Annotated in this window: 101 protein-coding genes and 1 pseudogene (2 of these 102 running past the window's edge); 75 read left to right on the forward strand and 27 right to left on the reverse strand. The window is 66.2% G+C overall.

Annotated features, from left to right (window positions below):
* Together ACV22W_RS08605 and ACV22W_RS08610 are read right to left on the reverse strand one after the other, a co-directional pair.
* Nucleotides 1–664, reverse strand: partial view of a DinB family protein gene (locus ACV22W_RS08605; RefSeq protein ID WP_448018785.1) — the 5' portion only. It extends 143 nt beyond the left edge of the window; the window shows 664 of its 807 coding nt (coding positions 1–664); its start codon is at nt 662–664; its stop codon lies beyond the left edge, outside the window.
* 132 nt (nt 665–796) lie between these two features.
* Nucleotides 797–1228 carry a YciI family protein gene (locus ACV22W_RS08610; RefSeq protein WP_448018786.1) on the reverse strand — a complete coding sequence of 144 codons (432 nt, stop codon included), beginning with the start codon at nt 1226–1228 and terminating at the stop codon, nt 797–799.
* A gap of 368 nt (nt 1229–1596) precedes the next feature.
* Here ACV22W_RS08610 and ACV22W_RS08615 point away from each other — a divergent pair, with 368 nt between their 5' ends.
* Nucleotides 1597–1827 carry a hypothetical protein gene (locus tag ACV22W_RS08615; protein ID WP_448018787.1) on the forward strand — a complete coding sequence of 77 codons (231 nt, stop codon included), beginning with the start codon at nt 1597–1599 and terminating at the stop codon, nt 1825–1827.
* A 42-nt stretch (nt 1828–1869) separates the two neighbouring features.
* Here the strand turns inward: ACV22W_RS08615 and ACV22W_RS08620 are convergent, their stop codons facing one another.
* The 3 genes from ACV22W_RS08620 to ACV22W_RS08630 form a co-directional block, all read right to left on the reverse strand.
* Nucleotides 1870–2571: an MBL fold metallo-hydrolase gene (locus ACV22W_RS08620; RefSeq protein ID WP_448018788.1), complete on the reverse strand. Its 702-nt coding sequence runs from the start codon at nt 2569–2571 to the stop codon at nt 1870–1872.
* Between the two features lie 150 nt (nt 2572–2721).
* The gene (locus ACV22W_RS08625) at nt 2722–3492 is read right to left on the reverse strand and encodes an ABC transporter permease (protein ID WP_059534134.1); all 771 of its coding nucleotides are present in this window, start codon (nt 3490–3492) and stop codon (nt 2722–2724) included.
* Between the two features lie 5 nt (nt 3493–3497).
* On the reverse strand, nt 3498–4442 hold the full coding sequence (locus ACV22W_RS08630) for an ABC transporter ATP-binding protein (RefSeq protein WP_059702375.1): 945 nt from the start codon (nt 4440–4442) through the stop codon (nt 3498–3500).
* A 430-nt stretch (nt 4443–4872) separates the two neighbouring features.
* On the opposite strand from ACV22W_RS08630, the gene ACV22W_RS08635 reads away from it, so the two are divergent.
* The 6 genes from ACV22W_RS08635 (at nt 4873) to ACV22W_RS08660 (ending at nt 11598) form a co-directional block, all read left to right on the forward strand.
* A complete protein-coding gene (locus ACV22W_RS08635) occupies nt 4873–5169 on the forward strand; it encodes a cupin domain-containing protein (protein WP_059534137.1) in 297 nt (98 codons plus the stop codon).
* A 630-nt stretch (nt 5170–5799) separates the two neighbouring features.
* Nucleotides 5800–7413 carry a DUF2957 domain-containing protein gene (locus ACV22W_RS08640; protein ID WP_448018789.1) on the forward strand — a complete coding sequence of 538 codons (1614 nt, stop codon included), beginning with the start codon at nt 5800–5802 and terminating at the stop codon, nt 7411–7413.
* A gap of 74 nt (nt 7414–7487) precedes the next feature.
* Nucleotides 7488–8741 (forward strand): DUF2957 domain-containing protein, encoded by a 1254-nt coding sequence (locus ACV22W_RS08645; RefSeq protein ID WP_448018790.1) that lies wholly within the window; start codon nt 7488–7490, stop codon nt 8739–8741.
* A 73-nt stretch (nt 8742–8814) separates the two neighbouring features.
* Nucleotides 8815–9639 (forward strand): OmpW/AlkL family protein, encoded by an 825-nt coding sequence (locus tag ACV22W_RS08650; RefSeq protein ID WP_448018791.1) that lies wholly within the window; start codon nt 8815–8817, stop codon nt 9637–9639.
* A 123-nt stretch (nt 9640–9762) separates the two neighbouring features.
* Nucleotides 9763–10266, forward strand: a complete 504-nt coding sequence (locus ACV22W_RS08655) for a hypothetical protein (protein WP_059534146.1) — start codon at nt 9763–9765, stop codon at nt 10264–10266.
* A gap of 222 nt (nt 10267–10488) precedes the next feature.
* Nucleotides 10489–11598: a hypothetical protein gene (locus ACV22W_RS08660; RefSeq protein ID WP_448018792.1), complete on the forward strand. Its 1110-nt coding sequence runs from the start codon at nt 10489–10491 to the stop codon at nt 11596–11598.
* An 80-nt stretch (nt 11599–11678) separates the two neighbouring features.
* On the opposite strand, the gene betA is transcribed toward ACV22W_RS08660, so the two are convergent.
* The 3 genes from betA to betI are packed head-to-tail and all read right to left on the reverse strand — an operon-like array spanning nt 11679 to nt 15488.
* Complete coding sequence (gene betA, locus ACV22W_RS08665) at nt 11679–13379, reverse strand: choline dehydrogenase (protein ID WP_059534150.1); 1701 nt, start codon at nt 13377–13379, stop codon at nt 11679–11681.
* A 22-nt stretch (nt 13380–13401) separates the two neighbouring features.
* Nucleotides 13402–14871, reverse strand: coding sequence for a betaine-aldehyde dehydrogenase (gene betB, locus ACV22W_RS08670; protein WP_448018793.1), 1470 nt, complete (start codon nt 14869–14871; stop codon nt 13402–13404).
* A 32-nt stretch (nt 14872–14903) separates the two neighbouring features.
* Entirely contained in the window at nt 14904–15488 is a 585-nt protein-coding gene (gene betI / locus ACV22W_RS08675) for a transcriptional regulator BetI (RefSeq protein ID WP_059534154.1), read from the reverse strand.
* Nucleotides 15489–16209: 721 nt separating this feature from the next.
* On the opposite strand from betI, the gene ACV22W_RS08680 reads away from it, so the two are divergent.
* The 8 genes from ACV22W_RS08680 to fdhA all read left to right on the forward strand — a co-directional run bounded on the left by ACV22W_RS08680 (nt 16210) and on the right by fdhA (nt 26110).
* Nucleotides 16210–17112 carry an alpha/beta fold hydrolase gene (locus ACV22W_RS08680; protein WP_448018794.1) on the forward strand — a complete coding sequence of 301 codons (903 nt, stop codon included), beginning with the start codon at nt 16210–16212 and terminating at the stop codon, nt 17110–17112.
* 67 nt (nt 17113–17179) lie between these two features.
* The gene (locus ACV22W_RS08685; protein WP_448018795.1) at nt 17180–17749 is read left to right on the forward strand and encodes a methyltransferase family protein; all 570 of its coding nucleotides are present in this window, start codon (nt 17180–17182) and stop codon (nt 17747–17749) included.
* Nucleotides 17750–17766: 17 nt separating this feature from the next.
* Complete coding sequence (locus ACV22W_RS08690; RefSeq protein WP_448018796.1) at nt 17767–19050, forward strand: glycosyltransferase; 1284 nt, start codon at nt 17767–17769, stop codon at nt 19048–19050.
* Nucleotides 19047–20633 carry a DHA2 family efflux MFS transporter permease subunit gene (locus tag ACV22W_RS08695; protein ID WP_448018797.1) on the forward strand — a complete coding sequence of 529 codons (1587 nt, stop codon included), beginning with the start codon at nt 19047–19049 and terminating at the stop codon, nt 20631–20633. Before ACV22W_RS08690 ends, ACV22W_RS08695 begins: the two co-directional genes overlap by 4 nt.
* 10 nt (nt 20634–20643) lie before the next feature.
* Nucleotides 20644–21582, forward strand: coding sequence for a glycosyltransferase family 2 protein (locus ACV22W_RS08700; protein ID WP_448018798.1), 939 nt, complete (start codon nt 20644–20646; stop codon nt 21580–21582).
* An 8-nt stretch (nt 21583–21590) separates the two neighbouring features.
* On the forward strand, nt 21591–23438 hold the full coding sequence (locus tag ACV22W_RS08705; RefSeq protein ID WP_448018799.1) for an efflux transporter outer membrane subunit: 1848 nt from the start codon (nt 21591–21593) through the stop codon (nt 23436–23438).
* Nucleotides 23438–24628 (forward strand): HlyD family secretion protein, encoded by a 1191-nt coding sequence (locus tag ACV22W_RS08710; protein ID WP_448018800.1) that lies wholly within the window; start codon nt 23438–23440, stop codon nt 24626–24628. Before ACV22W_RS08705 ends, ACV22W_RS08710 begins: the two co-directional genes overlap by 1 nt.
* A 285-nt stretch (nt 24629–24913) precedes the next feature.
* Complete coding sequence (gene fdhA, locus ACV22W_RS08715) at nt 24914–26110, forward strand: formaldehyde dehydrogenase, glutathione-independent (protein ID WP_059600256.1); 1197 nt, start codon at nt 24914–24916, stop codon at nt 26108–26110.
* A 93-nt stretch (nt 26111–26203) separates the two neighbouring features.
* On the opposite strand, the gene ACV22W_RS08720 is transcribed toward fdhA, so the two are convergent.
* Both ACV22W_RS08720 and ACV22W_RS08725 read right to left on the reverse strand, forming a co-directional pair.
* Nucleotides 26204–27034, reverse strand: a complete 831-nt coding sequence (locus ACV22W_RS08720) for an ATP-dependent serine protease (protein ID WP_448018801.1) — start codon at nt 27032–27034, stop codon at nt 26204–26206.
* Between the two features lie 8 nt (nt 27035–27042).
* Nucleotides 27043–28464: an aminotransferase-like domain-containing protein gene (locus tag ACV22W_RS08725; RefSeq protein ID WP_448018802.1), complete on the reverse strand. Its 1422-nt coding sequence runs from the start codon at nt 28462–28464 to the stop codon at nt 27043–27045.
* A 295-nt stretch (nt 28465–28759) separates the two neighbouring features.
* On the opposite strand from ACV22W_RS08725, the gene ACV22W_RS08730 reads away from it, so the two are divergent.
* Nucleotides 28760–30172 carry a galactose-binding domain-containing protein gene (locus ACV22W_RS08730; protein WP_448018803.1) on the forward strand — a complete coding sequence of 471 codons (1413 nt, stop codon included), beginning with the start codon at nt 28760–28762 and terminating at the stop codon, nt 30170–30172.
* A 55-nt stretch (nt 30173–30227) separates the two neighbouring features.
* Here ACV22W_RS08730 and ACV22W_RS08735 read toward each other — a convergent pair whose 3' ends face one another.
* Complete coding sequence (locus ACV22W_RS08735) at nt 30228–31253, reverse strand: GlxA family transcriptional regulator (RefSeq protein ID WP_448018804.1); 1026 nt, start codon at nt 31251–31253, stop codon at nt 30228–30230.
* 448 nt (nt 31254–31701) lie between these two features.
* Here ACV22W_RS08735 and ACV22W_RS08740 point away from each other — a divergent pair, with 448 nt between their 5' ends.
* From ACV22W_RS08740 to ACV22W_RS08790, 11 genes are all read left to right on the forward strand, one after another.
* Complete coding sequence (locus ACV22W_RS08740; protein ID WP_448018805.1) at nt 31702–32976, forward strand: serine hydroxymethyltransferase; 1275 nt, start codon at nt 31702–31704, stop codon at nt 32974–32976.
* Between the two features lie 33 nt (nt 32977–33009).
* Complete coding sequence (locus tag ACV22W_RS08745; RefSeq protein WP_006488981.1) at nt 33010–33981, forward strand: dipeptidase; 972 nt, start codon at nt 33010–33012, stop codon at nt 33979–33981.
* 139 nt (nt 33982–34120) lie between these two features.
* Complete coding sequence (locus ACV22W_RS08750; protein ID WP_006488993.1) at nt 34121–34654, forward strand: DUF5943 domain-containing protein; 534 nt, start codon at nt 34121–34123, stop codon at nt 34652–34654.
* Between the two features lie 74 nt (nt 34655–34728).
* On the forward strand, nt 34729–36792 hold the full coding sequence (locus tag ACV22W_RS08755) for an NADH:flavin oxidoreductase (RefSeq protein WP_059534183.1): 2064 nt from the start codon (nt 34729–34731) through the stop codon (nt 36790–36792).
* Between the two features lie 2 nt (nt 36793–36794).
* Nucleotides 36795–38720 carry a (Fe-S)-binding protein gene (locus ACV22W_RS08760; RefSeq protein WP_448018806.1) on the forward strand — a complete coding sequence of 642 codons (1926 nt, stop codon included), beginning with the start codon at nt 36795–36797 and terminating at the stop codon, nt 38718–38720.
* Nucleotides 38721–38724: 4 nt separating this feature from the next.
* Nucleotides 38725–39894 carry an FAD-binding protein gene (locus tag ACV22W_RS08765; protein WP_448018807.1) on the forward strand — a complete coding sequence of 390 codons (1170 nt, stop codon included), beginning with the start codon at nt 38725–38727 and terminating at the stop codon, nt 39892–39894.
* Nucleotides 39891–40676 carry an electron transfer flavoprotein subunit beta/FixA family protein gene (locus tag ACV22W_RS08770; protein WP_448018808.1) on the forward strand — a complete coding sequence of 262 codons (786 nt, stop codon included), beginning with the start codon at nt 39891–39893 and terminating at the stop codon, nt 40674–40676. Before ACV22W_RS08765 ends, ACV22W_RS08770 begins: the two co-directional genes overlap by 4 nt.
* Before the next feature lie 52 nt (nt 40677–40728).
* A complete protein-coding gene (locus tag ACV22W_RS08775) occupies nt 40729–41970 on the forward strand; it encodes an aromatic ring-hydroxylating oxygenase subunit alpha (protein ID WP_448018809.1) in 1242 nt (413 codons plus the stop codon).
* A 30-nt stretch (nt 41971–42000) separates the two neighbouring features.
* Nucleotides 42001–43158 carry an FAD-binding oxidoreductase gene (locus ACV22W_RS08780; RefSeq protein WP_448018810.1) on the forward strand — a complete coding sequence of 386 codons (1158 nt, stop codon included), beginning with the start codon at nt 42001–42003 and terminating at the stop codon, nt 43156–43158.
* 139 nt (nt 43159–43297) lie between these two features.
* On the forward strand, nt 43298–44161 hold the full coding sequence (locus ACV22W_RS08785; RefSeq protein WP_059692033.1) for a glycine betaine ABC transporter substrate-binding protein: 864 nt from the start codon (nt 43298–43300) through the stop codon (nt 44159–44161).
* Between the two features lie 226 nt (nt 44162–44387).
* Nucleotides 44388–46043, forward strand: coding sequence for an APC family permease (locus ACV22W_RS08790; RefSeq protein ID WP_448018811.1), 1656 nt, complete (start codon nt 44388–44390; stop codon nt 46041–46043).
* 147 nt (nt 46044–46190) lie between these two features.
* Here the strand turns inward: ACV22W_RS08790 and purU are convergent, their stop codons facing one another.
* Both purU and ACV22W_RS08800 read right to left on the reverse strand, forming a co-directional pair.
* Nucleotides 46191–47078, reverse strand: coding sequence for a formyltetrahydrofolate deformylase (gene purU, locus ACV22W_RS08795; protein WP_448018812.1), 888 nt, complete (start codon nt 47076–47078; stop codon nt 46191–46193).
* Between the two features lie 260 nt (nt 47079–47338).
* The gene (locus ACV22W_RS08800) at nt 47339–48265 is read right to left on the reverse strand and encodes a choline sulfate utilization transcriptional regulator (RefSeq protein WP_448018813.1); all 927 of its coding nucleotides are present in this window, start codon (nt 48263–48265) and stop codon (nt 47339–47341) included.
* A gap of 202 nt (nt 48266–48467) precedes the next feature.
* On the opposite strand from ACV22W_RS08800, the gene betC reads away from it, so the two are divergent.
* The 4 genes from betC (at nt 48468) to ACV22W_RS08820 (ending at nt 53860) form a co-directional block, all read left to right on the forward strand.
* Nucleotides 48468–50003 carry a choline-sulfatase gene (gene betC / locus ACV22W_RS08805; protein ID WP_448018814.1) on the forward strand — a complete coding sequence of 512 codons (1536 nt, stop codon included), beginning with the start codon at nt 48468–48470 and terminating at the stop codon, nt 50001–50003.
* 45 nt (nt 50004–50048) lie between these two features.
* Nucleotides 50049–51017, forward strand: a complete 969-nt coding sequence (gene choX / locus ACV22W_RS08810; protein WP_175908785.1) for a choline ABC transporter substrate-binding protein — start codon at nt 50049–50051, stop codon at nt 51015–51017.
* Nucleotides 51018–51273: 256 nt separating this feature from the next.
* On the forward strand, nt 51274–52413 hold the full coding sequence (locus tag ACV22W_RS08815) for a porin (protein ID WP_448018815.1): 1140 nt from the start codon (nt 51274–51276) through the stop codon (nt 52411–52413).
* 196 nt (nt 52414–52609) lie between these two features.
* A complete protein-coding gene (locus tag ACV22W_RS08820) occupies nt 52610–53860 on the forward strand; it encodes an MFS transporter (RefSeq protein ID WP_448018816.1) in 1251 nt (416 codons plus the stop codon).
* Nucleotides 53861–53866: 6 nt separating this feature from the next.
* Here the strand turns inward: ACV22W_RS08820 and ACV22W_RS08825 are convergent, their stop codons facing one another.
* The 5 genes from ACV22W_RS08825 to ACV22W_RS08845 all read right to left on the reverse strand — a co-directional run bounded on the left by ACV22W_RS08825 (nt 53867) and on the right by ACV22W_RS08845 (nt 59923).
* Nucleotides 53867–54229, reverse strand: coding sequence for a YbjQ family protein (locus ACV22W_RS08825; RefSeq protein ID WP_059692038.1), 363 nt, complete (start codon nt 54227–54229; stop codon nt 53867–53869).
* A 121-nt stretch (nt 54230–54350) separates the two neighbouring features.
* Nucleotides 54351–55604, reverse strand: a complete 1254-nt coding sequence (locus ACV22W_RS08830; RefSeq protein ID WP_448018817.1) for a M20/M25/M40 family metallo-hydrolase — start codon at nt 55602–55604, stop codon at nt 54351–54353.
* Nucleotides 55605–55683: 79 nt separating this feature from the next.
* Nucleotides 55684–57396 carry a M36 family metallopeptidase gene (locus tag ACV22W_RS08835; protein WP_448018818.1) on the reverse strand — a complete coding sequence of 571 codons (1713 nt, stop codon included), beginning with the start codon at nt 57394–57396 and terminating at the stop codon, nt 55684–55686.
* A gap of 478 nt (nt 57397–57874) precedes the next feature.
* Nucleotides 57875–58819, reverse strand: a complete 945-nt coding sequence (locus ACV22W_RS08840; RefSeq protein WP_059534215.1) for a GlxA family transcriptional regulator — start codon at nt 58817–58819, stop codon at nt 57875–57877.
* 141 nt (nt 58820–58960) lie between these two features.
* Nucleotides 58961–59923: a helix-turn-helix domain-containing protein gene (locus ACV22W_RS08845; protein ID WP_448018819.1), complete on the reverse strand. Its 963-nt coding sequence runs from the start codon at nt 59921–59923 to the stop codon at nt 58961–58963.
* Between the two features lie 240 nt (nt 59924–60163).
* Between ACV22W_RS08845 and ACV22W_RS08850 the strand changes: the two genes are divergently transcribed.
* The 6 genes from ACV22W_RS08850 to ACV22W_RS08875 all read left to right on the forward strand — a co-directional run bounded on the left by ACV22W_RS08850 (nt 60164) and on the right by ACV22W_RS08875 (nt 64118).
* A complete protein-coding gene (locus tag ACV22W_RS08850; protein WP_448018820.1) occupies nt 60164–61321 on the forward strand; it encodes an amine dehydrogenase large subunit in 1158 nt (385 codons plus the stop codon).
* 7 nt (nt 61322–61328) lie between these two features.
* On the forward strand, nt 61329–61883 hold the full coding sequence (locus ACV22W_RS08855) for a MauE/DoxX family redox-associated membrane protein (RefSeq protein WP_448018821.1): 555 nt from the start codon (nt 61329–61331) through the stop codon (nt 61881–61883).
* Nucleotides 61880–62515, forward strand: coding sequence for a methylamine dehydrogenase accessory protein MauD (gene mauD, locus ACV22W_RS08860; RefSeq protein WP_448018822.1), 636 nt, complete (start codon nt 61880–61882; stop codon nt 62513–62515). The genes ACV22W_RS08855 and mauD overlap by 4 nt, the downstream gene beginning before the upstream one ends.
* Nucleotides 62516–62554: 39 nt before the next feature.
* On the forward strand, nt 62555–63100 hold the full coding sequence (locus ACV22W_RS08865; RefSeq protein ID WP_059534225.1) for a methylamine dehydrogenase light chain: 546 nt from the start codon (nt 62555–62557) through the stop codon (nt 63098–63100).
* Nucleotides 63097–63597 (forward strand): c-type cytochrome, encoded by a 501-nt coding sequence (locus tag ACV22W_RS08870; protein ID WP_448018823.1) that lies wholly within the window; start codon nt 63097–63099, stop codon nt 63595–63597. The genes ACV22W_RS08865 and ACV22W_RS08870 overlap by 4 nt, the downstream gene beginning before the upstream one ends.
* A gap of 62 nt (nt 63598–63659) precedes the next feature.
* Nucleotides 63660–64118, forward strand: a complete 459-nt coding sequence (locus ACV22W_RS08875) for a c-type cytochrome (RefSeq protein WP_448018824.1) — start codon at nt 63660–63662, stop codon at nt 64116–64118.
* A gap of 43 nt (nt 64119–64161) precedes the next feature.
* Here the strand turns inward: ACV22W_RS08875 and ACV22W_RS08880 are convergent.
* Nucleotides 64162–64428 (reverse strand): annotated as a pseudogene (locus ACV22W_RS08880) (pirin family protein); the annotation flags it as partial.
* A 54-nt stretch (nt 64429–64482) separates the two neighbouring features.
* Nucleotides 64483–65247 carry an SDR family NAD(P)-dependent oxidoreductase gene (locus ACV22W_RS08885; protein ID WP_059702324.1) on the reverse strand — a complete coding sequence of 255 codons (765 nt, stop codon included), beginning with the start codon at nt 65245–65247 and terminating at the stop codon, nt 64483–64485.
* A 142-nt stretch (nt 65248–65389) separates the two neighbouring features.
* Here ACV22W_RS08885 and ACV22W_RS08890 point away from each other — a divergent pair, with 142 nt between their 5' ends.
* The 3 genes from ACV22W_RS08890 to ACV22W_RS08900 all read left to right on the forward strand — a co-directional run bounded on the left by ACV22W_RS08890 (nt 65390) and on the right by ACV22W_RS08900 (nt 68322).
* A complete protein-coding gene (locus ACV22W_RS08890) occupies nt 65390–66307 on the forward strand; it encodes a LysR family transcriptional regulator (RefSeq protein ID WP_448018825.1) in 918 nt (305 codons plus the stop codon).
* Nucleotides 66308–66479: 172 nt separating this feature from the next.
* The gene (locus tag ACV22W_RS08895; RefSeq protein WP_448018826.1) at nt 66480–67607 is read left to right on the forward strand and encodes an aminotransferase class V-fold PLP-dependent enzyme; all 1128 of its coding nucleotides are present in this window, start codon (nt 66480–66482) and stop codon (nt 67605–67607) included.
* Between the two features lie 145 nt (nt 67608–67752).
* A complete protein-coding gene (locus ACV22W_RS08900) occupies nt 67753–68322 on the forward strand; it encodes a YdeI/OmpD-associated family protein (protein ID WP_448018827.1) in 570 nt (189 codons plus the stop codon).
* A gap of 262 nt (nt 68323–68584) precedes the next feature.
* On the opposite strand, the gene ACV22W_RS08905 is transcribed toward ACV22W_RS08900, so the two are convergent.
* Complete coding sequence (locus tag ACV22W_RS08905; RefSeq protein ID WP_448018828.1) at nt 68585–70885, reverse strand: NADP-dependent malic enzyme; 2301 nt, start codon at nt 70883–70885, stop codon at nt 68585–68587.
* Nucleotides 70886–71020: 135 nt separating this feature from the next.
* On the opposite strand from ACV22W_RS08905, the gene ACV22W_RS08910 reads away from it, so the two are divergent.
* From ACV22W_RS08910 to ACV22W_RS08940, 7 genes are all read left to right on the forward strand, one after another.
* Entirely contained in the window at nt 71021–71992 is a 972-nt protein-coding gene (locus ACV22W_RS08910) for a LysR substrate-binding domain-containing protein (RefSeq protein ID WP_448018829.1), read from the forward strand.
* A gap of 317 nt (nt 71993–72309) precedes the next feature.
* Nucleotides 72310–73263: a choline ABC transporter substrate-binding protein gene (locus ACV22W_RS08915; protein WP_448018830.1), complete on the forward strand. Its 954-nt coding sequence runs from the start codon at nt 72310–72312 to the stop codon at nt 73261–73263.
* Between the two features lie 98 nt (nt 73264–73361).
* Nucleotides 73362–74291: a BKACE family enzyme gene (locus ACV22W_RS08920; protein WP_059534240.1), complete on the forward strand. Its 930-nt coding sequence runs from the start codon at nt 73362–73364 to the stop codon at nt 74289–74291.
* A gap of 86 nt (nt 74292–74377) precedes the next feature.
* Entirely contained in the window at nt 74378–75343 is a 966-nt protein-coding gene (locus ACV22W_RS08925; protein ID WP_448018831.1) for an L-carnitine dehydrogenase, read from the forward strand.
* A gap of 6 nt (nt 75344–75349) precedes the next feature.
* Nucleotides 75350–75838: a thioesterase family protein gene (locus ACV22W_RS08930; protein ID WP_448018832.1), complete on the forward strand. Its 489-nt coding sequence runs from the start codon at nt 75350–75352 to the stop codon at nt 75836–75838.
* Between the two features lie 50 nt (nt 75839–75888).
* Nucleotides 75889–76845 (forward strand): alpha/beta hydrolase, encoded by a 957-nt coding sequence (locus tag ACV22W_RS08935; protein ID WP_448018833.1) that lies wholly within the window; start codon nt 75889–75891, stop codon nt 76843–76845.
* Between the two features lie 22 nt (nt 76846–76867).
* Complete coding sequence (locus ACV22W_RS08940) at nt 76868–78064, forward strand: TauD/TfdA family dioxygenase (protein WP_448018834.1); 1197 nt, start codon at nt 76868–76870, stop codon at nt 78062–78064.
* A 186-nt stretch (nt 78065–78250) separates the two neighbouring features.
* Here ACV22W_RS08940 and ACV22W_RS08945 read toward each other — a convergent pair whose 3' ends face one another.
* From ACV22W_RS08945 to ACV22W_RS08955, 3 genes are all read right to left on the reverse strand, one after another.
* Complete coding sequence (locus ACV22W_RS08945; RefSeq protein WP_448018835.1) at nt 78251–78553, reverse strand: DUF4148 domain-containing protein; 303 nt, start codon at nt 78551–78553, stop codon at nt 78251–78253.
* A 214-nt stretch (nt 78554–78767) separates the two neighbouring features.
* Nucleotides 78768–79754 carry an oxidoreductase gene (locus tag ACV22W_RS08950; protein WP_448018836.1) on the reverse strand — a complete coding sequence of 329 codons (987 nt, stop codon included), beginning with the start codon at nt 79752–79754 and terminating at the stop codon, nt 78768–78770.
* Between the two features lie 144 nt (nt 79755–79898).
* A complete protein-coding gene (locus tag ACV22W_RS08955) occupies nt 79899–80189 on the reverse strand; it encodes a DUF3331 domain-containing protein (RefSeq protein WP_044847789.1) in 291 nt (96 codons plus the stop codon).
* Between the two features lie 676 nt (nt 80190–80865).
* Here ACV22W_RS08955 and ACV22W_RS08960 point away from each other — a divergent pair.
* The 9 genes from ACV22W_RS08960 (at nt 80866) to ACV22W_RS09000 (ending at nt 90100) form a co-directional block, all read left to right on the forward strand.
* The gene (locus ACV22W_RS08960; RefSeq protein WP_448018837.1) at nt 80866–81630 is read left to right on the forward strand and encodes an SDR family oxidoreductase; all 765 of its coding nucleotides are present in this window, start codon (nt 80866–80868) and stop codon (nt 81628–81630) included.
* 52 nt (nt 81631–81682) lie between these two features.
* Nucleotides 81683–82525, forward strand: a complete 843-nt coding sequence (locus tag ACV22W_RS08965) for an ureidoglycolate lyase (protein WP_059534249.1) — start codon at nt 81683–81685, stop codon at nt 82523–82525.
* 23 nt (nt 82526–82548) lie between these two features.
* The gene (locus ACV22W_RS08970; RefSeq protein ID WP_448018838.1) at nt 82549–83826 is read left to right on the forward strand and encodes an L-fuconate dehydratase; all 1278 of its coding nucleotides are present in this window, start codon (nt 82549–82551) and stop codon (nt 83824–83826) included.
* A gap of 88 nt (nt 83827–83914) precedes the next feature.
* The gene (locus ACV22W_RS08975) at nt 83915–84691 is read left to right on the forward strand and encodes an SDR family oxidoreductase (protein ID WP_448018839.1); all 777 of its coding nucleotides are present in this window, start codon (nt 83915–83917) and stop codon (nt 84689–84691) included.
* 12 nt (nt 84692–84703) lie between these two features.
* Nucleotides 84704–86245 carry a sugar ABC transporter ATP-binding protein gene (locus tag ACV22W_RS08980; RefSeq protein WP_448018840.1) on the forward strand — a complete coding sequence of 514 codons (1542 nt, stop codon included), beginning with the start codon at nt 84704–84706 and terminating at the stop codon, nt 86243–86245.
* 30 nt (nt 86246–86275) lie between these two features.
* A complete protein-coding gene (locus ACV22W_RS08985) occupies nt 86276–87313 on the forward strand; it encodes an ABC transporter permease (RefSeq protein ID WP_448018841.1) in 1038 nt (345 codons plus the stop codon).
* A 75-nt stretch (nt 87314–87388) separates the two neighbouring features.
* Nucleotides 87389–88330 (forward strand): substrate-binding domain-containing protein, encoded by a 942-nt coding sequence (locus ACV22W_RS08990; protein WP_448018842.1) that lies wholly within the window; start codon nt 87389–87391, stop codon nt 88328–88330.
* A gap of 43 nt (nt 88331–88373) precedes the next feature.
* Complete coding sequence (locus tag ACV22W_RS08995; RefSeq protein WP_448018843.1) at nt 88374–89264, forward strand: amidohydrolase family protein; 891 nt, start codon at nt 88374–88376, stop codon at nt 89262–89264.
* Between the two features lie 74 nt (nt 89265–89338).
* Entirely contained in the window at nt 89339–90100 is a 762-nt protein-coding gene (locus ACV22W_RS09000) for a FadR/GntR family transcriptional regulator (RefSeq protein ID WP_448018844.1), read from the forward strand.
* A gap of 16 nt (nt 90101–90116) precedes the next feature.
* Here the strand turns inward: ACV22W_RS09000 and ACV22W_RS09005 are convergent, their stop codons facing one another.
* Entirely contained in the window at nt 90117–91358 is a 1242-nt protein-coding gene (locus tag ACV22W_RS09005) for an NAD(P)/FAD-dependent oxidoreductase (protein WP_448018845.1), read from the reverse strand.
* 152 nt (nt 91359–91510) lie between these two features.
* On the opposite strand from ACV22W_RS09005, the gene ACV22W_RS09010 reads away from it, so the two are divergent.
* From ACV22W_RS09010 to ACV22W_RS09050, 9 genes are all read left to right on the forward strand, one after another.
* Entirely contained in the window at nt 91511–91744 is a 234-nt protein-coding gene (locus ACV22W_RS09010) for a hypothetical protein (RefSeq protein WP_448018846.1), read from the forward strand.
* Nucleotides 91745–92217: 473 nt separating this feature from the next.
* Nucleotides 92218–95169, forward strand: a complete 2952-nt coding sequence (locus ACV22W_RS09015; protein ID WP_448018847.1) for a type VI secretion system Vgr family protein — start codon at nt 92218–92220, stop codon at nt 95167–95169.
* Nucleotides 95144–95710, forward strand: coding sequence for a hypothetical protein (locus ACV22W_RS09020; protein ID WP_448018848.1), 567 nt, complete (start codon nt 95144–95146; stop codon nt 95708–95710). The genes ACV22W_RS09015 and ACV22W_RS09020 overlap by 26 nt, the downstream gene beginning before the upstream one ends.
* A 77-nt stretch (nt 95711–95787) precedes the next feature.
* The gene (locus ACV22W_RS09025) at nt 95788–96573 is read left to right on the forward strand and encodes a DUF1795 domain-containing protein (protein ID WP_448018849.1); all 786 of its coding nucleotides are present in this window, start codon (nt 95788–95790) and stop codon (nt 96571–96573) included.
* The gene (locus ACV22W_RS09030) at nt 96570–97871 is read left to right on the forward strand and encodes a PAAR domain-containing protein (protein ID WP_059534271.1); all 1302 of its coding nucleotides are present in this window, start codon (nt 96570–96572) and stop codon (nt 97869–97871) included. The genes ACV22W_RS09025 and ACV22W_RS09030 overlap by 4 nt, the downstream gene beginning before the upstream one ends.
* 33 nt (nt 97872–97904) lie before the next feature.
* Nucleotides 97905–98630: an SMI1/KNR4 family protein gene (locus tag ACV22W_RS09035; protein ID WP_448018850.1), complete on the forward strand. Its 726-nt coding sequence runs from the start codon at nt 97905–97907 to the stop codon at nt 98628–98630.
* A gap of 224 nt (nt 98631–98854) precedes the next feature.
* Nucleotides 98855–99562, forward strand: coding sequence for a YfiR family protein (locus ACV22W_RS09040; protein ID WP_448018851.1), 708 nt, complete (start codon nt 98855–98857; stop codon nt 99560–99562).
* Nucleotides 99559–100827: a diguanylate cyclase domain-containing protein gene (locus ACV22W_RS09045; RefSeq protein WP_448018852.1), complete on the forward strand. Its 1269-nt coding sequence runs from the start codon at nt 99559–99561 to the stop codon at nt 100825–100827. The genes ACV22W_RS09040 and ACV22W_RS09045 overlap by 4 nt, the downstream gene beginning before the upstream one ends.
* A gap of 84 nt (nt 100828–100911) precedes the next feature.
* Entirely contained in the window at nt 100912–101421 is a 510-nt protein-coding gene (locus ACV22W_RS09050) for an OmpA family protein (protein ID WP_448018853.1), read from the forward strand.
* A 56-nt stretch (nt 101422–101477) separates the two neighbouring features.
* Here the strand turns inward: ACV22W_RS09050 and ACV22W_RS09055 are convergent, their stop codons facing one another.
* Nucleotides 101478–102098 (reverse strand): hypothetical protein, encoded by a 621-nt coding sequence (locus ACV22W_RS09055; RefSeq protein WP_448018854.1) that lies wholly within the window; start codon nt 102096–102098, stop codon nt 101478–101480.
* A gap of 811 nt (nt 102099–102909) precedes the next feature.
* Here ACV22W_RS09055 and ACV22W_RS09060 point away from each other — a divergent pair.
* The 5 genes from ACV22W_RS09060 (at nt 102910) to ACV22W_RS09080 (ending at nt 107895) form a co-directional block, all read left to right on the forward strand.
* Nucleotides 102910–104028 (forward strand): branched-chain amino acid ABC transporter substrate-binding protein, encoded by a 1119-nt coding sequence (locus ACV22W_RS09060; RefSeq protein WP_059534285.1) that lies wholly within the window; start codon nt 102910–102912, stop codon nt 104026–104028.
* A gap of 186 nt (nt 104029–104214) precedes the next feature.
* Nucleotides 104215–105141: a high-affinity branched-chain amino acid ABC transporter permease LivH gene (gene livH, locus ACV22W_RS09065; protein ID WP_006484734.1), complete on the forward strand. Its 927-nt coding sequence runs from the start codon at nt 104215–104217 to the stop codon at nt 105139–105141.
* Nucleotides 105142–105152: 11 nt separating this feature from the next.
* On the forward strand, nt 105153–106424 hold the full coding sequence (locus tag ACV22W_RS09070) for a high-affinity branched-chain amino acid ABC transporter permease LivM (RefSeq protein ID WP_448018855.1): 1272 nt from the start codon (nt 105153–105155) through the stop codon (nt 106422–106424).
* Nucleotides 106421–107194: a high-affinity branched-chain amino acid ABC transporter ATP-binding protein LivG gene (gene livG, locus ACV22W_RS09075; protein WP_059534291.1), complete on the forward strand. Its 774-nt coding sequence runs from the start codon at nt 106421–106423 to the stop codon at nt 107192–107194. Before ACV22W_RS09070 ends, livG begins: the two co-directional genes overlap by 4 nt.
* Complete coding sequence (locus ACV22W_RS09080; protein WP_006484776.1) at nt 107194–107895, forward strand: ABC transporter ATP-binding protein; 702 nt, start codon at nt 107194–107196, stop codon at nt 107893–107895. The genes livG and ACV22W_RS09080 overlap by 1 nt, the downstream gene beginning before the upstream one ends.
* Nucleotides 107896–107963: 68 nt before the next feature.
* Here ACV22W_RS09080 and ACV22W_RS09085 read toward each other — a convergent pair whose 3' ends face one another.
* Nucleotides 107964–109265 (reverse strand): aspartate aminotransferase family protein, encoded by a 1302-nt coding sequence (locus ACV22W_RS09085; protein ID WP_448018856.1) that lies wholly within the window; start codon nt 109263–109265, stop codon nt 107964–107966.
* Nucleotides 109266–109342: 77 nt separating this feature from the next.
* On the opposite strand from ACV22W_RS09085, the gene ACV22W_RS09090 reads away from it, so the two are divergent.
* The 5 genes from ACV22W_RS09090 to ACV22W_RS09110 form a co-directional block, all read left to right on the forward strand.
* Complete coding sequence (locus tag ACV22W_RS09090) at nt 109343–110227, forward strand: LysR family transcriptional regulator (protein ID WP_448018857.1); 885 nt, start codon at nt 109343–109345, stop codon at nt 110225–110227.
* A 330-nt stretch (nt 110228–110557) separates the two neighbouring features.
* Nucleotides 110558–111715, forward strand: a complete 1158-nt coding sequence (locus ACV22W_RS09095) for a M20 aminoacylase family protein (RefSeq protein WP_448018858.1) — start codon at nt 110558–110560, stop codon at nt 111713–111715.
* Nucleotides 111716–111766: 51 nt separating this feature from the next.
* Nucleotides 111767–113446: a sodium:solute symporter family transporter gene (locus tag ACV22W_RS09100; RefSeq protein ID WP_448018859.1), complete on the forward strand. Its 1680-nt coding sequence runs from the start codon at nt 111767–111769 to the stop codon at nt 113444–113446.
* A gap of 14 nt (nt 113447–113460) precedes the next feature.
* Nucleotides 113461–113796 carry a DUF485 domain-containing protein gene (locus tag ACV22W_RS09105; protein WP_448018860.1) on the forward strand — a complete coding sequence of 112 codons (336 nt, stop codon included), beginning with the start codon at nt 113461–113463 and terminating at the stop codon, nt 113794–113796.
* 519 nt (nt 113797–114315) lie between these two features.
* Nucleotides 114316–115343 carry the 5' portion of a porin gene (locus ACV22W_RS09110; RefSeq protein ID WP_448018861.1) on the forward strand. Its footprint extends 34 nt past the window's final position, so only the first 1028 of its 1062 coding nucleotides appear in the window; the start codon lies at nt 114316–114318; its stop codon lies beyond the right edge, outside the window.

Consider the following 115343-nt stretch of genomic DNA (forward strand, 5'->3'; position numbering starts at 1 on the left):
CGCAGCGCGCAAGTTCCGACGGTTGCAGCGAGGTGGCCGTCGCGCACAGCGCGGCGCGCCCGGTGCGGAACGCGGCAAGCGCGTCGTCGAGCGGCTGTGCGAGGTAGTCGCGCTGCGCGGCGAGCGCGGTCCCGTCGACGGACGCGATCACCGGCAGTTCGTGCGTGCGCACGACATCGATGCGTTCGGCGAACACCGCGTCGAGGTCGCGCAGGTGGGACGCATGTTCGACGAGCGAGAAACCGGTGCCGGCGGGGCGGCGCGTGACCAGCGCGGCGGGAATGTGCGCGGCATACGCGGCAACCCGGTCGGGCATCGCGGCCAGTGCGGCGACGACGTCGGCGAACGGCAACACCAGCGGAAACGGGCTGAATACTGCGCCGTAGCTGAACAGCGCGCCGCCGATCCGGCCGCGCGCCTGCACGACGTCGTGCCCGTGGCGGCGCATCACGTCGGCGACCATCGCGCCGCAGAACTGTCGGGCGGTCGTATCGGCTTCGATTTCGGGGAATTTGTGCGCGATTTCGTGATGGATCGCGCCGATCGCCGCGACGCCGACGCGCGACAGCGCCGCGAATTCGACATAGCGCCCGGGCTGCGCGATCAGCGCTTCGAGCTGTGCGCCGAGGGGTGTCGCACGAAAACGGTCGAAACGAGAATGCATGATGACAAGGCCTCGCCTGGTAACGTATCAAAACGATACGTTACCAGGCGAGGCGCCGTCAATCCGTTTATGCAGAGGATTCGGCCAGGGCGCCTGTTTCGATTGCGCTGCTGCGTCCCGGCCGGGCTAGCCTTACGCGCCGTGCTTGGCGTCCAACTCCGCGCGCAGCCGTGCTTCCTGTTCCTGCAGTTTCGGCGTGAATGCCTCGCCGAAGTCCTCGGGCGAGAAGACCTGGCGGATCTCGATATCCGATTCGGTGGGCATCGGATTCGGGCAGCGCTTGACCCATTCGATGGCTTCTTCCATCGAACTCACCTGCCATAACCAGTAGCCGGCGATCAGTTCCTTGGTCTCGGCGAACGGGCCGTCGATGACGGTCCGGTCCTTGCCGGAAAAGTGCACGCGCTTGCCGCGCGAACTCGGGTGCAGCCCTTCGCCGGCCAGCATCACGCCGGCCTTCACGAGTGCCTCGTTGTACCGGCCCATCGCGGCCAGCAGTTCGGTATCGGGCATCGTGCCCGATTCGGAAAAGGCCGTTGCCTTGACGATCACCATGACGCGCATTGTCGCTACTCCTTGAACGGGAAAGGGGGAACCCGCGATCGGCCGGCCGTGCGGACGGCCAAACGATCGGTTACGACACTACGACGCATGACGTGCGCGCAAATCGACAACGGGTGCAAAAAATTCTGCTGGCCAGTGACGGGGAGGCGGCAGACGTGCACAGCATCGCGTAACGGACGAGGTGCCCGGAGTGGAAGATCTGCTCGCGCGTGCAACCGGATGTGAATGGCACCGGCAACGGCCGCGGCGCGACGCGGCGAGTCGCGCAAGCCGGCCGATTCCGGTACGGGTCGATCGTGCGGCGGCGCGTCGGAGCCCTGGGGCAAAACTGGTATGCTGGTCAGCATCACGTTCATGTGGAGGGCGCCATGGCAACGAAGGAAGTCTCGAAGAAAAAGTACCTGAAGATTCTGAACAAGCGCCTGCGTGCCGAGCCGGATGCGCCGGCCGGCGCGTCGTTCGTGTTCTTCCCGCTCGGCGCGAAGGCCAAGCATGCGACGGGCGTCATATCCGGCGAGCCGTGCAGCAAGCGCGAGCTCGCGGTGATGGCCGCGATCCAGAGCAAGGCGGCCGCCGAATTCGTCGTGACCGGCACCTGACCGGCGGCCGGCGTCCGGCGGCCGCACACGGCAGCGCGTGCGTTACGCCGCGGCCGCCTCGCAATGTGCGATGACACCGGCGATCACGCGCGCAATGTCGTGCGTGATCGCCGGGCCGTGCATCGGCAGGATGATGTCGAGATCGAGCGCCTGGATGCGGCGCAGCGCGCTCGCCATGTGCGCGAGCGACGGCAGGTAGTCCGAGCGCGTGATCGCGTCGAGGATCGCCGGCAGCGGGTCGTCGGTCTCCTCCCTGCCGAAGCGCATCAGGATGTCCGACGACAGCAGTGCCTTGTACGCCGGCAGATACACGACCAGCGCATCCCACTGATGCACGTGCTTCGTGAAGAGCGGTACGACGTCGATGCCCGACAGCGTCGTCGGCTCGCCGTCCTTCAACGGAATCGCGCGCACGCCGAACACGTCGGCGAGCCCCCATGTACACATCGGATGTCCGTACGCGACGAGCGCCGGGTTGGCCGCGAGGAAGTCGGGTAGCGCGCCCATTTCATCGGCCTCGAAGTGCGGGACGATCACGTTGCTGACCATCGACGGCGCGATGCCGACGGTGTCGAGCGCCGCGCTCAGTTGCGTGAAGTTGGAACGCGTGCCCGTTTCGACGCACAGCACGTCGCCGTGCGACGATCGTACGAAGAACTGGCTGAAGCTCAGGTTCAGCGTGTCGACGTAGGACGTGGCGCGAAACAGGCCGTCGCGGACGGCGTCGATTCGGGAGGCGCTCATCGGGGATCCTCGCGCAGGGAAGGGGGCGGGCGCCGCGCCGCCCGCGCACCACGCGTTGCGGTGCGGCAGACGGCGGCAGTCGATCTTCCGATCCAGTCTAGCAGCGCCGCTCCGGATCCGCGAACCGGGGCAACCCCGTGGCGCGCGGTGTCAGTTCTTCAGCTTGTAGCCGGTGCGGAACATCCACGCGACGATCGCGAGCAGGATCGCGAGGAACAGCGAGGTGGCCGCGAGGCTGATCCCCACATGCACGTCGGCCAGCCCGTAGAACGACCAGCGGAAGCCGCTGATCAGATAGACGATCGGGTTGAACAGCGTGACGATGCGCCACGCGGGCGGCAGCATGTCGACCGAATAGAAGCTTCCGCCGAGGAACGTGAGCGGCGTGATGATCAGGAGCGGCACGAGCTGCAGCTTCTCGAAGCTGTCGGCCCAGATGCCGATCACGAAGCCGAACAGGCTGAAGGTGATCGACGTCAGCACGAGGAACAGCACCATCCAGAACGGATGCAGGATGTGCAGCGGCACGAACAGGCCGGCCGTCGCGAGGATGATCAACCCGAGCAGCAACGACTTCGACGCGGCCGCACCCACGTACGCGATCACGATCTCCCAGTACGACACGGGCGCGGACAATATCTCGTAGATCGTGCCCGTGAAGCGCGGGAAGTAGATGCCGAACGACGCGTTCGAGATGCTCTGCGACAGCAGCGACAGCATCACGAGGCCCGGCACGATGAACGACCCGTAGCCGATCCCGTTCACGTCGCTGATGCGCGAGCCGATCGCCGAGCCGAACACGACGAAGTACAGCGACGTCGAGATCACCGGCGCGATGATGCTCTGCATCAGCGTGCGACGCGTGCGGGCCATTTCGGCGCGGTAGATCGCGCGGATGCCGTGGAAATTCCAGTTCGCCATGTGCGTTAGGCCCCTTGTGTGCCGTTGCGGCGGTTGTCGATCAGGCTGACGAAAATGTCCTCGAGCGAGCTCTGCGTCGTATGCAGGTCGCGAAAGCCGATGCCGGCCGAGCCGAGCGCGTTGATCAGCTTCGCGATGCTCGCGTCGTCGCGCTGCGAGTCGTACGTATAGACGAGCGCGGCGCCGTCGTCCGCGCGTTCGAGCCCGAATGCGGCGAGTTCGTCCGGCACGGTCGCGAGCGGATGCTCGAGCTGCACCGTCAGTTGCTTCTTGCCGAGCTTGCGCATCAGTTCGCGCTTCTCTTCGACGAGCACGAGCTCGCCGCCGAGGATGATGCCGATCCGGTCGGCCATTTCCTCGGCTTCCTCGATGTAGTGCGTGGTCAGCAGGATCGTCACGCCGCTTTCGCGCAGCGAGTCGACCAGCTTCCACATGTCGCGGCGCAGCTCGACGTCGACGCCGGCCGTCGGTTCGTCGAGGAACAGGATGCGCGGCTCGTGCGACAGTGCCTTCGCGATCATCACGCGGCGCTTCATGCCGCCCGAGAGCGTCATCAGCTTGTTGTCGCGCTTTTCCCACAGCGACAGCGCCTTCAGCGTCTTCTCGATGTGCGCGGGATCGGGCGCCTTGCCGAACAGGCCGCGGCTGAACGACACGGTCGCCCAGACGGTTTCGAACGCGTCGGTCGTCAGCTCCTGCGGCACGAGGCCGATCATTTCGCGGGCGGCGCGGTATTGATCGCGGATGTCGTGCCCGCCGACCGTCACGCGGCCTTCGGTCGGCGTGACGATGCCGCAGATCGAGCCGATCAGCGTGGTCTTGCCCGCGCCGTTCGGCCCGAGCAGCGCGAAGATCTCGCCGGGACGGATGTCGAGGGTCACGTGCTTCAGCGCCTGGAAGCCGGACGCGTAAGTCTTGGAGAGGTCGGAGACGGAAAGGATCGGTTGCATGCTCACGGATGGCACGGCCGGTCGGTTCGACGCTGCGCGCCGCGCGTGCCCGGTGCCGCCGCTGCGAAGCGGCCGGTGTCGGGTGCGGCATGGCGAACGGGCGTCATGTCGAACGGCGTTGTGGTGCGGGATCGCAGGACCGCCATATTAGCAATCGGAAGATGGAAATGCATTTCGACGCAATGGACATGCGATGCGGGTGCCGAATTTGCGGTAAATGGTGTGTGATTCACTCAATAAAACGATGCTTTATTTGAATCGAGCGAACAATGCGTGCGGTTTTCGTGCAACCGGACGGCGATCGCGCTTTCGCGCGGCAGCGGGGCGGCCCGCAGGCCGACTGTGCCGCCTGAACGCCGTCGCGCCGTACCGGGACGGCGTGCGCCGCGCTCGTGATAATGCGTACCTTTCACGTCCCGGAGCGAAGCGCATGTCTTTGATCGATTTCAAGTCCGTCGCGGCCGCGCAGGCCGTTGCATGGAAATCCACGATCGTCGGCGAAGTCGGGCCCGCCCGGATCAAGGTGCTGCGCATGGACGCGCAGCCGTACGAAGCGGAAGTGCACGACTACAACGAAGGGCTGCTGGTGCTCGACGGCCGGCTGATGCTCGAGGTCGACGCGAAGACGGTCGTCGTCGAGGCCGGGCAGATGTACCTCGCGGTCGCCGGCTTGCGCCACGCGGTGCTGCCGGGCAGTCACGGCACGCTCGCGATCATCGACGTGTGAGGTCAACCCGCGCGACATGAACGCCGGCCGCCGGAGGCCCGCACGCCGGGCCTTGCATGAGGTCGACCGCCGACATTCAAACGCGCGTTATACAGCTCGTGTATTTGTCTGAGCAAATAAACTGAAGGCTGTTTGAAAAACTGTCAAATGCCGTGCTCGCACTAGGATCGCGCGGTTCGGCACGTTTGGAACTCTGCATCCATTTACTTGTGCGTAGCGTCCGATCATAGTCTCGACAAACGACGCATCACGATAACGAATCAAGCGTACGTACGGAGACCAATACATGAGATGCCTATCCGAGGGCCTTGTCGCATCGCCGTTTTCCTGCTTTTCGCCGGATGCGGGCACACCGCGCGTCGCGTGCTGCCTGCGTCATCGCATCGCGTTGTCGCTGTAGCGACGCACCACATTCCATTTCGATTTCCCCGATGGCGCCGTGCCGCATGACGGCGGCGCCGGATAGCGCTTGCCTGCCGCGTCGGTCCTGATCGCATTCGCGCGACCGGCGACGCGGCGCGCATTGCGCGCATCGTCATGCGCCGCGCGCCGTCGCGACGGCGCGATACCAACCGGCCGGCCACGCAGCCCGTCCGGGCGAGACGTGTCTTACCTCACAAGGAGGGGTTGATGCTTTGCATTCCTGATTGGCGGAAGGCGATCCTGTCGTGCGCCGTGCTGGCGCTGTCGTTCGTTGCCGGTTGCGGCGGCGGCGACGATCCGGGCCCGATCAACGTGCCCCAGTGCTCGGGTAGCGCATGCGGGCCGAGCGGCGCGGAAACGACGCCGCCCGTCGTGACGAAGCTGTGCCCGGATTCGCTCGACTACACGACGACCTACACGGGCGGCGCCGGCAGCGGCGAATACGTGAAGGTGAAGTTCGACACGACGAAGCTCACCTACCAGATGCAGTTCATCGAATCGTCGGTGCCGACGTCGGCGGGGCAGGTCAACGACACGCGCGCGGGCCTGACGATCAGCGGCGCGTTCCACCATCCGATCAATCTGCCGACCGCCGAGCAGAACCGCTGCGCGTTCGTGCTCGACAGCGGCGCGACGAGCGACGGCGCCTATGCGGTGACGATCAATCGCGCGGATCCGCCGATGCTGTTCGTCGGCAACGGGGTGGTCGGCGGCGGGATTCCGGGCGCGACGATCGCGTTCGCCGGTCTCGAGCCGTTCCCCGGCGTCGTGCTCGGCACCGTGCCGTCGCGCACCTTCGACTTCTATCCGTTCATCGGCTTCACCGATACTGAAACCGACTTCTCGAAGGTCGCCGGGAATTACAACGAACTCGGCATCCACCTGTCGCCGGTCGGCGGCAGCGCGCAGAGCAGCACGGGGGCGGTCGGCTGGCAACCCGATGTCGTCAACTGGAACCAGACGTTCAATGCCGACGGCTCGTGCACCATCACGGCCGGCAGCGACTACTCGTGCCAGACCACCGGAACGCCGTGGGCGTTGCGCAAGAACGCGGACGGATCGTCAGACAACGTGTTCGTGAGCCATCCGCTCGCGAACGCGGGCGGCAGCCTCATCTACCCGTTCGCGGGGCAGGGCTCGGCAATCGTCATCGTCGCGCCGAGTCAGGCGAAGGGCATCATGATCGTCGGCAAGCTGAACGGCGTGCTGGTGCCCGTCGTGATTCGCGTGGGCTACACGCATATCGACGCGAGCAACCTGCTGGCGTCGGTCGCCGATGCCGAAGTGGGGATCTCGATGCTGTCGCGGACTACGGCCGTCGCGGCCAATTCGTTGAAGGGCGGCTTCATCGGCGCAACGAGCGCATCCGCGTGCGGCGTCGTGGCACCCAGCACGGCGACGTTCGCGATCGCGACGGCGGGGCCGAGCTTCAACAACAACATCCCGCATCCGGATCTGCCCGGCACCTTCGACGGCACCTTCTTCCTGGCACAGGCCGGCAGTTGCAACGACGGTGCCGCCGTATCGACGATGGCCGCGAACTATACGTCGACGCTGTTCCAGGGCGCCACCGCGGCGTTCATCGACCCGCAGACGTCGTCGGTCACGTCGCAGTTCGCGCTCGACTACACGCAGGCCACGCCCGGCAAGGTCAAGGTCACGGCCTCGCAGGACTTCAACGCGAAGGGGGCGAACGGCAACGTGGCGATCTTCAGCAAGGGCGACACCGGCTGGCTCGTGACGGCCGGGAACATCTACGCGATGGTCGTCAACAACAACAAGGTCAACCCGTTCTTCACGGTCGGCGCGTTCGTCCAGTAACGACGGAACACCGAACACGGAACACCGGCGGCGCATGCGTCGCCGCCGGAGAATCTAAATTCAAGAGGATTCCTATGAATGGGAAGCATTGGTTGGCCGCGGCGTCGCTCGCGCCCGTGCTGGTCGCGTGCGGCGGCGATGGCGACCCGCCACCCGCGCCGGTGGTCCGGCTGTGTCCGCAGACGATCGACTACAACACCGTGTTCATCGGCGGGTCCGGCTCTGGCGAACTCGTGAAGGTGCAGCTCGACACGACGAGGATGACGTACCGGATGACCTACCTCGCATCGCCTGTGCCGACGACCACCGGCACGGTGCAGCCGACGCGCGACACGGCGCCGGCCAACGTGGTCGACGGCACGCTGGCCGACGAAACCGGCTTGCCGACCATGAAGCTGAACCAGTGCACGTTCCGGATGCAGAACGCGAGCCTCGACCCGAGCCGGCCGGCGCGCCTGTTCCTCGGAGAAGGCGTGCTGGGTGGCGCGATTCCGGGTGCGACGATCCAGTTCGACGGCGTGATCGGCGTGGGCAAGATTCCGAAGACGACGTTCCCGTACTACCCGTTCATCAGCTTCTCGTCGCTCGAAACCGACCTGACGAAGATCGCCGGCACGTACAACCAGCTCGGCTACCACCAGGTGCCGTCGCAGAACTTCCAGCCGGTGGCGCTCGACCAGCAGGTGACGATCAACGCGGACGGCAGCTACGTCGAGACCGACAACTTCGGCAAGAAGAACGGCGGGCAGCCGCTCGCATCGAGCGCGACCGTGAACCAGCCGTTCACGCTGCGCCCGGATGCGCCTGCGTTCCAGTCGCTGAACTACCAGCCGCAGATTCCGCCGACGCTCGCCGCGCTCGATCCGGCAAAAGCCGGCAAGGGCATGCTGATCGTCGGCAAGCTGCGTAACCAGCTCGTGCCGGTCTTCATCCGCACGGGTGCCGCGAACGCTGACCTCACGCAGGGCCCGCCGAGCGCGGACGACGAATCGGGCATCTCGTTCCTGAGCCCGCAGACGGCCATCGCCCAAGGCTCGCAGAACGGCGAGTACACGGGGGTCGACAGCGCGTTCAACTACCGCGCGACCGCGCTCGTCGGTGCGCAGGCGACGCTGCTCGATCCGTTCAATGCGTCTCAGGCCGCGCTCACGCGCGCGCTGAACCTCGACTACACGCAGAAGGTGCCGGGTGTCGTGACGACCGTGCACGCGGACGCGGCGTCGGGGCCGGCGACCGGCAAATTCGTGTTCACGGGCGGCGTGTTCGGGTTCCTCGACATGGCCGATACGAGCAATCCGTACTTCACGGTCGGCGCGTTCGTGCAGTGATCACACGCGGATGGAGACACGGCGGCGTCGCGCATTGCTGCGCGGCGCTCCGAAAGAACGAGGGGAAGACTTCATGAAGAAGCTGATTGTCGCGGGTGTCGTCGCAGGCGTGTCGACGCTCGCATCGGCCCAGCAGGCGGGCGACAACGTCGCGACGCTGGGCTGGCTGCACATCATGCCGCAGGATTCGACCAACGGACTGACGACGAATCTCGCGAGCATGCCGATCAACGGGCCGCTGCGGCTGCCCGGGTCGTTCACGTCGCCGGGCACCAGCCTGACGGTCAACAACGCCGATACGGTCGGCCTCACGCTCACGCACTTCTTCACCGACCATATCGCGGTGACGTCGGTGCTCGGCGTGCCGCCCGAGTTCACATTGACCGGGCACGGCGTGATCCGGCCGCCGGGGCCGGCCGGTTCGCTCGGCAGCGTCAACATGGACAATCCGTCGAATCAGCCGGCCGTGAAGAATGCGCGGCAATGGAGCCCGACGATCATTCTGCAGTACTACTTCAATGCACCGAGCGCGAAGTTCCGCCCGTTCGTCGGGATCGGCGTGGCCTACAGCTGGTTCAGCAACATCGAACTGAACGGCAACTTCGCGAAGGACATCAACGAGAACCTCGGCAGCGTGCTCGCGGCCGGCGCCGGCAAGCCGGGGCCGACGTCGGTGGAGGGCAAGGCATCGTCGTCGTTCACGCCGGTCTACAACGTCGGCGCGAGCTATGCGATCGACAAGCACTGGGGGCTGACGGCGACGCTGACCTACATGCCACTGAAGACGTACTCGTCGCTCGTGATCAAGGCCGCCGACGGCTCGACGCTCGCGACCACGCGCACGCGGCTGAAGGCCGATCCGCTGGTCACCTTCGTCGGGATTTCCTACAAGTTCTGAGCCGTCCGGCGTGCATTGCGCACGCCGGCGGCTTCCTGCGACCGAGCGGTCGGGCCGATCCGGCCGGGGCGTCGCGTTCCTGGCGGCATGCCGCCATTTGTGAAGAGAGAGGGGGCAGTTCAAATGAGCATTCGCAAAATCGTATCGCTTGTTGCTGCAGTGGCGTTCACCGCGGTTTCGGCCGCGCCTGCTTTCGCCGTGACCGTCTCGCGTGCCGACGGGCAGGCCATGAACCCGAACGGGGAACCGTTCTCCGCGACGGGCCTCACGGTCCTGGCCAAGGGGTCGATCAACGCGACCTGCAACGCGACGTTCAACGGCACGATCTCCTCGACGGGCATCGTCAACATCACGTCGACGACGTTCACGGGCGCCGCGACGTGCGGCCTGATCAGCGGCAGCGCGACCAGCGCATCGCCGTGGACGGGCCAGGCCGACAGCACGACGCAACTGTCCATCAACAACGCGAAGGTGACCGTTTCGCTGCTCGGCGCCTGCGGGCCGAGCAAGGTCGTGACGACGTGGAGCGATCCGAACTCGTCGCTGACGTTCAACAACGCGGTGTTGACGCCGGACTGCACGGTCAGCGGCACGGTCGCCACGTCGCCGAAGTTCCACGTGCAGTAAGCGTCGCGCGATAGAGACCGGGCGCCCGCCAGGAACGAGGGCCGTGCAACGATGCGCGGCGGGTGTTCCGGTTGCGCGAGGCATTCGTGTCGTCACGCGTATCGGCGTGACGACCGGCTGGCCGCCTGCTTCGCGATCCGATGCGGGCGGCCATGCAGGGGCCGGTGCGATGCACCGTGCCGCCTGCTTCGAACGACATGAAGCAATCATTCCGGACCACCCATGCTCACCGACCCAGCGAAGGATGGCGATGCCCGCGCTGCGACGCGCGACCGGCTGCGCACGGCCGCGTGGCTGCAATACCTGATCGAACACCTGAACGACGCGGCGTGCGTGGCGACCGACGACGTCGGCTCGACGGCCCCCACGCCGCCGCACGCGGCACGCGTGCGTGCCGGCGCGAACCTGTCGCATGAAGCGATCGCCGTCCTGCACGAACTCGCGCCGTGGATCGCAACGGACGGCGGGGGTTGCGCGTGCGATGCGATCGATGCGTGCATGCACGTCCCCGACGCGCGGCAGCTCGCGCACGCGGAACGGTGCTGCCCGGGATCGCGCGCGGCATTCGATGCGGCGCATGGCTTCATCGATGCGTGGGCTTTCGACGATCCGAACGACGGCTGGGCCGCGCTCGAGCGGATTGCCGTCGGCGTCGGGCCCGGCAGCGACGAAGTCGGCGGGCACGAAATGCGGGAGCGACTCGCGAACGGCGAGGCGCCGCCTGCGAAGAACCTGAGAGAGCGACATGCGGCCGTCGCGGCGGCCTGCGTGGAGCCGTCGGCCGGGCCAGGGGCCGTCATCGACGCGATCGTGCTGCGCGTTTGCGGGCCACGCGACGACGCAGCGCGCATCGACGAGATGGCCGCACTCGCGATGTTCTGCGCGGAGCTTGCCGCCGGCAAGGGGATGTCCTTCACCGCGTACGGCGGTCGGCACAATCTGGTTGCGCGCGCGATTCGTGAACGACGCACCGATCTCGCGTCGGTCGAAGGGCTGCTCGCGGCGGTGTCCGTGTGCCGGCTCGATCGGCTCGTCGGCGCAGGCAGTTTCTGGGCGTATTACCTGCTGGCGGGCATCGTGATCGCGGCGCCGGGCATGGTGCGCGAGTTCGCGCGCCGCTTTCATGGCAACGCGTGGCAGGCGTGGCTCGACGAAGCGCTCGCGTGGCCGGCGGTCGGCCGCTTCAGGATGAAGGAGGATGACGCGTTCGAGCGCCTGAGCGGCGCGATGAGCCTGACGTCGCGATCGAATCCGATCGTGCGCGCGAAACGCGTGCGGCCGAGGGGGGCAGCGACCGCGCGCTTCAGTACGGATGGCGAGAGCAGCCAATGAAATGAAAAACGGCTCGCGACGAGAACGCCGCGAGCCGTGCACGTTGCTGCTGCTGCGCCCCGGGGAGGGCGCTTGCGCGGTTACGCCGTCTCCGGCTGCCGCACCGCCTTCGCGATATTGCGCGCCATCGCGCCGTTCGCGACGAAGTAAGGCACGTCCACCCGCGCCAGCGGCGTGCGACCGCGAATCTTGTCCGCGATTTTCTCCGCGATCATGATCGTCGGCGCGTTCAGGTTGCCGGTCGTGATGATCGGCATGATCGATGCATCGACCACGCGCAACCCTTCGAGCCCGTGCACGCGGCCCTCCTCGTCGACCACGGCCATGTCGTCGTAACCCATCTTGCACGAGCACGACGGATGGAACGCGGTTTCCGCGCGGGCCCGCACGAACGCGTCGAGTTCCTTGTCGGTCTTGCAGTCGGCACCCGGATTCAGCTCGCGGCCGCGATAGCGGTCGAGCGCGGGCTGCCGCATGATCTCGCGCGTCGCGCGGATCGCATCGCGGAACTCGCGCCAGTCGAGCGATTCGGCCATGTAGTTGAACAGGATGCTCGGGTGATCGTTCGGATCGCGCGAGCGCAGTTTCACGCGGCCGCGGCTCGGCGAACGCATCGAGCCGACGTGCGCCTGGAAGCCGTGCATCTCGATCGCGTTCGAGCCGTTGTAGTTGATCGCGACGGGCAGGAAGTGATACTGGATGTTCGGCCACAGATCGTCGTCGCGCGTGCGGATGAAGCCGCCCGCCTCGAAGTGGTTGGTCGCGCCGAGGCCGGTGCCGTTCAGCATCCATTCGAGGCCGATCTTCGGCTGGTTCCACCACTTGAGCGCCGGATACAGCGACACCGGCTCCTTGCACTCGTACTGGATGTACATCTCCAGGTGATCCTGCAGGTTCTGGCCGACGCCGGGCAGATCGAGCACGACGGGGATGTCGAGTTCCTTCAGCCACGCGCCGGGGCCGACGCCCGAGCGCTGCAGCAGCTGCGGCGACGCGATCGCGCCGCTGCACACGAGCACTTCGCGGCGCGCATGCGCGGTCGCGCGCTCGCTGCCGCGCAGGTACGTGACGCCCGATGCGCGCTTGCCGTCAAACAGGATGCGGTCGGCGAGCGCGTGCGTGACGATCTCGAGGTTCGGCCGCACCTTCGCCTGGTCGAGGTAGCCGCGCGCGGTGCTCGCACGGCGGCCCTTCGGCGTGACGGTGCGGTCCATCGGGCCGAAGCCTTCCTGCTGATAGCCGTTCAGGTCGTCGGTGCGCGGATAGCCGGCCTGCACGCCCGCATCGACCATCGCCTCGAACAGCGGGTTCACGCCCGGCTTGCTGGTCGTGACCGACACGGGGCCGTCGCCGCCGTGATAGTCGTTCGGGCCGACGTCGCGGGTCTCGGCCTTCTTGAAGTACGGCAGGCAGTCGAGATACGTCCAGTTCTCGAGCCCCTTGTGCGTCGACCAGTTGTCGTAGTCGAGCGCGTTGCCGCGGATGTAGCACATCCCGTTGATCAGCGACGAGCCGCCGAGCCCCTTGCCGCGGCCGCATTCCATCCGGCGGTTGTCCATGTGCGGCTCGGGGTCGGTCTCGTAGGCCCAGTTGTAGCGACGGCCCTGCAGCGGATAGGCGAGTGCCGCCGGCATCTGCGTACGGAAGTCGAAGCGGTAGTCGGGGCCGCCCGCTTCGAGCAGCAGCACCGTGACGTTCGGATCTTCCGTCAGGCGCGTCGCGAGCACGTTGCCCGCGGAACCGGCGCCGCAGATGATGTAGTCGTATTCGCGTGTCGTCATGACGGTGTATCTCCTGTCGTTCTCAAAACACCGGGTTGTAGCGGCCGAGCTCGACCTGTACCGATTTGATTCGAGTGTAGTGTTCGAGCGTCGTGATGCCGTTCTCGCGTCCGACACCGGATTGCTTGTATCCGCCAACCGGCATCTCTGCCGGCGATTCGCCCCACGTGTTGATCCAGCAGATGCCGGCTTCGAGGCGGTGGATCGTGCGATGCGCGCGCGACAGGTTTTCGGTCACGACGCCGGCCGCGAGGCCGTAGTGCGTGTCGTTCGCGCGGGCAATCACTTCGTCCTCCGATTCAAAATCGAGGATGCTCATCACCGGCCCGAAGATTTCTTCGCGGACGATCTTCATGTCGTCGCGGCAATCACCGAACACGGTCGGCGCGACGTACTGGCCGTTGCCGAAGTGGCCGTCGGTCAGGCGCGTGCCGCCCGCGAGCAGCTTCGCGCCTTCGGCCTTGCCGCTCTCGATGAAGCCGAGCACCTTGTCGAGCTGCGCGGCCGACACGAGCGGGCCGAAGTTGGTGTCGGCATCGGTCGGCTTGCCGACGCGAATGCGCTTCACGCGTTCGAGCACCTTCTGCGTGAATGCGTCCTTGACCGAGCGGTGCACGAACACGCGCGTGCCGTTGGTGCAGACCTGGCCCGAGCTGAAGAAGTTGGCGGTGACCGCGATGTCGGCGGCGCGGTCGAGATCTGCATCGTCGAACACGATCAGCGGCGACTTGCCGCCGAGCTCCATCGTCACTTCCTTCAGCGACGATGCGCCTGCGAGCGACATCACCTTCTTGCCGGTCTCGACGCCGCCGGTGAACGACACCTTCGCGATGTCCGGATGGCCCGTCAGCAGCGCGCCGACCGAACCGTCGCCCTGCACGACGTTGAACACGCCGGCCGGAATGCCGGCTTCCGTATAGATTTCAGCGAGCTTCAGCGCGGTGAGCGGCGTGACTTCGCTCGGCTTGAACACCATCGCATTGCCGGCCGCGAGCGCGGGCGCCGTCTTCCAGCATGCGATCTGGATCGGGTAGTTCCAGGCGCCGATGCCCGCGCACACGCCGAGCGGCTCGCGGCGCGTATAGACGAACGACTCGGCGCGCAGCGGCACCTGCAGCCCCTCGATCGCGGTCGCGAGGCCCGCGTAGTACTCGATCACGTCCGCACCGGTGACGATGTCGACCGCGAGCGTCTCGCCGATCGGCTTGCCGGTGTCGCGCGTCTCGATCGCCGCGAGTTCGTCGTTGCGTTCGCGCAGCAGGTCGACCGCGCGGCGCAGGATTCGCGAGCGCTGCATCGCGGTCATCGCGGCCCATTCGCGCTGGCCTTCCTGCGCCGATGCGACCGCGCGGTCGACGTCGGCCGCGCTCGCCTGCTGCACCTGCGCGAGCAGTTCGCCCGTGGCGGGATCGAAGGTATCGAAAGTGTTGCCGCTGGTGGCGTCGACGTAACCGCCGCCGATGTAGAGGCGCTGCAAACCGTATACGGACATGAGGATCTCCTTGAGGGCGACTGCGTCACGCGTCAGTCCGACGCGAGCAGCAGGTCGATGTAATTGTGGGCGAGCTTCAGTGCAGCCCGTGTGTCGATCGGGCCGCCGGCGAGCGCGCCGCGCAGCCACAGGCCGTCGATCAGCGCGGCGAGGCCGCTGGCTGCTTCCCGCGCCTTCGCGCGCGGCAACGCCTTGGCGAATTCCGCGCACAGGTTCGAATGGAGGCGCCGCGTGTTGACGTGCTGCAGGCGCTTGAGCATCGCGTCGTGCATGCTCTGCGACCAGAACGCGAGCCAGGTCTTCATCACGGGCGCGCTGACCTGCGTGTCGTCGAAGTTCGCGGCGACGATCGCGCGCAGCCGGGAACGCGGGTCCTTGCGTGCCGCTACGCGGCGGCGCGTGGTGGCCGCCCACAGATCGCGCAGCACATGCCGCATCGTGGCTTCGAGCAGGCCGTCCTTGTCGCCGAAGTAATGGCTGACGATACCCGTCGAGATGTTCGCGCGCTGCGCGACCGATGCGAGTGTCGTGCCGGGCAGGCCGGCCTCGTCGATCGAGCGCAGCGTCGCGTCGATCAACTGTGCGCGACGAATCTCCCGCATTCCGACTTTCGGCATCGCGACTCCCTTCGCCCGGACGGGCCGTTCCTGGAAGTCGAGAGCTTAGCGGTTTTTTATTGAACGTTCAATCAACAAAAAAATCGGGGTCCGACGGAAAATCGTATGATCGGCTGAGGGGGCAGATGCTGCCGCTACGATTGTGCAGGTGCGGAAAAACGAATTGAAAGCTGGTTAAATAATTTTAAGTTTGTTTAAAACGATTTCCGAAAAGGCAATGCAATGGTTGCGAAAGTTTCTCGATTCGATTTATTACATGTCGAAAGAATGTCGAACTATGTGAGATTTTAGGACCCCCCAAAATTCTGATCTCTGGTGCCGTCGTCGGTAATTTCCGGAAATTCGTTTCAATCAATCGATTTGGGCTATATATGGCATTGAATTTAAAGGGAATATTATGATTTCTCTATCGTTTGTCGGCTCGGGCGCAAACGATTGCCGTCAACCCGTGATCGATTTCGTCTACCATAAAAAATGCCAAAAATATTTGAATCGATCGTATTTCCGGATGGAGTAGAGGGGATCGTTGGAATGACTTGAGTAAGTAATATTGCCCGTATTAGTATGGCGCCGAACCAAAAGGAATGAATCGGCGCCGCGGGTTTTTCCCGCGGTGCGTCGGCAATGGGCGCGGCCAACGACCGCGACGGGGCCGACGCCCGCCATTGCGCACCTGCAGCATGCCGCGACGCCGAGACGCCGCATCCACCGGAGAACGACGATGCCGACCGAAAAACACGTGGTCCCGCTACCGAATGGTCTGAAGGTCTACGTCGAACGGAACGTGTTCGATCCGTCGTTCGACACGGCGATGCTCGTCAACGGCGCGCTCGCAACGACCGCATCGTTCGGGCAGACCGTCCAGTATCTCGGCGAACGGATGAACACGATCTGCTTCGACCTGCCGTATGCGGGGCAGTCGCGCCAGCACAACCCCGGCTGCTTCATCCTGACCAAGGACGACGAGGCCGCGATTCTCCAGCATCTGGTCGAGCGCTTCGCGCCGGCGTTCCTCGTATCGGTGTCGTGGGGGGGCGTCGCGTCGCTGTTCGCGCTCGCGCGCGGCTGCCCGAGCGTGCGGCGCGCGGCGATCTGCTCGTTCTCGCCGTTCCTGAACGACGCGATGATCGACTACGTGACGCGCGCACGCGACCACATCGCGGCCGGCGAAAACCTGAAGGCCGCGCAGCTGCTGAACGATACGGTCGGCCGCTACCTGCCGCGCATCATGAAGCTGTACAACTACCGCTATCTGACGCGCCTGCCGCGCGACGAGCAGGACCAGGTCGCGTTCCACGTCGACCAGATCCTGTCGCTGCAGCCGGAGCGCTACCTGAGCGAGTTCTCGAACATCGGCTGCGAGCTGCTGTTCCTGAACGGCGAGCGCGACGAATACACGACGCCGGCCGATGTCCGCCAGCTCGCCGCGCACGTGCCGCGCGCGCGCTTCGCGACGATCCCCGACGCCGGCCATTTCCTCGACATCGAAGGCCGCGCGCAGCGCGAAACCACGCGCGCGGCGCTGCTCGACTTCTTCTGCGACACGCCGCCCGTCGCCGCGGGCATCGCGCTCGGCGCCGCGCACGCACGCGTGTCCGCGCCGATGCCGGCGCTGTCGTCATGACGCAGCACGTCGCGTACCGCGCACACCGGGCGCATCCGAATTCTCTTCCACACGAGGCAGGCCAGCCGTGAATATCGTTCAGACCATCGCCATCGTCGTTCCCTGGGCCGCGTGGCTCGCCTATTGGATCATGACGTCGCAGGCCGTGAAGACGACCGTGCGCAAGGAGGCGTCGCGCTCGCGCACGCTGCAGTCGATTCCGCTGATCGTCGGCGGCGCGCTGATCATCCTGCCCGGTCCGTCGTGGCAGGCACTCGTGCCCGACTGGCAGCGCTTCGGCCTGCAGGCGCAATGCGGGCTCGCGGTGCTCGTCGCGGGGCTGCTGTTCTCCGTTTGGGCGCGGCTGCATCTCGGCACGAACTGGAGCGTGTCCGTCACGCTGAAGGAAAACCACGAACTCGTCCGCACCGGCCCGTACGGCCTCGTGCGCCATCCGATCTACACCGGCTGCCTGATCGCGCTGGTCGGCGCCGCGCTGATCGGCGGCGAGTGGCGCGGCGCGCTCGGCGTCGCGCTCGTGTTCGCATCGCTCGCGTACAAGGTGCGCGTCGAGGAGAGCTGGCTCACCGGTCATTTCGGGCCGGCGTACACGCAGTATCGCCGTGAGGTCGCGGCGCTGATCCCCGGCTTCTACTGACCCCCGCGAGGCGCGCGATGGCGAAGGTGATCGTGACCGCGATCGGCTCGGCGGGCGACGTGCATCCGCTGCTTGGCGTCGCGCGTGCGCTCGCGCTGCGCGGCCACGACGTCGTGTTCTGCACGCATCCGCCGTTCGCGGCGGCCACGCGCCGCTGCGGCTTCACGTTCGTGCCGGTCGGCACGAGGGCCGAGTACGAGGCCGCGATGGCGAACCCGGCGCTGTGGAATCCGCGCACGTCGTTCCGCACGCTGTGGCAGGTGATCGCGCCGGTGCTGCGCCCGCATTACGACACGCTGCGCGCGCTGACCGATCGCGACACCGTGCTGGTCGGCACGCTGTGGGCGTTTTCCGCGCGCTTCATGCAGGAGTTGCACGGCACGCCGTATGTGTCGGTGCAGGTGTCGCCGTCGACGCTGCTGTCCGCGCACGTGCCGCCGACGCATCCGCGCCTGACGATTCCCGCGCGCTGGCCGCTGCCGGTGAAGGCGGCGCTGATGACGCTGATCGAGCGACAGGTGCTCGACCGCGTGTGCGGGCCGGCGCTCAACGCAGTGCGCCGCGACCTCGGGCTCGCGCCCGCGCGGCGCGTGCTCGGACGCTGGCTGCATTCGACCGACGGCGTGCTGTGCCTGTTTCCCGACTGGTTCGCCCCGGCGCAGCGCGACTGGCCTGCTGGCGTTCTGCAAAGCGGCTTTCCGTTGTTCAACGACATCGCGACACCCGACGACGATCGGGCGCTCGATGCGTTTCTTGCCGCCGGCGAGCCGCCCGTGGTCTTCACTGCAGGGTCGACGCTGGTCGATCGCGCAGCATATGCGCGCGCGGTCGCGGGCGCGTTGCATGCCACCGGCGCGCGCGGCATCCTGCTGAGCCCGCACGATACAGCACCGGACGGCGACCGGCTGCTGGTGCGCCGTTTCGTGCCGATGCGCACGCTGCTGCCGCGTTGTCGCGCGCTCGTGCATCACGGCGGGATCGGCACCGCGGCGCTCGCGTTCGAAGCAGGAATTCCGCAGGTCGTGACGCCGTTCGCGCACGACCAGTTCGACAACGCGCAGCGCGTCGCGGCAAGTGGCGCCGGCGTGCGCGTCGACGGTGCGGTCGACGGCGTGCGTCTCGGTTCGGCGCTCGCGCGCGTGCTGGATGAACCCGAATTCTCCGTGCATGCCGAACGCACGCGTGCGTTGATCCTCGCGGCGCCGGACGGCTGCGAAACGGCTGCCGATTACATCGAGCGCTTCGCGCCGAGCCACGGACGCGCGATCTCGCGGCCCGCTGTCGCGATGGCGGGCACATGAGCACGACATCGCCGCTTCGGGACACACCCGCTGCCTTCGGCGCGAGCGAACCCGCACCCGTTGCGCCGCCGGTGCGCGGCGCGCGGCTCGCGCTGCTGACGTTCGCGCTGTCGCTCGCGACCTTCATCGAAGTGCTCGACTCGACCGTTACCAACGTCGCGGTGCCCGCGATCTCGGGCAGTCTCGGCGTCTCGAACAGCCAGGGCACGTGGGTGATCAGTTCGTATTCGGTCGCGGCCGCGATCGCGGTGCCGCTGACCGGCTGGCTCGCGCGGCGCGTCGGCGAGCTGCGGTTGTTCGTCGGGGCGGTGCTGCTGTTCACGCTGACGTCGCTGCTGTGCGGCCTCGCGCGCGACCTGCACGTGCTGGTGGTCTGCCGCGCGCTCCAGGGGCTGTGCTCCGGGCCGATGGTGCCGTTGTCGCAGACGATCCTGCTGCGCACGTTCCCGCCGGACAAGCGCACCGTCGCGCTCGCGCTATGGGCGATGACGGTGCTGCTCGCGCCGATCTTCGGGCCGGTGGTCGGCGGCTGGATCGTCGACAGCTTCTCGTGGCCGTGGATCTTCCTGATCAATTTGCCGATCGGGCTGTTCTCGTTCGCGGTCTGCACCGCGATGCTGCGCCCCGACGCGCAGCGCGGCGCGGCCGGCCCGATCGACGTGCCGGGCATCGTGCTGCTCGTGATCGGCGTCGGTTCGCTGCAGGCGATGCTCGATCTCGGCCACGACAAGGGCTGGTTCGATTCGCCGCTGATCGTCACGCTCGCGGTGGTCGCGGGGCTCGCGATCGTGTCGCTGCTGATCTGGGAGGCGGGCGAGGCCCATCCTGTCGTCGACCTGAGCCTGTTTCGCGACCGCACGTTCTCGTTCTGCGTGCTGATCATCTCGCTCGGCATGATGAGCTTCTCGGTGGTGGGCGTCGTGTTCCCGCTGTGGATGCAGGCGGTGATGAGCTACAACGCGTTCCACGCGGGGCTCGCCACCGCGTCGCTCGGCGTGCTCGCGCTCGTGTTCTCTATCCTCGTCGGCCTGCATGCGCACCGCTTCGACGCGCGCGTGCTCGCGACCTTCGGCTTCCTCGTGTTCGCGGCCGTGCTCGCATGGGACGCGCATTTCACGCTGAAGATGACGTTCGCGCAGATCGCCGCGCCCGGGCTGATCCAGGGGATCGGGCTGCCGTGTTTCTTCATTCCGCTGACCGCCGCGACGCTGTCGCGCATTCCGGACGACCGGCTCGCGGCCGCGTCGAGCCTGTCGAACTTCCTGCGCACGCTGTCGGCCGCATTCGGCACCGCGATGAGCGTGACGTTGTGGGACAACCGTGCGACCTATCACTACGACGTCGTGTCGCAATCGGTCACGCACGCATCGGCGAACACGCAGCGCTTCGTGCACACGCTGAACGCGATGGGCGTGGACGGCGTGCGCGAGCTGTCCACGCTGCACCAGGTCGTGATGCAGCAGGCGTACATGATGGCGACGGGCGACATGTTCTGGATGGCAAGCATGACCTGCCTCGTGCTCGCCGCGATGATGTGGCTCACGCGGCCGAAGCGCGGCGCGGCGGCTTCATTCGGACATTGAGGAGAGCGACATGACGACACTCGGCGCACTCGTGATCCTGTATCACCCGACCGACGCGCAGCTCGCGGCGCTCGGCGCGTGGCGGCATGCGTGCGGTGCGCTGCTCGTCGTCGACAACACGCCGCAGCCGGACGCACGCGCAAGCGAAGCATGCGCGCGCGACGGCATCGCGCTGCTGCATCACGGCAATCGCGGCGGAATCGCGGGCGCATACAACGCTGGGCTCGCGGCGCTGTTTCGCGACAACGTCGATGCGGTCGCGTTGTTCGACCAGGATTCGTCGGTGCCGGCCGGTTACTTCGCGACGATGCGCGACGCCTGCGCTGGGCTCGCGGGGCGCGCGTTCCTCGCCGGCCCGCGCATCTTCGACGAGAACGCGCGCAGCTTCCTGCCCGAGCTGGCGACCAACGGGATCGCGTTGCGCCGGCTGCGCGTCGATCCCGATGCGCAATTGCAGCGCTGCGCATTCCTGATCTCGTCGGGTTGCGTCGTGTCGCGCGCCGCGTTCGACGTGCTCGGCCGCTTCGACGAGACGCTGTTCATCGATCACGTCGACACCGAGTACAGCTTCCGCGCGCTCGCGTGCAACGTGCCGCTCTACGTCGTGCCGTCGCTGGTGCTGCCGCACCGGATCGGCGCGAAACGGCGTCACGCGTTCGGCCCTTTCGAAATGACGTCGATGAATCACTCGTGGCAACGGCGCTACTACAGCGCGCGCAATGCGGTGCAGCTCGGGATGCAGTACGGGCTGCGCTTTCCGGTGGCGATCGTGCCGAACCTGCTGACCGTGTGGCAGGTCGTGCAGATCGCGCTCGTCGAGCGCGACAAGCGCGACAAGCTCGCCGGCATCCTGTTCGGTATCGCGGACGGCCTGTTCGGCCGGCTCGGTCCACTCGAGCGCACGCGGCCGCGTCTGGCCGCACGGGCGCAGCGCGTCCAGCAAGGATGAGGGAAGCGATGCGGCGTGTGAAAGAAAATGCGGTAGTGCGGGCGCGTAGCGTGAAGGGCGGTGCGTTGATCGGAGCCGCGGCGGTGGCGATGGCATTGGGCGGATGCGTGCCGACGGGCTTCCTGCCGTCGCTGTCGTTGCGGGCGCCGGCCGATGATGCGCTCGCGCGCACGGCCGGTCCCGGCGTGGACGGTGCATGGCCCGCACCCGACTGGGTGAAGCAGCTGCAGGACCCGCAGCTTGACGCGCTGGTCGCCGAGGCATCGCAAAACAACCCCGACCTGCAGGTCGCGCAGGCGCGGCTGCGGATCGCGCAGGCGCAGCTTCAGCAGTTCGATTCGCTGACGGGGCTGACGGGCACGGCCGGCGCGACGGTCAGCCGCGCGCGGATGCCGAAGCCGGGCGACGACGTCGCCAACGTGTCGGTCGGCGGCTATCGCGTGCCGGTCGAGATATTTGGCGATCCGAACGTATCGCCGTCGTCGGTGTTCGTCGGGCTCAACTACCAGCTCGACCTGTGGGGCAAGAACCGCGCGGCGACGAAGAGCCTGATGTCGCTGCGTGAAGCGGCGCGGGTCGAGGCCGAGCAGGTGCGGCTCACGCTGGCGGTCGCGATCGTCACCGTGTACTGCCAGCTCGACCAGGCGTACGCGACGCAGGATCTGCTGCAGCAGAAGCTGAAGGTCAGTCAGCGCGTGACGACCGTGCTGCGCGAGCGTACCGCGCGCGGGCTCGACAACGCGTACGACGCGAGCGACGCATCGATCAAGCGCAGCAAGCTGCTCGCGCAGATCGCGCTGAACGACGAGCGGATCAAGCTCGCGCAACTGCAGCTCGGTGTGCTGTCGGGCCGCGGCCCGGAACGCGGGCTCGCACTGCAGCGGCCGCGCGTCGGCGCATTGGCCGGCGGCGCGCTGCCCGCGCGGCTGCCGGCCGATCTGCTGGGCCGTCGGCCCGACATCGTCGCCGCGCGACTGCGTGTCGAAGCCGCGTTCGCGAACGCCGATTCGACGCGCGCGCAGTTCTATCCGGACGTGAACCTCGTCGCACTCGGCGGCGTGTTCGCGCTGACGCCCGCGTCGCTGTTCTCGCGCGACGCGCTCGGCGCTTCCGTCGGCCCGGCGATCTCGCTGCCGGTGTTCGATCGCGGCCGGCTGAAGGCGAAGCTCGGCGCGGACGTCGCGCAGGCCGACGTCGCGATCGGGCTGTACAACAAGACCGTCGACGACGCGCTTGGTCAGGTCGCGCAGATCGTCACGTCTCTGCTTACCTCGCAGACGCTCGTCGCGCAGCAGCAGGACGCGGTCGCGGCCGCGCAAAAGATCGTGGAGATTGCGGCCGACCGTCATCGGCGCGGCGTGCTGATGCAGAAGGACGTGGATGTCGCGGATCTCACGCTGATCGACGAGCGCGCACAGATGATCGCGTTGCTCGGCCGGCAGCGGACGCTGCGTGTCGGATTGATCGGCGCGCTGGGCGGCGGGTTCGATGCGGGCGCGACGGTCGCGCAGGCGCCGACCGGGCATCGGGCGCGTGGCGGGGCGGCGAAGCGTGGCACTTCGCCCGCCGCGCCCGCCGTGGCGGCTGCGACCGCCAAGACCGCACCGACCGCCGCCGCCGCCGCGAGCCAGTCGATGGCGGGGCCGTCAGCCGATGCGCGTGCGCAGAGCGTGGCCGCCCCGCAGGTCGTCGCCGCATCGAATGCGGCGGTCGCACGACGCGACGACGCGGCGCGCACGCCGGCCATCGGCGCCACGCCTCGCGGCGCTCCCGTTTCTTCTCGCACGGCGGCGGCGAATCCAGCGCCGATCCCCCTGTTCCAGCATGACCGCCTGATCGTTACGCAAAGCGACTGATGCACCACGACAACCTTCATACCGCCGCGCAGCCGGCTGCCCTGAACGATCCCGCACTCGACGCGCGCCGGGCGACGCGCCGCAAGCGCTTCATGCTGTTCTTCGCGGTCGTGCTGCTGGCCGCGCTCGTCTGGATCGCGTTCTGGCTGTTGCGCGACCGCTATTACGAAGACACCGACGACGCGTACGTCGCGGGCAGCATCGTGCAGGTAGCCGCGCAGATTCCGGGTGCGGTGACCGACGTGCTGGTCGCCGATACGCAGGCCGTGCGCGCCGGGCAGACGCTGGCGAGGCTCGACGACACCGAGGCGTCCGTGGCGTTCGCGCAGGCGAAGGCGCAACTCGTGCAGGCCGTGCGGCAGGTCGCGAACGCGAAAATCTCGAACACGATGTACGTGGAAGCCGTGAACGCGCGCCAGGCCGACCTGTCGCTCGCGCAGCGCGCGCTCGCCGCACGTTCGGGCGCGTCGGTCGAGATCGTCGCGCCGGAGGAACTGGCGCGCGCGCGTGCGGCGGTCGCCGGTGCGCAGGCCAATCTCGCGGCCGCGCAGGCGCAGCTCGATGCGGCGCGCGCGCTCGGCACCAGATTGCCCGTCGACGAAAGCCCGGCCGTCGTGCAGGCGGCCGCGCAGTTCAAGCTCGCGTACCGGAACCTGAAGCGCACGACGATCGTCGCACCGGTCGACGGCACGATCGGCCAGCGTTCGGTGCAGGTCGGCCAGCAGGTCGGGCCGGGCGTGCCGCTGATGTCGATCGTGCAACTCAATCAGTTGTGGATCGAGGCAAATTTCAAGGAAGGGCAGATTCGCCACATGCGCATCGGGCAGCCGGTCGAGGTCGTATCGGATCTCTACGGCTCGCGCGTGACCTATCGCGGCCGTGTGCAGGGCTTCTCGGCCGGCACCGGCAGCGCGTTCTCGATGCTGCCCTCACAGAACGCGGCCGGCAACTGGATCAAGGTCGTGCAGCGCGTGCCGGTCGTGATCGCGCTCGATTCCCGCGATCTGGCCGCGCATCCGCTGCGGGTCGGGCTGTCGATGCGTGCGACGGTCGATACGCGCAACCGCGATGGTCATGCGCTCGACAGCGAACCGCCGACGCCGTCAGTCAGCACGCGCGTGCACGACGGGGTGGCGAGCGACGCGGAAGCGGCGGCCGCCGCGATCATCCGCGAGAATCAGGGCGGCTAATGGGCGGCTAATGCGAGACCGACCGGCGCGCCCCGGCGGGCCGATCGCGCCGGCCGGCCGGGGCGCGCGCTCACGCGTTCCGTGCCCTCCACGATCCCGCCCTCCGGCCGTTCTCCCTGACCCGACTTTCGTGTTTGCGCCATCGATGTCGGCGCCGTTCAAACGCATGTCGCGTTTGAGACATCGGGGCCCCCACCTCCGGGACTACTCTCGAACAGCACGTCGCGTAGCGCCGCACCCGCCGGCGCGCGGCAGCGCCATCCAATGAGACATGGAGACAATACGATGAGCAGCAATCGAGGTGTCGTCTATCTTGGGCCGGGCAAGGTCGAAGTTCAGAAGATCGATTATCCGAAAATGGTCGATCCGACCGGCCGCGCGATCGGCCACGGTGTCATCCTGAAAGTGGTGAGCACGAACATATGCGGTTCCGACCAGCACATGGTGCGGGGCCGCACGACCGCTCCGGTCGGCCTCGTGCTCGGCCACGAGATCACGGGCGAAGTGGTCGAGGTGGGCCCGGACGTCGAGACGCTGAAGATCGGCGATCTCGTGTCGGTGCCGTTCAACGTCGCATGCGGCCGCTGCGCGATGTGCAAGGACACGCATACGGGCGTGTGCCTGAACGTGAACCCGTCGCGTGCCGGCGGTGCTTACGGCTACGTCGACATGGGCGGCTGGATCGGCGGCCAGGCCGAGTACGTGCTCGTACCGTATGCGGACTTCAACCTGCTGAAATTCCCGGACCGCGACCAGGCGATGGCGAAGATTCGCGACCTGACCTGCCTGTCCGACATTCTGCCGACCGGTTATCACGGCGCGGTGAGCGCGGGCGTGAAGCCGGGCTCGACGGTCTACATCGCGGGCGCGGGCCCGGTCGGCATGGCGGCGGCCGCGTCGGCGCGCCTGCTCGGCGCGGCGGTGACGATCGTCGGCGACATGAACGCGGAACGCCTTGCGCACGCGCGGGCGATGGGCTTCGAGACGGTCGACCTGTCGAAGGACGCGTCGCTCGGCGAGCAGATCGAGCAGATCCTCGGCGTACCGGAGATCGATTGCGCGGTCGACTGCGTCGGCTTCGAGGCGCACGGCCACGGTTCGTCGGGCCATTCCGAGGAAGCGCCCGCGACGGTGCTGAACTCGCTGATGGAAATCACGCGGCCGGCCGGCGCGATCGGCATCCCGGGCCTGTACGTGACGGACGATCCGGGCGCGAAGGACAAGGCCGCGCAGCACGGCAGCCTGAGCATCCGCTTCGGCCTCGGCTGGGCGAAGTCGCATTCGTTCTTCACGGGCCAGACGCCGGTGCTCAAGTACAACCGCAACCTGATGCAGGCCATCCTGTTCGACCGTCTGCCGATCGCGAAGATCGTCAACGTCGAGGTGATTTCGCTCGACCAGGCGCCGGAAGGCTACAAGAAGTTCGACGGCGGCGCGCCGCGCAAATTCGTGATCGATCCGCACGGCTTGCTGGCGGCCTGACGCACGAACGACGGGCATGAAGCGGGCGGTACCGGAGACGGTGCCGCCCGTTTTTCGCTGTGGGCGTGGTTGCGGTCGCGATGTGCCGCGCGCTCAATGCCCGCGATAGACCATCGCCAATTCGGCTCCGTTCGCCATGGTTCGCCGACCATGACGCGTATGCACGCCCACGTGGCGTATCGCGTGCCCGCGTCGCGTCGCGGCGGCGCCGCCTTTCCAGTCGGCGACGCGAACGCCGCCGCGCGCGCCGTTCGGTCCGTGAACCGACGGCGCGCGCCGCGCGAGCGTCGTCGTCGGGCGTCCTGCCGCGTGTCGGGGCGTGCCCGCGTTGCCGGGTTGGACGGCGTTGCTCGACCGATCGGCGTTGGTGTCGACGTTGGCGTCGGCGAGCCGAGCGGTGTCGACCGCCGCGCGTTCGGCCGGGTGAAATGCTTGGACGGGCGCGGGCCCGGCCGGCAACGTCGGCGCATCTGCCGCATGCAGACTGGCGTAGGCCGTCACCGGGCGCGACGCGCTCGGTCCGCGACAGACGGGATCCGCCCGGCACGCCCGGTCGTACGTGACATAGCCACCGACCAGCACTACCAGGGTCAGGATGCTCAGCAGCGGCGCGCTGGACGGGCGCGGCCGCTGGACCGCCGCACCGCGCACCGCGGCCGCGACGCGCGACGACCACGTCGGGACGGGCTGCACCTCGTGCGGGGGCGTGGCCTGCGCGGCGGGCGCATCATCGCTCGATTGGCGCAGCGGCGCGAACGGCCAGCCTCCCAGTCCGCAGACGGGGCACTGCTCGCTGGCGCGGAATGCCATGAAGCCACACTGCCGGCAACGCTGGCTGACGGTGGCGCGCGGTTCGGCACGCAGGTTCAGTGCGCCGCGCAGCGTGTCGCGTGTGCGGACTTTCCGGTTGAGCAGGACTTGCATGATCGTTGCTACCTCGTCTGCTGTTGCCGCCCCGCGAGCATTCCGATGGTCCGCATCGCATCCTCGACGGCAGGGGTCCACGGTCGGCCATAGTTCAGCCGGACGTAGCGGTGAAAGGCGCCCGTCATCGAAAAGATCGGCCCGGGCGCAAGGCTGACCCCGTTCTCCATCGCGTCGCCGAACAATTGCATTGCATTCACGCGCGGCGGCAATTCGATCCACAGGAAAAATCCGCCGCGCGGGGCATACACCTCCGTGTCGGCCGGAAAGTACGCACGAACGGCCGCGAGCATCTGCGCCTGGTGTGCGGCAAGGTTGCGCCGGAGCCTGCGCAGGAAGCGGTCGTACGCGCCGTTGCGCAGGTAGCTGGATACGGCCATCTGCGCGGGCACGTCGGCTGCCGGCGCGCTCGCGTTCTTCACCTGCCTGATCTGCTTCACGTACCGTCCGGCCGCGACCCATCCGACCCGGAAACCAGGGGCGAGGCACTTCGAGAACGAACTGCAATGCAGCACGAGCCCGTTGTCGTCGTAGAGCTTCGCGGGGCGCGTGGGCATCGGGCCGAAATGTAGTTCTCCGAACACGTCGTCCTCGATCAGCGGCACCTGGTGCGAGGCGAGCAGTTCGATCAGCGCGCGCTTGCGCTCGTCGGGCAGCGTCGCGCCTGTCGGATTGTGGAATGAAGTCATGAACCAGCACGCGCGCACCGGATGCGTGTCGAGCGCTTCGGCGAGGGCGTCGAGGTCGAGGGCGGTGCGCGGGTCGACCGGAATCTCGATGGCCTTCAGATGCAACCGCTGCACGGCCTGCAGCACCGCGGGGAAGGCGGGGCGTTCGATCGCGACGATGTCGCCGGGGCGCGTGAGCGCCTGCAGGCTGAGCGTCAGCGCTTCCGCCGCGCCGGTCGTGATGACGATCTCTTCCATCGGCAACGACGCGCCGGCGTTCAGGTACCGCAACGCAATCTGGCGCCGCAGCGCTTCGTTGCCGGGCGGCAGGCCGGCCAGCAGTTTCGCGCGGTCCATGTTGCGGGCGGCCGTCGCCGCATATCGCCACAGGCTGCTCATCGGAAACAGCGAATAGCTGGCAAACGCGGAACCCAGCGGCACGATGTCTTCACGCTTGAGCGAATCGATCAGCTGGAACAGCGCATCGCCATCGCCCGCCTGCGACGCAGACGGTTTGCGGGGTGTGTCGTGACCCGCTCGCACACGCTTGTCATCGAGGTTCGCAACGAAATAACCGGAACGCGCGCGCGCGACGATAAGGCCCTCGCTTTCAAGCGTGTAGTACGCGCGAAAGACGGTGGAAGGACTTACACGATAGGCGCGGCACGCCGAGCGCACGGTCGGGATGCGCGCGCCTGCCGGCAGGTCGCCGCGCCGGATCGAATCGGCAATCGTCTGTGCGAGCACCGCATATCGCTTCATGCCTGGCCTCCGGCCGATCACGGCCGTCGCTGAAAAAAGAGTAGCACGGCGTCCACCGCGTTCAATCCCACCCCGAATCGTTCGTCCGCAAGTTCATCCGCACCACGCTGATACGCACGTTTTCGACCGACTCTGATCCTTTTCTTCAGACCAGCGAACCGGCATTCTTCGCAAGCCTTATTCCCGACGCGTGATCGATACGGTGTTCACGCTCCCCGGCGGCGGATCCGTGACGCCCGCGCACCGTGTGCGGGACTGGGTCGCAGCGTCCTTACCTTACCCGGAAGCAATCAGCGTGAAATCGAAGTTCCTCGTCGCGGGCCTCGTGGCCGGCCTTGCGGTCAACCTGCTCGGCGGCGCCGCCGAAGCAGCCTGCATCAACAATCCCCCGACTCAATCCAACGCGACGTTTCCCGCCGTATTGACCGGCAAGCTCGTCTATCACAGCTACGTGAAGTACGGCGACGGCACGAGCCAGCTGTTCCTGTACGACTTTTCGGCCCGCACGCTCACTCAGTTGAGCAAGAGCAACTGGGGCATCACCGATCCGATGAACGGCGTGTTCAGCCCCGACGGCAAGTGGCTCGCGTTCATGGGCATCAGCAATGGCGCCTGGAACGTATTCATGCTGCAGCTCGGCGCCGGCACGCCGCCGGTCAACCTGACGAACAGCACGGGCGCGACGCGCAACGAGGATCCGAAGTTCAGCGCCGACGGCAAGTCGCTCGTGTTCAAGCAGAACGGTGACGTGAAGCGGGGCACGCTGTCGTACACGAGCACGGGTCCGGTGTTCACGTCGGTCGTGAGCCTGACCAACGCACCGGCCGGCGCCGAATACTCGATGCCGTTCCTCGCGCCGGACGCGAGCGCCGTCTACTACGCGACGGGCACCGGCTCGAACATGGGGCTGATGAAGCGCACGATCGCGACCGGCACGACCGCCGTGTTTGATAAGCCGGCCGGGCTGCAGACGTATTACCCGATCGTGCGTGCGGACGGCATGGTGTTCTACGCGCGCTGGAAGGACACGGGCGGCGCCGACCAGATCTACGTAAAGACGGCGGACCCGGCGTCGACGCCGAACCAGTTGACGCTCAACGACTGCATGAGCAACAACTCCGACCCGGCGCCGGTGAGCGGCACGAATTATGTGTTCTTCTCGTCGACGACGGCGGGCGGCTACCAGCTCTACGTGGGCGACACGACGACCGGCCAGCGCTGGAGCCTGTCGCAGTTCGGCGTGAACGCGGACACGACCAAGGCGAAGCTCGGATCGAGCTACTACGGCGGCCCGGCCACCGCGCAGCCGACGCTGCTGTCGCAAGGTCGCCCGGCTGCTGCGTCGGCTAGCTACAACGCATCGCTGACGGCGGACAAGGCGTTCGACGGCAACACCACGAGCACGCGCTGGGATTCGCCGGAAGGCGCGGGTGTCGATCCGCAATGGATCTCCGTCGATCTCGGCGCGTTGAAGAAGATCAGCAGCGTCGATCTCTACTGGGACGCGGGCGCGCTCGTCTACCAGATCCAGACGTCGACCGACAACGCGAACTGGACGACGGTCTACTCGACGAGCAACGGCGTGTCGTACGGTCACGTCACGCTGCCGAACCTGAACGCGCAGGGCCGCTACGTGCGGATGCTCGGCACGAAGCGGGCGACGCAGTGGGGTTACTCGCTCGACGAAATGCAGGTGTGGGGATCGTAAGCACCAGCAAAAAGGCGGCCTTCGAGGCCGCCTTTTTTATCGCGCCGCGCCCGCGTCACGCATGAATCAGATGAGCCGGAAACGCCGGTGCGGCAGCCGCCGCGCCCTGCGCGAGCGGTGCGACCTGCTTGCGGCGCTCGCGCGTCGGCGCGACGCCGAACGCATCGCGATAGCTCTTGCTGAAGTGGCAGGCCGACTGGAAGCCGCACGCCATCGTGATGTGCATGATCGACATGTCGGTCTGCAGCAGCAACTCGCGCGCGCGGCGCAGCCGCAGCGTCAGGTAATAGTGCGTGGGCGTCATCCCGAGATGCTCGCGGAACAGGCGCTGCAGCTGGCGCTGGGACATGTTCGCGAGTCGTGCGAGTTCTTCGCGCGACAGCGGCTCCTCGATGTTGTTCTCCATCAGCGAGATCACCTCGAACAGCGACTTGTTCGCCGAGCCGAGCCGCGCGACGAGCGGCATCCGCTGTTGCGCGCTCGTGTCGCGCACGTGTTCGACGATGAACTGCTCGGCGATCTGCGTGACGCGCGCGGTGCCCACGCGCGCGGCGATCAGGTTCAGCATCATGTCGAGCGGCGCGACGCCGCCCGTGCAAGTGATGCGGTCGCGGTCGACCACGAACAACTCCTTCAGGAAGCGCGTGTCCGGAAACTCTTCCTTCAGGGCCGACATGTTTTCCCAGTGGATCGCGCATGCATAGCCCGCGAGCAGCCCCGACTTCGCGAGCGCATAGGTGCCCGTGCAGAGGCTGCCGAGCGGTAGCCCCATGCGCGCGAAGCGGCGCAGCGTCGACAGATGGGCGGGCGTGGTCGCGCGTTGCACGTCGACACCGCCGCACACGAATACGATATCCGGCTGCCCCACGCATTCGGCCGGGCCCGTATCGACCGTGAGGCCGTTGCTCGCCGTGACCGGGCCGCCGTCCGGGCTGATGATCGACCAGCGATAGAGCGGCTGGCCGCTCAGGTAATTCGCCATCCGAAGCACCTCGATCGCATTGGTGAACGCGATCATCGTGAAGTTCGGTAATGGCATGAACGCGAAGTGGGACAGCGACGCTGTGCGGTCGGGCGACATGGGGGGCGTTCCTTGAATCTCTAATAGCTTTTGGCCCGAGAGGCACGGATCGGGCTGCCGTATTGTGTGAGCGAGCGCAACAAGCGTGCCATACGGCTAAACCCTAGCTCCATACGTTGTATGGGCCCAAGGCGGATGCTGCGCTGCACCGTAAGCGGGCTGCGTTGCACCTCGACGCGCAGCGCAGGCACCGGCGAAGTGCCTGTCCATGGATGAATCGCTCACGCCGGTTTGCCTTGTCATCTGAAAAAGCACGACCGGTCACTTGTACAAAACGGACGCGCATGGCGGAAAAGGCAAAGAACGCGTCTAAATTCATCAATCCGCCGAAAATCCGAACGACAAGAATAGAGCCGTCGGCAGCCTTGCACTGGATGCGCTGGAAACCCAGGTATGGCGGGCCTCGAGCTTCGGTTTCACGCCCTTTATTCTTCGTCACGGACGCACTATGTCGAACACCCAGCCTTTCTTTTCGCAGCCCCTTGCCGAGCGCGACGCGCCGGTGCGCAGCGCCATCCTGAAGGAGCTCGAGCGCCAGCAGTCGCAAGTCGAGCTGATCGCGTCGGAAAACATCGTGTCGCGCGCGGTGCTGGAGGCGCAGGGTTCGGTGCTGACGAACAAGTATGCGGAAGGCTATCCGGGCAAGCGTTATTACGGCGGCTGCGAATTCGCTGACGAGGTGGAGGCGCTGGCGATCGAACGCGTGAAGCAGATCTTCAACGCCGGCTACGCGAACGTGCAGCCGCACTCGGGCGCGCAGGCGAACGGGTCGGTGATGCTCGCGCTGGCGAAGCCGGGCGACACCGTGCTCGGCATGTCGCTGGACGCCGGCGGCCACCTGACGCACGGCGCGAAGCCGGCGCTGTCGGGCAAATGGTTCAACGCCGTGCAATACGGCGTGAACCGCGACACGATGCGGATCGACTACGACCAGGTTGAGGCGCTCGCATACGAGCACAAGCCGAGCCTGATCATCGCCGGCTTCTCGGCGTACCCGCGCGCGCTGGACTTCGCGCGCTTCCGTGCGATCGCCGACAGCGTCGGCGCGAAGCTGATGGTCGACATGGCGCACATCGCGGGCGTGATCGCCGCCGACCGCCATGCGAACCCGGTCGAGCACGCGCACGTCGTCACGTCGACCACGCACAAGACGCTGCGCGGCCCGCGCGGCGGCTTCGTGCTGACCAACGACGAAGAGATCGCGAAGAAGATCAACTCGGCCGTGTTCCCCGGCCTGCAAGGCGGCCCGCTGATGCACGTGATCGCCGGCAAGGCCGTCGCGTTCGGCGAAGTGTTGCACGGGGACTTCAAGACCTACATCGACAACGTGCTCGCGAACGCGCAGGCGCTCGGCGAAGTGCTGAAGGCGGGCGGCGTGGACCTCGTCACCGGCGGCACCGACAACCACCTGCTGCTGGTCGACCTGCGCCCGAAGGGCCTGAAGGGCGCACCGGTCGAGCAGGCGCTGGAACGCGCGGGCATCACCTGCAACAAGAACGGCATTCCGTTCGACACCGAGAAGCCGACCGTCACGTCGGGCATCCGCCTCGGCACGCCGGCCGGCACGACGCGCGGCTTCGGCGTCGCGGAGTTCCGCGAGATCGGTCGCCTGATTCTCGAAGTGTTCGACGCGCTGCGCGCGAACCCGGAAGGCGACAACGCAACCGAACAGCGCGTGCGCCGCGAGATCTTCGCGCTCTGCGAGCGCTTCCCGATTTACTGATCGACACCGACAACACTGGAGCGAGAGACAGATATGAGCACGCTGCATCAGGACAGCATCATCATCGACGGGCTGAACATCTCGAAGTTCGAGAAGCCGGTGTTCGAAGACATGCGCCGTGGCGGCATCACCGCCGCGAACTGCACGGTGTCAGTCTGGGAAAACTTCACGAAGACCGTCGACAACATCGGCGTGATGAAGAAGAAGATCCGCGACAACGGCGAGCTGCTGACGCTCGTGCGCACGACGGACGACATTTTCCGCGCGAAGAAGGAAGGCAAGACCGGCATCATCCTCGGCTTCCAGAACGCGCACGCGTTCGAGGACAACCTCGGCTACATCGAGGCGTTCGCCGACATGGGCGTGCGCGTCGTGCAGCTTTGCTACAACACGCAGAACCTGGTCGGCACGGGCTGCTACGAGCGTGACGGCGGCCTGTCGGACTTCGGCCGCGAAGTGATCACCGAGATGAACCGCGTCGGCATCATGGTCGACCTGTCGCATGTGGGCGGCAACACGTCGTCGGAAGCGATCGCGTTCTCGAAGAAGCCGGTGTGCTACTCGCACTGCCTGCCGTCGGGCCTGAAGGAACATCCGCGCAACAAGAGCGACGCACAGCTGAAGGAAATCGCCGACGCCGGCGGCTTCGTCGGCGTGACGATGTTCGCGCCGTTCCTGAAGCGCGGTATCGAGGCGAACATCGACGACTACATCGAGGCGATCGACTACGTCGTGAACCTGATCGGCGAAGACGCGGTCGGCATCGGCACGGACTTCACGCAGGATTTCGCGAAGGAATTCTTCGACATGCTGACGCATGACAAGGGCCGCTATCGCCAGCTGACGAACTTCGGCAAGGTGATCAACCCGGACGGCATCCGCACGATCGGCGAATTCCCGAACCTGACCGCGGCGATGGAACGCCACGGCTGGAAGGAGTCGCGCATCCGCAAGATCATGGGCGAGAACTGGGTGCGCGTGTTCAAGGACGTGTGGGGCGCGTAAGCGCCCGCCGAACCGAACCGCCGCCCGCGATTCAACACAAGAACAATCGGGACGTGCCAGCGCTTGCTGCGCAGGCACGCGGACGATGTCGCGCCTGGACCCGAGCCGCGCGGCTTTTTTTCCTCACGGAGTCACCACAATGCAACCGCAACTGCCGATCAACGTCGATCCCGATACCGGCGTCTGGACCACCGACGCGCTGCCGATGCTGTACGTGCCGCGTCACTTCTTCACGAACAATCACGTCGCCGTCGAGGAAGCGCTCGGCGTCGAGGCGTATGCCGAGATCCTCTACAAGGCCGGCTACAAATCCGCATACCACTGGTGCGACAAGGAAGCGAAGCTGCACGGGCTGACCGGCATGGCCGTGTTCGAGCACTACCTGAAGCGTCTGTCGCAACGCGGCTGGGGCCTGTTCTCGATCATCGAGGCCGATCCGGCCAGCGCGCGCGCGAAGATCGAACTGCGCCACTCGTCGTTCGTGCTCCAGCAGCCGGGCAAGGAAGGCAAGCTCTGCTACATGTTCGCGGGCTGGTTCGCCGGCGCGATGGACTGGGTCAACGACACGACGCCGGAAGGCAAGGGCGCGCCGCGCGCACAATCGAAGGAAGTGCAGTGTGCGGCCGAGCACCACGACCACTGCGTCTTCGAAGTGTCGCCGATCGCGCACTGATGCGCTGACATCACGACACAGCAACACAACAACACCCGCAACACGAGACATTCGAACGCCAGAGGTCGCCTGCGATGCGTTATCCCCACCTGTTCAAACCCATGCAGCTGAACCAGCTGACGCTGCGCAACCGGATCGTCAGCACCGCGCACGCGGAGGTGTATGCCGAGCCGGGCGGCCTGCCGGGCGACCGCTACATCCGCTATTACGAAGAGAAGGCGAAGGGTGGCGTCGGCCTCGCGATCTGCGGCGGCTCGAGCCCCGTGTCGATCGACAGCCCGCAGGGCTGGTGGAAGTCGGTGAACCTGTCGAACGACAAGATCATCGACCCGCTCACGCGCCTGGCCGACACGATGCACAAGCACGGCGCGAAGATCATGATCCAGGCGACGCACATGGGCCGCCGCTCGTCGTTCCACGGCGAGCACTGGCCGCATCTGATGTCGCCGTCGGGCGTGCGCGAGCCCGTGCACCGCGGTAACGCGAAGATCATCGAGATCGAGGAAATCCGGCGCATCATCGGCGACTTCGCAGCAGCCGCGAAGCGCGTGAAGGCAGCCGGCATGGACGGCATCGAAATCTCCGCCGCCCACCAGCACCTGATCGACCAGTTCTGGAGCAAGCGTTCGAACCATCGCACCGACGAATGGGGCGGCAGCCTCGAGAACCGCCTGCGCTTCGGCATCGAGGTGCTGACGGCCGTGCGCGAAGCGGTCGGCAAGGACTTCTGCGTCGGCCTGCGGATGTGCGGCGACGAATTCCACGAGGACGGTCTCGATCACGAGGCGCTGAAGGAAATCGCACAGGCGATGTCGGAGACGGGTCTGATCGACTACCTGAGCGTGGTCGGGTCGGGCGGCGACACGCACAACACGATCGCCAACTGCATGCCGCCGATGGCGCTGCCGCCGGAGCCATTCGTGCACCTCGCGGCCGGCATCAAGTCGGTGGTGAAGATTCCCGTGATGCACGCGCAGAGCATTCGTGATGCGGGCCAGGCGGAGCGCCTGCTCGCGAACGGCATGATCGACCTGGTCGGCATGACGCGCGCGCAGATCGCCGATCCGCACATGGTGATCAAGATCCGCGACGGCCGGGAAGACGAAATCAAGCAGTGTGTCGGCGCGAACTACTGCATCGACCGCCAGTACAACGGCCTCGACGTGCTCTGCATCCAGAACGCCGCGACGTCGCGCGAAGCGACGATGCCGCACATCATCGAGAAGTCGCGCGGTCCGAAACGCAAGGTAGTGGTGGTCGGCGCGGGCCCCGCGGGGCTCGAGGCCGCACGCGTCGCGAAGCTGCGCGGCCACGACGTGGTGCTGTTCGAGAAGAACACCGAAGTGGGCGGCCAGGTGATGATCGCCGCGAAGGCGCCGCAGCGCGAACAGATGTCGGGGATCATCCGCTGGTTCGACATGGAAACGAAGCGCCTGGGCGTCGATCGCCGCCTGGGCGTCGCCGCCGACGAGAAGATGATCATGGCCGAGAAGCCGGACATCGTCGTGCTCGCGACCGGCGGTTCGAGCTTCACGTGGCAGGTGCCGGCCTGGGGCGTGGCCGAAGGGCTGGCCGTCAGCTCGTGGGACATCCTGACCGGCAAGGTCGAGCCGAAGCAGAACGTGCTGCTGTTCGACGGCGTGAGCACCCATGCGGGCGCCGGCGTGGCCGACTTCATGGCGAGCCGCGGCTCGAAGGTCGAGGTCGTGACGCCTGACGTGAAGGTGGCCGACGATTGCGGCGGCACGACGTTCCCGATCTTCTATCGCCGCCTGTATGCGCTCGGCGTGATCCCGACGCCGAACACCATGCTCGATCGCGTGTACGAGGAAGACGGCAAGATGATCGCCGTGCTGCGCAACGAATACACCGAGGAACTGGAAGAGCGCGCGGTCGACCAGGTGGTGATCGAGAACGGTTCGTCGCCGAATGACGAGCTGTACTGGAAGCTCAAGCCGGAGTCCGTGAACCGCGGCCAGATCGATCCGCACACGCTGTTCGCGGCCGAGCCGCAGCCGTGCCTGTCGGAAGAACTGGGCAACGGCCGCTTCCTGCTGTTCCGTGTCGGCGACTGCATCTCGATGCACAACGTCCACGGTGCGATCTACGACTCGCTGCGTCTCGTCAAGGATTTCTAAAGATGAATCCGGCTTTCCTCATTACCGCACTGCTGTGGCTGTCGGTGGCGGGGCTCGCGTTCGCGGTCGCGAAGCGCTCGTCCTACTGGCGTCTCGGGCGCGCGACGGCGCCCGGCGCGTTCGGCCTCGCGAACCTGTTCGCGATCCCGAAGCGCTACTTCGTCGACCTGCACCACGTGGTTGCCCGCGATCCGTACATCGCGAAGACCCACGTCGCGACCGCCGGCGGCGCGATCGCCGCGCTCGCGCTGGTGTTCGTCAACTACGGCCTGGCGATCTACTCGCCGTGGCTCGACAAGCTGATCTTCCTCGCGGCGCTCGCGATGCTCGTCGGCGTGGTGTTCGTCTGGCGCCGCCGCGCGGCCAAGGACGTGCCGGCGCGCCTGTCGCGCGGCCCGTGGAACGCGCTGCCCTGGCTGCTCGGCTCGTTCGCGCTCGGCCTCGTGCTGTTCATGGTCGTGCCGGCTGGCGCGATGTCGGGTGCGTTCGCGGTGCTCTGCGCGCTGCTGATCGGCGCCGGTGCATTCACGATGACCGTCGGCGCCGCGAAGGGCGGCCCGATGAAGCATGCGATCGCCGGCCTGCTGCACCTCGCATTCCACCCGCGCCAGGAGCGTTTCGCCGCCACCCGCGATTCGTTCACGGGCAACGGCACGGCCACGCCGCCGACCGCGCTGAAGCTGCCGGACATCGAGCACGAGGAGTATGGCGTCGCGAAGCCGGTCGAATTCCGCTGGAACCAGCTGCTGAGCTTCGACGCGTGCGTGCAGTGCGGCAAGTGCGAAGCCGCGTGCCCCGCGTTCGCGTCGGGCCAGCCGCTGAACCCGAAGAAACTGATCCAGGATCTCGTCGTCGGCATGGCGGGCGGCACCGATGCCGCGTACGCCGGCAGCCCGACGCCGGGCCTCGCGGTCGGCCAGCATCGCGGCGAGCCGAACGGCCCGATCGTGTCCGGCCTGATCGAGGAGCAGACGCTCTGGTCGTGCACGACCTGCCGTGCCTGCGTGCAGGAGTGCCCGATGCTGATCGAGCACGTCGACGCGATCGTCGACATGCGCCGCAACCGCACGCTGGTGCACGGCACGGTGCCGGGCAAGGGCCAGGAAGTGCTCGCGAACCTGCGCGAGACCGGCACGATGGGCGGCTACGACACGGCTGCACGTTACGACTGGTCGGTCGACCTGAACGCACCCGTCGCACAACCCGGCAAGCCGGTCGACGTGCTGTTCGTCGCGGGTGAAGGCGCGTTCGACATGCGTTACCAGCGCACGCTGCGCGCATTCGTGAAGGTGCTGAACAAGGCGGGCGTCGACTACGCGGTGCTCGGCGGGACCGAGACCGACACCGGCGACGTCGCACGCCGCCTCGGCGATGAGGCGACGTTCCAGCAGATGGCGAAGCGCCTGATCGGCACGCTCGGCTCGCTGTCGTACAGGCAGATCGTGACGGCCGACCCGCACGTGATGCACAGCCTGCGCAACGAATACCGCGCGCTCGGGCTGCGCGTGACGGTCAAGCATCACACGACGTACCTCGCCGAGCTGGCCGACAGCGGCAAGATCGCGCCGAAGGCCGTCGACACGCTGCGCGAGAAGCGCACCACGTATCACGACCCGTGCTACCTCGGCCGCTACAACGGCGAGACGGAATCGCCGCGCAAGCTGCTGAAGACGATCGGCATCCAGATCGTCGAGATGGAGCGCAACGGCATGCGCGGCCGCTGCTGCGGCGGTGGCGGCGGCGCGCCGCTGACCGACATCCCGGGCAAGCAGCGTATTCCCGACATCCGCATCGCCGACGCGCGCGCCATCGGCGCGGACGTGGTCGCGGTCGGATGCCCGAACTGCACGGCGATGCTCGAAGGCGTCGTGGGCCCGCGCCCCGACGTGCTCGACGTGGCCGAACTCGTTGCCGCCTCGCTGGAGTGAATCGATGAACACGATCAAACGAATCGATCCGCGCCGGCCGTTCATCATCACGGCCGCGGGCCTGAAGCGCATCACGCTGGGTGAGGAAGGCAGCGCCGATGCGAGCGCCGCGCAGTGGTCCGCGCACGGTCACGGCGCCGCGGCCGCAAAGCCGCGCCGCGCGGTGCAGGACCCGAAGCACGTGATGCTGGTGGTGGCGCACACCGAGCGCGGCGCGCTCGACGACCATGCACGGCAGGCGATCGCCGCCGCCGCGGTGCTCGCCAACGCGCAGACGGAAGTCGCGCTGCTGGCGTTCGGTGAACTGAAGGATGACGCAGCGGCGCTCGCCGTCGACAAGCTGATCGAGCTGGCCGACTTCGACCGTCGTGCCTTCGCGCCCGAAAGCGAATTGCAAGCATTGCAGGCCTGTGCCGCGGCGCTCGCGCCGAAGCACGTGTTCGTGCCCGACAACGCGACCGGCGACGGCGATCTCGGCCGGCGTTACGCGGCGGCTGCCGGCGCGAGCGTCGCGACCCACGTGGTCGAGATCGACGCCAAGCACGTCGGCGCGTATGCGCAGGCCGGCCGTGCGTTCGCGACGCGCGGCTTGCCCGACGTGATCCTGCTCGCGCAGAACGCAGTCGAAGCAAAACTGCCGTTCGTCGGTGCCGGCGAGCGCCTGGCCGCCGACTTCATCCGCCCGGCCGGCGACGCGGCGCAACCGTACCGCGATCTCGGCCTCGAGGAAATCGACGCGGCGCAGGTCGCGCTGGAGGAAGCCGACTTCATCGTGTCGGCCGGCAACGGCGTGTCCGATATCGGCGCGTTCGAGCGGCTCGCCGGTGCGTTCGGTGCGGCGATCGGCGCGAGCCGCGTCGCGGTCGACAACGGCCACTTCACGCGCGACAAGCAGGTGGGTGCGACCGGCAAGACGGTCGAGGCCAGCGTGTACATCGCGTTCGGCATCTCGGGCGCGGTGCAGCACTTGCAGGGGATCAAGGACTGCCGTCACGTGATCGCGGTCAACCTCGACGGCAGCGCGCCGATCGCGAAGCGCGCGAACCTGACGGTGGTGGGCGACGCGCAGGCGACGATCGCCGCGCTGATCGAACAGGTGCAGGCCGCACGCGCGTCGCGCGGACAATCGCCGACCGCGGTCGGCGCCCGTGAATCCGAAGGAGTCGCAGCATGAACGCCCCCCGCCAGTTGCAACGCATCGCGGTGCTCGTTTCCGTGGGCCGGCACCCGGTCAGCGGGACCGCGCGCTACAGCCGCAACGACGCGGCCGCGCTCGAGGTCGGCCGTCAGCTCGCGGAGCGGCATCGCGCGCAGCTCGACGTGCTCCATGCGGGCGACCCCGCGAATGAAGCGCTTGCTGAATACCTCGCGCTCGGCGCGCGGCAGGTCGAGGTACTGGCCTGCCACGACGGCGACGATGCCGCGCATGCGCTCGCCGCGCGCGTCGAAGGCTACGACCTCGTGCTGACCGGCACCCGCGCCGAGGGCGCGTACGACACCGGGATGCTGCCATATCGCGTCGCCGCGACGCTCGGCTATCCGCTCGTCGGCTCGGCCGTCGACGTGACGGTCGACGGCGGTCGTGCGGCGGTCCGGCAATTTTTGCCGAAAGGGTTGCGGCGGCGCGTCGACGCGGCGCTGCCTGCCGTCGTCGCGGTCCATCCGCTCGCCAACGTGGCGCCGCGCTACGCGTATGCGCGGCTGCGGGCCGGGGCGATCCGCCCGGCGCTCACGTCGACCGGCGTAGATGCCGATGCCACCGCGTGGAAGGTCGGCCCGATCGAGCGTAAACCCGTAAAGCTGGTCGCCGCCGAGAAGCGCTCCGGGCATGCCCGGATGCTGTCGGCGACGACGACCGAAAGCCGCGGCGGCAACGTCGTAAATGAAGGGAGTTCAGTCGAAAAAGCACAAGTGATCCTCGCGTATTTGCGCGAGCATCAGCTCATCGACTACTGATGTTGATGCCTGTCGGCAACCACACTGGAACGCAAGGAATCCGGAGCAAACGATGAAAGTATCGGCAGACATTCGTGCACTGATCGAGCGACGCAAGGAAGGTTACAGCCTCGAGGCGCCGTTCTATACGAGCGAGGAAATCTTCGCCCTCGACATGGAGGCGATTTTCCGCCAGCACTGGATCCAGGTCGCGGTCGAACCGGACATTCCCGAGCCGGGCGACTACGTGACCGTGGAACTGGGCAGCGACTCGATCCTGATCGTGCGCGACGATGACATGGAAATCCGCGCGTTCCACAACGTGTGCCGTCACCGCGGCGCGCGTCTGTGCAACGAGGACAAGGGCTCGGTCGGCAACATCGTGTGCCCGTATCACAGCTGGACCTACAACCTGACGGGCCAGCTGATGTTCGCCGAGCACATGGGCGAGAAATTCGACCGCTGCAAGCACAGCCTGAAGCCGGTGCACGTGCAGAACCTCGCGGGCCTGATCTTCATCTGCCTCGCCGAGGAGCCGCCGGTCGATTTCGCGCAACTGCGCGCCCAGATGGAGCCGTATCTGCTGCCGCACGATCTGCCGAGCACGAAGATCGCCGCCCAGGTTGACATCATCGAGGAAGGCAACTGGAAGCTCACGATGGAGAACAACCGCGAGTGCTATCACTGCGTCGCGAACCATCCCGAGCTGACGATCTCGCTGTACGAATACGGCTTCGGCTACCAGCGTTCCGACGCGAACGCCGAAGGCATGGACGCATTCGCGGAAACCTGCGTGCGCCGTGGCAAGGAGTGGGCCGAAATGGGCCTGCCGTCCGCCGAAATCGAAAAGCTGCTCGACGTAACGGGCTTCCGCACCCAGCGCCTGCCGCTCGATCGCCACGGCGAATCGCAGACGCTCGACGCGAAGGTCGCATCGAAGAAGCTGCTCGGCAAGTTCGATCAGGCCGATCTCGGCGGCCTGTCGTTCTGGACGCAGCCGAACTCGTGGCACCACTTCATGAGCGATCACATCGTGACGTTCTCGGTGATTCCGCTGTCGGCCGGCAAGACGCTCGTGCGCACCAAGTGGCTCGTGCACAAGGATGCGAAGGAAGGCATCGACTACGACGTGAAGAACCTGACGGCCGTGTGGAACGCGACCAACGACCAGGATCGCGCGCTCGTCGAGTTCTCGCAGCGCGGCGCGACCAGCAGCGCGTACGAGCCGGGCCCGTATTCGCCGTACACGGAAGGTCTCGTCGAAAAATTCTCGGCCTGGTACATCGGCCGGCTCGCCGAAAAAACCGGCGCGTAGTAGTCAGCGGAACAGCAAGCGGAGTCACACATGATGCGAGATGCGGCCAATTTCGAGCCGGTGGACAGCCGGGTTACGCACCCGGCCTTCTGGAACGCGCTCCCCGAGCGCTGGACGAGCGACGTCGAGGAAACGCTGGTGTGCTGCCACGTGCGGCAGGAAACCCACGACGTGAAGAGCTTCTTCTTCCGTTCGCCGCAGGGCCGTGCGTTCTCGTTCGAGCCCGGGCAGTTCATCACGCTCGAGCTCGACATCGAAGGCGAGACGATCAACCGGTGCTACACGATCTCGTCGTCGCCGGCGCGGCCGCACACGATCTCGATCACGGTCAAGCGCGTGCCGGGCGGCAAGGTGTCGAACTGGCTGCACGACAACCTGCAGCCGGGCGCGTCGGTTCGCGTGCTCGGCCCGGCCGGCGAATTCACGTGCGCACGGCATCCGGCGCGCAAGTATCTGTTCCTGTCGGCCGGCTCGGGCGTCACGCCGCTGATGTCGATGAGCCGCGCGCACCATGATCTTGCAGAGGATCGCGACATCCTGTTCGTGCACAGCGCACGCACGCCGGACGACATCATCTTCGCGCGCGAACTCGATCTGATCGCATCGAACCATACGAACTTCCGCACGTCGTTCGTCGTCGAGCGCGTCGGTGCGCGCACCAATTGGCCGGGCGTCACGGGCTTCCTCACGCTGCCGCTGCTGAAGCTGATCGCACCGGACTTCATGGAGCGCGAGATCTTCACGTGCGGCCCCGCGCCGTACATGAAGGCCGTGCGCGACCTGCTCGACGAAGCCGGCTTCGATCGCAAGCAGTATCACGAGGAAAGCTTCTCGTTCGAAACGCTCGCGCAGACCGCGAGCGACGACGTGCTCGCCGAACTCGTGCCGGCGGCCGACGTCGCGGACGTCGCGGACGTCGCGACGAAGCAGTACACCGTCAGCTTCGCGAAGAGCAACCGCGAGATTTCGTGCGGCTCGGAGCAGCACGTGCTCGACGCGGCGCGTCAGTCGGGTGTGCGGCTGCCGGCGTCGTGCACGCAGGGCATGTGCGGCACCTGCAAGGTGAAGCTCGTGTCGGGGCAGGTCGAGATGAAGCACAACGGCGGCATTCGCCAGCGCGAGATCGATCAGGGGATGGTGCTGCTGTGCTGCAGCAAGCCGCTGTCGGATCTGGTGATCGACAAGTAGTCAAAACAAGCCATCGCTTGTCCTGGCGCGTCGCGTCGCGCCCGGACAAGCATCCGTCGGAAAACAACGATACCGCGGAATTGTGGTTGAAGAACCTAGAGAGACAACGCGCACGGTGCGCATTTCAAGGAGATCGACCATGAAGTTGTTCGGAAAGCTGTTGTGGACCGGCGCACTGTCGGCGATGGTGGCACTGAGCGCGTCGGCGCTCGCCGATACGAAGCCCACGTTGAAGATCGGCTACGTCGAAGGCTGGGACGACAGCGTCGCGACGTCGAACGTCGCGGCCCGCGTGATCGAGAAGAAGCTTGGCTACCAGGTCCAGCTCGTACCGGTCGCTGCCGGGATCATGTGGCAGGGCGTGGCGCGTGGCGACCTCGATGCGACGCTGTCCGCGTGGCTGCCCGTCACGCACGGTTCCTACTGGGGTGAATACAAGGCCAAGGTCGTCGATCTCGGCGCGAACTTCCCCGACGCGAAGATCGGCCTGATCGTCCCGGACTACGTGAAGGCGAAGAGCATTGACGACCTGAATGCCGAGAAGAGCAGCTTCGGCGGCCGGATCGTCGGCATCGACGCGGGCGCAGGCGTGATGCGCAAGACCGACGAAGCGATCAAGAGCTACGGCCTGAACTACACGCTGATGCCGAGTTCGGGCAGTGCGATGACGGCCGAGCTGTCGCGCTCCGTCGGTGCGAACAAGCCGGTGATCGTGACCGGCTGGGCGCCGCACTGGATGTTCGCAAAATGGAAACTGCGCTTCCTCGAGGATCCGAAGAAGGTGTTCGGTGGCGCGGAGCACGTCGACAGCGTCGTGAATCCGCAGCTCGAAACGAAGGCCAAGCCGGTCGTCGCATTCCTGAAGAAGTTCCAGTGGAAACCGGGCGAGATCGACAGCGTGATGCTCGCGATCCAGAATGGCTCGAAGCCGGAAGCGGCCGCCGATGCATGGATTGCGGCGCATGCAGACCGCGTGAATTCGTGGACTGAAGGCGCACAGTAAGACTGCGGCGATTCGTCGCGCGAAATCATAAAACATCACGCCGGGAATAGCCCGCAGGAATCCGAAATAATCGGGAATTCATGCGGCCATATCCCGGTTTTCTTTTTCTGATTCTGCAAAGAAGCGCGTAAGTTGTTACACTAGCGCCCTTGTGCGGAGTCATCTGCTTTTGCATCGGACCAGAGTAAGCGCTGAAGCGCTCACTCTGATCGAGAGGAGGAATTGGATGAGTCAGGCAGGACTGCGTGCTAATCGCACCAGTGATGTTGAGGCAAACATCTCACATGATTCGACGGGCCACACGCTGCACCGTGGCCTGACTTGGAAAGACGCATTCTGGGTAACGAGCGGCGTGCCGGCAGGCGTGCTGTTCACGATCGGCGGCGTATGCGCGACGATCGGCCAGCCCGCGTGGGCGATCTGGATCGCCGCGATCACGATGGGGCTGATTCAAAGCGCGACTTATGCGGAAATATCGGGGCTATTTCCTCATAAATCGGGCGGCGCGTCGGTGTACGGCGCGATCGGCTGGGTCCGATACAGCAAGCTGATTGCCCCGGTTTCCGTGTGGTGCAACTGGCTCGCGTGGTCGCCGATGCTCGCCCTCGGTTGCGGCCTCGCGGCGAGCTATGCGCTCACGAGTCTCTTTCCCGCCGATGCGGCGGTGCTGCACTGGCAGCTCAAGGTTGCGGATCTCGGCTTCATCAAGCCAGGTCTTTCGCTGCGAATCAACGCGACATTCATCATCGCGACGATTCTGCTTCTCATCACGTTCAAACTGCAGCACAGCGGCGCGTCGAAGGCGGCACGCACGCAGCGCATTCTCGGCATCGCGTCGCTCACGCCGCTCCTGATCGTCGGCATCGTGCCGTTCGTCACCGGCGACGTGCCGATGTCTAACCTGCTCCCGCTGCTGCCGCTCGGTCATGATGCTCAAGGCAACCTCACGACCGCGACCTTCGGCTCGTGGAACGGGCAGGGCGTCACGATGGCGCTCGGCGCGATGTTCATGGCCGGCTGGGCGTCGTACGGCTTCGAGACGGCGGTCTGCTATACGCGTGAATTCCGCGATCCGCGTCGCGACACCGCGAAGGCGATCTTCTGGTCGGGCGCGCTGTGTCTCGTCGTGATGACGCTCGTGCCGATGGCGTTCCAGGGTGCGCTCGGCACGCAGGCGATGCTCGATCCGTCGATCGGCGACGGCACCGGCGTCGCGGCCGCGATGGCGAAGATCGTCGGCGGCGGCGCATGGGTCGCGAATGCGGTCATCGTGATGCTAATGCTGTCGATCCTGCTGATCGTGATGACGTCGATGATGGGCTCGTCGCGCACGCTGTATCAGGCATCGGTCGATGGCTGGCTGCCGAAGTACCTGTCGCACGTGAACGAGCACGGCTCGCCCACGCGCGCGATGTGGACCGATCTCGGCTTCAACCTCGTGTTGCTGATGATGTCGGACTACATGACGGTGCTGTCGATCTCGAACGTCTGTTACATGCTGTTCGTATTCCTGAACCTTCAGTCGGGCTGGATCCACCGGATGGATCGCGGCAACTGGGATCGGCCGTTCCGCTGCCCGACCTGGCTGCTCGTCGCCGGGTCGATCTGCGGCTACGCGAACCTCGTCTATGTCGGCGCGGGTGCGAACCTGCAGGGCGAAGGCACGCTGCGCAACGGGCTGATCGCAATGCTGCTGATCGTGCCGGTGTTTCTCTATCGCCACTACTGGCAGGATCGCGGCCGTTTCCCCGCGCAGATGCAGCGCGACATGGAGCTCGAGGTGCCGAAGCGCGCGACGTGGCTGAACCTGATGCCGTATGCGGCGCTGATCGGCGCGGCGCTCACGATCTGGCTGTCGTACTACTTCGCGTGGGTGAAGTAAGTACCTGACCGCGGCACGCACTTCGCGCGACGAACCCGGACACCGCACCCGGGGCCGTCGCGCGGAGCGTCGAACGCCAGGCGATAAAAAACCCGACCGGCTGCTGCCGGTCGGGTTTTTTGTCGGCTGCTCGCCGAACGTACGCGCTTACGGAAACACTACCGTCCGGTCGCCGTTCAGGAACACGCGGCGTTCGATGAACGCCTTCACCGCGCGTGCAAGCGTGATGCATTCGACGTCGCGACCCACAGCGAGCAGTTGTTCGGGACGCAGCGCGTGATCGACGCGTTCGACCACCTGCTCGATGATCGGGCCTTCATCGAGATCGTCGGTCACGAAGTGCGCGGTCGCGCCGATCAGCTTCACGCCGCGTGCGTGCGCCTGGTGATACGGCTTCGCGCCCTTGAAGCCGGGCAGGAACGAGTGATGGATGTTGATCGCGCGGTTCGCGAGCTTCGCGCTGGTTTCCTGCGACAACACCTGCATGTAGCGCGCGAGGATCACGAGTTCGGCGCCGCTCGATTCGAAGAAGTCGAGCCACTGCGCTTCCTGCTGCGCCTTGGTGTCGGCCGTGATCGGGAAGTGGCGGAACGGCAGCCCGTGCTGCACGGCGAGCGGCTCGAAATCGGGATGGTTCGACACGATGCCGACGATGTCCATCTTCAGCTCGCCCATCCGCCAGCGGAACAGCAGGTCGGCGAGGCAGTGCTCGAGCTTCGACACCATGATCAGCACTTTCGGGCGCGCGTTCACGTCGTGGATCGCCCATTGCGTGTCGCATTCACCGCCGCCGCCGAGCTCGGTCGCGATCGGCCCGAACTCCTGTCGCAACGCGTCGATCTGCAGCGTCTCATCCGTCGGATGAAACACGCAGCGCACGAAGAAGCGGTTGCTGAGATCGTCGTCGAACACGTTCAGCGCATCGACATAGCAGCGATGGCGCTCGAGAAAGCCGACGACGGCGGCGACCTGGCCGGCCGCGCTCGGGCACGACAGCGTCAGGACGAATTGATCGGGGCGTGAGTCGGCGGTCATGAGATTCCTCGGGGTCATGGGGCGCGAACCCGCGCGGCGGCGCACCGGGGCGCCAGGCTACGCGGGTAGCGGGAGACTCAAGTAAATCAGGACGTTTCTGGCGCGGATAGAACCAACCCGCCGTGTGGCTGGTATCGGCGCGCCAGCGCGGCCGGGCAGCGGCAGGGCTTCATGCGGGCCTGGCGGTGGGCGTCACGCGGGGCGTCCACCGCAGTCCAGCCGGCGTCAGGCGAGTATCCGCTGGACAGCCGGACGGCCGTTCACGCAGGTGCGCACGCGTCCAGCAGCCAGCGCCGGAACACATGGGTCGCATCCGGCTCGGGGCGCTGCGGCGGACGCACGAGGAAGTAGCCGCGCGACGTGACGACGGGCGCGTCGACGAGCTTCACGAGCTGCCCGGATGTGACGAGCTCGTCGACGAGCGGCGACCAGCCGAGCGCGACGCCTTCGCCGAGCAGTGCAGCGTGGATCACGAGCGCGTAGCTGTTGAAGGTCACGCCGCGCGCTGCGGCCGGTGCGTCGAGGCCATGCGCGTCGAACCAGCCGGCCCACGACAACCAGCGTTCGGGGCGCGTCGGCTGCACGTGCAGCAGCGGCAGTGCATGCAGATGGTCGGGCCGTGCGACGTGCGGGTGCGCGGCGCGGAACGCGGGCGAGCAGACCGGCGTGACGGATTCAGGAAAGAGCCGCGCGGCCGTGCACGACGGCCAGTGACCGTCGCCGAACAGGATCGCGATGTCGGCGTGGTCGCGTTGCGCGTCGTAATCCTGTGACGTGACGACCCGCACGTCGACATCCGGCATCACGCGTTTCAGGCCCGCGAGGCGCGGCATCAGCCAGTAGGTCGCGAAGCCGAAATCCGTGACGATCGTGAGCGCGCCGTGTTCGCGGCGCGCGCGCAGCGTCGCGGTGGCGCCGCGCAGCGTGTCGAGGCTCACCCGCACGGCTTCGTACAGGCACTGGCCGTCGCTCGTCAGCGTGACGCCGCGCGGGCTGCGCTCGAACAGCGGCACGCCGAGTTCCGCCTCGAGCTGGAACACCTGCTGGCTCACGGCCGGCTGCGTCGAGCCGAGCTCGCGCGCGGCGGCCGTGAAGCTCTGGAGACGGGCGGCCGATTCGAACGCGCGCAGCGCCTGCATCGACGGTAACGGTTCGGATTTCGACATAAGTCTCTCTAATGGCCTCATAAGGGCCGGACGCCTTCCCGCGCGAATTCGGGCGGGGGATAGTGCTTCGGACGGCACGGCACCGAGCCGGTCCTTCCGCGATTCTAGCCAGTCGCGGCCGGTGCGCGCGGCACTTTCTTCAGACTGCGTCCGTCATGCTGGCTGCGCCGCTGCACAAGCGTCGCAACGTTCCGTTCGAACACCGATTTCCCCACGACTGCCGATGACGAACCCGACTCCCAACATTCTGATCCTGATGGCCGACCAGTTGACGCCGTTTGCGTTGCCGGCCTACGGCAATCGCGTCGCACGCACGCCGACGCTCGACCGGCTCGCCTCGCAAGGCGTGGTGTTCGATGCCGCGTATTGCGCGAGCCCGCTGTGCGCGCCGTCGCGTTTCTCTCTGCTGACCGGCAAGCTGCCGTCGGGTATTGGCGCCTACGATAACGCCGCCGAACTGCCGGCGCAAACGCTGACCTTCGCGCACTACCTGCGCGCGGGCGGCTATCGCACGATGCTGTCCGGCAAGATGCATTTCTGCGGCCCCGACCAGCTGCACGGTTTCGAGGAGCGGCTGACGACCGACATCTATCCCGCCGACTTCGGCTGGGTGCCCGACTGGGACCACCCGACCGAGCGACCGAGCTGGTATCACAACATGAGCTCGGTGCTCGAGGCCGGCCCGTGCGTGCGCACGAACCAGCTCGACTTCGACGACGAGGTCACGTTCGCGGCGAAGCAGAAGCTGTACGACGTCGCGCGCGAGCGTGCGGCCGGACATGACGAGCGGCCGTTCTGCATGGTCGTGTCGCTGACGCATCCGCACGATCCGTACGCGATCACGCGCGAATACTGGGATCTGTACAGCGACGACGAGATCGACATGCCGGCCGTGCGGCTCGATGCGGCCGAAAGCGATCCGCATTCGCAGCGGCTGCGCTTCGTCTGCGAAAACGACCGCACGCCGCCGACCGACGCGCAGACCCGCGCCGCGCGCCGCGCCTACTATGGCGCGACGTCCTACGTCGACGCGCAATTCGGCAGCGTGCTGGCCGCGCTCGAGCAATGCGGGTTCGCCGACGACACGATCGTGATCGTCACTTCCGACCACGGCGACATGCTCGGCGAGCGCGGACTCTGGTACAAGATGACGTTCTTCGAGGGTGGCTGCCGCGTGCCGCTGATCGTCCACGCGCCGGGCCGCTTCGACGCCGCGCGCGTGCGCGGGCCCGTGTCGCACGTCGACCTGCTGCCGACGCTGGTCGACCTGGCCGGCGCGGCGCCGGCCGGCGGCTGGCCCGACGCGGTCGACGGCGCGAGCCTCGTGCCGCATCTGCGGGGCGCGCCCGCGCACGACGTCGCGCTGGGCGAATACCTCGCGGAAGGGGCGGTCGCGCCGGTCGTGATGATCCGCCGCGGCGACTGGAAGTACGTGCATTGCCCGGCCGACCCCGACCAGCTCTACAACCTCGCCGACGATCCGCGCGAGCGCACGAACCTGGCCGGCCTGCCCGAAGCCGCCGACGTGCTCGCCGCATTCCGTACGGAGGCCGCGCGGCGCTGGAACCTGCCGGAACTCGATGCGCAGGTGCGCGCGAGCCAGCGGCGGCGCCGGTTTCATTACGCGGCGACGACGCAGGGCCGCATCCAGGCATGGGACTGGCAGCCGTTCACCGATGCGAGCCAGCGCTACATGCGCAATCACATCGAACTCGACACGCTCGAAGCGATGGCGCGCTTTCCGCGCGTCGGGCGCTGAACGTACCGCATCGCGGTCATTGACGAACGACGGAGGAAGCGAATCATGAAACGGCAATGCAATGCAGCAATCCGGAGGCTCGGCACGGCGCTCGCCGCGGCCGCGTGCGTGGTGGCGATGCAGTCCGCACACGCCGCCGATCCGCAGACGTGTCGCGACGTGAAGATGGCGGCGCCCGGCTGGACCGACATCGACGCGACGAATGCGATGGCCGGCGTCGTGCTGAAGGCGCTGGGCTACCGGCAGGACGTCGCGAACCTGTCGGTGCCGATCACGTACCAGGGCTTGAAGAAAGGGCAGGTCGACGTGTTCCTCGGCAACTGGATGCCCGCGCAGGCGCCGCTCGTGAAGCCGTTCGTCGACGAAAAGTCGATCGACGTGCTGCACGCGAACCTCAGCGGCGCGAAGTTCACGCTGGCCGTGCCCGACTACGTCGCGGCCGCGGGCGTGCACACGTTCGCCGATCTCGCGCGCTATGCGGACCGCTTCGGCGGCAAGATCTACGGGATCGAGCCCGGTGCGCCCGCGAACCAGAACATCAAGCGGATGCTGTCCGACCACGCGCTCGGGTCCGCGAACTGGTCGCTCGTCGAATCGAGCGAGACGGGGATGCTCACGCAGGTCGAGCGCGCGGTGCGGGACAAGCGCTGGATCGTCTTTCTCGCGTGGGAGCCGCACCTGATGAACACGAAGTTCCACCTGACCTACCTGTCCGGTGGCGACGCATATTTCGGCCCGAACTACGGCGGCGCGACCGTCAACACGGTGACGCGCCCGGGCTTTGCCGGACAGTGCGCGAACCTGGCGCGGCTGTTCCGGCAGATGACGTTCTCCGTGGACGTCGAGAACCGGATGATCGCCGACATGCTCGACAACAAGACGTCGCCCGCGCTCGCGGCGCAACACGTGCTGAAGGCCGACCCGGCGCTCGTCGAGGGCTGGCTGGACGGCGTCACGACCGCATCCGGCACGCCGGCCCTGCCGGCCGTGCGCGCGGCGCTCGACGCCCGTTGACCTGCCTCCGGGCGGCCGGTTTTTGCCGTGCCGCCCGTCTACGTGTTTTCCCGACCCGTCGCATCAAGACCATTTAGTGTCGCCTTCAGACGGGTGACCGGAAATATGGGTTTGTATTTTTCGCCAATGGCTCCGTTATTGCGGAAAACGAAATGCCGAAGCCAGCGGACGTACCGAATTCGAATCAGCCGGCGTATTGCTGCGCGCGCCAGGCCACGGTTCTTTCCATCGAAGGGTTCAGGGAGGGTGGTCGACAATGAAGCAAAAGAAAGTTGCCGTAGCCGCTGCACTGGCATGCGCGGCCTGTATTCCCGCCATCGGCCACGCGCAGAGCAGCGTGACGCTGTACGGGATTCTCGATGCGGGCATTACATACGTGAACAACACGGGCGGTTCGCACGTGGTCAAGTTCGATGACGGCGTCTCCTACGGGAACCGCTTCGGCCTGAAAGGCACGGAAGATCTCGGCGGTGGCCTGAAGGCCGTGTTCGCGCTCGAGAGCGGCTTCCACCTCGGCAACGGGCAGCTCGGCTTCGGCGGGTCGGAGTTCGGGCGGCAGGCTTATGTCGGTCTCCAGAACGACTGGGGCACGCTGTCGTTCGGCAACCAGCTGGACATCACCAACGAGCTCGTGTCGATCTACAACATCTCGGCATGGGGCAGCGGCTACGCGATCCACCAGGGCGACTTCGACCGCTTCAACGGCGACCGTCTGCCGAACTCGGTCAAGTTCCTGTCGAACGACCTGAGCGGCTTCAAGTTCGGCGCGATGTACTCATTCGGCAACGTCGCCGGCAACTTCCATCGCAACAGCGCATGGAGCGCGGGCGCAAGCTACACGAAAGGCGACTTCTCGATCGGCGCCGCTTACACGCGCCTGAACAACCCGAACGGCATCTATGCGTTCGACCCGTACGCGATGATCGGCACGCATACGTTCCTCGGCCAGCAGACCGTGACCGTCGATCCGGCGACCGGCGCGCGCACCGACCTGTTCGCGAACACCGCGATGGACGTCGACAGCCAGGGCACGTTCGGCATCGGCACGAGCTACACGATCGGCAAGCTGTCGCTCGACGCGAACTTCTCGTACACGACGATCAAGGGCTTCGGCCAGTCGTCGCACATGCAGGTGTACGAAGGCGGCGGCCTGTACCAGTTCACGCCGGCGCTGAGCTTCATCGCGGGCTACCAGCACACGCGCTTCGAAGGTCACCACTGGAACCAGGGCACGGCCGGCCTGCACTACCTGCTGTCGAAGCGCACCGACGTGTACATCTCCGGCGACTACCTGCGTGCCTCGCAGGGTGTCGATGCGGTGATCGGCTACAGCTTCACGCCGTCGACGACGCAGACGCAGGCCGACGTGCGGATCGGGATGCGGCATTCGTTCTGAGCGGGGGTAGGGTAGTTCATTCGACGTCTTCAGCGAGGTCTCTCTTTGGCGCGAACCGCGGTTCGCGCTTTTTTTTGTAAGGCAGAGTGCCGCGCGAGACGGATGCGCGCGAGACGGGGATTCGGCGGTTGGCGATATCATCGCGGTTTGACACGCCCCGTGTCTAGCCGATCGCCCGTTCCCGCACATCCCTCCGATGACCGCCCCGTTACCCGAATCCCGTTCGCCGTCGCCGTTACCCGCCAACCTGTTCCGTCACGCACCGTTCCAGCGCTTCTGGGGCACGCGCGTGATGTCGTCGCTCGCGTTCCAGATCCTGTCGGTCGCGATCGGCTGGTACGTCTATGCGCTCACGCACAGCGCGTTCGCGCTCGGGCTCGTCGGGCTCGCGCAGTTCGTGCCGATGTTCGCGCTGACGCTGGTCGTCGGGCAGGTGGCCGACCGTTACGATCGCCGGCGCGTCGCGACGATCTGCCAGAGCGTCGAGGCGCTGGCCGCCGGCGTGTTCCTGCTCGGCGCCGCGACAGGGGGGCTCACCGCGCCGGGCGTGTATGCGCTCGCGGCGATCGTCGGCACCGCGCGCGCGTTCGAATCGCCGTCGGTATCGTCGCTGCTGCCCGCCGTCGTGCCGCGCGGCGACCTGCCGCGTGCGACCGCGCTGTCGACGTCCGCGAACCAGGCCGCGCAGATTCTCGGGCCGGCGTTCGGCGGGCTGCTGTACGGCATCGGCGCGCCCGCCGCGTTCGGCACGAGCGTCGTCGCGTTCGCGATCGCGGCGGTGCTGAGCGGCACGATTCCGCTGCGCAGCGCGCCCCCCGCGCGCGAACCGGTCACACTGCGTTCGGTGTTTTCCGGTATCGCGTTCATCCGGCGCGAACCGGCGATCCTCGGCGCGCTGTCGCTCGACCTGTTCGCGGTGCTGTTCGGCGGCGCGACCGCGCTGCTGCCGATCTATGCACGCGACATCCTGCAGGTCGGGCCGTGGGGGCTCGGCGCGTTGCGCGCGGCGCCCGCGGTCGGTGCACTCGCGGGCACGCTGTGGCTCACGCGCTTTCCGTTGAAGGGGCGGCCGGGCCGCGCGATGTTCGGCGGCGTGATCGCGTTCGGCATCGCAACGATCGTGTTCGGGCTGTCGAGGCATTTCGCGGTGTCGCTCGTCGCGCTGGCGGCATTGGGGGCGTCGGACGTGGTGAGCGTCGTCGTGCGCCTGTCGCTCGTGCAGCTGCGTACGCCCGACGACATGCTCGGCCGCGTAAGCGCGGTCAACTCGTTGTTCATCGGTACGTCGAACCAGCTCGGCGAATTCGAATCGGGCGTGACAGCGGCGTGGTGGGGCGCGCCGGCCGCGATCGTCGTCGGCGGCGCGGCGACCATTGCCGTCGCGCTGACGTGGATGAAGTTGTTCCCTCAGCTGACCAACATGAAGTCGCTCGAACGCGACGCTTGATGCGCGTCAGGCGTCCTGCGTCACGCGCACGGCCGTGCCGTAGCAGATGACTTCCGTGATGCCCGACCCGATATCGGTCGAGTCGTAGCGCATCGCGACGATCGCGTTCGCACCGAGCTTGCGCGCGTCGGCGAGCATCTTGTCGAACGCTTGCTGCCGCGCCTTCTCGCACAGCGACGTATAGAGCGTGATGTTGCCGCCGAAAATGGTTTGCAGCGAGGCACCGAACGAGCCGACGATCGAGCGCGAACGCACGATGATGCCCTGCGCGACGCCGAGCGAACGGACGGTCGTGTGGCCGGGCAGGTCGAACGCGGTCGTGACGCGCTCGGGCGAGAGATCGTCGGCGGAGCGGGAGAAGTCGGTCATGGAGGTGCACCGTGTCGCGGAAGTGATCGGACGACGATTCTATCCGGAACGGGAAATCGGACTCGAACGGGCGCGCATGGCGCGCGCCCGTTCGGCGAGGTGTTAAGCGACCGAGGCGCCGTCAGTGCTTGACGGTTGCGCTGCCGTCACCGCCGAGATCGACGGCATACGCGAGCGCCAGCTTGCCGAACTTCAGCGCGTGGTTCGCCTGCCGGTCCGAATTCTCCAGCGTATCGTTCACGGTATGGATATACGGGCTGTCGTTCTGGTCGGCCTCGAACGGGAACGACGCCGGATAGCCCTGCGCATTCCACGACGCGTGATCCGAACAGGCATACCCGCACTGCGACGTGCCGATCGCCAGTTCCGGCAGGTAGGTCTTCGCCAGGTTGGTCAGATAGGTGTTCTGCGCGGCGTTCGTGTAGTCGGTGATCAGGTAGATGTCTTTCGGATCGCCCTTGTAGTTCGTCATGTCGAGCTGCAGCACGCCGACCACGTTCGCATTCTGCGTGCGGAACTGCTTGGCGATCGCCTTCGATCCGAGCAGACCGGCTTCCTCGGCCGCGTAGCCGACGAACTTGATCGTCCGCTTCGGCCGGTAGCCGTTCGCGAGCAGCACGCGCAGCGCTTCGGTCAGGCTCGCAATGCCTGATGCATCGTCGTCGGCGCCGGGCGAGCGCGTGTTTTCCGTCGTGCGGCCGACCGTCGAATCGAGGTGGCCGCCCAGCACGACCGTGCCCGCGGCGGGATCGCTGCCGCGAATCGTCAGGATCACGGATTTTTGCGGAAAGCTCGTATGCGCGAACTGCTCGACGGCGATGTCGGTCCGCGAGCCGGCCAGTTGCTTCCACTGCAGCGCGAGCCAGTCCGATGCGGCGACGCCATGTGACGTCGTGTAGTAGCGGTTCGTGAAGCCGGACATCGACGTGATCGTGCCGACGATGTTACTGGCTTGAAGTTGCTGGATCCAGGTCTTGATCTGCGGTGCGTTCGACACGGTGTAAGCGGTCGCGGCCGCCTGTTTCGCGAGCGCCGCGGGTATCGGCTGCAACGCCTGGCGCGCGTCGTCGAACGACTCGTGCACGATGTAGCCGGGCCCGTGGCCGCGCGCATGGTGTACCGCGTGAGAGAGTTCGCCGAGCCGCGCATCGTCGATCTCGACGACGTGCACGGTTTCGCGGTGCGCGGCGCCGTCGGCCGTCTTGCCGGCGTCGACCGTCGTGCTGTACTGCGCGGTCGCGCTCGCGTCGATGCGTTGAAGCTGGCGGAAAGCGGTGTCGCCGAGCGTGATCCACACCGGCGTCGCGTGCGCGGCGGCGGTCAGCAGCATGCCGCCCAGCGCGGCGCTCAGGCGGGTCAATGTCAGAGTAGGCATGTTCGATCTCGTGAGGATGGCGATGTCGAGGAAGAGGGCGCGCCGCAGGTCGTGCGACGCCGCCCCGCCTGCTGCGGAATTACGACTTCTGCGGCACGGTCACGCCGTACGTGCAGCTCTGGTTGTACGCGTTGCCGATCGCCGTGAGCTGCGCGCTGCTGTAGCCGAGCGCGGCGGCGGCAGTCAGCACGGCTTGCGCGGCGGCCTTCTGGTTCGTCGAGCTGTTGGTCATCGACAGCCCTTTCAGGAACGCCTTGTCCATCGCCTGCGCCCCGATCGCATTGCGCGCGACGAGGTTGCACGACGCCCAGTACTGGCCGGCCGTGTGGATCTCCGCGCCGCGTGCCTGCGCGTAGGTGCGACCGACGTTCCAGTTCGTCACGCGGCCACCCCAGTATTCGTTGTGGCCATCCCAGTTGTAGACCCAGTGATACTGCGCGTCGGACGGGCTCCACTGGTTGAAGTCGCGGCTGTACGCGGCGGCGAGATAGTCGCCCGTGCCTTCCGACAGGCCTTCCTGCTGCGACAGGCCGCCATTGGTCACCCAGTCGTGGATGCCGTGCCCGAGCTCGTGGATCACGACGTCCGCATCTTCCGCATCGTCGACGCCGCCTTGCCCGAAGGTGAGCCGGCCGCTGCTCGACGAGTACGACGAGTTGTCGTCGCCCGATTCGCCGTGCGGGTCGTACTGCACGCCGCCCGTGTACTGGTATGGCATGGCCTTGATGCCGAGCGTCTGGTTCACGTAACGAAGGAACGTGTCGATGTGGTAGTACGTGTTCACCGCCTCGAAGTACAGGTTGCCGCGCGTGAACTCGAACGCGGGCGTCGCCTGTGCCGGGCACGCGTTGTCGCGCGGCGCATCGAAATCGACGCACGACGCATACGGGCCGGACAGCACGTAGCGAGAATTCGACTGCGCGAGATCCTTCAGCGTCACGCGCACGCGCGAGGCCGTGAGCTGCGTGGAGTCCACGTCGTTGTTGTCCTTGTAGCCCGTGCTGCCGTAGCTGCTCTTCGTCGACGACAGCGGATCCGGCCGGAACACGAAACCGGTGCCGTCGGTCGCATAGAACGCCTTGTCCTCGGCGCGCAGCACTTCGCCGCTGCCCGCGTCGATCAGCAATTCCCAGTCTCCTTTCGGGCCGTCCTGCGGGCGGCCGCGCACCTTCCATGCGGTATGCGTGCCGGCTTTGTCGACGAACGCGACGAGCTGCGCGTCGAGGTTCGTGAAGCCGCCGACGCCGAGATACGCGCGCGCGCGGTCGAGCGCCTGCTGCTGGTCGACGGCCTGCGCCTTGCGCGCGGTGGCGACTACGCCGTTGATCGTATTGCTCGCGACGTACAGGATGCGGCCGTCCTTCGCGACCGTCACCGCGATGTCGCTGCCGTACACGGGCAGCCCGGCCGCCTGCTGCTGGAAGCGCACGACGGTGAAATCGGCGTCGTCGCGCTCCGACGTGACCGCGAGGCTCGCGAGCGCGGCCGGATCGAGCCCGAGCTGCGTCGCCTGCGATGCGACGAAATCGCGCGCGGTGGCGGCGGGCGTGGCGGCCGCCTTCTTCGCGCGATACGCGGGGTTGTACAGCGTGACGGCGACGCCGTCGGCGCGGAACTGGCCGGCGGCCGTATCGGCCTTGGCCGCGGCCGGTGCCACGCCGCGCGTCAGGCTTTCGCGCAGGCTCGACGCCTGCGGATTCGCGACCTTGGTATCGGCCGCGCTGCCGCCGACGATGCCGAAACCGAGCGCGAGACCCAGGGCGAGCGGCAATGCTTTGCGTGATGTCTGCATACGTGATCCTCATCTCAACGGTTGGACACGCCCGCGCGCTTGTGGCGAGCAGGCACGACACGGCCCGCGCACCGGCTCGATGGAACCGGTGCGACGAAGCGGTGCAGGGAGATTCGACTGACTGAGGAGAACTAAGCGTCAGGTCGAAAAGAATCGGAGCGGAAAGGCGGCGGGGAAGCGAACGGCAGGCAGGTGCGGCGACGGCGAAGCGAGCATCGTCATGTCATACCCCTCGGATCGGCATTGATGGCGGTTTGGCAGCCCGCGTGGCGCGACGTGCGCAGGCCCGGGCTCTCATCTCCTTAGGGCTGCCTATCTAATTTCGAGGTATGTTACAGAATATTTTCGGTGACATTGCAATTTATTTTCGAAGGCCGCTTCGGTCCGGCGATCAATTGGCGGCATTGTTCGTCGAATGACGGGAAACGCTACCGAAGCGCGCAATGGCGCGCCGGATTGTACGTAAAAGCGGCGCTGCTCAGCGCGTCGCGCGGCGGTCGCTGCGCGGGCTCACGCCGAAACGCGCGCGATACGTGCGCGAGAAGTGAGACGGCGATTCGAAGCCGCATGCGACGCACACCGACGTGATGCTCATGTCGGTCTGCTGAAGCAGTTCGCGGGCGCGATCGAGTCGCAGGTTCAGGTAGAAGCGCGTCGGCGTGTCGTTCAGCGTCGCGCTGAACAGCCGTTCGAGCTGGCGCCGCGTGATCGACACGTCCTGCGCGAGCGCGTCGGAACCGAGCGGGCTCTCCATGTGCCGCTGCATCGTGTCGATCACCTGGATCAGCTTGCGGTTGTGCACGCCGTAGCGCGCGGCGATCTCGAGCCGCTGGCTGTCCGAGCGTTGCCGGATGCGGCTGACGACGAACTGTTCGGAGATCGCCGCCGCGAGGTCGGCGCCGTGCCGCCTGCCGATCAGGTCGAGCATCATGTCGATCGACGCGGTGCCGCCCGCGCAAGTGATGCGCCGGTCGTCGATCTCGAACAGTTCCTGCGTCGCGTTCAGGCCCGGGTAGCGTTCGCGGAACGCGGCGAGCGCTTCCCAGTGCAGCGTGAGCGTTTGCGATGCGTCGAACAGCCCGGCTTCCGCCAGCACGAAGCTGCCGGTGTCGATGCCGCCGAGCGTCGCGCCGTGCCGGTTCTGGCGGCGCAGCCAGTCGCCGAGCGCGCGGTCGTAGCACACGAGCGGATCGAAGCCGGCGACGACGAACACCGTCTCGACCTGCGCGACGTCCGCGTACGCGGCTTCGGCGGCGACCGGGATGCCGTTGCTCGCGGCGACGGGCGCGCCGTCCGCGCTGATCACGTGCCAGCGGTACAGCTCGGTGCGAAAACGGTTCGCGACGCGCAGCGGTTCGACCGCCGACATGAAGCCGAGCGCGGAGAAGCCGGGCAGCAACAGGAAGTGGAAATCCTCGGGCATCGGGGCGTGGGGTGGAATCGGGTGGTCGTCACGGACGGGCGCGATGCGGTGCGGCGCGGCGTGCGATCGGACATACGCGCGCCGCGCCCGGCTCGCGCAAGCTGGACGTTCAACGCCCGATTATCGCGGTTTTGCGGGGGCTCAGCGCGTTTTTGCGCCGCGCGCCGTCCGGCGCGCCGTCGTCGAAGGCAGCTCGCCGAACTGGTCCTTGTACGCGTTCGCGAAATGCCCGAGGTGGATGAACCCCCAGCGCGCGGCCGCTTCGCTGATCGGCAGGTCGGATTGCCGTGTGTCGAGCAGCAGGCGCCGCACTTGCGCGAGCCGCAGCGAGCGCGTGTAGTTCAGCGGACCGGTCTGCGCGACCGACTGGAAGCTGTTCTGCATCGTGCGCCGGCTCACGCGCAGCTGCGTGCACAGGCTCAGGATGTCGACGGGCGCCTCCGGGTGCTCGATCACGTAGTCGTGCACGCGCCGCACGATGTCGGCATGGCACGCATGCGTCAGACGATTCAAAGGCTCGGGCATTCGATACGTGAGCAGATCGACGAGTACGTTCGCGACATCGCTGCGCAGCACGGACTGCGCACGCGTCGTGTCGAACGTATCGGGCGCCGACAGCACGCGTTCGAGCAGCGTCGCGAGCTGCACGCTCGCGCGTTCGCGCGCGGCGACCGGCACGTCGGCGACGCCGCGCCGCAGCGCGCGCTCGTCGAGCCGGAGATCGGCAGCATCCTCGATTTGCTGCATTAGCTCGGAATCGACGACCACGCCGATCAGCGACATGTCGTCGGGCGAATGGAGTTCGAACGGCGAGCCCCCGCGCGCCAATACGATCGTGCCACCCTCGATGCGCGCATCGCCGAATGCGAAGGTGCCCGAGCCGGTGAGCGGCATGCCGAACACCGTATGGCCGTGCGGCAGGCGCCCGCGCTGGATGACCCGCACGTTCGCCGCTTCCTGGAACAGTTGCACGCCGTCGAACTCCACTTGCTTGACCGCGCTGCGATACGAGCCGGAGCCGATCTGGTCGTAGCGTTGGTCCCAACCACGCAGCGCCTCGGCATGCCGGTCCGCGTCGTCGAACATCTGATGAAACACGAGCATGGCGCCTCCGGCGGTCGTTCGGACCGCGCAAGATTAAACCGACCGCATGGTCGGTGCAATACGGATGAGCGCTATTTCCGTGGGGTTTTGGAGGGGGCGGAAGATGTCGACCTCGGGTGCCTTTCAGGCGGTTTTCCAATATCCCGAATCGGCACGCACGCGTTGCCGGTACGGGTGCCGAGCGGATTTATTGTCGAACTACAGTTGCCCCACATAACGTGAATCCCAACTGGAGGCGACATGAGAACAAGGCGACGCACCGCGGCTTTCGCGGCGACGCTGGCGTTCGCGGCGGCGTGGGCCGGCAGCGCATACGCGACGGAAAAGCCCGAGGAACTGGTCGTGCAGAAGATGCCGCCGTGGCATCCGCACGAGGTGTACGTCGTCGATATCGCAATGCCGACGATGACCGACGGACGCATCTTCGTGTACGACGCCGATGCGAAGAAGCTGCTCGGCCAGATTGACGGTGGTTTCGCGCCCGGCTTCGCGATCTCGCCCGACCGCAAGACGAGCTTCGTTGCGACGACCTATTTCTCGCGCGGCTCGCACGGCACGCGCACCGACGTCGTCGAGATAACCGACAACACGACGCTCGACCACACGGGCGAGATCGTGATTCCGGCGAAGCACGGGCAGCACGTGCCGTCACCGTACAACACGGCGTTCAGCGCGGACGGCAAGCTGCTGTACGTCGCGAACATCACGCCGGCCGCGTCGGTGACGGTGATCGATGCGGTATCGAGGAAGGTGCTGTCGGAGATCGACACCGCGGCATGCGTGCTCGCCTATCCGTCGGGGAACGATCGCTTCACCGCGCTGTGCGAGAGCGGCAAGGCGATCACCGTCACACTCGACACCAACGGCAAGGAGGTGAAGCGCACGATGTCCGACGCATTCATCGACGTCGAAAATGATCCGGCCTTCATCAACGCTTCGCGCTACCACGGCGGTTATCTATTCACGACGTACCACGGCAACGTGCGCAGCGCCGACTTCAGCGGCGACAAGCCGACGTTCGGCAAGTCGTGGTCGTTGCTGAGCGACGCCGAGCGCGCCGAAGGCTGGCGTCCGGGCGGCATGCAGCAGACGGCCGTGCAGGTCGGGCAGAACCGCTACTACGTGCTGATGCACAAGGGCGGCGACGGCACGCACAAGGATCCCGGCACGCAGGTCTGGGTGTACGACCTGAAGTCGAAACAGCGTGTCGCGCGCTGGGACCTCGCACAGCTGAATGTCGATCCGCTCGTGTCGATCCAGGTCAGCGAGGACGAGAAGCCGCTGTTCTACGGACTGACGGGCACGTCCGATCTCGTCGTGATGGACGCGCAAACGGGCAAGCTGCGGCACGTCGAGAAGCAGATCGGCAGCACGTCGACGCTGCTCGTGAACCCGTGAGGCCGCAATGACGCTCGATCCCGTACTCGCCATCAGCGCACAGGCAGGCGCGGCCGTCGTCGTGCTGCTCGGCGCCTTCGCCAAGATGCGCCGGCCTGCGACGTTCCGGCGGGCGCTCGCCGGCTATCGCCTGCTGCCCGACGCGCTCACCGCGCCCGTCGCATGCGCGATTCCGCTTGCGGAAGCCGTCTGCGCCGCGGCGCTGCTGTTTCCCGATACGCGCACGACCGGCGCGCTCGGCTTGATCGCATTGCTGCTCGTATTCGCGGCCGGCATCACGATCAACATCTTGCGCGGCCAGACCGACATCGACTGCGGCTGCTCCGGTTTCGCCGCCGCGCGCGCGGACGCGCCGCGCGGTATCGGCTGGCTGCATGTCGCGCGCGTGCTGCTGCTCATCGTGCTGACTGCGACCGCGTTCGTCGAACCGGGCAGCCGCCCGGTCGTGTGGTTCGACTACGTGACGCTGTCCTCTTCCGTGCTGCTGATCGTCTGCGCGCTGCTCACCGTCGACGTGCTGCTCGCCAACGTACCACGCCTTTCCCACCTGAGGAATTCATGATGCAAACCGCTCTCACCGTTTCCACGGCCTTGCTGTGGGTTGCCGTTTTCGCGCTCGGCGCAATCTGCCTCGCGCTCGTGCGCCAGATCGGCATCCTGTACGAACGCATCATGCCGGCCGGCGCATTGATGATCGACAAGGGGCCGGCGGTCGGCGCGATCGCGCCGACGTTCGAACTGACCGACATTCGCGGCTCGCAGGTGAAGGTCGGCGGTATCGATGCATCGGGCAAGGCGACGCTGCTGTTCTTCCTGTCGCCGACGTGCCCGGTCTGCAAGAAGCTGCTGCCGCTGTTGCCGTCGCTGCAGGCGAGTGAATCGACGCCGGTGAACATCGTGCTCGCGAGCGACGGCGATCTCGACGAACACACGCGCTTCGCACAGAAGCACGACCTTGCACGTTTCCCGTACGTGCTGTCGCAGGAGCTGGGCCTCGCGTATCAGATCGGCAAGCTGCCGTACGCGGTGCTGCTCGACGACACCGGTGCCGTGCGCGCAAAGGGGCTCGTCAACACCCGCGAGCATCTCGAGAGCCTGTTCGAAGCGAAGGAGCGTGGCGTTGCATCGCTGCAGGAGTTCGTGCACGGCGATCACGACCATGGCGGTCACGAAGGGCACGCGCAGCACGCGTGACCGGCCGACCCTCTTTCAACGTCAACGGAGAACAACCACATGGGGCTGTTTGATTCATGGTTCGAGCGGTCGGCGCGCGGCGTCGCGCAGCATAGTTCGCGGCGTAGCGCGATGGCGAAGCTCGGCAAGGTGCTGGTCGGATCGGCGATGCTGCCGCTCTTGCCCGTCGATCGCACCGCGTATGCAGCGGATGCGGCGTCGGGCGCATCGGCGGCTTCGGGTGCTGCCGCGCCGGGTGCGAGCGACGACCCGATGAGCTGCGATTACTGGAAATACTGCGCGATCGACGGCTGGCTGTGCAGCTGCTGCGGCGGTACGTCGAGCAGTTGCCCGCCGGGCACGACGCCATCGCCGATCACGTGGATCGGCACGTGCCGCAACCCGCACGACGGGTCGGACTACATCGTGTCGTACAACGATTGCTGCGGCAAGACATCGTGCGGAAAGTGCTTCTGCAACCGCAACGAGCGCGAGAAGCCGCTGTACAAGCTGTCGCTGAACAACGACATCAACTGGTGCATGGCGAACGGAAATTCGAACTACCACTGTTCGGTTTCGGTCCTGCTAGGAGCGGCGAAGCAATGAAAATGAATCATGGTGGAAAGTTCGTTGTCGCGTGTGTGGCGGCTGTCGCGGGGTTTGCGTTGCCGGGTTTCGTCGATGCGCAGCAGGCCGTCCACTACCCGGCGGGCAAGAGCCTGTTCGATGCGCAGTGCGCGGTGTGTCACCAGGCGGGCGGCAAGGGGCAGGACGGCCTCGCGCCGCCGCTGACCGAGTATCCGGGCAGGTATGCAACGGCCGACGCGGGCCGCGTGCAGCTCGTCGCGACGTTGCTGCACGGGATGTTCGGCGAGATCACGGTGCACGACAAGCGCTACAACTTCAAGATGCCGTCGTTCGCGAGTGCGAGCGATGACGATATCGCGAACGTGCTGAACTATGTCGTGTTCGATCTCAACGACAAGCACGGCGACGCGAGGCCGTTCACGGCGGCCGACATTCGCGCGGCGCGCGTGAACGAGATGGACGGCACGGCCGTTCATGCGCAGCGTGCGGTCGTGACGAAGGGGCTGGGGCTTTGAATGCCGCGCGCATGGGCTTGCGTGGCGGCCGGCGCGCGGCGGCGTGCCCGAACGTTTCGTTCATGGCAGGTTGCCTGTCTTCGATGCTGGTCGCTGCCGCGTTCGCGATTGCCGTACCCGCGCATGCCGACGGCGTGATCGACGCGACGCTCGCGCGACAGCACTGGGTGCTCAACTGCATGGGCTGCCACACGGCGACGGGCGGCGGCATTCCGGGCAAGGTGCCGCCGCTCGCGAACTCGCTCGGTTATTTCACACATCTGCCGGCGGGGCGCGAGTACGTGATGCGCGTGCCCGGCGCGTCGAATTCGGCGCTGTCGGACGAGGATCTCGCCGACGTGCTGAATTGGGTGCTCACGACGATGAACCGCGATGCGCTGCCGCACGACTTCAAGCCTTATACCGCCGCCGAAGTCGCCGCGCATCGGCGTCCGGCGTTTTCGGACGTCGCGACGGTACGCGCCGGGCTGGTCCGCGCACTGCATGAGCGCGGAATCGAGGGTGTGTCCGAGCGGTACTGATCGGCTTTGCCGATGGCGCTTGGGCGCCGGTGTCGCGGTTGCCCGCATCGTCTTCGCAGGTGATGGCACCTGAGCGCACCCATGTCACGATCTCGACGTCCCAGTGAGCATGCGGGCAGAAGCCGGAATGCGGCGCGAGCGCATCGTCGTTCCACTGATAAAGCGCGCCGAGTGGTGCATGGTCGGCGCATCCGAACTCCCCGAAACGGAAATGCAGCCGTGTGTCGCGCCACGCGCGTCTGATTGCGCCAAGCGACGAAAAGACACGATGTTCGATCATGATCTGCGTCGGGCGGACGCGCTGGCACATCGGTGCGGAGCGATCGTAGACGATCGCTCCGCGCCCGGTGCGCCTGCGCCACGCTCAGATCTGCTGCTGGCCGCCATCGACGAACAATTCGATGCCGTTCACGAAGCTCGCGTCGTCCGACGCGAGGAACAGCGCGGCGCCCGCGATCTCTTCCGGCTCGCCCAGGCGCCCCATCGGAATCTGCGCGGCCAGGTAATCGGCGAGACCTTGCCGTTGCGCGGCGTCCTGACCGGCGAGGTCGAGCAGGCCCGGCGTGCGGGTTGCGCCCGGGCTGATCGTGTTCACGCGAATGCGGCGCTCCTTGAGGTCGAGAATCCAGCTGCGAGCAAACGCGCGCACCGCCGCCTTCGAAGCCGAATACACGCTGAATGCAGCGGTGCCCGCGCTGCCGGCCGTCGAGCCGGTGAGGATCACCGATGCGCCGTCGGCGAGCAGCGGCAACGCCTTTTGCACCGTGAACAGCACGCCCTTCACGTTGCGATTGAAGGTGTCGTCGAAGTGTTCTTCCGTGATGCTGCCGAACGGCAGCATCGAACCGCCGCCGGCGTTCGCGAACAGCACGTCGAGACGTCCGTGTTCTTCGTTGATTTGCGCATACAGCGCGTCGAGTTCGTCGAGCTTCGTGGAGTCGACGCGTACGCCCGTCGCGTTGCCGCCGCCTTCGCGGATCGCATTGACCGCGGCATCGAGTTCGGCCTGACGGCGGCCGGTCAGGTAGACGTGCGCGCCTTCCGCCGCGAAGCGCTGCGCGGTGGCGAGGCCGATGCCGCTGGTGCCGCCGGTGACGAGTGCGATCTTGTTGTCGAGCTTGCGTGCCATGGTGATTCTCCTTTCGTTCAGTGAGTGGGTGACTGCGTTTCGGTGTTGCGTGCTGCGATGTAAGGAGAATATCGACGTGCCCTTCTTTTCGAAATAGAATTGATCGCAAGTCAACGTTGCATAAATGAAAAGATGAGGGAAAATGGCCAGGCTGCCTGACTTCGAAGGGCTCGCGATGTTCGCCAAGGTCGCCGAGGAAGGATCGTTCGCGGCGGCGGCGCGCGCGATGGGCGTATCCGTGGCGACCGTTTCGCGCGGCGTCGCCCGTCTGGAAGACCGTTTGGGCGGCCGACTTTTCAACCGGACGTCCCGTCAACTGGCGCTCACCGAGTTCGGCCGGACAATCTGCGAAAAGGCCGGCGAGGTGTATCGCCATGCCGAAGAAGCGGAAAGTGCCGCGCGCGAGATGGCCGTGCAGCCGCGCGGGCTGGTGCGCCTCGCGGTGCCGATGTCGTTCGGGTTGCGCTGGGTCGCGCCGCTGCTGCCCGGTTTCTTTCGTGCATATCCGGACGTGTCGATCGACCTGCATCTGTCGGATGCGTCGGTCGACCTGATCGCAGACGGTTTCGATGCCGCATTGCGCATCGCCGCGCTGCCGGATTCGTCGCTGGTGGCCCGGCGGTTGTGTGCGGTGACGCAATACGTGGTGGCGTCGCCTGCATACCTGAAGCGCGAAGGACGGCCCGCGCATCCGCGCGAACTGGCGGGGCGGCCATGTCTCTCGTACGCGTATCGGGCGCATAGCGATGTGTGGCGTTTCACGAACGAAGCGGGTGACGAGGAGGCGGTCATGCCGAACGGTCCGCTGCGCGTGACGAATGCCGATGCGCTGTTGCCGACGCTGCTCGCCGGTCTAGCGATTGCGGAGCTGCCCGAATTCATCGCCGGCGAATATCTGGCCGATGGCCGCCTCGAAGCGATCCTGACCGACTGGTCGTTGACGAGGGGCGGCCTCTACTTCGTCACGCCGTCCGCGCGCGCACGGCCCGCGAAGGTTGCCGCACTGTCCGACTACTTCGCCGAACATCTGTCGGATCCGTCCTGGCGATGGCCGAAGTGATCGATTGCCGCAGTGCGCCATACGACACACCAAAATCCCCTGATGTCCGACGGCTTTCGCTAGAATCGATCATCGTTCAGGTACAAGCGCAGAAATGCATCGGTGCGGCGGTATCCGCTACGCGAATGCCGCTCGCGCTCATCCCATGGTTCATCCTTTACCGGAGGCGAACGTGCCAGGCTTACTTCCCGATGTCGATCGTGACGGGCTTCTCGAATATTCGGTGGTGTACACCGACCGGTCGATCAATCACATGTCGCAGCGCTTTCAGGGCGTCATGCGCGATATTTCCGCGGCGCTGAAGAAGGTCTACCACGCGAAGGCGGTGGCGATCGTTCCGGGCAGCGGGACGTTCGGCATGGAAGCCGTTGCGCGCCAGTTCGCGACGGACAAGAAGTGTCTGGTCATCCGCAACGGCTGGTTCAGCTTCCGCTGGTCGCAGATTTTCGACATGGGCCGCATTCCGTCCGAGTCGATCGTGTTGAAGGCGCGTCCGGTCGAGCCGGGCAGGCAGGCGGCGTTCGCGCCGGCCCCGATCGACGAAGTCGTCGCCGCGATTCGCGAACACAAGCCGGATCTGGTCTTTGCTCCGCATGTCGAAACCGCCTCCGGGATGATGTTGCCCGACGCGTATCTGCGCGCGGTGGCCGACGCCGTGCACGCGGTCGGCGGCATGTTCGTGCTCGATTGCATTGCGTCCGGGACGATCTGGGTCGACATGGAGGCGAGCGGCGTCGACGTGCTGATCAGTGCGCCGCAGAAGGGCTGGAGCGCGTCGCCTGGCTGTGCGCTGGTGATGATGAGTCCGCTTGCGCGCGAGCGAATCGATGCGACGACCAGCACCAGTTTTGCGTGCGATTTGCGCAAGTGGCTGCAGATCATGGAAGCGTACGAGAACGGCGGGTTCGCGTACCACGCGACGATGCCGACGGACAGCCTCGCGACGCTGCGCGACGTGATCAAGGAAACGGAAGCGTACGGCTTCGACAAGGTGAGGGCGGAACAGCTCGAGCTCGGCACGCGGATTCGTGCGTTGCTGGCCGAGAAGGGGTTCCGGAGCGTGGCGGCGGAAGGCTTCGAGGCGCCGGGCGTCGTCGTGAGCTACACGGACGATGACGACATCCGGTCCGGCAAGAAATTCGTCGACGTCGGCATGCAGATCGCGGCCGGCGTGCCGTTGCAATGCGATGAGCCGGCGGATTTCAAGACGTTCCGGATCGGCTTGTTCGGGCTCGACAAGCTGCATGATGTCGATGCGGCGGTCGGGCGATTTGCTGACGCGTTGGAACGCGTCCTGTAGCTCGCGTTTTCGATCGGCCGAGGTCGGAAGCCGCCAAATCCGGCGGCGGCTTCCGACCCAAACAAGCCGGACGTTGCCGTTCGTAAAGCACTGTTGGACTGCGGACGGTTTCCCGCGCCCGTACTCGACCATTTTGGACAGTGACATGACCGAATGCGCTCTGACATTTGCCAGTCAAACCGAATGGGAAAGCTGGTTGGCGCAAAACGGCGGAACTTCGAGCGGAATATGGCTGCGTCTGGCGAAAAAGGGTGCCACGCACCGAACCGTCACCTACGACCAGGCGTTGGAAAGCGCGCTCTGCCATGGCTGGATCGATGGCCAAAAACAGGCTGAGAGCGAGACGTACTGGCTACAACGCTTCACGCCGCGCTCAGCAAAGAGCATCTGGTCCAAACTCAACAAGGACCGGGCCGAAGCGCTGATCGCCGCAGGCAGGATGCGTGCATCCGGCATGCGCGAGATCGAGAAGGCGCGGCAGGACGGCCGCTGGAAGGCTGCTTATACGTCGGCCAGCAACTCGACCGTGCCGGACGACCTGCAGGTGGCGTTGGACGCAAATTCGAAAGCCAAGGCGTTCTTTGCAACGCTGAACAGCCGCAACCGCTATGCCATCCTGTTCCGGATACAGAATGCGAAAAAGCCGGAAACACGGGCGCGTAAAATCGCGGAATTCGTCGACATGCTGAACCGCGGTGAAACCTTCCATCCGTAAAACTCGTGCTTCTGATGGAGATCTTGCGAAACGCGGGCATCGAATCTCTGATGGCCGCTTCGTTACGGCAGCCTTCATGCGCGGGAAAGGTTGTGCCTGCAACAAACATCGAACTTGTGTCTGCTCGCGTACGCTTCATGCGGCGATTCGTTGATCGTCCGAAGAATCTCGTCGACCAGAGCGATGTCCGCGCCGGTTGCGGTGCAGACCGCAACCTGCTGACCGACGAGGTCGGCCGTAGCCGACCCCGCATCGACCGCAATTACGCGGCCGCGTTGCGATTCGCCTCGATCACCGTCAACGCCGTCATGTTCACGATCCGTCGCACGGTCGCACTGGACGTGAGGATGTTCACCGGCGCGTTGACGCCCAGCAGGAACGGCCCGACCGCAACGTTACTGCCGGCCTCGGTCTTGAGCAGGTTATAGGCGATATTCCCTGCATCGACGTTCGGACACACGAGCAGGTTCGCCGCACCCTTCAGCGGCGACATCGGCAGCAGCCGCGCACGCAGCGCCTCGTCGAGCGCGCAGTCACCGTGCATCTCGCCATCCGCCTCGATGTCCGGGGCATGCGCACGAATGATTTCCAGCGCCTGACGCATCTTCACGCCCGAAGCCGCGCTCCCCGACCCGAAGTTCGACCGCGACAGCAATGCAACCTTCGGCGAAAGATTCAGCCACTCCATCTGCCGCGCGGCCGCGATCGTGAATTCCGCGATCTGCTCCGCATCCGGGTTGTCGTTGACGTGCGTATCGACCAGCGCGACCGTTCGCTGATTCAGCAGCAGGATGTTCATCGCGGCGTAGGTCGACGCATCGGGCTTCCTGCCGATCACTTCGTCCACGAACCGCAGGTGATTGTGATACTCGCCGACCGTCCCGCAGATCATCCCGTCCGCATCGCCGAGCCGTACCATCATCGCGCCGATCAGCGTCAGGCGGCGCCGCATTTCGACACGCGCCATTTCCTTCGAGATGCCGTCGCGGCAGCGCAATTCCCAATACGTCGTCCAGTATTGCGGGAAACGTTCGTCATATTCCGGATTGGTCACTTCGACATCCTGACCGAGACGCAAGCGCAGGCCGAACCGCTCGATACGCGCGAGCAGCACCTCCGGACGCCCGACCAGGATCGGACGCGCGAGCTTCTCGTCGACGATGACCTGCACCGCGCGCAGCACGCGCTCGTCCTCGCCCTCGGTGAACACGATGCGTGCCTTGCCGCCGTCGCGCACGAGCTGGCGCGCGGTCGCGAACAGCGGCTTCATGAACGCGCCCGAGTGGTAGACGAACTGCTGCAGCTGCTCGACATACGCGTCGAGATCCGCGAGCGGGCGCGTCGCCACGCCGCCTTCGATCGCGGCCTTGGCCACGGCCGGCGCGATGCGAACGATCAGGCGCGGATCGAACGGCTTCGGAATCAGGTATTGCGGACCGAAGGACACTTCATCGCCGCCATAGGCCGCCGCGACGATGTCGTTCTGCTCTTCCTGCGCGAGGCCGGCAATCGCGTGAACCGCGGCGATTTCCATTTCACGGGTGATCGTCGTTGCGCCCACATCCAGTGCGCCGCGGAAAATGTACGGGAAGCAGAGAACGTTGTTGACCTGGTTCGGGAAATCCGAGCGGCCCGTCGCGATCACGACGTCGTCGCGCGTCGCATGCGCGAGTTCCGGGAAGATTTCCGGCGTCGGATTGGCGAGCGCGAGAATCAGAGGGCGCGCGGCCATCGCCTTCAGCATTTCCGGTTTCAGAATGCCGCCGACCGACAGCCCGAGGAACACGTCGGCGTCGCCGATCACTTCGGACAGCGTGCGCGCGTCGGTTTCCTGCGCGAAGCGTTCCTTGGCGGGATCCATCAGCGTGGTGCGGCCGCGATAGACGACGCCTTCGATATCCGTCGCCCAGATGTTCGCGACCGGCAGCCCGAGGTCGACGAGCAGGTCCAGGCAGGCCAGCGCCGCGGCACCGGCGCCCGACGTCACGACCTTCACCTCGGAAATCGACTTCCCGACCACCTTCAGCCCGTTGATGAACGCGGCGGCGACGGTGATGGCGGTGCCGTGCTGGTCGTCGTGGAATACGGGAATCTTCATGCGCTCGCGCAGCTTGCGCTCGACGGTGAAGCACTCCGGCGCCTTGATGTCCTCGAGGTTGATCCCGCCGAAAGTGGGCTCGAGGCCGGCGATGATGTCGACGAGCTTGTCCGGATCGGTCTCGTTGATCTCGATGTCGAACACGTCGATCCCCGCGAACTTCTTGAACAGCACGGCTTTGCCTTCCATGACCGGCTTCGACGCGAGCGCGCCGATGTTGCCCAGACCCAGCACGGCGGTGCCGTTGGTGATGACGCCCACCAGATTCCCGCGGCTCGTGAAGCGATGCGCGTTCAGCGGCTCGGCGGCGATCGACTCGCACACGCTGGCGACGCCGGGCGTGTAGGCGAGCGCCAGATCGCGCTGCGTCACGAGCGGCTTGCTGGCGACGACGGAGATCTTCCCCGGGGTCGGAAACTCGTGATAGTCGTACGCGGCCTGCTGCTGAGTCTCTGTCTGTTTCATGTTTTTGGGTCCGGGCGTGCGCGCCAGGCCAGTCCCGACGCGATCCATGAGGTGATTCTAGGGATCGGCCATAAGGAGATGATTCTGTTTTAATATCGGTCCATCACTTTTTCATGATGGTATGGCGGTTCGGCAATGACATTCGACGCGAACGACGTGGTCCGGCGGCTCGGTGCGCGCCTGAAGATGCGGCACCTGATGCTGTTGCTGCAGATCCAGCAGCACGGGTCGCTGACGCGCGTCGCGGAGCACATGGCCAGCAGCCAGCCTGCCGTCACGAATGCGCTGTCCGAGCTGGAAAGCATGTTCGGCACGCCGCTGTTCGAGCGCTCGTCGCGCGGGATGCGGCCGACCGCGCTCGGTTCGGTGGTGCTCGAGCGCGCCAGGGCAATGCTGAAGGACCTCGACCATCTCGCACGCGAGATGGAGGCGGTCGCCGCCGGTCACGCGGCTCACCTGCATATCGGCGTGATTCCGTTTATTTCGGGACAGATGCTGTCGGCGGCGCTCAAGCGGCTGCAATCCCGGATGGAGCGGCGCCTGACCGTGACGATCCATGAAGGCACCAGCGACCAGTTGCTGCTCCAGCTCAAGGACCACAGCGTCGATCTCGTGATCGGGCGGGCGTCGTCGGCGATCGATCTGGGGCAGGTTTCCTTCGAAGTCCTGTACCAGCAGCAGCCGCGGATGATCGCGAGCCGGCGCCTCGCCGCGAAACTGGCGCGCATGAAGCTCGACTGGGAGAAGCTGCGGGAGCTGGACTGGATTCTCGGCGCGCCGCATACACCGATGCGGGAGCAGGTGACCGACCTGTTCCTGTCGGCCGGCATCGCGCCGCCCGTGCCGATCGTCGAAAGCTACTCGTCGAAGCTGATCGGCGAAATGATCGCGTCGAGCGACGACGCCGTATCGATCGTGCCGGCTGATATCGCGGAAGAAATGGTGCGCATCGCCGGCGTGGCGATCGTGCCTTACTCGCTGGTCTGGACGCTGCCGCCCATCGCGCTGTTTACGCGCGCCGCCGATTCGCATGCGCCGACGCGGGATCTGCTGGTCCAGGCGCTGCGCGAGATCTGCAGGGAAACCTACGTCGAGGTACCGCGATAACGTGTCGGGCGCCGGCCCGCACCGGCCCGGCCGGAATCGACATCACGCTCGTTCCGGCGCCACCGTCGAAGCACGCTCCGCCGGTATCCATCACGCCGCATCCGGACAACCCCCGCTTCGCCGAAATTCGCCTCAAACCCCCGCCGCACAAGCCATTGCTCGCGCATAGTGGTTTCCACTCATAGTCGCAACTAGGCAAGAAAAGGTCGCCGCCGGTCGTCTTTCGACCAATATGGCTCGTTACTTTTACTCCCACGATGCAGGCCGGGACGCACTCCGCGAACCCGTCGGACATCGGTCCAATCGGGAGAGAAACCATGAAGTCGACAAAGATCGCCGCGTTCGTCGCGGCCGTGCTGGCGACCGGCGCATTCGCGACCGCGGCGCACGCCGAAACGGATGCGGCGACCTGCCGCAACGTACGCTTCGCGGACATCGGCTGGACCGACATCACGTCCACCACGGCGCTCGCGTCGACGGTGTTCGAAGGGCTCGGCTACAAGCCGACGACGACGATCGCATCGGTGCCGATCTCGTTCGCTGGCCTGAAGAGCAAGCAACTCGACATCTCGCTCGGCTACTGGTGGCCGGTGCAACAAAAGCAGCTCCAGCCGTTCCTCGACAGCAAGTCGATCAACGTGGTCGAGCCGCCGAATTTGTCGGGCGCGAAGGCGACGCTCGCGGTGCCGAGCTATGAATACCAGGCCGGCCTGAAGACCTTCGATGACATCGCGAAACACCGCGCGGAACTCGACGGCAAGATCTACGGGATCGAGCCGGGCAGCAGCGCGAACGCGACGATCCAGAAGATGATCGACACGAACCAGTACGGTCTGGGCGGCTTCAAGCTGGTCGAATCGAGCGAAGCGGGGATGCTCGTGACGGTCGAGCGCGCGATCCGCGAGAAGAAGTGGGTCGTGTTCCTCGGCTGGGAACCGCATCCGATGAACATCCAGATCAGCATGAACTACCTGTCCGGCGGCGATGCGAGTTTCGGCCCGAACTACGGCGAAGCGCGCGTGTACACGCTGACGGCGCCCGACTTCATCTCGCGCTGCCCGAACGCGGGCAAGCTCGTCGAGAACCTGCGCTTCACGACGCAGCTCGAGAACCAGCTGATGCAGTCGGTGATGAACAAGACGAAGCCGGCCGACGCCGCGAAGGCATACCTGAAGAAGAATCCGCAGGTGCTCGATGCCTGGCTCGCCGGCGTCAAGACGTTCGACGGCAAGGACGGCCTGCCTGCCGTGAAGGCGTATCTCGGCCTGTAACGGCCCGCGCGCCGCGATCGGGCGGCGCGCAGCGACAAATAATCTGCAGTACGACGGAAAACGAGCGACACGAACAGCATCAAGCGAGGGCATTCAGCATGAACCACGAAGTCATCATCACCTGCGCGGTCACCGGCGCGGGCGACACGGTCGGCAAGCATCCGGCGATTCCGGTTACGCCGAAGGAAATTGCGGCCGCCGCGATCGAAGCGGCGAAGGCCGGCGCGACGGTTGCGCACTGCCACGTGCGCGACCCGCAGACGGGCCGCGGCAGCCGCGACCCGAACCTGTACCGCGAAGTGGTCGACCGGATCCGCTCGGCGGACGTCGACGTGATCATCAACCTGACGGCCGGCATGGGCGGCGATCTGGAGATCGGCCCGGGCGAGGACCCGATGCGCTTCGGCAAGGGCACCGATCTCGTCGGCGGCCTCACGCGCCTCGCGCACGTCGAGGAACTGCTGCCGGAAATCTGCACGCTCGACTGCGGCACGCTGAATTTCGGCGACGGCGACTACATCTACGTATCGACGCCCGCGCAACTGCGCGCCGGCGCGAAACGCATCCAGGAACTCGGCGTGAAGCCGGAGCTGGAAATCTTCGATACGGGCCATCTGTGGTTCGCGAAGCAGTTGCTGAAGGAAGGGCTGCTCGACGATCCGCCGCTGTTCCAGCTGTGCCTCGGCATTCCGTGGGGCGCGCCGGCCGACACCGGCACGATGAAGGCGATGGTCGACAACCTGCCGCCGGGCGCGCACTGGGCCGGCTTCGGGATCGGCCGCATGCAGATGCCGATGGTCGCGCAGGCGATGCTGCTCGGCGGTCACGTGCGTGTCGGCCTCGAAGACAACATCTGGCTCGATCGCGGCGTGCATGCGACCAACGGCACGCTCGTCGAGCGTGCGCGGGAAATCGTCGAACGCCTCGGCGGCCGCGTGCTGACGCCGGCCGAAGGGCGTCGCAAGCTCGGCCTGCCGGCGCGCGGCGAGCGTCCGCTCGAACGCCGCGCGGTGACCGAATTCGCGTGAGTTTTCAAGGCTGATTCCGATTCAATGCGGCGGCGCGCACGGGCGCGGTCGCCGTCCGATTTCCCTCGATTTGAAGGATGCGTGACATGGCAGTGAAGACCGACATCAAGACGTTCGCCGCGATCGGCACCGGCGTGATCGGCAGCGGATGGATTTGCCGTGCGCTCGCGCACGGTCTCGACGTGGTCGTGTGGGACCCCGCGCCGGGCGCCGAGGAGCGGTTGCGCGCGAACGTCGCGAATGCGTGGCCCGCGCTCGAACGCGTCGGCCTCGCGCCGGGCGCCGATCCCGCGCGGTTGCGCTTCGAGTCGACGATCGAGGCCTGCGTCGCCGACGCGGACTTCATCCAGGAAAGCGCGCCCGAGCGCGAGACGCTGAAGCTCGAACTGCACGAACAGATCAGCCGCGCGGCGAAGCCCGACGCGATCATCGCGTCGTCGACGTCGGGGCTGCTGCCGACCGACTTCTACGCGCGTGCGACACATCCGGAGCGCTGCGTGGTGGGCCATCCTTTCAATCCGGTCTACCTGCTGCCGCTCGTCGAGGTGCTCGGCGGCGCGCGCACGTCGCCGGAAGCGGTCGAGGCGGCGATGACGATCTATCGCAAGCTCGGCATGCGGCCGCTGCACGTGCGCAAGGAGGTGCCGGGCTTCATCGCGGACCGGCTGCTCGAAGCGCTGTGGCGCGAGGCGTTGCATCTCGTCAACGAAGGCGTCGCGACGACCGGCGAGATCGACGATGCGATCCGCTTCGGCGCGGGCATCCGCTGGTCGTTCATGGGCACGTTCCTGACCTACACGCTCGCCGGCGGCGATGCCGGCATGCGACACTTCATGCAGCAGTTCGGCCCCGCGCTCGAACTGCCATGGACGAAGCTGGTCGCGCCGAAGCTGACCGACGAACTGATCGACAGCGTCGTCGAAGGCACGCGCGAGCAGCAGGGCACGCGCAGCATCAAGGAACTCGAACGCTATCGCGACGAGTGCATCACCGAGGTGCTGAAGGCGATCGCCGCGGTGAAGGCGCGGCACGGGATGCGATTCGAGGACTGAACGAACATGACCGGCGATACCCCGCTGACGATTTACCACGACGTCGTGCGGCCCGAGTGGGTCGACTACAACGGCCATTTGCGCGACGCGTTCTATCTGCTGATCTTCAGCTTCGCGACCGATGCGCTGCTCGACCGCATCGGTCTCGACGACGCCGCGCGTCGCGAGCGGTGCCGCTCGGTCTATACGCTCGAAGCGCACGTGAACTATCTGCAGGAGATCAAGGAAGGCACGCGCGTGCGCGTCGATGCGCGGGTGTTCGCGCATGACGCGAAGCGGCTGCACCTGTATCTCGAGCTGTTCGCGGACGGCCATGACGGCGCGGTGTCGGCGAGCGAACAGATGCTGCTGCACGTCGATACGCGCGACGGCGCTAAATCGGCGCCGTTCGACGACGACGTCGCCGCGCGCGTGGCCGAACTGCATGCGTTGCAACGCGATTGCGTGGCGCCCGCGTATGCGGGCCGCGTGATCGGACTGCCGCCGCGCCGCTAGCGTCGACGTTCAACGTTCAACGTTCAACCTTCGACCGTGGAGTGCACACGATGCTCGAACCGGAAATCGCGGCGTTCGTTGCAGCCGTCGACGCGTGGTATCCGGCCGATGCGGCGGCGCGATCGCCCGTCGAGCAACGCCGCGTCTACGATCGCTTCGCGGCCGCATGGACGCCGGCCGAGCTGCCGCCCGGCATCGTGCAGCAGGACGCCGCGTGGCATGCATCGGACGGGCGCGCGATCGCACTGCGGCGCTACGCGCCTGCGCAGGGCGAGCCGCGCGGCACCGTCCTGTTCTTTCATGGTGGCGGCTTCGTCGTCGGCTCGCTCGACAGTCACGGGCTGATCACCGCGCAACTAGCGGCCGACACGGGGCTTGCCGTGATCGCGGTCGACTACCGGCTCGCGCCCGAGCACCGCGCGCCGGCCGCGCTCGAGGATTGCCTGGCCGTCACGCGCGCCGCGCGCGACGTAGCGGACTGGCCGTTCAACTCGTGCGCACGACCGCTGACGCTCGCGGGCGACAGTGCGGGCGGCAATCTCGCGGCGGCCGTCGCGACCGCGCTGCGCGACGCGGGTGAAGGCGGCATCGACGGGATCGCACTCGTGTATCCGATGCTCGGCATCGAACCGCAATCGCCGGCGCGCGAGACGGAAGCGCACGCGCCGATGCTGACGCTCGACGACGTTCATCGCTATCGCGCGCTGTACTGGGGCGATGCGGATGGAGCCGCGCTGAACGACGATCCGCTGCTGCGCGCATCGGCGCCGCTCGCGGCGTCGCGCTTCGACGGGCTGCCGCCCGTGCTCGCGATCGGCGCGGAACACGATCCGCTGCGCGACGATGCGCGCGTCTACGTCGAACGGATCCTTGCGGCTGGCGGCGCCGCGCGTTACTGGAGGGGAGAGGGGCTGGTGCACGGCTGCTGGCGCGCGCTCGGAACGAGCCCGCAGGCGGCGCGGATGCACCGGATGATCGGCGGGTTTCTGCTCGCACCACACGCGTAGCGGGCGTTTCCGGGAGGCAACGATGCAGGCAGCGCAACAGCGTATCGAGGACTGGCGGACCTTTTCCGCCGACGCGGCCATTGCGGCGGCGACGATCGGCGATGGAGCGGTGGAAGTCGAGTGGAGCGACACGCGACGATCGCCGTTTCACTTCGACTGGCTGCGCGACAACTGCGCGTGTGCCGAGTGCGTGCATGCGCTCACGCGCGAACAGGTGTTCGAGATCGCCGACGCGCGCGAGGATCTGTCGGCGGTTACCGTGCATGTCGAAACAGACGGCGCGCTGCACGTCGAGTGGAACGACGGGCATCGCAGCACTTGGTCGCCCGGATGGTTGCGCGCGCATGCATACGACGATGCCTCGCGCGTGGAACGCCAGGCCGCGCACGGGCGGCACGTGTGGGCCGGCGACGATGCGACGGCGATCGGCGTGTTCGCGTGGCGTGACGTGATGGAGGACGACGGCGCGTTGCGTGCGTGGCTCGCCGCATTGCAGCGCACGGGACTGACGCTCGTCGAGGGCGTGCCGGCCGAACGCGGCCGGGTCGACCAGATCGCGCGTCGTATCGGCCTGATCCGCGAAAGCAATTTCGGCGTGCTGTTCGATGTCGAATCGAAGCCGCGACCGGACAGCAATGCCTATACCTCGCTCAACCTGCCGCCGCACACCGACCTGCCGACGCGTGAATTGCAGCCGGGCGTGCAGTTCCTGCATTGCCTCGCGAACGACGCAACGGGCGGAGACAGCATCTTTCTCGACGGCTTTGCGCTGGCGGAAGCGCTGCGGCGCGACTATCCGGCCGATTTCGAATACCTTGCCTCGACGCCGTTCGAGTTCTGGAACAAGAGCGCGAACAGCGACTACCGCTGCTCGGCGCCGGTGATCGGGCTCGATGCACGCGGCAACGTGACGGAAGTGCGTGTCGCGAACTTCCTGCGCGGGCCGCTCGATGCGCCGGCCGGATCGGTCGCGGCCATCTACCGCGCGTACCGGCGGTTTCTCGCGCTCGCGCGCGAGCCGCGTTTCCGGGTGCAGCGCCGGCTGCGGGCGGGTGACATGTGGGCATTCGACAACCGGCGTGTGCTGCATGCGCGCACCGAGTTCGATCCGTCGACGGGCCGCCGGCATCTGCAGGGCTGCTACGTCGATCGCGACGAACTGCTGTCGCGCTGGCGTGTGCTGTCGCGCGCGGCGCCTGCTGCGGCCACGGGGCGTTGACCGGCGCATACGGCATCGCGTCGCATACCTCGCCGCGGAAAAAGCGCCCGGACGCAGTGCGCCCGGGCGAAGCCACCCGCTGCCGGGCGGCGGAGGTATGCGTTTCACAAAAAAAGACGAGCCCGCATCATGGGCTCGTCCGGGAACAGCTTCGTCGCGCGATGCGCCCGCCAGGGGCGCGTCGGCTTACTGGCCGAAGAAGACCGAGTCGCGCGCGTTCGACGACGCTGCGGCAACCGGGGCGCCCGAGTGGACGACCGGAGCCGGTTGCGCGCCGTAGCCGCTGGCGTCGGCACCATGAACACGCGCTTCCGCCGACTGGATGTCGTTCGGGTAGTACGGGCTCGACACGCCCGGCTTGTAGCCGGCTTGTTCGAGCTGAACCAGTTCGTTGCGGACCTGTGCGCGGGTCACGGTGCTTTGGGCGAAAGCGCCGAACGAAGCGGACAGGGCGACAGCGGCAACAACTGCGGAAACGAGCGATTTCATGATGACCTCCGGTGTTTTATTGGGTTCGCTTTCGACACCATGTCTGCAGCGATTGACTAAATCTTAGTCACCGGGTGGTTCAGGGTAAACGCTGATTTTGATGATAGATTGTTTCCGGACTGGTAACAGTGGGCCGTTCAATCAGGCTTTCACCAAGCTTTCATTTCTGCAAGTGCAATAAGCGTGACAAATGTCGAGGCGAGCGGTGCGTGATTCAACGCACCTCGGCCGACGTGTCGAACGGCGTGACGGGCGGGCGACCCGCGACCATGCCCGAACTCAGGAAACGCACGCCCGTCGCGGTTTCGGAGGCCTCCCACAGCAGCGCGGCGGTCGCCACATTGCGCGCCGCGCGCGGCACGCTTGCCGGGGCCGGCAGGCCGCGCGACTCGAACCAGCCGGACGGTCCGATGTACGAGCCGCCGGTGAGGTCGGGCGACGTCGCCGCGTGAATCGCAGGAAGTGCGCCCTGGTCGGCCGGTTGCGCGAGATAACGGTTCGCCGCGCGCATCAACGCGGCGCGCGTGGGCGAACTGTCCATCGCGGGGCCCGCGAACTGCAGATTGGTCGCCGCATAGCCGGGATGCGCGGCGACGCTGATGCCCTCGAACGCCGCGCGCTGGAAGCGGCGCTGCAACTCGATCGCGAACACGAGGTTCGCGAGCTTGCTGTCGCAGTACGCGAGATAACGGTTGTAACGGCGCTCGGCGCGCAGGTCGTCTACGCGGATCCGGCCGCCGCGGTTGAATCCGCTCGACATCGTCACGACCCGCGCGCGCCGCGCGGCGCGCAGCGCGGGCAGCAGGTGCCCGGTCAACGCGAAATGGCCGAGGTGGTTGGTGCCGAACTGCATCTCGAAGCCGTCTTGCGTGTGTCGCAGCGGCAGGAACATCACGCCGGCGTTGTTGCAGAGGATGTCGACGCGGCCGTGGCGGTCGGAGACGTCGGCGGTGAAGCGCTGGATCGACGCGAGATCGGCGAGGTCGAGCGGATCGACTTCGACCCGGGCGGCGGGATGGAACCGGCGGATCGCATCGGCGGCCTGCGCGCCGCGCGTGGCATCGCGGCAGCCCATCACGACCGTCGCGCCCTTGGCGGCCAGCGTTTCCGCGATCTGCCAGCCGAGCCCGCTGTTGGCGCCGGTCACGACCGCGACTTTGCCACCTTGCGCCGGGACGTGGTGCGCGCTCCATGCATGCATGTCTGCCTCCATCGGCGCGGCCGGTGCGCCACGACGTGTAATCGTTACATTGAATGCTGTAACGATAGTCCGCGCGGGCGGGGCAGACAAGCGGGGGAACTAGACCGGCGGTTCCAGGCCGGCTTGCGTGTCGCGCGACGGGCGTTACCGGCTGCCGGCCAGGGCGAGCACTTCGGCGGCGGAGATCATCGCGGCCGCGTTTGCCGGTGCCGGGCGCTCGGCCGGGCGAAAGACTTCGTCGCCGCGCTGGATGACCTGACGCGACAGCGCGCAGGTGCCGGTGCGCTGCGCGAAGCGGCGGCGCCAGCGCTGTTCGCCGTAGTGACAGCGGCCGGGTTCGACCCAGCGGACGACGAGCAGCGTATCGGAGCGTTCCAGAATTTCGACGTGGACGTCGGCGGGATCGAGCACAGGCAGGGATTTGGAGGCCTTCATTTGCCGTTTCCTAAAGCTCGTGCGGTTTCGGCCGTGGCAGTGGATGTCACTACCCGACGGCGATTCCGTAGCGGTTTCCATGATTGGTGCGCTAAATGTAAGCGTCTGTGACCGGAAAAAACATCCTGTCTGGCTCAAATTACCTTTTGCCGATTTAGAAACAATCGACGCGCATTTTCTTGAAAAACCAACGACAAAAGCGCCCCGGACGAGAACGTCCGGGGCGGAAACTCGGCTCGCGCCACCGTGTCTGCTCGCTCAGTCACGGGGACACCGCGGGGGACGGAGGGGCCCGTCACGGATCTGCGACGGGCGGGGTGCGGTGGTCCGGGAAGCGCGGTCCGGCAACGCCATGATCGCGCGCGCCCCCCGTTGACACCCTGACGGGAACATGACTTTTTTGTCAGTTTCGCCGCGACGGCGGCGCGACACAGGCACCCGAGTCCGGCGCAAACCTGCGCCGGCATTGGCTTTGCGCGGAAAGTGAGTGATCTCCGGAATCGGAAAAGGACGTAACCGACGTGCGTCGCACCGCCCGCCGGCCCGATTCTCCCGTTCGGGAAAATACTGAATCACGCGATCGTGACAAATCCGGAATCTGTTCCTATTATTGGTTGGACCTTTAGTCCTTTGTGCCAATTGGTCGGCTCGGCCGGCTTCTACAGGAGTGGTGCTCATGAGATTGCAGGGCAAGCGCGCGCTGGTGACGGCGGCCGGGCAGGGCATCGGGCGCGCCACCGCGCTGCGGTTCGCAAGCGAGGGGGCCGACGTGCTGGCGACCGACATCAACGAAGCCGCGCTCGCGCAACTCGCGGCCGACGCCGAACGCGCGGGCGGCACGCTGGCCACGCGGCGGCTCGACGTGACCGATGCCGGCGATGTCGCCTCACTCGCCGCGCAGGAGCGTGCGTTCGACGTGCTGTTCAACTGCGCGGGGTTCGTGCACCACGGCTCGATCCTCGATTGCGACGATGCCGCGTGGGCGTTCTCGCTGAACCTCAACGTCACGTCGATGTACCGGCTGATCCGCGCGCTGCTGCCGGCGATGCTGGCGGCGGGCGGCGCGTCGATCATCAACATGGCGTCGGCCGCGTCGAGCGTGAAGGGCGTGCCGAACCGCTTCGTCTACGGCACCACCAAGGCTGCCGTGATCGGCCTGACCAAGTCCGTCGCCGCCGATTTCGTCGAGCAGCGCATCCGCTGCAACGCGATCTGCCCGGGCACGATCGAGTCGCCGTCGCTGGAACAGCGGATCGCCGAGCAGGCGCGCACGCGCCAGGTGTCGACCGACACCGTGCGCGAGGCGTTCGTCGCGCGCCAGCCGATGGGCCGCATCGGCACCGCGGACGAAGTGGCCGCGCTCGCGTTGTATCTCGCGTCGGACGAAGCGTCGTTCACGACCGGCGCGATTCACCTGATCGATGGCGGCTGGTCGAACTGAATGCGTCCAACCGGCCGCGCCGTTCCATTCACTTTCCGTTTCCTCATACAACATGAAACTGCTGAGATTTGGCGACAAACACCACGAAAAACCGGGCCTGCTCGATGCGCAGGGAAAGATTCGCGACCTGTCGGGCGTGATCGACGACATCGCCGGCGATGCGCTCACACCCGCGTCGCTCGCGCGGCTGCGTGACATCGACCCGTCGTCGCTGCCGCTCGTCGAAGGCACGCCGCGACTCGGCGCGTGCGTCGGCCGCGTCGGCAAGTTCATCTGCATCGGGCTCAACTATTCCGATCACGCGGCCGAATCGGGCATGGAAGTCCCGAAGGAGCCGGTCGTGTTCGGCAAATGGACGAGCGCGATCTCGGGCCCGAACGACGACGTCGAGATTCCGCGCGGCTCGGAGAAGACCGACTGGGAAGTCGAGCTCGGCGTGGTGATCGGCCAGGGCGGCCGCTACATCGACGAGGCCGACGCGCTGTCGCACGTCGCCGGCTACTGCGTGGTGAACGACGTGTCGGAGCGCGAATACCAGCTCGAGCGCGGCGGCACGTGGGACAAGGGCAAGGGCAACGACACGTTCGGCCCGCTTGGGCCCTGGCTCGTGACGGCCGACGAAGTGCCCGATCCGCACGCGCTGCGGCTGTGGCTCGAGGTGGACGGCCACCGCTACCAGAACGGCACGACCGCGACGATGGTGTTCCGCGTGCCGCACCTGATCAGCTACCTGAGCCGCTTCATGAGCCTGCAGCCGGGCGACGTGATCTCGACCGGCACGCCGCCGGGTGTCGGTCTCGGGCAGAAGCCGCCGGTCTATCTGCGCGCCGGGCAGGTGATCACGCTCGGCATCGACGGGCTGGGCGAGCAGCGCCAGCGCACCGTGCAGGCCTGATTTCCTTTTACGGACCGTTCGTCATGCCTATCATTCGATCGATGCGCGTCCTCGACGTGCGCTTTCCGACCTCGCAGCAGCTCGACGGCTCCGATGCGATGAATCCGGACCCCGACTATTCGGCCGCGTACGTCGTGCTGGAAACCGACCACGACGGGCTCGAAGGCCACGGGCTCACGTTCACCATCGGGCGCGGCAACGAAATCTGCTGCGCGGCGATCGACGCGATGCGTCACCTCGTCGTCGGCCTCGACCTCGACTGGATCCGCGAGGACATGGGCCGCTTCTGGCGGCACGTGACGTCGGACAGCCAGTTGCGCTGGATCGGTCCCGACAAGGGCGCGATCCATCTGGCGACGGGCGCCGTCGTCAACGCGGTGTGGGACCTGTGGGCGAAGGCGGCCGGCAAGCCGCTCTGGCGGCTCGTCGCGGACATGAGCCCCGAGGAAATCGTGCGTGCGATCGATTTCCGCTACCTGACCGACTGCTTGACGCAGGATGAGGCGCTCGACCTGCTGCGTCGGCAGGCGCCGGGCAAGGCGGCGCGGATCGCGACGCTCGAGCGCGAAGGCTACCCGTGCTACACGACGTCGGCGGGCTGGCTCGGCTACAGCGACGACAAGCTGCGCCGGCTGTGCCGCGAGGCAGTGGACGCCGGTTTCGACTACGTGAAGCTGAAGGTGGGCGCGAACCTGGAGGACGACATCCGTCGCGTGACGATCGCGCGCGAGGTGATCGGCCCGGACCGCAAGCTGATGATCGACGCGAACCAGGTGTGGGAAGTCGACGAGGCGATCGATTGGGTGCGCGAGCTGGCCTTCGCGAAACCGTGGTTCATCGAGGAGCCGACGAGCCCCGACGACATCGAAGGGCATCGCAAGATCCGCGAGGCGATCGCGCCGGTGCAGGTCGCGACCGGCGAGATGTGCCAGAACCGCGTGCTGTTCAAGCAGTTCATCGCGCGCGGCGCCATCGACGTCGTACAGATCGACGCGTGCCGGCTCGGCGGCGTCAACGAGATTCTCGCGGTGATGCTGCTGGCCGCCAAGTACGGGCTGGCGGTGTGTCCGCATGCGGGGGGCGTCGGGCTGTGCGAATACGTGCAGCATCTGTCGATGATCGACTACGTGTGCATTTCCGGCACGAAGGAAGGGCGCGTGACCGAATACGTCGATCACCTGCACGAGCATTTCATCGAACCGTGCGTCGTGCGCGGCGCGGCGTACATGCCGCCGACGGCGCCCGGCTTTTCGATCGAGATGAAGCCCGAATCGCTGGAACGGTATCGATTCCGCGGCTGAAGCGCGTGGCACGCGGCATGCAGCACGAGAACGCACGATGCACCGCGCGCGGCCCGCGCGGCGACAACATGAACGACGGAGACGCGAAGTGGATTTGAATCTGCAAGACAAGATCGTGATCGTGACGGGCGGTGCGTCGGGCATCGGCGCCGCGATCTCGATGCGGCTGGCCGGCGAAGGCGCGATTCCGGTGGTGTTCGCGCGCCACACGCCGGACGACGGCTTCTGGCGCGAACTCACGCGCACACAGCCGCGTGCCGCGTGCGTGTCCGTCGAGCTTCAGGACGACGCGCAGTGCCGCGACGCGGTCGCGCAAACCATCGCACGTTTCGGCCGCATCGACGGTCTCGTCAACAACGCGGGCATCAACGACAGCGTGGGGCTCGATGCCGGGCGCGACGCGTTCGTCGCATCGCTCGAACGCAATCTGGTCCACTACTATGTGATGGCGCATTACTGCGTGCCGCACCTGAAGGCGACGCGCGGCGCGATCGTCAACATCTCGTCGAAGACGGCCGTCACCGGGCAGGGCAACACGAGCGGCTATTGCGCATCGAAGGGCGCGCAACTCGCGCTGACGCGCGAATGGGCCGTCGCATTGCGCGACGACGGCGTGCGCGTGAACGCCGTGATTCCGGCCGAGGTGATGACGCCGCTCTACCAGAACTGGATCGCCGGTTTCGACGATCCCGAAGCGAAGCTCGCGGAAATCGCCGGCAAGGTGCCGCTCGGCAAGCGCTTCACGACTGCCGACGAGATCGCCGACACGGCCGTGTTCCTGCTGTCGGACCGCGCGTCGCACACGACGGGCCAGTGGCTGTTCGTCGACGGCGGCTATACGCATCTCGATCGCGCGATCGGCTGAGGGCATCGAGCCATGCAACCCGATCTGAACCCGACCGCCGCACCCGCCGCGCTGATTGCGCTGACCGGCATCGGCAAGCGCTTTCCGGGCGTGCAGGCGCTCGACGATTGCCGGTTCGACCTGCATGCCGGCGAAGTCCACGCGCTGATGGGCGAGAACGGCGCCGGCAAGTCGACGCTGATGAAGATTCTCGCCGGTGTTTATCAGAAGGACGAAGGCGAGATCCGGATGGACGGCCGCCCGGTGGAGATCGACGATCCGCGCGCCGCGCAGGCGCTCGGCATTGGCATCATCCATCAGGAACTGAACCTGATGAACCACCTGAGCGTCGCGCAGAACATCTTCATCGGGCGCGAGCCGCGCGGCCGCTTCGGCGTGTTCGTCGACGAGGAGCAGCTCAACCGCGACGCGGCCGCGATCTTCGCGCGGATGCGGCTCGATCTCGATCCGCGCACGCCGGTCGGCCGGCTGACGGTCGCGAAGCAGCAGATGGTCGAGATCGCGAAGGCGCTGTCGTTCGACTCGCGCGTGCTGATCATGGACGAGCCGACCGCCGCGCTGAACAACGCGGAGATCGCCGAGCTGTTCCGCATCATCGGCGACCTGCGCGCGCACGGCGTCGGCATCGTCTACATCTCGCACAAGATGGACGAACTGCGCCAGATCGCCGATCGCGTGACGGTGATGCGCGACGGCAAGTACGTCGCGACCGTGCCGATGGCGGACACGTCGATGGACGCGATCATCGCGATGATGGTCGGCCGCCAGCTCGATACGACGTTCCGCACGCCGCCCGATACGTCGGCCAACGAGGTCGCGCTCGAAGTACGTGGGCTGTCGCGCGGCCGCGCGATCCGCGACGTCGGCTTCACGGTGCGGCGCGGCGAGATTCTCGGCTTCGCGGGGTTGATGGGCGCGGGCCGCACCGAGGTCGCGCGCGCGGTGTTCGGTGCTGATCCGGTCGACGCGGGCGAGATTCGCGTGCACGGCAAGACGGTGACGATCCGCACGCCGGCCGACGCGGTCGCGCACGGGATCGGTTATCTGTCGGAGGACCGCAAGCACTTCGGGCTCGCGGTCGGGATGGACGTGCAGGACAACATCGCGCTGTCGAGCATGCAGCGCTTCGTGCGCCGCGGCATGTTTCTCGATGCGCGCGGGATGCGCGACACCGCGCAGTCGTACGTGCGGCAGCTCGCGATCCGCACGCCGTCGGTCGCGCAGCCGGCGCGGCTCCTGTCGGGCGGCAACCAGCAGAAGATCGTGATCGCGAAGTGGCTGCTGCGCGACTGCGACATCCTGTTCTTCGACGAGCCGACGCGCGGCATCGACGTCGGCGCGAAAAGCGAGATCTACAAGCTGCTCGACGCGCTCGCCGCCGACGGCAAGGCGATCGTGATGATCTCGTCGGAGTTGCCCGAGGTGCTGCGCATGAGCCACCGGATTCTCGTGATGTGCGAAGGGCGCGTGACCGGCGAATTGCGCGCGGCCGACGCCACGCAGGAAAAGATCATGCAGCTCGCGACGCAGCGCGAGTCGACCGTATTGTCCTGATTCAGACGCCGATCCTTAGGCTTACAAACCATGTCCAACGATACGCATCCCGTCCCGCCCCTTGCTTCCGGCGACACGCCGGCCGCCGCATCGAGCCTGAAGTCGCGCTTCTTCAACCCGGCCGCGCGGCAGAAGCTGCTCGCGTTCGCGAGCCTCGTGCTGCTGATCGTGTTCTTCAGCTTCGCGTCGTCGAACTTCCTCGAAGTCGACAACCTCGTGGCGATCCTGCAGGCCACCGCCGTGAACGGCGTGCTGGCCGTCGCGTGTACCTACGTGATCATCACGTCGGGCATCGACCTGTCGGTCGGCACGCTGATGACGTTCTGCGCGGTGATGGCCGGTGTCGTGCTGACGAACTGGGGCATGCCGCTGCCGCTCGGGATCCTGGCCGCGCTGTGCTTCGGCGCGCTGTCGGGCAGCGTGTCGGGCTTCGTGATTGCGAAGATGAAAGTGCCGCCGTTCATCGCGACGCTCGGGATGATGATGCTGCTCAAGGGGCTGTCGCTCGTGATCTCGGGCACGCGGCCGATCTACTTCAACGACACGCCGGGCTTCACGTCGATCGCGCAGGATTCGCTGATCGGCAGCCTGATTCCCGCGCTGCCGATTCCGAACGCGGTGCTGATCCTGTTCCTCGTCGCGGTCGGCGCGTCGATCGTGCTGAACCGGACCGTCTTCGGCCGCTACACGTTCGCGCTCGGCAGCAACGAGGAAGCGCTGCGGCTGTCCGGCGTGAACGTCGACGCGTGGAAGATCGCCGTCTACACGTTCAGCGGCGCGGTGTGCGGGATCGCCGGGCTCCTGATCGCGTCGCGGCTGAATTCCGCGCAGCCGGCACTCGGGCAGGGCTACGAGCTCGATGCGATCGCAGCCGTCGTGATCGGCGGCACGTCGCTGTCGGGCGGCGCGGGCAGTATCGTCGGCACCATCATCGGTGCGTTCATCATGAGCGTGCTGACCAACGGCCTGCGCATCATGTCGGTCGCGCAGGAATGGCAGACCGTCGTGACCGGCGTGATCATCATCCTCGCCGTCTACGTGGACATCCTGCGCCGGCGCCGCCGCTGACGCACGCACGACACACATGTGCTTCACCGCCGGCCCGTCCGGCATTTCAGTCGATACCAACCAAGGAGACGCGAAGTGATCAGGAGCAAGGTGTTGAACGCGATCGTCGGACTGACGTTCGCCGTGGGCGTGACGGCCGGCGCGCAGGCGCAGGAAACCTACATCCCGCTGATTTCGAAGGGCTTCCAGCATCAGTTCTGGCAGGCCGTGAAGGCGGGCGCGATGCAGGCCGCGAAGGACTACAAGGTGAAGGTGACGTTCGAAGGCCCCGAAACCGAGGCGATGGTCGACAAGCAGATCGACATGCTGTCCGCGGCGATCGCGAAGAAGCCGGCGGCGCTCGGCTTCGCGGCGCTCGACAGCAAGGCGGCGCTGCCGCTCCTGAAGAAGGCGCAGGCCGAGAAGATCCCGGTCATCGCGTTCGACTCGGGCGTCGACAGCGACATCCCGGTGACGACCGCCGCGACCAACAACAAGGCCGCCGCCGCGCTTGCCGCCGACAAGCTCGCCGCGCTGATCGGCGACGAGGGCGAGGTGGCCGTGGTCGCGCACGACCAGACGAGCCGCACCGGCATCGATCGCCGCGACGGCTTTGTCGAACGGATGAAATCGGCGCACCCGAAGGTGCGGATCGTGACCGTGCAGTACGGCGAAGGCGACCAGCTGAAGTCGACCGAAGTGACGAAGTCGATCCTGCAGGCGTACCCGAAGCTCAAGGGCTTGTTCGGCACCAACGAAGGCTCGGCGATCGGCGTGGTGAACGGTGTGCGCGAGATGAAGCGCAAGGTCGTGATCATCGGATACGATTCCGGCAAGCAGCAGAAGGACGCTATCCGCAGCGGGATGATGGCCGGCGCGATCACGCAGAATCCGGTCGGGATCGGCTACAAGACCGTCGAGGCGGCCGTGAAGGCGATCAAGGGCGAGGAGCTGCCGAAGGTCATCGATACCGGTTTCTACTGGTACGACAAGAGCAATATCGACGACCCGAAAATCACGGCGGTGCTGTACGACTGAACGTGACGTGACACGGCGAACGACGGCGAAACGCGAGGACACCATGGGCGCAGTGCGCATCGATTCTCATCAGCACTTCTGGCGTTATCGCGCGACCGACTTTCCGTGGATCGGCGCCGGCATGGGCGTGCTCGCCCGCGATTACATGCCCGACGCGCTGTGGCCGCAGATGCATGCGCAGGCGCTCGGTGCGTCGATCGCGGTGCAGGCGCGCGTCGGACGCGACGAGACGGCGTTCCTGCTCGATCTCGCCCGCGACGAAGCGCGCATCGCGGCGGTGGTCGGCTGGGAGGACCTCGGTGCGCCGGCGCTCGCCGATCGTGTCGCTGAATGGCGCAGCCCGAAGCTGCGTGGCTTTCGTCACCTGCTGCAGGACGAAGCCGACGTCGGCGCGTTCGTCGCGGATCCCGCGTTCAATCGAGGCGTCGCCTGGCTGCAGGCGAACGGCTATGTGTACGACGTGCTCGTGTTCGAACGTCAGCTGCGCGACGTGCGCGCATTCTGCGCGCGGCACGATGCGCACTGGCTCGTGCTCGATCATGCGGGCAAGCCCGCGCTTGCCGAGTTCGACCGCGACGACACCGCGCTCGCCCGCTGGCGCGCCGGGCTGCGCGAGCTGGGCGCGCTGCCGCACGTCGTGTGCAAGCTGTCGGGGCTCGTGACCGAGACGGACTGGCGGCGCGGCCTGCGCGGGCAGGACATTCGCCATATCGAGCAATGCCTCGATGCGGCGCTCGACGCGTTCGGCCCGCAGCGGCTGATGTTCGGTTCGGACTGGCCCGTATGCCTGCTCGCGGCGTCGTACGACGAAGTGGCGTCGCTGGTCGAGCGCTGGGCCGAAGCGCGGTTGTCGGCGGCCGAGCGCGACGCGTTGTGGGGCGGTACGGCCGCGCGGTGCTATGCGGTGCCGGGCGATACGAAGCCCGGCATATAGAATAGGCGCGAACGGCCTGACGCTCCCGCATTCGTCAGACCGTCCGCCACGCAACCGCTTACCTGTATCAACGTATGTCCATCCAGCCGATTCAGAACCGCCGCCTCTACCAGCAGATCGCCGACAAGCTCAGCGCGATGATCGAGTCAGGCGACTTCCCGCCGGACAGCTACCTGCCGCCCGAGCGCGAACTGGCCGAGCAGTTCGGCGTGTCGCGCACGTCGGTGCGCGAGGCGCTGATCGCGCTCGAGGTGAACGGGCTCGTCAGCGTGCGTGTCGGCGACGGCGTGAAGGTGCGCCAGCCCGAGGCGGCCACCGCACCGCAACCGCAGATCGACACGAAGGTCGCGCCATTCTCGATCGTCGAGATCGATCCGGAGCTCGGCATCGCGATCGACCTCGATACCGAAATCCCGCCGTTCGCGCTGCTGCAGGCGCGCCGGCTGATCGAGCCGGAAGCCGCGTCGCTCGCCGCGAAACATGGCTCGGACGCGCAGATCGAGGGGATTCACGAGGCGTTCCTGCGCAACCAGGAAGACAACCGCAGCGGCTCGCTCACGCATCCGGGCGACCGGCTGTTCCATATCCGTATCGCGGAAGCGAGCGACAACCCCGCGTATGCGCTGATGATCAAGCAGCTGCTCGCGCACAAGTACGACCTGATGTTCCAGCGGCTGCAGTCGCTGTACATGCCGAACGACATGCCGCATCGGTCTGAGCTCGAACACCGCGCGATCCTCGACGCGATCCGCTCGCGCGACCCGGAGGCCGCGCGCCGCGCGATGGCCGAGCATCTCGACGAAGTGATCCGGATCTTCGGCCGCGCGCTCGACTGAGCGCGGGCGATCGGCATCAGAAGCGGTCGGCGCGGTAGGGCGTCGGATCGGTGAACGGCGTCTCGCCGGTCATCATCTCGGCGAGCAGGCGGCCGGAGACGGGGCCGAGCGTCAACCCGTGATGGTTGTGCCCGAACGAGAACCACAACCCGCGATGCGCGGGCGCGGGGCCGATCACCGGCCGCATGTCGGGCGTGCACGGCCGGAAGCCGAGCCACGGGTGCGGGTCGAGCCGCTCGCCGAAGCCGAACACCGGGCGCGCGACGCGTTCCGCGCGGTCGAGCTGTACACCCGTCGGCGGCAGGCCGCGCCGGGCGATCTCGACGCCGGTGGTCAACCGCAATCCGCGCCGCATCGGCGCGATCACGTAGCCGTATTCGCGATCGACGATCGGCGCCGACGGCGCGCCGCGTTCGGACGGCGCGTAGTGCATGTGATAGCCGCGCTTCTCGCGCAGCGGAATCTTGTAGCCGAACTTGCCGAACACCGTGTCGGACCACGGGCCGAGCGCGACGACGACGGCCGGCGCGGCTATCCTGCCGTCGTCCGTCGTGACCTGCCAGCCGGGCGACAGCGCGTCGAGGCTCGCGGCATCGCCGGTGAGCAGCGTGCCACCGCCTTGCACGAAGAGTTGCGCGTAGGTTTTGACGAGCGCGGACGGATCGACGACGCTTTTCGGATCGAGCCAGTGGAGCGCGCCGCAGAAGCCCGCGGCGAGGCTCGGCTCCCGTGCGCGAAGTGCCGCGGCATCGAGGGGCGTGATGCCGAGCCCGTGGCGGCGCGCGGTGAGTTCCGCATCGGCGACCGCGCGCTCGAACGCGGCAGGCGTGCGGAACGCTTCCATCCAGCCGCTGGCGCGCACCAGTTCGCCGGCGCCGGCGCGCGCGATCAGCGCGTCGTGCTCGACGATGCAGCGCTCGATCAGCGGCAGCATGTCGCGCGAGGCTGCCGCGTGGCGCAGCGGCGCCGATTCCCACCAGAAGCGCGCGAGCCACGGCGCGAACGCGGGCAGCGACGCGCTGTGCCAATAGAGATCGGTGGAGCGGTTGAGCGCATAGCGCATCAGCGTGAACGGGCTGCGCGGGAACGGATACGGTTCGATCGACGAACGCTCGATCAGCCCCGCGTTGCCGAAGCTCGTGCCTTCACCGGGCGCGCCGCGGTCGACGAGGGCGACCTTGCGGCCGCGATCCTGCAGGTGCAGCGCGGCGGAGACGCCGACGATGCCCGCGCCTAGAACGATGACGTCGAAGTCCATGGAGGATGCCGAGATGCAATGGTTGGGCGAAGGGTACCGCGTTTCGTTTTGACGCGAATGCGGTTCGGAACCCAAGGATACCTCCGCCGGGCGCGGGCGACGCAACGATCGTCAGTTGCACACGACACGTGTGGTGCGCGCTGGCGCGGAGCATGATGGCCGTCGGTGCGGGCGAATTGAATTTCCGGGCATCGCTGGATTACCCGACATATTCGGCGGCGAAAATCGGATCGTGCGTTTCCAGAGAGACGAATTCATCGCCGGCGCATGCAGTCGATGCCATGCGCCGCGATTTTGGCTTTCTCGTGATTTCGGAAATCCCGGATGCGCTGGCGCGATTCTCGCGGGTCGCGAGTTTTCCGAATCGCTGGCGCGCGATCATTTAAGCGTTCGGAAAATTGTGCCGTGCTGCATTGCGGGAACGTCAAAATTACGCGTCGAGAAAACACGGAAATATTCGAGTGGGAAGCTTAATTGAAAGTATGGACGGGTGTGAGTCGTGCCGTTATGATGGCGCCGCTTGTCTGGAGAGATAGATAATCTCCGCCATAAAAGAGACATATATCGAGCGGGAAATGTCGGTTTGCTCCGATGCCGTTGTATTGGCGAATGCTGTTTCGGAGATCGCGGAAAAAATCGAAGAAGCATATCCCGGCGAACGTCCGTTTCGAAATGATTATTTCGGATCGACATGCAGTAAAACCGCGCCGCATGCGTCGCGGTAACCAGAAATAAGAAAGCGAGAGGGCCCATGAAAGAGATGCCACGAAGCGTCGGGGTCGCCGAATCCGCGGGATCGTCTCCGCTTGCGGGCGCGCTGACATCCGGCGCGATGCAAATGGCGTTGGCGGCGAATCCCGTGGTCGGCAAGATTGCGCCGACCGCGTCGGCCGTCATGCAGGCGCTGGCCGCCGGCGGCAATCCGGCCCAGATTGCGGCGTCGATGGCCGCCCCGGCGGCAGGCATGCTGAATCCGCTCGCGGGGCAACTCGCTTCCGGCGCGATGTCCGGCATGGGGGCGGCACTTGCCTCGCCGTCGCCGATGGCCGCCGCCGCGCCGCCCGACGATCACCCGCTGTCCGGGCAACCGCTTTCCGACCTCGCGTCCGAGCCGCAATTCTTCATGCCGGGCCAGGCGCCCGGCCCGTCCGCCGCCGCGGCATCGGCGTTGCCGTTCAGCGAGACGACCCGTCTGCTTCGATTCCAGTCGCCGCTGACCGGCTCCCGCGCGCTCTCGATCGCGGCGATCAAGGGGGGCGAAGCGCTGTCGCAGATGCCGAGCTACACGCTGGACCTGGTCACGCAAAATCCGTCGATCGATCTGAAGGACGTGCTGAATCAGGCGGTCGCCGTCAATATCATGCTGCGGGACGGATCGGAGCGGCAGATTCACGGCTATCTGGTGCGCTTCGGGTTCGAACGCAACGACGGCGGCATCGCGCATTACCGCGGCGAGCTGGTGCCGTGGCTGTGGTATCTCGGCAAGCGGGTCAACAGTCGCATCTATCAGCAGGTCACGGTGCTCGACGTGTTGCGCAAGGTTTTCGCCGATTACGGCGCGCTGGTCGATTACCAGACGCACATCAAGCAGGAACTGAAGTCCGAGGATTACGTCGTCCAGTTCCAGGAGAGCGACCTGAATTTCGTCAGCCGGCTGCTCGAGCGGCACGGGCTGTTCTACTACTTCGAATATCGGCAGGACGGTCACACGCTCGTGATCGCCGACGACTCGACGTCGTGCCCCGATCAGGCGCACGATCCCGTCGTCACCTACAACGCGGCGAGCGGCGTGCAGCAGGCCGACCGGTTGACCGCGCTGTCGGCCAGCCGGGAAACCCAGCCGGGCGTGGTCGCGCTGCATACCTTCGACTACAAGCACCCGAAGAGTCGGCCATACGTCGAGTTGCCGACGCTGGCCGACCAAGGCAACGCGCCGAAGCTCGAGGTATACGACGGGAATTCTGCATTCGCGTACAAGGACGCCAGCGAGGGCGAGGCGGAAGCCAAGCGCCGGCTCGAAGTATACGAGTGGCAGGCCAAGGTGTTCCGGGGCGAATCGGGATGCCGCGGGCTCACCGTCGGCCGCAAGTTCAGGATCGACGGGCACTTCTGGTTCGACCCGGCCAAGCAGGACGACAACGAATTCCTCGTCGTCGGCATCGAGATCGACGCAAAGAACAATTTCGACGATGCGTCGACGCAACCCGGCAGTTTCCGCAGCACGCTCACGCTGATCCGCAGCAAGATTCCGTATCGTCCGGTGCGGCAGCATGAGAAGCCGATCATGCCCGGACCGCAGAGCGCGATCGTGGTCGGCCCGAAGGGGCAGGAAATCCATACCGACGGGATGGGCCGCATCAAGGTCCAGTTTCCGTGGGACCGATACGGCAAGAACGACCACGAGAGTTCCTGCTGGATCCGCGTGTCGCAGCCGTGGGCGGGACGCGGCTGGGGAACCGTCGCGATTCCGCGCGTGAACCAGGAAGTCATCGTCGACTTCCTGAACGGCGACCCGGATCGGCCGATCATCGTCGGCCGCATGTTCAACGCCGAGCAGACGCCGCCGTATGCGTTACCCGACGGCGCGCACCAGATGGGATTCCACAGCAATTCCACGCCGGGCGGAGGCGGGTTTTGCGAGATCGTGATCCACGACAGGAAGGGCGACGAACTGGTCAATATCCATAGTCAGAAGGATATGGCCACGACCGTCCAGAACAATCACGTGACGGTCGTAAACGGCCCGAACCAGACGAATATCGTCTCGCAGGGCCAGCACGCGAACATCGTGCGCAAGGCGATTTCCGTGCAGTCGCAGGACGAGCACATTCAGCACACCGCAAAGACGGCCGTGATCCTGCATGCGCAGGAACAGCACATGGCGCTCAAGGCGAAGGGCCCCGTGCAGATCGAATCCGATACCGAGCACGTGCATGTGAAGGGCTCGCAATCGATCATCCTCGAATGCGGAAAGGCGAAGATCACGCTGTCGGCAGACGGACAGATCGTGATCGACGGCACGCGCGTCGTCGTGCTCGGTTCGCAAAGCGTCGACCTGAATCCCGACGGTGCGACCGGGCCGGCATCGCCGCCGCTCGTGCCCGTTACCGACCCGAGCGCGCCGACGCCCGATCTCGCGGCGCCGGTGGCCGGAGGCGGCGGCGGTGGCGGCGGTGGTGGCGCCGCGGCGGCTGCGCCCGGTCATGGGAAGAAGCACGCAAAGGCCGCGCGGAAGAAGGCCGTGACGACCGGGCTGGGCCCCGGTGTCGACCAGCTCGCCGCGAAATCGCCTACGCTCGAACATGACATCGCGACACTGCAGAAGGACGGCTGGCACATCGAGTATGGCCCCGCGAATCATGGCTCGTCCACGAACAAGAGCGGACATCCGCCGACGATCGTGATCGACGGCGCCGACCGCGAGAATCCGAAGGCCGTGGTCCGGGGGTTGGCGCATGAGACCGGACACGCGCTGTATCAGGGCACGCCGGACTACTCATCCAGAACCAGCTACGTCAATAGCGAACTGGCGGATGAAGGCGCGGCCACGATGAACAACATCAAGGTGCAGCGCGAAATTCTCGCGCACGGCGGCCCGAACATCAGTATCGCCGGCAATCCGGACAATGCGCCGGCCTACAACGCAGCGTACAACCGGTTCCTGCATGACGGCGACGCAAGCGCGGCGCGCGCCGCGATCGGGCATGTCTACGGCACCGGAGAATATGCGTCCGTGCCGGTCAACGGCCAGTATGTCAATTATCAAACCTACTACGGAAGCTGGTATGACCGTAACTACCCGTCCCACTAAGCGCGGCCGTGGCGCGGCGATCGTCGCACCGCTGTTGCTCGCACTGTCGCTGGGCGTAACGCCGGCCTGTTCGGAGGGATCGAAGAAGATGCACACAACCGTTCAACTCAGTCTCTGGCAATTGATCGACCAGCTCGGTGCCCATCAGCCGATCCGGCGTGAGCCCGTCGAGCACCTGCTTCACACGACGCTCGCCCGTACCGAATCGAGCAACGAATACTTCACGTTCTGGAGCAACGGCGACGGGGCCCCGATCGCGCTCGACGACGGCACGCGGATCGAGCGAATCGTGCTGCGAACGAGCAACGAAGGCGACGCGCGCGGGGCGCTCACGTTGACGCTGTCCGGCCGTTGCATCCGCCGCGACGACGTGAAGGGGCGTTTTGCCGGGATGCGCATCGCCGGTGCGCCGTCGGGCCGCTCGCCGAACGAGGAAACGACATTCCGCTCGGAGACCGCATGGGGCGAACTCGTGTTCGGGTTCGCGGAGCGCAACCCCGATTGCCTGTCGAGCGTCGGCTTCGGCGAGAAGACGAAGTAACGCACCGCCGGGACGCATGCGTCCGGATCAACGAAAGGAAGAACGGAATGGCGGTTTACCGATTGCACGAGGGGTGCATGGTCTTGCCCGATGGCTGGCGAGACCAGACCATGAACGTGTTCCACTTGCCCGACGCGTCCGGCCGCAAGGACGTGGCGTTCGTGGTCACGCGCGACTACGACACGCCGCTCGACGATGTGGGCGCATACGCGGATGCCCAGCAGACGGCATTCAAGCGTCAGTTTCCCGCATACAAGCCGCTCGCGCGCGAGACCGTCACGATCGACGGGCGTCCCGGCCTCATGCTCGACTACCAGTGGCGCAGCGACAAGACGCTGCTGCGGCAGCGACAGGCAATGGTCAGGCTCGACGATGCGATGCTGGTGTTCACGCTCAATGCGCGTGTCGAGGATTTCGAGCGGCACATTCCCGCATGGACGGCGATCCTGTCGTCGTTCGTCGTGATGCCGCCCGCGCCGGATGACGGCGATGCGCAGGCCGCGCCGCGCGAAGTCCTGCCGCACGTGTTCGCGCTGTCGGCGAAGACGCGCGTGCTGCGCGTCTATCCGGATCTTCGCGCGGCATGCGAGCGCATCAGCGCGCGCGAAGTCGAAAGTCACGACTGGGTGTTTTTCGCAAGCGATGGTTCGCCGCTCGCGCCGACGATCGTCCAGCGTAGCCGTCACGGGCTGTTCAAGGCGGAAGGGCGCTACGAGCTGCGTCCCGATCCCGGCTATTCGGGGCTCGAATTGCGGCGCCGTCTCGACGCGGTGACTGCCGTGGAAGGCGTGCCGCCGCTGCTGACGATGCAGGACATCGAAGCGCATCTGCGGCTGCAGCGCGCGGACGGCGCGTCGTCATGAGCGGTGCCGAGGCGGCCCTGCGCGCCGCCCGCATGGGCGACGAGATCGCGCATGGCTTCGGCCTGCTCGGGATGATCGCCGGCGCCGTGGTCGGCGCGGTCGTCGCCGCCGCCATCGTGACGGCGACCGCGGCCACGGGCGGTCTCGCGCTCGTCGCGATCGTCGGGGGCTGCGTGGCGGGCGGCGGCCTCGCCGGCGGCGCGCTCGTGCGCGGCATACAGAAGGCGGCCAACATATCCGGTCCAACCACCGGCATGCTTCATCCGGGATCGTCGAACGTCACGGTCAACAGTCGTACCGCGCTGCGTGCCGGCGTCGATTTTGCCGACGAATGCAACGGCCTGCCGTTCAATCACTTCCCCAAGCCGAAACTGCTCGTGGCGCAGGGCTCGCGGACCGTGACCGTCAACGGCAAGCCGATGGCACGTCTGTCGATGAAGATGGAGTGCGGTGCCGTCATCAAGACCGCGAGCGACAACGTGACGGTCGGCGGAGAGACCGTCACCGTCGTGGCTATCCACGATACCGAGGCGATGGTCGAGACGGCCCTCGAGGTGCTCGGCTTCGTTGCGCTTGGCGCGGCCGGCCTGGGCGCACTCGCGGCAGGCGCCGGTGCCACCGCGCTGTTCGCGGGGACCGTGATCGGCGCCAACGTCGGCCTGAATGCGCTGCATTCGTGGGGCGAATCGCTGGGTCCCGGCTACGGCGACATCATGGTCGGCGTGGCGGGATTCGCGTTGCTCGGGCTGGGGGCGAAGGGGGCCGACACCGAAGCCGCGAAGAACGCCGTCGACGTGTTGAACCGGACCAAGGTGGAAATCGAGCCGAACACGCTCGGCTCGAACGGCGGCAACATTCGGGTCACGACCAAGGGCGTGCCGCGAACGCTCTACGAGCAGTTGCGGTCCAAGACGCCAAGTTCGAAGATCCAGAAGATGGTCAACGAGAATTTCGAGCCGGGCATGGACGATCCCGCGCTGCCGGGCCTCACGATCGACAAGCCGTTGCATGCGGATCACATCGTGTCGATGAAGGAGATCACCGAGATGCCCGGGTTCAAGGATCTGTCCTTCGATAACCAGGTCAAGGTGCTCAACAACCCGGACAATTTCGTGGGTCTCAGCGAGACCGCCAATACGTCGAAGGGATCGAAGTCCTATGCCGAGTGGACTGAATACAAGAAGGGCGGCATCAAGGTGGACGAAGGGTTCCGACAGAAGATGATGCAGCGCGAAGCCGACAACCGGACGCTGCTGCAGCAGCAGATCAACGAGTTGCTCGGCGATCAGCCGAAGTAGAATTCCCGATGACGAATTCAATGGTGACTGGCAATGATTGAGCTATCCGCGAAGACTTACGCCGCCGAACTGCAACGCTTCCGGTTGCGAGGGCACGTCTGGCTCGCGTCGAACGAGATTCCCGCCGACGTCCAGGTGCCGACCGCGTGGCGCGCGCTGCTCGATACGTCCGACGCCGCGCTCGGCAACTGGCTCGCGAAGATGTGGGCAGGTGTCATCGGCCGCCTGCCCGCGGTCGAGACGTTCTTCGCCGAGAAGCTGCGGCGACCTGCCGTGTTCCAGAAGGAAAACGGCGACCTGTGCCTGCTCTATCCCTACACGGTCGAAGGCGACGACCTGAACTTCTTCATCGGCCATCCGCCGCTCGGCGATCTCGTGTCGGACGACATGTCGCTGTGGCGTGCGCTGCCTGACGATCTGCGCAGCTTCTATCAGTTCACGCACAACGGCTGGACCTTCTTTCCCGCCAACTCGATGGGACCGATGCCGATCGGCGACCAGACCGCGCTGACAGCCAAGCTCGACCTGACACCCGACGAGACGCGCAAGCTCGGCGTGAATCCCGATCTCGTGTGGACGATATTTCAGAACGGCAGCGGCGACTATCTGTGCCTGGATCTGCGCGACAGTGCCGGCGACGGCGGCGCGGCAGGACGGCTCTGGTGGCACGAGAATCCGACCGAGCTCGAGCCGGTGGATTTCTGGGCCGTCATGAATGCGTGGTTCGAGATATTCGTCGAGGAAGCCGACAAGCGGTGATCCGACACGCGCGGAGCACGAGGATGCCGCATGCAGGTCCACGCGCATCGTCGCGCACGGCATCGTTTCCGCGTACCTTATGACGTTACTGTCGGGTGTTTCCCACTGGTTCGGGATGCAGATTTTTACCTAAGATGGAAGCACTCGTGCGCGCGACACGGTGCCTGCGCGCGCACGGCAGGCAGGAGGCAGGGCCGGGAACGACTGCAGCAGATGTTTCCATCATGGATGCGAGTGTGTGCGCGACGGCCGCGAGTCATGCGGCCGCATCGACGCCAGCGGGTGCGGCGGCAATCGCCGTACGGACGGCGTCCGGCCGGTCGGGCCGAGTCGCCGGATTGCGCCACGCGTTCATCGCAATCGTTTGCGTTCTGAGCGTTGCCCCGGCCGTCCTTGCCGGGGCGCCCGGCGATGCCGACGAGCCGAACGACACGGTGCGGCTCGTCGGCACCACGACACCCGTCAATCCCACTAGTCCCGCCTTTTCGTCACACGACTCCGCCGTACGCCAAGTCGTGCTCGGCATCGTCAGTTTCACGCGCTGGCCGACGACGCCCGCTCGCCTGCATCTGTGCGTGACGGGCAGGCCCGACTACGCGGGCGATCTCACCGACTCGATGCAGGCCGGCTCGACCGTGCTCGACGTGCAGCGGGTCCGCTTCGACGACCCCGCGCTCGGCGTCGCATGCGACGTCGTGTATCTCGGCGCGCTCGGAAGCGACGAGCGAAAGCGGGTACGAACCGCGCTGGTCGGCCGTCCGGTGCTGACCATTGCCGAACACGATCCGTCATGCACCGCGGGCAGCATGTTCTGTCTCGCGGTCGAAGGCGAACACGTCACGTTCGACATCAATCTCGACGCCGTCGCGCGCAGTGGCGTGCGCGTGCATCCGAACGTGCTCAATCTCGCGCGGCGGACGCTGACGCCATGACACGTTCCGCACCCTCCATTTCGCCTTCGCGTGTGTCGCGCCCGACGCTGCAAAGCGTGTTGCGCCGCGCGCATTTGCGCCTTGCGTTCGTCGCGGTCGCGATGGCAGCCGTGTCGCTGATCGTCGTCGCCGTGATCGCGCTGCGCGCGTACGCCGGCAACAACCTGAACCTGCTGGCGCGCTCGCTCGGTTACACGGTCGAGGCGGCGCTCGTGTTCGGCGACCGCGTCGCGGCGAACGAGGCGATCGCGATGATCGCCACCGACGAGGACGTCGCTCAGGTGGTGGTCACCGATGGCAGAGGCCAGTTGTTCGCGACGTGGAAACTGCCTGCCGAAGGCCGGATCGCCCGGCTCGAGCGCGGCGTTGCCGCGCTGGCGCTGCCCGGGCCCGTGAGCGCTCCGGTGATGCACGACGGCATCGTTATCGGCCAGGTCATCGTGCGCGGTCGCGGGCATCAGTTCTTCGGATTCCTGCTCGGCGGCATCGGCGGCATTCTCGGCGGCCTGGCCGTCAGCGTGCTCGGCGCGTATGTCAGCTCGAAGCGTTTGCTGCGCAACATCGTTGCGCCGCTGCGGGCGCTGGCCGGTGTCGCGCACGCCGTGCGGCGCGAGCGTGCGTTCGCGCGTCGCGTCGAGCCGGTGGCGATCGCCGAACTGAATCAGCTCGGCGACGACTTCAACGCATTGCTCGACGAATTCGAAGACTGGCAGAACACCCTGCGTGACGAAAACGCGTCGCTCGAACACAAGGCCACGCACGATGCGCTCACGGGGCTGCCCAACCGCGTGCAGTTCGAGTCGCGTCTGTCGCTTGCACTCTGCGACGCCGTGGTGACGGGGCTGCGGGTCGCCATTCTGTATCTGGACTGCGACCGCTTCAAGGAAATCAACGATGGCCTCGGCCACGATGCCGGCGACGCGGTGCTGATCGGCGTGGCGGCGCGGTTGCGCGCGCAGGTGCGCGAGACCGATCTCGTCGCTCGGCTGGGCGGCGACGAATTCGCGGTGATGCTGACCGCTGTGCGCGATACGGACAGCGTGTGCCGGATCGCCGACGAGATCTTGTCCGGCATGGTGCCGTCGATCGAACTGCCCGACGGACGCATGGTGGCCACCATGATGAGTGCCGGTATTGCGCTGTATCCCGATCATGCGTCAGACGCGAGCGGCTTGCTGCGCGCGGCGGATGCCGCGATGTATCGCGCCAAGCGTGCGCGGCCGGGGTCGTGGCAGCTGGCGGAGGGCGTAGCGGGACGGGTTTGATGTCTGTCGTTTCGCGCCGCGGGCGAGGCCGCGGCGGCGGGATAACAAGCGCGCGCGAAGCGGGCGCGCACGAAGGGGTCGATCATGGATGACTCGTTGCCTGTGAGCATTGGGAGGATGTGCGTCGCGAGCGCGGTGCTTCTGTGCCTGCTGCTCTGCGGATGCAAGACGCCGCCGCTTCATCGGGGGCTCACGCAGACGCAGGTCACGGCGCTGAAGTCGGCCGGCTTCCAGGAGACCGAGCAGGGGTTCGAGTTCGGGTCGACGGGGCCGATTCTGTTCGATTTCGATCGGTACAACCTCAAGCCGGATGTCAGGCGGATCGTCGAGCGGATCGGCAGGACGTTGAGGTCGGCGGGGATCAACGGGGTGCGGGTTTATGGATACTCCGACGAGGAAGGAGAGGCCGCCTACGATCTCGAGTTGTCGCGGCGGCGGGCGGAGGTGGTGGCGATCGAGCTGGTGGACGTGGGGCTCGACGGGAAGCGGATTGCGGTTGTCCCGAAGGGGAAGAGCGATCCGGTGGGCGATAACCGGACGCCAGCCGGGAGAATGCAGAATCGGCGGGCGGCGATCGTGGTTTCGCCGAGGTGAGGGGCGTCACGTCTGGATGATCAGCGACGTCAGCAGTCACGACCCGCCACCAAACATCACCAAGCGATATTGCAGGACGACCGCGACGCTCCCGCACCGCCGGTAGCCGTGCAATGCGAACCCGCGCCGTTGTCGTAGAACGTCCGCGTCACCGGCTGCGGCACTGACGGATCGTACGGATTAGGCGCACCGTGCGGACCGCGCGCGGCATCGAAAGGCCGCGTGGGCGCATACGAATTCCTGCCGCCAGGCGCTTGCGACCCGTTGGCCCTCAGATAATCGGTCCAGTTCTGCGCGCGCTGTTCGTATCGGGGCAATGCGCGACCGAGGCTATCGCTGCCGCCCGCGCCGAGCGCAACGCGATTCGAAGGCCATGCAGAATTGCCGGCCCCGTGTTCAACCGAAGGCTGCGGCTCGAGCGTATCGCCCGAAACCCGCAACGGCCGCGTATCAGGCGTATCGAACGGACTACGTTCAGGCGGCGCCGCGTACTTCACGCGCCGCGTCGTTAGCGCGGCACGCGCGTCATCCCTGGCCACAGCCCGGCGTTCCGAACGAAACACATTGGCCCCGCCAGAACGATCGACCAGCGAATCGCGGCCCGATGCGTCGGCAATAGAAACAGAAAGCGCGCAAGCGAGCGCGACGGCGGAAGAAAAGCGGAGAGGATGATTCATCGGGATCCGAACCAGGCGATGTGCAATGAGAAAAAACGGCAGATCACTGGCTGGCGGCTCGGCGACGAGTGGGCGTCGAAGCGGCCCTGAAGCGACTGCGAATCGCGGAAGGGGCGACTCACAGGAAGGCTGGCTGGATTGCAGAAGCGAGGGCGCATTATTTCACAAAAATCACAAACAGCTTTCGTGTGACTGATGGATGTCGGCAAATAGAAGGATTGGCGGCACAGTCGCATCGCCTCGACACGGTGCACGCCGACACAATCATCAGTCGATTGATCTTCGGCGATCGGACCCTAAGCATCCAAAAGTGCACACGACGCACGACGACAAATCGCCGAAACCTAAACCCGGCAAGGATTTCGTCGACAAGCCCATCAAAAATCGCAACCCAATTGCACCCGCCGCAAACGTTCGCCGCCCGCGCCAGTTGCTCCCCCATCGCCACCTTGCGCGAGCCAAGTTTCTCCGTGTTTTCCCTCATAGAAGCGGCATTTTTGACAGACGATTTAAAAACCCCCATATAATTTCGACTGCCTTGCCAACGGCTGTCGGACCATCCCTCCGGACGAGCAGTTGGCAAGCGGGGCAGGCGAAACGCTTGCGCAATGCAAGACGCATCACGATGTCTTTCCGAACCAGACGTCCCCCTTGGGGACTGCAAGAGCCGGGCCCCGCTACGCAACATCCATCCGCAGGTCCGTCTTCATGTGTCTCGGGCGTGTCCCATGTCCTCGCCCCGGGTGCTGTTCGATTGCGCAAGTCATGCCGCCTTTGCCCGTATGACTAAACAACATCGAGGAGCTCCCAGATGACGCTGTCCCGTCTTACGTCCATTTCCGCCGCCGCCGTGCTGTTCGCCGCCGGCGCCGCCGCCGCGCAAGCGGAAACCGTGAAGATCGCCATCGCTGGTCCGATGAGCGGCTCGGTCGCCCAATATGGCGACATGGTGAAGGCCGGCGCGCTGACCGCGATCGAACAGATCAACGCGGCCGGCGGTGCGGGCGGCAACAAGTTCGAAGTCGTGCAGATGGACGACGCATGCGAACCGAAGCAGGCCGTCGCCGTCGCCAACAAGATCGTCAGCCAGAAGATCAAGTACGTGATCGGCCACGTGTGCTCGGGTTCGACGATCCCCGCATCCGACATCTACGAAAACGAAGGCATCGTGATGGTCACGCCGTCGGCCACCGCGCCGCAGCTGACGGAAGGCAAGAAGCGCCACTTCATCTTCCGCACGATCGGCCGTGACGACCAGCAAGGGCCGGCCGCCGCGCATTACATCATCAACAACGTGAAGCCGAAGAAGGTCGCGGTCCTGCACGACAAGCAGTCGTATGGCCAGGGCATCGCGTCGTCGGTGAAGAAGGACCTCGAAGCCGCGAAGATCCCGGTCGTCCTGTTCGAAGGCATCAACGCCGGCGATTCGGACTACTCGGCGATCATCACGAAGCTGAAGTCGCAAGGCGTCGATTTCGTCTACTTTGGCGGCTACCACCCGGAAATGGGCCTGCTGATGCGCCAGGCGCGCGAGCAGGGCGTGAAGGCCACGTTCATGGGGCCCGAAGGCGTGGGCAACAAGGACGTGACGGCAATTGCCGGCCCGGCTTCGGAAGGCATGCTGGTCACGCTGCCGGCCGACTTCTCGGCCGACCCGGCCAACGCGGCGCTCGTGAAGGCGTTCGCGGACAAGAAGCGCGACCCGAACGGCCCGTTCCAGATGCCGTCGTACGCAGCGGTGAAGATCATCGCCGACGCGATCGCCGGCGCGAAGACGACCGACCCGACGAAGGTCGCCGCGTACATGCACAAGACGACGTTCGACACGCCGATCGGCAAGGTCGCGTATGACGCTCAGGGCGACCTGAAGGCGTTCAAGTTCGTCGTCTACACGTGGCACAAGGACGCGACGAAGACCGCCGCCAAGTAACAACGGAGTATCCGCCCGCGCGCCCGCCCTGTCCGAGACCCGGACGGGGCGGGCGTGCATTCGCGCCGCGCATGACCGCATTGCGCGGCCGACGGGCGGCCCGAGACGACACCGTGCGTTGCGCGCGGCCGAACGCCGTGATCCGGCGACGGCATGCGACCCAGCGCCAACGGGAGCTTCCCGCACATGACTGACTTCTTTCCTCAATTTGCCCAGCAGCTGGTCAACGGCCTGACGCTGGGTGCGATCTATGCGCTGATCGCCATCGGCTATTCGATGGTCTACGGCATCATCGGCATGATCAACTTCGCCCACGGCGAAATCTACATGATCGGCGCCTACGTGGGTCTCGTGACCCTCACCGCCATCGGCATCTCCGCGGGCTATCCGCTGCCGCTCGTGCTCGGCGCCGCGCTGATCGTGTCGGTGATCGTCACCGGCCTGTACGGCTTCGCGGTCGAGCGCGTCGCGTATCGCCCGCTGCGCGGCGGCCCGCGCCTCGTGCCGCTGATCTCCGCGATCGGCATGTCGATCTTCCTGCAGAACTACGTGCAGATTGGCCAGGGCGCGCGCGACGTGTCCGTGCCGGTGCTGATCTCCGGCGCATTCGACATCCACCTCGGCGGCGACTACGACGTGACGATTCCGTATGCGCGTCTGTTGATCGTCTGCGTGACGATCGTGCTGATGATCGCGCTGACGCTGTTCATCTCGCATTCGCGGATGGGCCGTGCCTGCCGCGCATGCGCTGAAGACATGAAGATGGCGAACCTGCTCGGCATCGACACGAACCGCGTGATCTCGTTCACGTTCGTGCTCGGCGCGATGCTGGCGGCCGTCGGCGGCGTGCTGATCGGGCTGACGATCGGCAAGCTGAATCCGTACATCGGCTTCGTCGCGGGCATCAAGGCGTTCACCGCCGCGGTGCTGGGCGGGATCGGCAGCATCCCGGGCGCGATGCTCGGCGGCGTGCTGCTGGGCCTCGCCGAAACCTTCGCCGCAGGCTACATGCCGGCCGAGTACAAGGACGTCGTCGCGTTCGGCCTGCTCGTGCTGATCCTGCTCTTCCGCCCGACCGGCCTGCTCGGCAAGTCGGACATCGAAAAGGTTTGAGGGAGACGCAGATGAGTCAAGTCATTTCCGTTCGCCGCCCGGCCGCCGACGCGTCGGTCGGCCAGGCGCTGAAGAATGCCGCGGCCGCCGCGCTGCTGACGGCGATCCTCACGATTCCGGTGCTCGGCCTGCAGTTGAAGCTCGACGGCTATCAGGTCGTGCTGACGCCGCACTGGCGTCCGGTGTGGATCGCGGTCGCGGCCGTGTTCCTGTTCCAGTTGTTCAAGCCGTGGCTCGTGCGCGTGAAATCCGTCGTGAAGCTGCCGGCGATGCCCGCGATGGGCGCGCAGCAGCAGCGCGCGATCATCTGGGCGCTGCTCGCGGTCGGCCTCGTGTGGCCGTTCTTCGGTTCGCGCGGTGCCGTGGACGTCGCGACGCTCGCGCTGATCTACGTGATCCTCGGCCTCGGGCTGAACATCGTGGTCGGTTTCGCAGGGCTGCTCGATCTCGGCTATGTCGGGTTCTACGCGGTCGGCGGCTACACCTACGCGATGCTGAACCAGTATTTCGGGCTGTCGTTCTGGGAGTGTCTGCCGATCGCGGCGATCGCGTCGGCGACGTTCGGCTTCCTGCTCGGTTTCCCGGTGCTGCGGCTGCGCGGCGACTATCTCGCGATCGTCACGCTCGGCTTCGGCGAAATCATCCGCCTGCTGGCCAACAACCTGACGAGCCTCACGGGTGGCCCGGACGGCATCTCGAGCATTCCGAAGCCGACGGTGTTCGGCTTCGAGATGGCGCGCTCGGCGAGCGTCGAGGGTGCGAAGACGTTCCATGAACTGATCGGGCTGGAATACAGCGGCGAGCACATGGTGATCTTCCTGTACCTGATCGCGCTGGTGCTGGTCGGCTTCACGCTGTTCGTGACGAGCCGCCTGATCCGCATGCCGATGGGCCGTGCGTGGGAAGCGCTGCGCGACGACGAGATCGCGTGCCGTTCGCTGGGCCTGAACCCGACGCGCATCAAGCTGTCGGCGTTCACGCTCGGCGCGGCGTTCGCGGGCATCGGCGGCGCGTTCTTCGCCGCGCGTCAGGGCCTCGTGAATCCTGAATCGTTCACCTTCATCGAATCGGCGCTGATCCTCGCGATCGTCGTGCTCGGCGGGATGGGTTCGCAGCTCGGCGTGATTCTCGCGGCGATCCTGCTGACCGTGCTGCCGGAAGTCGCGCGCGGCTTCGCCGAGTACCGGATGCTGATCTTCGGCCTGGTGATGGTGTTGATGATGATGTGGCGTCCGCAGGGCCTGTTGCCCGCGAGCCGTCCCCACGTGGAGCTGCCGCAATGAGCGCGAATACGGAACTGTTGAAGGTCGCCGGGCTGCAGATGCGCTTCGGCGGGTTGCTCGCGGTGGACGGCATCGATTTCGACGTGCGCCGCAACGAGGTGTTCGCGATCATCGGGCCGAACGGCGCGGGCAAGACCACGGTGTTCAACTGCGTCGGCGGCTTCTACAAGCCGACCGGTGGCGACGTCGTGCTCGACGGCCACGCGATCGCCGGGCTGCCGAGCCACAAGATTGCGTTGAAGGGTCTCGTGCGCACGTTCCAGAACATCCGCCTGTTCAAGTCGCTGACGGTCGTCGAGAACCTGCTCGTCGCGCAGCATCGCAAGGTGAAGTCGGGGATGCTGCACGGCCTGTTCGCGACGCCCGCGTATCGTCGTGCCGAGAAGGAAGCGCTCGAACGCGCGGCCGTATGGCTCGACCGGATGGGGCTGACGGCGGTCGCCAACCGGCAGGCCGGCACGCTGTCGTATGGGCACCAGCGGCGCCTGGAGATCGCGCGCTGCATGATCACCGAGCCGCGCCTGTTGATGCTGGACGAGCCGGCGGCCGGTCTCAACCCGCAGGAGAAGATCGAACTGCAGCACCTGATCGACAAGCTGCGCCGCGAGTTCGGCGTATCGGTGCTGCTGATCGAACACGACATGAGCCTCGTGATGGGTGTGTCGGACCGCATCCTCGTGATGGAGCACGGCCGGCCGATCGTGATCGGCACGCCGGAAGCGGTCCGCAACGACCCGCGCGTGATCAAGGCGTATCTGGGGGAAGAGTGATGCTGAAGCTGGAACAGGTCCATACGCACTACGGCGCGGTCGAGGCGCTCGCGGGCGTGTCGATCGAGGTGAACAAGGGCGAGATCGTTACGCTGATCGGCAGCAACGGCGCCGGCAAGACGACGCTGATGATGACCGTGTGCGGCACGCCGCGCGCCTCGTCGGGCCGCGTGCTGTTCGAGGGCAACGACATCACTGCGATGTCGACGCACCAGATCATGCGGCAGGGGATGGCGATCTCGCCGGAAGGGCGGCGCGTGTTCCCGAGCCTGACGGTGCTCGAAAACCTGAAGATGGGCGGGTTTTTCGCGAGCCGTCACGAGATCGACGACGGCATCGAGCACGTCTTCAAGCTGTTTCCGCGCCTGAAGGAGCGCGCGGCGCAGCGGGCCGGCACGATGTCGGGCGGCGAGCAGCAGATGCTGGCGATCGGCCGCGCGCTGATGAGCAAGCCGCGCCTGCTGCTGCTCGATGAGCCGACGCTCGGTCTCGCGCCGCTCGTGATCGCGCAGATCTTCGACATCATCCGGACGATTCGCGACGAGGGCGTCACGGTGTTCCTGGTCGAGCAGAACGCGAACAAGGCGCTCGGCGTGGCCGATCGCGGCTACGTGCTCGAAACCGGGCGCGTGGTGCTCGCCGATACGGGCGCGAACCTGCTCGCGAACGACCGGATCAAGCAGGCGTATCTCGGCGGTTGATGCTGGATGCCGCCGGCCTGCAACGGGCCGGCGGCACGTGGTTCCGCGGACGCCGACGGCCGGCCCGCTTACAGTGCGCGCGTGATCGCCTGTTTCAGCAGCGACAGCCCGAGATCGATTTCCGCTTCGCTGACCGTCAGCGGCGGCGCGATCCGGAACACGCCGCCCATGCCGGGCAACTGCACGATGTTCATGCTGAGCCCGAGGTTCATGCACTCGCGCGTGATCTTCGCGCCGAGCCCGTCCGCCGGTTCCTTTGTCTTCCTATCCTTGACGATCTCGACGCCGAGCAGCAACCCGCGTCCGCGCACGTCGCCGATGCAGTCGAAGCGTTCCATCAGGTCGAGCAGCCCGCGCCGGAGCCGGTCGCCCATCACGTTCGCCCGCTGGACGAGGCCGTCGCGCTGCACCACGTCGAGCACGCGCAGGCCGACCGCCGCCGGCAGCGGGTCCGACACGTGCGTCGTGTAGAACAGGTAGCCGAGTTCGTGCGCGCGTTCCTCGATCCGCGCGGACGTGACGACGGCCGCGAGCGGCAGCCCCGCGCCGAGCGTCTTGGACAGCGTGAGGATGTCGGGCGTCACGCCGTCGCGCTGGCACGCGAACATCGTTCCGGTGCGCCCGACACCGGTTTGCGCTTCGTCGAGGATCAGCAGCATCCCGCGCTCCTCGCACTTGCGCTTGAGCGCCGCCATGTACCCTTCCGGCAATTCGATGATGCCGCCCGAACTCAGGATCGGCTCCGCGATGAACGCGGCGAGGTTGCCGCTCGATTGGCGATCGATCAGGTCGAATGCGTAGTCGAGTTCTGCGAGAGGATCGTAGGTGCCGTTGCGCTCGAAGCGCGGCCGGTACGTGAACGGCGCCGGAATCGCGAACGAACCGACGGCGGCCGGACCGACGCCCTTGCGGCCGGCGCTGTACGTGGCGGCCGCCGCCGCGCCCGTCATCCCGTGCCACGACTGCGCGAAGGCGACGATCTCGTGCTTGCCGGTGACGAGCTTCGCCATCCGGATCGCCGCTTCGTTCGATTCCGCGCCGGTGCTCAGCAGCAGCGCGCGATCGAGCCCGGGCGGCGTGACGTCGGCGAGGCGCGTCGCGAGATCGACGACGGGGCGCGACAGCATTCCGCTGAACAGGTGATCGAGCTTGCCCGCGTATTCGCCGATGACGGAAACGATCTCCGGATGGCTGTGCCCGAGCACGGCGCTCATCTGCCCCGACGTGAAATCGAGGATCGCGCGGCCGTCGGCGTCGTAGACGAAACTGCCTTGTGCGCGCTCGATGATCATCGGCTCGAACGTGCCGCCGTAGCGGATCAGGTGCTGCCTGGCGTTGTGCCAGAAGATTGCGTCGTCGTTCAGGGACATCGGGCTTCTCCGGACAAGGGCCATGGAACGCTTGCAGTCTAGGCGCCGGTCTGGTTTTATGGAAACGAATAGTGCTTATGCAAGGTAGAAAGGGAGCTAATACCTTGGGACGTTCGCTCGACATAGACCTGCTACGCTCGTTCGTCGTCATCGCGGAGGTGCGCTCGCTGAGCCGTGCGGCGGCGCGGGTCGGCCGCACGCAATCCGCGCTCAGCCAGCAGATGCGGCGGCTCGAGGAGAGCGTCGACCAGCCGTTGTTCCAGCGCACCGGCCGCGGCGTGGTGCTGACGCATCCCGGCGAGCGGCTGCTCGTGCATGCGCAGCGCATCCTGCGGCAGCACGACGAGGCGATGGCCGACCTGTGCGGCACCGGGTTGTCGGGCACGATCCGGTTCGGCTGTCCGGACGATTACGCGGCCGTGTTCCTGCCATCGCTGCTGCGACAGTTTTCGAGCCAGCATCCGCAGGCGATCGTTGAAGTCGTGTGCGGGCCGACGCCGCGACTGCTCGAACAACTCGACAAGCGGGCGGTCGACCTCGCGATGATCTCGATGCCGGACGACGATTCGAGCGACGATTTCATCCGCCGCGAGCAACTCGTCTGGATCGGTTATCCGGGGCTCGATGCCGCGCAGTTCGATCCGTTGCCGCTCGCACTGTCCGATCCCGATACGCTCGATCACATCGCGGCCTGCGACGCGTTGCAGCGAGCGGGCCGCGATTATCGCGTCGCGTATGCGAGCAGCAGTCTTGCGGGGCTGACCGCGCTGGTGCGTTCAGGGCAGGCGTTCGCGGTGATGACGCAGACAGCGGTGCCGGCCGATCTGGCGATTCTGGCCGGCGATCGCGGGCTGCCGCCGTTGCCGGCGGTGGGTATTACGCTGCGGTTCGACGGGAAGCGGCCGGCGCATCTGACGGCGACGTTTGCGGAGCATATCCGGCTCATGCTGCCGTTGTTGTGACGCGCGGCGTGAGGTCGACGTGGCTTCGCAAATCCAGATCGATCAGTAAGACTTAATGTTGTGCGGGTCGAATCGCGAGCGCATTCACGCGCTGCTGCCCGACTGTTTCCGCACGAAATCGTGCTGCTCCGATGTTCGGCCCAGGGCGGCCGGCAATTCCACTGGTGTCGTCGCGTGCCTATGCGCTCTCTGCATAGGAAATGTCGAAACTTTGCATTGGACCGCATATTTTGCGATTCCTAGAATCGGGCGAACGTCGAGCCTCGTTCGACAGGTTCGTTCAGCCACGTCGCGCTTGCCGCGCGGCAGTAATCCCCGAGGAATCGCTCCATGCAGATCAGCACACCCGTCGCCGCACTGTCCGAGGACATGAAAGCGTGGCGCCGACAGATTCACAGCCGGCCGGAAATCGCGTTTCAGGAAACCGGCACGGCCGCGTTCGTCGCGGAGTTGCTGCGCTCGTTCGGCATCGATACGCATACCGGAATCGGCCGCACCGGCGTGGTGGGCGTCATCGACGGTAACGGCGGGCCGGGCCCCACGATTGCATTGCGCGCCGACATGGATGCGCTGCCGATCCAGGAAGAAGGCCGGCCGGTTTATCGCTCGGTCCATCACGGACTGTTTCATGGCTGCGGCCACGACGGACACACCGCGATCCTGCTCGGCACGGCGAAGCTGCTGGCCGGCCGTCGCCAGTTCAAGGGGCGGGTCGTGCTGGTATTCCAGCCGGCCGAGGAAATCGTCAAAGGCAGCCAGGCGATGCTCGACGATCAGTTGCTCGAGCGTTTCCCGTTCGACGAAATCTATGGGTTGCACAACCATCCGCAGCTCGAGCCGGGCAAGATCGGCGTGCGCGTCGGATCGCAGCTTGCCGCGGTGGATTTTTTCTCGATCGAAATTCGCGGCACCGGCAGTCATGGCGGAACGCCGCATCGCAGCGTCGATCCGATCGCCATCGGCGCGTTGCTCGTCACTGCATTGCAGACCGTCGTCAGCCGCGCGATCGATCCGCTCGACAGCGCGGTGCTGAGCATCTGTCAGTTCGTTGCGGGGGCGACGGCGAACGTCATTCCCGATCGCGCGTCGCTGCAAGGCACCACGCGCGCGCTGTCGCCGCTGGCGCGCGAACGCTTGCACCTGCGCATGCGAGAGATCTGCGACGGCGTTGCGCTGTCGCACGGATGCGCGATCGATCTCGACATTTCGCACGGCACGCCGCCCACGATCAACGCGGAAGCTCCGGCGCGATGTGTCATGGCGGCTGCCGATACCGTGGTCGGCGCCGCTAACGTGCTGACCGACGTGGCACCGTTGATGGCGGGTGACGATGTCGCGCGCTTTCTCGAGGTGCGGCCCGGTTGCTATTTCTTTCTCGGGCAGGGCGGTCACATGTGCCATCACCCCGAATACGACTTCAACGACGACGTGGCACCGATCGGTGTGGCGATTTTCGATGAAGTCGTGCGGCGCCGTCTCGGGGTCTGACGGAACGCGTCGCACGGCCGAGGCATTCATAAAAAAATGGAGGAGAACATCATGGAACATGCAGTGTTCCGAGCCCGGCGGACGATGACCGCCCTGTCGGCAGGCGTGTGCGCCGCGGCCCCAATGGGCGCGGCATGTGCGGCCGAAGCACCGGTGCAGCGCGTCGCAAGCGGGTATACGCTTGCGCCGTTTCTGCTCTTCGTCGCGTTGACGCTCGGCATCACGTACTGGGCATCGCGTCGCAACCGCTCGGTCTCGCAGTTCTATACGGCCGGCGGCGGTGTCACGCCGTTGCAGAACGGCTTCGCGCTTGCCGGCGACTACATGTCCGCATCGTCATTCCTCGGCGCGGTCGGCATGATGGCCGGCTCGGGCTACGACTCCATCATTTACGGCGTCGGCACGCTGATCGGCTGGCCGATCCTGCTGTTCCTCGTCGCGGAACCGCTGCGCAATCTCGGACGCTTCACCCTCGCCGACGTCGTCGCGTTTCGTCTCGAGGAGCGTCCGGTTCGGAGCCTGGCCGCGGTGAATTCGCTGGTGATCGTGTTGTTCTATCTCGTCATCCAGCTGGTCGGCGCCGGCAAGCTGATCCAGCTGCTGTTCGGCGTGCCTTACATGGTGGCGATGCTCGCGGTTGGCGCGCTGGTGCTGGTGTACGTGCTGATCGGCGGGATGCTGGCCACCACGTGGGTGCAGATCGTGAAGGCGGTGCTGATGGTCGCGATCGGTACGTATCTGGCGTTCGAGGTGCTGCAGGCGACCGGCTTCAGCGCGAGCCGGCTGATCGGCGCGGTGGTGCAGTTTCATCCGGCCGGCACGGCCGTGCTGGCGCCGAGCCGGCTCGTCACGAACCCCGTGGATGCGATTTCGCTCGGCATGTCGTTGATCTTCGGCATGGTAGGCCTGCCGCATATCCTGAGCCGCCTGTTCACCGTACGCGACGGCGCCGCGGCCAGGCAATCGGCTTTCTACGCAACCGCGCTCATCGCGTGGTTCTATACCGCGGTCGTCGTGATCGGCGCGGGTGCGATCGTATTCGTGCTCCGCAATCCCGCTTTCCTGGACCCGGCCACGCACACGCTGATCGGCGGCGGAAACATGGCGGCGATGCATCTGAGCCATTACTTCGGCGGCGAGGTCTTCCTCGGCATCATGTCCGCGGTGGCGTTCGCAACGATCCTGGCGGTCGTCGCGGGGCTCACGATTTCAGGCGCATCGGCGGTCGGTCACGATCTGTACACGCGCATCCTGTGCAGAGGGCAAGCCGATCCGGCACGCGAACTGGCGGTGTCGCGCCGGGCCACGTTCGTACTGGTGGTGGCCGCGCTGCTGCTGTCGCATCTCGTGCAAGACCTGAACATCAGCTTCCTGGTCGGGCTCGCGTTCTCCATTTCGGCGAGCACCAACTTCCCGATCCTGATGCTGTCGATGTTCTGGCGACGATTGACGACGCGCGGCGTACTGGCTGGCGGAATCGTCGGGTTGGTGTCGTCGGTCGGGCTGCTCGTGACCGGGCCGACGATGTGGGTGGGCATCCTGAAGCACGACGGTGCGCTCTTTCCGTACGCGAATCCGACCTTGTTCTCGATGACGCTGGCGTTCGCCGTCGCATGGCTCGCATCGATTACCGACTCGTCTGCTCGCGCGGCGGCGGAGCGTGCGCGATTCGATGCGCAGATGTTCCGCAGCGCGACCGGGATCGGCATCAGCGCCCCCCAAACTCACTGATCACTGGAGCAACCATGTCGAACGTCAATCACCCGGCAATCGTCGCGCGCAGTACCGATGCGAACGCAAGCGTCGACGCACGCACGCGCGACGTGGCCCGTCTGGTCCGCCGTCGCACACGCCTGAGCATCGGCATGAGCGTGCTCGTGCTGGGCATCTACTTCGCGTTCATCCTGACCGTCGCGTTCGCTCCGGCCGTGTTGACACGTCACTTCCCGGTCGAATCGCCGATGACGGTCGGGATCGTCGTCGGGATCGGGCTTTACTGGTTCTGCGCGATCGCAACGGGCGCGTATGTGTGGATAGCCGGCCGCTGGATCGACCCGCTCGTCGGGCGGATTGCCCGATGAACGGGCGGGCGCGTCCGGGTTCGCGATGACGAGGCGCACCGAATTGTCCGAGAGTTGCGGTCGAGCCGGATGGATGTCCGGCTCGTCGTGAGTCGCGGTAGCCCAAGATCAGAACGCGTCGTTCGCACAATCCGCATCAGAGCTGTGTCTCCTTGCGCGTGTCAGTCATGAAACTGATACGCGCTTTTTTTGCGAGGACGGCCATGACGGACCCGGAGCGCGTTTCATTCGGCGGAATCGAGGCGCGCCGGCTCGTGTTTTTCGCACGCAGTTATCGGAGGGTCATGCAACTCTTGCATCGCGTGACGACAAGAATCTCATTGGATGGTGATTTTTTAGCTGAATACGATGCATCGCGGTCTCGAAGATTCACGCGGGCGCATGCACCTATGCCGTGCATGCGACGAAGAAAATCGGCTGCCTGATGATTCGGTATGCGAATAAAAATTGGCATGCCGTAACGAGCGGGAATGCTTGGGACCGGATCGCAGCACAATCCCAATCAATCGATGGAACGACATGAAACATAAGAAATCAGTGAGGAGACTGGCGACGACCGTGCTGACGCTTGCGTGCGCGACAGGGGCGGATGGCGCCCGCGCGCAGGGCTCGGTGGTCATGTACGGCATCCTGGATATTGGCATCCAGAGCTTGACCAATGCCGGATCGAACGGGAAGTCGTCGCTTGGCATGCTGGGCAGCGCGTTTCTGCCGTCCCGCTTCGGCTTCAAGGGCGACGAGGATCTCGGCGGGGGCTACGGCGCAATCTTTCAGCTCGAAAACGGCTTCGACCTCGGCAAGGGCACCCTCGTGACGCCGGGCACGTTGTTCAACCGCCTTTCGAGCGTCGGGTTTCGATCGCCTTATGGGCGGCTGACGTTCGGGCGGCAATACAGCATACAGTTCGACAAGACGGTACTCTATGATCCGACGTATTTCGCCAACGACTCGACGCTTTCGCTGAACGCGATCCCGCTGGCGACGTTGAGGCTGAACAATGCAGTGAAGTTCCAGTCGGAGCCGTTTTACGGATTCAACGTCGAGGCTGAATATGGCTTCGGCCAACAACTGCCGGGCAACGGCCTGGCCGGCCGGTATGTCGGCGCGGCGCTCGAATATGTCCGGGGAACGCTTGCCGCTCGCGTGCTTTACGAGCAGAGTCGCGGTACGAATGCGGGCGGCATCGATGCGTCGGGGCGGGTCGATGAGCGGTACAGCGCGGCGCTTCGTTATACGGTGGGCGGCGTGACCGTTTCCGCGGGCGTCACGCGCGTGGTCGGAGACCTCCAGTTGACGCCGCGCGGCGCGGCTTACTGGGGTAGTGTGAAGGGCTTCGCGACGCCGACGATTCAATGGTACGTGCTGGGCGGCCGCTACACTTTCCAGAGCACGCCGGGACACCCGACGCTGTTGGTCGGCGGAGGCGAGTATCTGCTGTCGAAGGCAACGTTTCTGTATGCGCATGTCGGCACGGTCTGGAACTCCGACGGGAGCGCGTTCGGAGTCAACAGCTTTTCCGGTGTTGGCCAGCCTGGCAAGAGTCAGGT

The sequence above is a fragment of the Burkholderia sp. AW49-1 genome (assembly GCF_053427845.1).

Coding starts and splice junctions, on each gene's coding strand:
- ACV22W_RS08610 (WP_448018786.1), bottom strand. CDS start 1,228: ATGCGCGTCATGGTGATCGTCAAGGCAACGGCCTTTTCCGAATCGGGC.
- ACV22W_RS08615 (WP_448018787.1), top strand. CDS start 1,597: ATGGCAACGAAGGAAGTCTCGAAGAAAAAGTACCTGAAGATTCTGAAC.
- ACV22W_RS08620 (WP_448018788.1), bottom strand. CDS start 2,571: ATGAGCGCCTCCCGAATCGACGCCGTCCGCGACGGCCTGTTTCGCGCC.
- ACV22W_RS08625 (WP_059534134.1), bottom strand. CDS start 3,492: ATGGCGAACTGGAATTTCCACGGCATCCGCGCGATCTACCGCGCCGAA.
- ACV22W_RS08630 (WP_059702375.1), bottom strand. CDS start 4,442: ATGCAACCGATCCTTTCCGTCTCCGACCTCTCCAAGACTTACGCGTCC.
- ACV22W_RS08635 (WP_059534137.1), top strand. CDS start 4,873: ATGTCTTTGATCGATTTCAAGTCCGTCGCGGCCGCGCAGGCCGTTGCA.
- ACV22W_RS08640 (WP_448018789.1), top strand. CDS start 5,800: ATGCTTTGCATTCCTGATTGGCGGAAGGCGATCCTGTCGTGCGCCGTG.
- ACV22W_RS08645 (WP_448018790.1), top strand. CDS start 7,488: ATGAATGGGAAGCATTGGTTGGCCGCGGCGTCGCTCGCGCCCGTGCTG.
- ACV22W_RS08650 (WP_448018791.1), top strand. CDS start 8,815: ATGAAGAAGCTGATTGTCGCGGGTGTCGTCGCAGGCGTGTCGACGCTC.
- ACV22W_RS08655 (WP_059534146.1), top strand. CDS start 9,763: ATGAGCATTCGCAAAATCGTATCGCTTGTTGCTGCAGTGGCGTTCACC.
- ACV22W_RS08660 (WP_448018792.1), top strand. CDS start 10,489: ATGCTCACCGACCCAGCGAAGGATGGCGATGCCCGCGCTGCGACGCGC.
- betA (WP_059534150.1), bottom strand. CDS start 13,379: ATGACGACACGCGAATACGACTACATCATCTGCGGCGCCGGTTCCGCG.
- betB (WP_448018793.1), bottom strand. CDS start 14,871: ATGTCCGTATACGGTTTGCAGCGCCTCTACATCGGCGGCGGTTACGTC.
- betI (WP_059534154.1), bottom strand. CDS start 15,488: ATGCCGAAAGTCGGAATGCGGGAGATTCGTCGCGCACAGTTGATCGAC.
- ACV22W_RS08680 (WP_448018794.1), top strand. CDS start 16,210: ATGCCGACCGAAAAACACGTGGTCCCGCTACCGAATGGTCTGAAGGTC.
- ACV22W_RS08690 (WP_448018796.1), top strand. CDS start 17,767: ATGGCGAAGGTGATCGTGACCGCGATCGGCTCGGCGGGCGACGTGCAT.
- ACV22W_RS08695 (WP_448018797.1), top strand. CDS start 19,047: ATGAGCACGACATCGCCGCTTCGGGACACACCCGCTGCCTTCGGCGCG.
- ACV22W_RS08700 (WP_448018798.1), top strand. CDS start 20,644: ATGACGACACTCGGCGCACTCGTGATCCTGTATCACCCGACCGACGCG.
- ACV22W_RS08705 (WP_448018799.1), top strand. CDS start 21,591: ATGCGGCGTGTGAAAGAAAATGCGGTAGTGCGGGCGCGTAGCGTGAAG.
- ACV22W_RS08710 (WP_448018800.1), top strand. CDS start 23,438: ATGCACCACGACAACCTTCATACCGCCGCGCAGCCGGCTGCCCTGAAC.
- fdhA (WP_059600256.1), top strand. CDS start 24,914: ATGAGCAGCAATCGAGGTGTCGTCTATCTTGGGCCGGGCAAGGTCGAA.
- ACV22W_RS08720 (WP_448018801.1), bottom strand. CDS start 27,034: ATGCAAGTCCTGCTCAACCGGAAAGTCCGCACACGCGACACGCTGCGC.
- ACV22W_RS08725 (WP_448018802.1), bottom strand. CDS start 28,464: ATGAAGCGATATGCGGTGCTCGCACAGACGATTGCCGATTCGATCCGG.
- ACV22W_RS08735 (WP_448018804.1), bottom strand. CDS start 31,253: ATGTCGCCCGACCGCACAGCGTCGCTGTCCCACTTCGCGTTCATGCCA.
- ACV22W_RS08740 (WP_448018805.1), top strand. CDS start 31,702: ATGTCGAACACCCAGCCTTTCTTTTCGCAGCCCCTTGCCGAGCGCGAC.
- ACV22W_RS08745 (WP_006488981.1), top strand. CDS start 33,010: ATGAGCACGCTGCATCAGGACAGCATCATCATCGACGGGCTGAACATC.
- ACV22W_RS08750 (WP_006488993.1), top strand. CDS start 34,121: ATGCAACCGCAACTGCCGATCAACGTCGATCCCGATACCGGCGTCTGG.
- ACV22W_RS08755 (WP_059534183.1), top strand. CDS start 34,729: ATGCGTTATCCCCACCTGTTCAAACCCATGCAGCTGAACCAGCTGACG.
- ACV22W_RS08760 (WP_448018806.1), top strand. CDS start 36,795: ATGAATCCGGCTTTCCTCATTACCGCACTGCTGTGGCTGTCGGTGGCG.
- ACV22W_RS08765 (WP_448018807.1), top strand. CDS start 38,725: ATGAACACGATCAAACGAATCGATCCGCGCCGGCCGTTCATCATCACG.
- ACV22W_RS08770 (WP_448018808.1), top strand. CDS start 39,891: ATGAACGCCCCCCGCCAGTTGCAACGCATCGCGGTGCTCGTTTCCGTG.
- ACV22W_RS08775 (WP_448018809.1), top strand. CDS start 40,729: ATGAAAGTATCGGCAGACATTCGTGCACTGATCGAGCGACGCAAGGAA.
- ACV22W_RS08780 (WP_448018810.1), top strand. CDS start 42,001: ATGATGCGAGATGCGGCCAATTTCGAGCCGGTGGACAGCCGGGTTACG.
- ACV22W_RS08785 (WP_059692033.1), top strand. CDS start 43,298: ATGAAGTTGTTCGGAAAGCTGTTGTGGACCGGCGCACTGTCGGCGATG.
- ACV22W_RS08790 (WP_448018811.1), top strand. CDS start 44,388: ATGAGTCAGGCAGGACTGCGTGCTAATCGCACCAGTGATGTTGAGGCA.
- purU (WP_448018812.1), bottom strand. CDS start 47,078: ATGACCGCCGACTCACGCCCCGATCAATTCGTCCTGACGCTGTCGTGC.
- ACV22W_RS08800 (WP_448018813.1), bottom strand. CDS start 48,265: ATGAGGCCATTAGAGAGACTTATGTCGAAATCCGAACCGTTACCGTCG.
- betC (WP_448018814.1), top strand. CDS start 48,468: ATGACGAACCCGACTCCCAACATTCTGATCCTGATGGCCGACCAGTTG.
- choX (WP_175908785.1), top strand. CDS start 50,049: ATGAAACGGCAATGCAATGCAGCAATCCGGAGGCTCGGCACGGCGCTC.
- ACV22W_RS08815 (WP_448018815.1), top strand. CDS start 51,274: ATGAAGCAAAAGAAAGTTGCCGTAGCCGCTGCACTGGCATGCGCGGCC.
- ACV22W_RS08820 (WP_448018816.1), top strand. CDS start 52,610: ATGACCGCCCCGTTACCCGAATCCCGTTCGCCGTCGCCGTTACCCGCC.
- ACV22W_RS08825 (WP_059692038.1), bottom strand. CDS start 54,229: ATGACCGACTTCTCCCGCTCCGCCGACGATCTCTCGCCCGAGCGCGTC.
- ACV22W_RS08830 (WP_448018817.1), bottom strand. CDS start 55,604: ATGCCTACTCTGACATTGACCCGCCTGAGCGCCGCGCTGGGCGGCATG.
- ACV22W_RS08835 (WP_448018818.1), bottom strand. CDS start 57,396: ATGCAGACATCACGCAAAGCATTGCCGCTCGCCCTGGGTCTCGCGCTC.
- ACV22W_RS08840 (WP_059534215.1), bottom strand. CDS start 58,819: ATGCCCGAGGATTTCCACTTCCTGTTGCTGCCCGGCTTCTCCGCGCTC.
- ACV22W_RS08845 (WP_448018819.1), bottom strand. CDS start 59,923: ATGCTCGTGTTTCATCAGATGTTCGACGACGCGGACCGGCATGCCGAG.
- ACV22W_RS08850 (WP_448018820.1), top strand. CDS start 60,164: ATGAGAACAAGGCGACGCACCGCGGCTTTCGCGGCGACGCTGGCGTTC.
- ACV22W_RS08855 (WP_448018821.1), top strand. CDS start 61,329: ATGACGCTCGATCCCGTACTCGCCATCAGCGCACAGGCAGGCGCGGCC.
- mauD (WP_448018822.1), top strand. CDS start 61,880: ATGATGCAAACCGCTCTCACCGTTTCCACGGCCTTGCTGTGGGTTGCC.
- ACV22W_RS08865 (WP_059534225.1), top strand. CDS start 62,555: ATGGGGCTGTTTGATTCATGGTTCGAGCGGTCGGCGCGCGGCGTCGCG.
- ACV22W_RS08870 (WP_448018823.1), top strand. CDS start 63,097: ATGAAAATGAATCATGGTGGAAAGTTCGTTGTCGCGTGTGTGGCGGCT.
- ACV22W_RS08875 (WP_448018824.1), top strand. CDS start 63,660: ATGGCAGGTTGCCTGTCTTCGATGCTGGTCGCTGCCGCGTTCGCGATT.
- ACV22W_RS08885 (WP_059702324.1), bottom strand. CDS start 65,247: ATGGCACGCAAGCTCGACAACAAGATCGCACTCGTCACCGGCGGCACC.
- ACV22W_RS08890 (WP_448018825.1), top strand. CDS start 65,390: ATGGCCAGGCTGCCTGACTTCGAAGGGCTCGCGATGTTCGCCAAGGTC.
- ACV22W_RS08900 (WP_448018827.1), top strand. CDS start 67,753: ATGACCGAATGCGCTCTGACATTTGCCAGTCAAACCGAATGGGAAAGC.
- ACV22W_RS08905 (WP_448018828.1), bottom strand. CDS start 70,885: ATGAAACAGACAGAGACTCAGCAGCAGGCCGCGTACGACTATCACGAG.
- ACV22W_RS08910 (WP_448018829.1), top strand. CDS start 71,021: ATGACATTCGACGCGAACGACGTGGTCCGGCGGCTCGGTGCGCGCCTG.
- ACV22W_RS08915 (WP_448018830.1), top strand. CDS start 72,310: ATGAAGTCGACAAAGATCGCCGCGTTCGTCGCGGCCGTGCTGGCGACC.
- ACV22W_RS08920 (WP_059534240.1), top strand. CDS start 73,362: ATGAACCACGAAGTCATCATCACCTGCGCGGTCACCGGCGCGGGCGAC.
- ACV22W_RS08925 (WP_448018831.1), top strand. CDS start 74,378: ATGGCAGTGAAGACCGACATCAAGACGTTCGCCGCGATCGGCACCGGC.
- ACV22W_RS08930 (WP_448018832.1), top strand. CDS start 75,350: ATGACCGGCGATACCCCGCTGACGATTTACCACGACGTCGTGCGGCCC.
- ACV22W_RS08935 (WP_448018833.1), top strand. CDS start 75,889: ATGCTCGAACCGGAAATCGCGGCGTTCGTTGCAGCCGTCGACGCGTGG.
- ACV22W_RS08940 (WP_448018834.1), top strand. CDS start 76,868: ATGCAGGCAGCGCAACAGCGTATCGAGGACTGGCGGACCTTTTCCGCC.
- ACV22W_RS08945 (WP_448018835.1), bottom strand. CDS start 78,553: ATGAAATCGCTCGTTTCCGCAGTTGTTGCCGCTGTCGCCCTGTCCGCT.
- ACV22W_RS08950 (WP_448018836.1), bottom strand. CDS start 79,754: ATGCATGCATGGAGCGCGCACCACGTCCCGGCGCAAGGTGGCAAAGTC.
- ACV22W_RS08955 (WP_044847789.1), bottom strand. CDS start 80,189: ATGAAGGCCTCCAAATCCCTGCCTGTGCTCGATCCCGCCGACGTCCAC.
- ACV22W_RS08960 (WP_448018837.1), top strand. CDS start 80,866: ATGAGATTGCAGGGCAAGCGCGCGCTGGTGACGGCGGCCGGGCAGGGC.
- ACV22W_RS08965 (WP_059534249.1), top strand. CDS start 81,683: ATGAAACTGCTGAGATTTGGCGACAAACACCACGAAAAACCGGGCCTG.
- ACV22W_RS08970 (WP_448018838.1), top strand. CDS start 82,549: ATGCCTATCATTCGATCGATGCGCGTCCTCGACGTGCGCTTTCCGACC.
- ACV22W_RS08980 (WP_448018840.1), top strand. CDS start 84,704: ATGCAACCCGATCTGAACCCGACCGCCGCACCCGCCGCGCTGATTGCG.
- ACV22W_RS08985 (WP_448018841.1), top strand. CDS start 86,276: ATGTCCAACGATACGCATCCCGTCCCGCCCCTTGCTTCCGGCGACACG.
- ACV22W_RS08995 (WP_448018843.1), top strand. CDS start 88,374: ATGGGCGCAGTGCGCATCGATTCTCATCAGCACTTCTGGCGTTATCGC.
- ACV22W_RS09000 (WP_448018844.1), top strand. CDS start 89,339: ATGTCCATCCAGCCGATTCAGAACCGCCGCCTCTACCAGCAGATCGCC.
- ACV22W_RS09005 (WP_448018845.1), bottom strand. CDS start 91,358: ATGGACTTCGACGTCATCGTTCTAGGCGCGGGCATCGTCGGCGTCTCC.
- ACV22W_RS09010 (WP_448018846.1), top strand. CDS start 91,511: ATGATGGCCGTCGGTGCGGGCGAATTGAATTTCCGGGCATCGCTGGAT.
- ACV22W_RS09020 (WP_448018848.1), top strand. CDS start 95,144: ATGACCGTAACTACCCGTCCCACTAAGCGCGGCCGTGGCGCGGCGATC.
- ACV22W_RS09025 (WP_448018849.1), top strand. CDS start 95,788: ATGGTCTTGCCCGATGGCTGGCGAGACCAGACCATGAACGTGTTCCAC.
- ACV22W_RS09030 (WP_059534271.1), top strand. CDS start 96,570: ATGAGCGGTGCCGAGGCGGCCCTGCGCGCCGCCCGCATGGGCGACGAG.
- ACV22W_RS09035 (WP_448018850.1), top strand. CDS start 97,905: ATGATTGAGCTATCCGCGAAGACTTACGCCGCCGAACTGCAACGCTTC.
- ACV22W_RS09040 (WP_448018851.1), top strand. CDS start 98,855: ATGGATGCGAGTGTGTGCGCGACGGCCGCGAGTCATGCGGCCGCATCG.
- ACV22W_RS09045 (WP_448018852.1), top strand. CDS start 99,559: ATGACACGTTCCGCACCCTCCATTTCGCCTTCGCGTGTGTCGCGCCCG.
- ACV22W_RS09050 (WP_448018853.1), top strand. CDS start 100,912: ATGGATGACTCGTTGCCTGTGAGCATTGGGAGGATGTGCGTCGCGAGC.
- ACV22W_RS09055 (WP_448018854.1), bottom strand. CDS start 102,098: ATGAATCATCCTCTCCGCTTTTCTTCCGCCGTCGCGCTCGCTTGCGCG.
- ACV22W_RS09060 (WP_059534285.1), top strand. CDS start 102,910: ATGACGCTGTCCCGTCTTACGTCCATTTCCGCCGCCGCCGTGCTGTTC.
- livH (WP_006484734.1), top strand. CDS start 104,215: ATGACTGACTTCTTTCCTCAATTTGCCCAGCAGCTGGTCAACGGCCTG.
- ACV22W_RS09070 (WP_448018855.1), top strand. CDS start 105,153: ATGAGTCAAGTCATTTCCGTTCGCCGCCCGGCCGCCGACGCGTCGGTC.
- livG (WP_059534291.1), top strand. CDS start 106,421: ATGAGCGCGAATACGGAACTGTTGAAGGTCGCCGGGCTGCAGATGCGC.
- ACV22W_RS09080 (WP_006484776.1), top strand. CDS start 107,194: ATGCTGAAGCTGGAACAGGTCCATACGCACTACGGCGCGGTCGAGGCG.
- ACV22W_RS09085 (WP_448018856.1), bottom strand. CDS start 109,265: ATGTCCCTGAACGACGACGCAATCTTCTGGCACAACGCCAGGCAGCAC.
- ACV22W_RS09090 (WP_448018857.1), top strand. CDS start 109,343: ATGCAAGGTAGAAAGGGAGCTAATACCTTGGGACGTTCGCTCGACATA.
- ACV22W_RS09095 (WP_448018858.1), top strand. CDS start 110,558: ATGCAGATCAGCACACCCGTCGCCGCACTGTCCGAGGACATGAAAGCG.
- ACV22W_RS09100 (WP_448018859.1), top strand. CDS start 111,767: ATGGAACATGCAGTGTTCCGAGCCCGGCGGACGATGACCGCCCTGTCG.
- ACV22W_RS09105 (WP_448018860.1), top strand. CDS start 113,461: ATGTCGAACGTCAATCACCCGGCAATCGTCGCGCGCAGTACCGATGCG.